We start from the raw sequence: 113,945 nt of genomic DNA on the forward strand, positions 1-113,945 counted from the left end.
GCGCGCCGACGTGTCGAGGTCCTCGTCGTCACGCAAACGGCCGCCGGGCAGCGACCAGGTGCCCTTCTGTGGGTCCAGCGCGCGCTCCCACAGCAGCACCGCCAATTCGGTCCGTTGTCCAGGTGGGCAGCGACCGATCACCCCGTTTCCGGCATCGGCAGGGCTGGGACCTGCGGCGATGTTCTGGGGGAAGCGGCGAACCTGGAACACCGCGGTGAGCGATTCGTGGATAGTGCTACTATGGGCCACGTTTTCGATTATAAGTCGAAAACCTGGTTTGGTGCGAATCGGCGGAGGAGTCGGTCGCACGACGAAGGGAGCCATCATGGCGACGATGGGTGCGAAACTAGCGCCTCCGCTGATGGGGCAGGTGTTCGACGGACCGTCGGGGTTCACCGGTGTCGAAGCAACCCCGGAGTGGGCGCAGGAAGTCAAGCGACTGGCCCGTGCACAGAACGCGACGATTCTCGCGCACAACTATCAGTTGCCGGAGATTCAGGACGTGGCCGATCACGTCGGCGACTCGCTGGCACTGTCGCGGATCGCCGCGGCCGCACCCGAGGACACCATCGTGTTCTGTGGCGTGCACTTCATGGCCGAGACCGCGAAGATCCTCAGCCCCGCCAAGACCGTACTGATTCCCGATCAGCGGGCGGGCTGCTCGCTCGCGGACTCCATCACAGCGGACGAATTGCGCTCCTGGAAAGCCGAATTCCCGAACGCGGTAGTGGTGTCATACGTGAACACCACCGCGGAGGTGAAGGCGCTCACCGACATCTGCTGCACGTCGTCCAACGCCGTCGACGTGGTTGCCTCGATCGATCCGGACCGCGAGGTGCTCTTCCTGCCGGATCAGTTCCTCGGCGCGCACGTCAAGCGGGTCACCGGCCGGGAGAACATGCACATCTGGGCAGGCGAGTGCCACGTGCACGCCGGCATCAACGGCGACGAGCTGACCGAGCAGGCGCGCACCCACCCGGACGCGGATCTGTTCGTGCACCCCGAATGTGGTTGCGCCACTTCGGCGTTGTACCTGGCGGGCGAGGGCGCGTTCCCGGCCGATCGGGTGCACATCCTGTCCACCGGCGGCATGATCGACGCGGCCAAGCAGGTGAGCGAACAGCGCGGCCAGGCGACCCAGGTGCTGGTCGCCACCGAGATCGGCATGCTGCACCAGCTGCGCAAGGCCGCCCCCGGCGTCGACTTCCAGGCCGTGAACGACCGGGCCTCGTGCAAGTACATGAAGATGATCACCCCGGCGGCGCTGCTCCGCTGCCTGGTCGAGGGCAAGGACGAGGTGCACGTCGACCCGGAAACCGCTGCGCGCGGGCGCAACTCGGTGCAGCGGATGATCGAGATCGGCAATCCGGGCGGTGGTGAATGACGCCGACCCCTGCCGTAACGGCGGTGGTCGCAGCGGAAGGCGCGGGCCGATGACTCCGATGTCGATCGACTGGGAAGCGGAGGCCGATCTGGTGGTGATCGGCGGCGGCGTCGCCGGCCTCACGGCGGCGCGCACCGCGTCGCTGCGCGGGCTGCGGGTGCTCACCCTCAGCAAGGGCGGCGCCACCGATACGTCGACGCAATACGCCCAGGGCGGTATCGCCGTCGTTGCACCGCACGGTGATTCGGTCGAATCGCACATGCACGACACGGTCGAGGCCGGGGCCGGGCTGTGCGACGCCGAGGCCGTGCGCTCCATCGTCGAGGGCGGGCAGGCGGCGGTCGCCGCACTGACCGATCTCGGCGCCGTCTTCGATCTCGGCCGGGACGGGCAGATTTCGCGGACCCGCGAGGGTGGACACAGCACACGGCGGATCATCCACGCGGGCGGCGACGCCACCGGCGCGGAGGTGCAGCGCGCGCTGAACGCGGCCGGGCTGCCGGTGCTGTTCGGTGCGGCGGCCTGCGAGATCCTCAGCGGCCCCGCTGGGGTGCAGGGCGTACTGGCGGTGTCCGACAAGGGTTTCGGGGTGGTGCACGCGCCCGCGGTGCTGCTGGCGACCGGTGGCCTCGGCCAGCTGTACGCGCTCAGCACCAACCCGCCGGGTGCGACCGCCGACGGGGTCGCGCTCGCGCTGTGGGCGGGTGCGGCGGTGGCGGATCTGGAGTTCGTGCAGTTCCATCCGACCGTGCTCTACACACCGGGTGGACTCGGACGACGTCCGCTGATCAGCGAGGCGGTGCGCGGCGAGGGCGGCATTCTGGTCGACTCCGACGGTGACTCGGTGACGGCAGGGGTCCATCCCCGCGGCGACCTGGCCCCTCGGGATGTGGTGTCGCGTGCCATTGCGGCGCGGATGCGTGCCCTCGGCACCGATCACGTCTACCTCGACGCGCGGGCGATCGACGGCTTCGCGCAACGGTTTCCGACGATCACCGCGTCCTGTCTCGCCGCGGGGATCGATCCGCGCCTCGACCTGATCCCGGTGGCCCCGGCGGCGCACTATCAGTGCGGCGGCGTGGTGACCGACCCCTACGGTCGAACGGCGGTCGCCGGTCTCTACGCGGCGGGCGAGGTGGCCCGTACCGGACTACACGGGGCGAATCGGTTGGCGTCCAACAGCTTGCTCGAAGGACTGGTGGTCGGTGAGCGAGTCGGGGCGGCCGCGGCTGAACGTCTGGGTGAGCGAGTTCGAGTCACCGAGATCCCGGCCAGGGTCGCCGCGCGGGCGGATCGTGGTGTGCTGCAACAGTTGATGACCGAGCACGCCGCAGTGGTGCGGGATAGGGCCGGGCTGGACGAGGCGATCAAGCGCATGAAAGATGCGGTGACGCAACGTGAAACGGTTCCTGCCGCAGTGTCGGTCGAGGGTACTGTGCTGGCCGATACGGCAGGATTGGCCCCGGAGCGCTCCGTAGTCGCCGCCCGCACAGCCGAAATCGAGGACGCCGCGCTCACCCTCACGGCGCAAACCCTGCTCCTCGCGGCGTCGGCGCGCACCGAAAGCCGGGGCTGTCATACCCGATCCGACTATCCGGAGCCCGACGACCGGCTGCGCCGCAGCAGGTCGGTGGTTCTCGACGAACAGGGTCGGCCCCAGCTCGACAGATAAGATCCCGCCGCTGGGCCGGGTGGCACATGGTGGCGGCAAGTAGCTTCGCGTGAGTAGCAAGGAGTGGTTGATGGGTCTGGACAGTGGGTTGGCTCGGGACGAGGTGGTCGCGCTCATCCGGACCGCGCTCGATGAGGACCTGCGCTACGGGCCGGACGTGACCACCGCGGCGACGGTGCCCGCCGACGCGGTGGTGAAGGCGTCCGTGGTGTCGCGGCAGCCGGGGACGGTGGCCGGGCTCGATGTCGGGCTACTGGTGCTGGACGAGGTGATCGGCGCGGGCAAGTACGAGGTCACCGGGCGGGTCGCCGACGGAACCCGGGTGACGCCGGGGCAATCCGTGCTCACCGTCGTCGCTCCGACGCGCGCCCTGCTCACCGCCGAGCGCACCATGCTCAACCTGGTCTGCCACCTCTCCGGCATCGCCACCGCCACCGCCGCCTGGGTCGACGAGGTCGCGGGCACGGACTGCAAGATCCGCGACAGCCGCAAAACCCTGCCCGGGCTGCGCGCGTTGCAGAAGTACGCGGTCCGCGTCGGCGGCGGGGTGAACCATCGCATGGGTCTCGGTGACGCCGCGCTGATCAAGGACAATCACGTGGTCGCGGCGGGCTCGGTGGTCGAGGCGTTGCGCGCCGTGCGCGCGCTGGCTCCCGACATCGCCTGCGAGGTGGAGGTCGACAGCCTCGAGCAGTTGGACGCGGTGCTCGCCGAGAACGTGGAACTCGTGCTGCTGGACAACTTCCCGCTGTGGCAGACCCAGGCCGCTGTGCAACGCCGCAACGCGGCGGCGCCTGCGACGAAGCTGGAGTCCTCCGGCGGACTCGGCCTCGAGGTGGCCGCCGACTACGCGCGGACCGGCGTCGACTACCTGGCCGTCGGCGCCCTGACCCACTCGGTCCGCGTGCTCGACCTCGGCCTGGACATGTAGCGGAACGATCTCGGGCGCCGATCAACAGGCGTGTCGTCTCGTCTTCATCGCTTTACCGTTGTTACGCAACACCTTCGCGTGCGCCCGTGCCACGATGCCGGGATGAACGGCGGGTATCGGCTGGTTGCCGCGCTGCTGTCGATCGCGGCAATCCTTGGGCTCGCCTCGGTCGGCGCGCCCTCGGCGGCGGCCGAACCCGACTGCGCGGGGGACGTGGCGATGCGGCCGATCACGGTCGCCGTAGACGGGGAGCAGTCGCACGGCTGGGCTTACGAGCCGTATCGCTGCGCGCCCGGCGACCAGGCGCCGCGCAGCCTGATCATCGCGGTGCACGGGTTCAACGAGAAGGCCGCCGACTATCCGGATGTCATGTCCGCGATCGCGCGACGTACCGGTGCCGCGTTGCTGACGCTGGACCAGCGCGGTGGAAACAGTGTGTGGAAGACGGGGGAGTGGAATCCGTGGGCCGGGTGGCACGACGTGGTGGCCACCGCCGAGTGGTACAAGAAGGAGCATCCATCGGTCCGCAGAACCGTGTTGTGGGGGTGGAGCCAGGGTGGCATGACGAGCGGGTTGGCCTTGGCGCACGGGCCCGCCGGACTGTTCGACTATTGGGTCAACACCGCAGGGCCGTCCAATGCCGTCGACTATTGGAACGTCGGGAACACGCTCGGCCTGCCGCAGGTGCAGCAGATCGAGCGCGACGCCGGTGGTTGCCCGCCCGCCGTCTGTCCGCAGGCGTACGCGGACCGCTCCACGGCGGCGCTTGCGGCGAAGCTGACCGCGCAGCGCGTCTTCCTGGTGCACGGCACCGCGGATCCGATTGTGCCGTATCAGCATTCGCTCGATCTGAAGGCCGGGCTCGCGGCGGCGGGGCAGGCGTACTCGATGTACACGATCGTCAGCGGTCGCGGACCCGATGGCGCTGTGCTGCCCGGTACGCACTGGATCGGGCCGGTCTGGTTCCAAGGTGCCTGCGTGGTGGAGCGGGTTCTGACGGATCTGGAACCGATGGACGGGGCGGCCCGCGAGTACGTCACCGACGTGCTGGCCGATGTGGATACCGCGCCTGCGCCGCCGCCCGGTGCCACCTGCGCGGCGTGATCTCGTGGTTGGTGCGCGCGACCGAGGCTGTTGAGAGTCCGGGCCTGGCACGGCCACGCTGTTGACCTGAGCCGATATCCGCAGTGACGTGCCCGACACCGCCCCGACGGTCAGCTCGCCAACCGTTAGCCGGACGTTTGCCCTGGCTGGGTACGATGCGCCGATGACTGCTGGCCGTCGCCGCACTGCGTGGTTGTTGTCGATCGTGACCGTGGTGGCCGCATCGTGGCTCGCCGCACCATCGGCCGCCGCCGAGCCCGAGTGCGCCGGGGACGTGGCGATCCAGCCGATCGCCGCGACCGTCGACGGGGAACAGGCGACCGGGCGGGTCTACGAGCCGTACCGGTGCACTCCCGGCGACCTCGCCCCGCACAGCCTGATCGTCGCGGTCCACGGATACAGCGAGACGGCGGCCTCCTACCCCGACGTGATGACCGGGATGGCCCGGCGCACCGGCGCCGCCCTGCTGACGCTGGATCAGCGTGCGGAGAACAGCGTGTGGAAGCCCGGCGAGTTCAACCCGTGGGCCGGTTGGCAGGACGCGGTGGCCATCACGCAGCAGTACAAGACCGCGCACCCGTCGATCGGCAAGACCGTGCTGTGGGGGTGGAGCCAAGGCGGCATGACGGCCGGGCTCGCGTTGGCGAACGGGCCCGCCGGGCTGTTCGACTACTGGGTCGATGCGTTCGCGCCGACGAACATCGTCGACTACTGGAACCTCACCAGCGCGTTCTTTCCGGCACAGCGCGCACAGATCGAACGTGACGCGGGAGGCTGCACGCCGCAGGTGTGCCCGCAGGCGTACACCGACCGCTCCCTGGTAGCGCTCGCGCCGAAGATCGACGCCGAGCGCACCTTCCTGATCCATGGGATCTTCGATGTGGATGTGCCGTACCAACATTCGGTCGATCTGAAGCAGGCGCTGATCGCGGCGGGCAAGCCGTATTCGATGTACACGGTGGTCACCGACCGGGGCGCCGACGGGAGCATCCAGCCGGGCGTGCATGACGTCGGACCCACCTGGCGGCAAGGTATTTGCGTGGTGGAGCGGGTGGCCGAGGGGCTGGAGCCGCTGGATGGCCCGGCCCGCGACTACGTCACCGATGTGCTCGTCGGCGTCGATACCGCTCCGCCCCCGCCGCCGGGCAGCGCCTGTGCGGGGTGACTCGGAAGAGTATTGCAGGCGGCGGGTTTTCGCGACAACGCGGATTCAGGCGGTCAGTTCCCGTTGCAGCGGGGTACGGAAGCGGGGGATGGCGCGCACGTCGCCGAACCACTCGGCGGTCCGCGCCACCTCCGCCTCGATCATCGCCGTGGCGTCGGCACCCACGTCTTCCAGTAGGCGATAGACGATTTCGCCGTCCTTGCGCTGCGCCCAGCCGCCCACGATGCGGCCGTTCCACCAAATGGACGGCCCGATATTGCCGTTGGTGTCGAACAGGGCAGGTGCGTGCGGGCCGAGGTACCAGTCGCGGGACTGCCAGCCCATCGGGGTTGGATCGAGCGCGGGCAGCAGCGACGCCCAAGGCTCCGGCGCCGCAACGGGTGCCACGTCGTCGGCGAGCAGCAAACCCGTTGCGCCGTCCAGATCGACCTCGACCACGTCGAGGTCGGTGAGCGCTTTGCGGACCTCGCCGACGCCCCAGCCGGTCCACCATTTGAGGTCGGTGATCGGGGCCGGTCCGAAGGCGTGCAGCCACCGGCGCAGCAGTTCGGCGCGGGCCTGCTCGACGGGCATCGACGGAACGCCGTTGGGTAGCCAGGATTCGATCGGTTCCCAGGTGTACTGGCTGCTCGACCAACTGCCGTTCGGGCGGCCGCGGACGATGCGGCCTTCGCAGCCGAGCGTCACCAGCACCCAGGTGGTGATGTTGGTCGGCTTCGAATATGCCTTGTCCGGCGCGGTATTCACCTGCGTGCGCAGCCGGGGCACCGCCTTGCTCAGCTGGCTGCCGGTGGCGGCACCCATGGCGAGCAGTGCGTCGTGGGTTTCGGCTTCGACCTCGGCGAGCCATTGCTGGACGTCACCGTCGATGACGCCGGCCTGGTCGAGGTACTTCCCGTACGTCCGACGCTGCTTGTGCGCCAATGCATCCGCGCATGCCGCCTGCAACACCGGGACCAGCTCCACCGGCGCGACGAACATGGTGCGCCGCATGGCGAGCAGGCGCAGCAGCGTCCGATCGTCGTAGAGCGCCTGCTCGACGTGCGCCGGAGTGGCGGTGTTGCTGCGCGCGCCGACGGACAGGAACACCGTCGCCGGATCGGTCGCGTGTAGCACCACCAGCGACCGGACGATCTCGGCGACCTGATCGGTGCGGTCGGCGGCTGCCAGCCGGTGCCGTACTGCCAGCCTGGCCCGCCGCTCGGCGACATCAATCGAACACATAGGCGAATCCTAGCGTTCGGATGTCACTGCTCCGGTTCCCAGGCGCGGACCAGATCGAGCAGGCCGGGGAACCTGGCGTCGAGGTCGTCGATGCGGACCTTGCTGCGGCGCTCGAGACCGTAGCGCTGCTGTCTGGTCACGCCTGCTTCGCGCAGCACCCGGAAGTGATGCGTGAGTGTCGATTTCGGCCGGTCGATGTCGAACCAGCCGCAGGAGCGGTCGGTGTCGGGGGACTCGGTCAGCAGCTTCTGGACCATGGTCAACCGCAACGGGTCGCTGAGCGCGGCGAGCACTTGGTCGAGGCGTAGGTCGGCGCGGTCCGGTTCGGGCAGACGGGTATCGGGGACTGTGCTGGCCGGTGGCATCGGGTCTCCTCGGGTCGTCGCGCCCTGTACGTATTTTATCGTACTAGATGCTAAGTTCGACCGCGATCGTATCGGTACGAGAAAAGTCGAACTAGTGGAGGTTGAGATGGCGATGCCCACGACGCACCAGAAATCGGTGCCTGCGCAACGGCCGAAGAACGGCCTCGTGTGGCTGGCGGCGTGGCCCGTGCTGGCGGTGTTCGTGCTGTCGAACGCCGCGACGCCGCTGTACGTGGTGTGGCAGCGCGAGCTCGGCTTCTCCGCCGGGACGCTGACGGCGATCTTCGCCAGCTATATCGCCGGACTACTCGGCGCGCTGCTGGTGGCGGGGGTGGTGTCGGACCGGATCGGCCGCAAGCCGGTGCTGCTGCCCGCGATCGCGCTGGCGATGGTGGCGTGCGTGCTGTTCGCCACCGCGGGTTCGGTTGCGGTGCTTGCCGTTGCGCGGCTGCTCACCGGTATCGCGGTGGGTGCGGCGGTGTCCGCCGGGATGGCGGCGGTGACCGAGGTGGGCGGGCCGGAGCTCAAACGTACTGCGGCGCTGGCTGCTTCGTCGGCGATGGTGCTGGGCGCCGGGTTCGGACCGCTGCTCGCCGGTGTCTTGTCGGAGTCAGTGCCCGGCCCGACGGTGACCATCTTCCTGGTCGAGATCGTGCTGCTCGCCTCGGCTTTCGCCGTAGTTGCGCGGCTCGAGCTGCCGAAGGGCGTGGGTGGGCGCGGCCCGTGGCTGCGGATTCCCGCAGTGGCACCGGGCGGACGGACCGCGGTCCTGCTCGGCATCGCGGTGTTCGCACCGGGTATCACGGCGACCTCTTTCGTGCTCTCACTGGGCCCGTCGCTGCTCGCGCACCTGCTCGGCGCCGCCAACCGGGTGGTCGCGGGCGGGCTCGCCTTCGTGATGTTCCTGGGCGCCACCGGCATCCAGTTCGCTGCGCGGCGCTTGCCAGTGCGCACAATCCTGCTCGGCGGCGCCGTTGCCACTACCGCGAGCATGCTGACGCTGATCCTCTCGCTGCGGCTGTCGTCGCTCGTCTTGTTCGCGGGGGCCGCGATCCTGGCCGGAATCGGGCAAGGGCTGGGGCAATTCGGCGGTCTCAGTGCGATCAGCGCGAGCGTGCCCGCGGAACGCCTCGCCGAGGCCAACGCCGCACAGAACGTCGGCGGATACCTACCCGCCGCCGCACTACCGTTGACCGCCGGATTCCTCAGTGACGCAATCGGTCTGACCGGCGGTGCGACAGTGTTCGGGATCGTCGTTGGAGCGGCGGCGGTCGCCGGCGGAGCCGTCGTCGCGATTCGATCCGCTGCCGGATCGCATCGGACTGCGTGACGGGTCGAACCGGGCCTGGCGACGGTCGGCTATCGCGCCGCGCCGCACCCAACCGCACCGCACCCCACTCCGCCGCGCCGCACCTCACCGGGCCGTGCCGCGCCCCCACCGCGCCGTGCCACGCAGTGCCGTGTCGGACCGGGCCGAACCGCGTCGCGTCGTGCCGCGCCGGATCGCGTTGGGCTGGGCCGCGCCAGGCTGGGCTTGGCCGCGCTGGGCTGCCGCCCCCGCGCCGGACCGCGCTGGGCTTGGCCGCGCTGTGCTGTGCCGCGCTGCGCCGTGCCGTGCCGTGCCGTGTCGGACCGGACCGGACCGGACCGGACCGGACCGGACCGTGTGGTGTCGCATCGCATCGCATCGTGTCGTGTCGTGTCGTGTCGGACCGAACCGCGTCGTGCCGTGCCGTGTCGTGCCGGACCGGACCGGACCGGACCGGACCGGACCGGACCGGACCGGGCTGAGCTGAGCTGAGCCAGGCTGGGCTTGGCCGCGCTGTGCCGCGCCGTGTCGGACCGGACCGCGTCGTGCCGTGCCGTGTCGTGTCGTGTCGTGCGACCGGACCGGGCCGGACGGCGCTGGGCTGGGTCGCGCCAGGCTGGGCTGGGGCGAGATGGTCGGGCGCAGCACCGATCTGGGCTGGGCTGCGTTGGGCCGGGGTGGCGGTCGGGTACCGGGTCGCGCCGGACCACGGTCGGGTGTCGGTCGCAGGACAGGTGGCAGTCGCGATTATGTGCGGCCGGGTGTGCGGGTACCGCGCCGCGGGCGTGTCATTATTCGGGGATGAGGCGCGGAAACGTACTGGTGGCGGTGGGTGCACTGTTGGCTGCGTGTGCGATGACCAGTGCGTCGGTGGCGGCGGAACCGGCGTGTGCGACGGAGGTTGCGGTGCGTCCGGTGACGCTGATGGTCGACGGTGAGGAGGCAACTGGGCTGGTCTACGAGCCGTATCGTTGCGCGCCGGGTGATCTTCTGCCGGAGGATCTGGTCGTCGCGGTGCATGGGCACGATGGGGCCGCCGGTGACTACGCGGGTTATCTGACGTCGATCTCGCGGCGCACCGGCACTCCGGTGCTGTCGATGGATCTGCGCTCGGCGAGCAGTGTCTGGCGCACCGGTGAGTGGAATCTCTGGCCAGGCTGGCGCGATATCGTTGCCGCGACCGAGTGGTATCGCGACGAGCATCGGTCCATCACGCGCACGGTGCTGTGGGGCTGGAGTCAGGGCGGCATCATGAGTGGGCTCGCCGCGGCGCACGGACCGCGCGGCCTGTTCGACTACTGGGTCGACAATTACGGGCCCGCAGACGATTTCACGATGTGGCTCGGCGCGTCGGTGGTCGACCCCGACCTGCCCGCGCAGATCGAGCGCGACGCGGGCGGCTGCACACCGGTGGTCTGCCCGCAGGCCTACCTGGAGCGTTCGCCCGCGCTGCTGGCCGGCCGGATGGATGTGCAGCGCGCGTTCCTGATCCACGGCACCGGCGACGACGTGGTGCCGTATCCGACCACGCTGGAGATGCGAGCCGGGCTGCTCGCCGCGGGCAAACCGGCCTCGATGTACACCATCGTCACCGGCCGCGACCTGAACGGCGCGGTCGTTCCCGGCGATCACAGCGTCGGCCCGGCCTTCTTCGAGGGCGGTTGCGTCGTGGAGCGGCTACTCCTCGGCACCGAACCCGTGGACGGCCCGGATCGCGACTATGTCGTGGATGTCGCCAACGGCATCGTGACCGGACCAGCCGCGCCGCCGAATGCCAAGTGTGCCGCCTGATCCGGCGCGCCGGTGCTTCGGCATGGCGCAGGCCACACTCGCCGATGCGCGGCACCGGGAACAGGATCGTTATCGGACACGTTTGTGCCTGGCGACACCGACGAACAAGCGAGGCCACGATGAGCAAACCGACGGACCCGGCATACCACTGGAACGGCGCGGACCTGGACCTGGACAGGTACCTGGCGCGCATCGGGTTCGACGGCGAGCGCGCACCGACCCTCGACACGCTGCGCAAGCTGGTGCACGCGCACACCACCTCGATCCCCTTCGAGAACCTGGAGATCATCCTCGGCCGCGGCATCCCGCTCGACCTGAAATCCGTGCAGGACAAGCTGATTCGGCAACGCCGAGGCGGCTACTGCTACGAGCACGTGACCCTGTTCGCGGCCGCGCTGGAACGGCTCGGCTTCGGCATCACCGCCCTGCAGGCACGGGTGACGATGGGTGCGTCGGAGGGCCTGCGCCCCGCGACGCACGCCCTGCTGCGGGTGACCACCAGCGACGACGACCGAGTGTGGTTGTGCGACGTCGGATTCGGCGCGGGCCCGCTCGCGCCGATCGAATTGTCCACGGATGCAGGCGAATTCACGGCGGGCGACTGGCGGTTCCGGCTGGAGCTCACCCGCGGCGAGCTGGACAGCGACCGGTGGGTGCTGCACCAGTTCGGCAAGGACGGCTGGATCGACCGCTACACGTTCGCGACGACGCCGCAGTACCGCATCGATTTCGCGGTCGGTAACCACTTCGTGTCCACCTCGCCGCGTTCACCGTTCACGACCCGCCCCTACGCGCAGCGGTTCCTCCCCCACGTGCACCGCGTCGTCGACGGCACCACGGTGCTCACCGAGTGGCCGGACGGCACCAGCGAAACCCGGCAGATCGAGGCGACCGAACTGCCGAAGATCCTGGCCGAAGAGTTCGACATCGAGCTCACCGAAGACGATGCCGCCGCCCTCGTCGCGGGGGACTGGCGCACGGCCTGAGCAGGCACGCGAGCGTCGATCCCGGCATGGCCTCGCCCGCCGCGCCGGGGTCGGCGGTTACAGTCGGCGGGGTGCGTACCCACCGGAAGTCCCTCGTCCTGTTCGCCGCACCCGCGCTCGTGCTCGCCGCCTGCTCGTCCGGCCCGGACCAGCCCGACACCGTCGCGGGCCAGTTCGCCGACGCGCTGAACCGCGACGACGTGACGGCCGCCGCAGGCCTCACCGATGATCCGGCGAAGGCGTCCGACGCCCTCGGCAAGCTCTACGACGGCCTCGGCAAAGAGGTGCGCTTCGACGTCCGCTCGATCGATAAGAACACCTTCACGCTGGCCGCCACCTGGAAGCTCGGCAAGGATGGCGCGGCCGAGTGGACCTACACCACCACCGGCACTGCGGACGAGGGCGGCGACGGGTGGAAGGTCAAGTGGAACCCGGACACGGTCGCACCGGGCCTGGCCGCGGGCCCGCTGAGCTACAGCCCGGTCTACCCCAAACCCGCCCGCGTCCTTGACGCCAGCGGCGGCGAGTTGATGACCCAGCAGGTGGTCACCCTGGTGAACGTGAGTCCCGGCGCCGACACCGCCGCCCTCGCCGCGCTGCTGACCCCGATCTCGCCCGGCATCACCGCGCAGTCGCTGCAAGCGGAACTCGCTGCGGCGCAGGGCAAACCGATCACCGCGATCAGCCTCCGTGACGCCGACATCGCGCCGATCCAGCCGCAGCTCGCCGCGGTGCCCGGTGTCACGCTCGCACCGCAGACCCGCCTGCTCACCACCGACAAGTCGCTGGCCTCGCCCGCCCTGTCCGGACTGGCCGAGCTGTGGCAGCAGAACGCCGACGCGAACGCGGGCTGGGCGGTGCGCGCGCAGACCGGCGACGGCACCCAGCGGGTCGGCGGCCAGGATCCGAAGCCGACCACCGATATCGCCTCCACCCTGAACATCGATCTGCAGCAGGCGGCCGAGGCGGCGCTGGCGCCGATCACCCAACCCGCGGCGATCGTCGCGCTGCAACCCTCCACCGGCAATGTGGTCGCGGTCGCGCAGAACGAGGCCGCCGACGCACAGGGCCCGATCGCGCTCACCGGCCTGTACCCGCCCGGTTCGACCTTCAAGACGGTGACCGTCTCGGCCGCACTGCAAGCGGACACGGTCACCCCGGACACGGTGCTGCCCTGCCCCGGCGTCGCGAACATCGAGGGTCGCAAGATCCCCAACGACAACAATTTCGACCTGGGACAGGTGCCGCTACATACCGCGTTCGCGCGTTCCTGCAACACCACCATGGGCTCGCTCGCGGTGAAACTGCCCGCCGACGCGTTGACGAACGCGGCGGCGCAGCTCGGTCTCGGCATCGACTACGTCACACCCGGACTGACCACCGTCACCGGCAAGGTACCGCCCGCGGACACCCCCGCGCTGCGGGTCGAGTCGGCTATCGGTCAGGGCAAGGTGACCGCTACACCGTTCGGCATGGCGCTGGTCGCCGCGTCCATCGCGCGCGGCTCGGTGCCCGCGCCCACCATCGTGCAGGGCAAGCCCGGCACGCCGGACAAGACACCGGCCGCGCTGCCCGCCAGCGTTGCCGAGCAGGTGAAAGCCATGATGCGGGAGACCGTCACGGCGGGCACCGCGACCCAGCTGCGCGATATTCCCGGCTTGCTCGGCAAGACCGGCACCGCGGAGTTCATCGACGACAAGCATGCGCACGGCTGGTTCGTCGGCATCGCCGATGACCTGGCGTTTGCTGTCTTCGTCAACGACGCGAACAGCTCAGGACCCGCGGTGGACGCGGCGGGGCGGATGCTGCGGGCGGCGCGTTAGCCGCGCACCGCGCCGATGTGGGCGGAGAATATGCCCCCGCTGGCGCGGACCGAAGTTCCGCGGCCCGCTACACTCGTCCCCGGACCGCGTCTGTAAGCAATAAGCGGGATGTCACGATTTCGAGAAGGTTCGGAGTAGGCGCCATCGATACCGGTCAGTTGATCGCGGAGCATTACCGCCTGGTCGAGCGGATTGGTAGCGGCGGCACAGGTGTTGTTTGGCGTGCCATCGACGAACGCTTGCAACGCTCGGTGGCCGTCAAGCAGATCCATATCAAGCCGAGCCTGCCCGAGGCCGAGCGTGATGTGGTGCGCCAACGTGCGATTCGAGAGGCTCGCAACGCCGCCCGCTTCCAGCATCCGAACGCGATCGTCGTGTTCGACATCACCGAGCATCAGGGCGATCCCTGCCTGGTGATGGAGTACCTGAAGTCCAACAGCCTGGCCGGCGTGCTCTCCACGCAGGGCCCGCTGCCGTTGACTCAGGTCGCCCGCATCGGCGAGCAGGTCGCCTCGGCGCTGATCGCCGCGCACGACGCGGGCATCGTGCACCGCGACGTGAAGCCGGGCAACATCCTGCTCGACGACCACGGCACCGTGAAGATCACCGACTTCGGCATCTCCCGCGCCGCCGGTGACGTCACGCTCACCGAAACCGGCCTGATCTGCGGCACCGCCGCCTACCTCGCCCCCGAGATGGCCCGCGGCGCCGACCCGACCCCCGCCTCGGACGTATTCGCCTTGGGCGCAACACTTTTCCACGCGTTAGAAGGCGAGCCGCCGTACGGCGCGAACGCCAACCCGCTCGCGGTGCTCTACGCCGCGGCCAACGGTCAGGTCAGCGAACCGCGCAACGCCGGTCCCGCAACGGATTTCCTGCTGGATCTGCTCAGCCCGGAACCCCAGGACCGGCCGACCATGCGCGCGGCGCTCGACCACCTCGCCGCCTTCGCCGACGCGGGCCCCGCACCGGTGACCGCCGGATTCGTCCCCGCCAGTGAGGCTTTCGTGCGCCGCCGCAACGGTGCGCCCGAATCCGCCACCAGGGCACTGCGCCCGTCGGCGGTCTCGGCTCCGGTCCATCAGCCGACCGAACGCCAGCCCCGCCCGCAGCGCCCCGCCCCTCGACCGCAGCCCGCGCCGCGTCGCCCCGCACAGACCAACACCGCCACCCACCCGCGCACCGCCGCCCAGCCCCGCCCCGTCCCGCGCAAGTCCGGCGGCAAGAGCAAGGCCGTCATCATCGGCGCGGCCATCGGCGCCGTCGTGGCGGTCGCTGCAATCCTCATCGGCACGTTGTCCCAGCAGGACGCCAACTCGCCGACGGTGAACGCGAGTCCGCCGTCGACCAGTTCGCCGACCGGTGGAACGAGTTCGACACCTCCGTCCGGAACCGTCGGTAAAACCACCGGTGATGGCAAGGTCACACAGGGGCCGGCGGGCCAGCTGATCGTGGACTTCTACAACAACGCTGCAGGGTCGTGGTCGAAGCTCACCCCGGCGGCACAGAAGGTCTACGGTACAGAGCAGGCGTTCCGTCAGTACTGGAGCTCGCACACGATCGATACTTTCGCCGATATTGCAGCGGTCAACAACACAAACAACTCGGACGGCTCAATGGACATGAGGCTGGCCAGCCTCGTTGTCGACGGTCAGGACAAAGAGCTGATTCTGCGGGTTATCAGTTCCGGCGGCAAGCTGCTGATCGACAGCGACACCCGCTAGCAAGGGACCGCTGCAGTGCGCCGGCCGACTTGTTGAATCGATCAGCGCACTGCGGCAAGTGAGCCACTAATTGTGGCTATGTCTGCCAGGCGATGTAGCAAGAGCTGACCCAGCCGACTCGACCGTTGTCGACAATGCGGACTTGGTGCCACTGGTCGTATACGCCCCCATTTGGGCAGGACACAGATCTGCCCGTAACCTGCGCAAAGTCCTCCAGGCATCGGGGGTAACCGATTACGTCGATAAGACCTGCGTTCTCATCGGTCGGTGAGTCGAGTACGACCACCTGCGGATATCCAATTGCGATGCCGAAATCGCACCTGACCGGCTGTGCGTTCGCAGAAGTGGCGGAGAAAGTCGCAACTACCAGGCCACAGGCAGTAGCGATTCCGGTAGCGAACCCAGCAAGAACATTCATGACGACCCTTAGAGTCCAATGGAATTCCTTGGAGCGCTGCCTTTTCGAACCCTAGCTCGCAACCCCCCCGGACTCAGCTTGGCAGCACTGCTGCGCTCGCGCAAGCGTGTATGCCAGCGAGGGTAGCTCCAGCAACGGCACGCGCTATCTTCCTGAAAGGCGTTCGCGTCACTAAACTTTGGGCATGGATGTCCGGGGGATGCTGGCCGCAGAACGTGCTGAACTGATCTCGTTGCTGCGCACGTTGAGTGACGAGGAGTGGGAGAGTTCGTCGCTGTGTGACGGGTGGCGGGTGCGGGATGTTGTCGGGCATTTGCTGTACGACACCATCGGGCTGCCGACCTACGGGGGGATCGCCGTCCGGTGTGGGTTGACCGTAGATCGGTTCAACGGTCGGCTTGTGGAGAAAGCGAAGGCGCTGTCGACCGAGGCTTTGGTGGACAAGTTCGAGCACGCGGCGGGACGGGTCTCGAAGTACGCGCCGAGGCTGACCCTGGCGGATGTCATGGTCCATCAGCAAGACATCCGTCGACCGCTCGGTCGTGCTCGCACGATTCCGGCGGATCGCCTGGTCACCGTCCTGGAACATCCTGACCCGTTCGCGATGCCGTGGCGGCGCACCAAGGGGCTCCGGTTCGTCGCTACCGATGTCAGCTGGTCGAAGGGCCACGGGCCGGAGGTGCGTGGGTCGGGGGAGGCGCTCGCTCTCGTCATCGCCGGACGTGCGGTCGCAATCGATGAGCTGGCCGGTGACGGCGTCGCCGAACTGCGGCGGCGCCGCGGGTGAGCCGTTGGCCACCACGCGGATAACCGGTGGCGTCGGCCGACTAGGCTGGTAGCTGCAACTTTCCTGTTGCGGATTCGGCTGAAGACAAGGATCGACACCACATGACTACCCGTATCGAGCTCGCCCGCGTTGATCTGCGCGGTCGCACTCCCTCTGTTGCCGAGCTGCGCGCCGCGCTGCCGCGCGGGGGAGTCGACGTGGACTCGGTACTGCATCATGTGCGGCCGGTGGTCGAGGCGATCCGGGATCGCGGCGTCGCGGCGGCGCAGGAGTACAGCGAGCAGTTCGACGGCGTGCGCCCGGCCACGGTGCGCGTACCCGCCGCCGAGCTGGCGAAGGCGTTGACCGAGCTGGACCCGGCCGTGCGCGCGGCGCTGGAGGAGGCCATCGCGCGGGCCAGGAAGGTGCACGCCGACCAGCGGCGCACCGACAAGACCACCGAGGTGGTGCCCGGCGGCACGGTGACCGAGCGCTGGGTACCGGTCGAGCGGGTCGGGTTGTACGTGCCAGGCGGCAACGCCGTCTACCCGTCGAGCGTGGTGATGAACGTGGTGCCCGCGCAGACGGCGGGGGTCGGCTCGCTGGTGGTGGCTTCGCCGCCGCAGGCGCAGTTCGGCGGCCTGCCGCACCCGACGATCCTGGCTGCCGCGCGGTTGCTCGGCGTCGACGAGGTGTGGGCGGTCGGCGGCGCGCAGGGTGTCGCGCTGCTGTCCTACGGCGGCGTCGACACCGACGGCGCTCAGCTGGAGCCGGTCGACCTGATCACCGGACCCGGCAACATCTACGTGACCGCCGCCAAGCGGCTGTGCCGCGGCCTGGTCGGCATCGACGCCGAGGCGGGCCCGACCGAGATCGCGATCCTGGCCGACGCCACCGCCGACCCGGTACACGTGGCGGCGGACCTGATCAGCCAGGCCGAACACGACGTGCTCGCGGCCAGCGTGCTGGTCACCGACAGCGCGGAGCTGGCCGACGCGGTCGACGCGGCGCTGACCCGCCAGCTGACCGTGGTGAAGCACGCCGAACGGGTGACCGAAGCGTTGCGCGGCAAGCAATCCGGGACCGTGCTCGTCGACGACATCGCCCAGGGCCTGCGCGTGGTGAACGCTTACGCGGCCGAACACCTGGAGATCCAGACCGCCGACGCCGCCGCGGTGGCCGCCCGGGTGCGCAGTGCCGGAGCGGTTTTCGTCGGCGCGTACGCACCGGTGAGCCTCGGCGACTACTGCGCGGGCTCCAACCATGTGCTGCCGACCGCCGGATGTGCCAGGCACTCCTCGGGTTTGAGCGTGCAGACGTTCCTGCGCGGCATTCACGTCGTCGACTACACCGAGGCGGCACTGAAGGATGTCGCCGGTCACGTGGTGGCGCTCGCCAATGCCGAGGACCTGCCCGCGCACGGCCAGGCCGTGCAGGCGCGGTTCGAGGCGCTGTCATGACCAGGCAGGCCACCGTGCCCGGCGCGGACATCAGCTTGGCCGACCTACCGCTGCGGGAGAACCTGCGCGGCAAGAAGCCTTACGGCGCACCGCAATTGACGGTGCCCGTGCAACTGAACACCAACGAGAACCCGCACCCGCCGAGCCCGGCGCTGATCAACGACGTCGCCGAGTCCATCCGGGTCGCCGCCGCCGACCTGCACCGCTACCCGGACCGGGACGCAGTGGCCTTGCGCGCCGATCTGGCCGAGTACCTCACCGGGCAAACGGGTGTCGCGGTGCACACCGACAATGTCTGGGCGGCAAACGGTTCCAACGAGATCCTGCAGCAGCTGCTGCAGGCGTTCGGCGGACCGGGCCGCAGCGCACTGGGTTTCGTGCCGTCGTACTCGATGCACCCGATCATCTCCGAGGGCATCGACACCGAATGGATCGAGGCCAAGCGCGACGCCGACTTCTCCCTGGACGTCGACTACGCGGTGGCCGCCATCGCGGAGCGCTCGCCGAACGTGGTGTTCGTGACCAGCCCGAACAACCCCACCGGGCACAGCATTCCGCAGGACGACCTGGCCAGGATCCTCGCGGCCGCGCCGGGCATCGTGGTGGTCGACGAGGCCTACGGTGAGTTCTCCGCGCAGCCGAGTGCCCTCGCGCTGATCGATCGGTTTCCCACGAAGTTGGTGGTGACCAGAACGATGAGCAAGGCGTTCGCCTTCGCAGGCGGTCGCCTCGGCTACCTGGTCGCCGCGCCCGCGGTGATCGAGGCGATGCTGCTGGTGCGGTTGCCGTACCACCTGTCGGTGGTCACCCAGGCGGCCGCGCGGGCAGCGCTGCGGCACGCCGACGAAACCCTCGGCAGCGTCGCCGAACTCGCCGCGCAGCGTGATCGGGTCGCCGCGGTGTTGACCGAGATCGGCTTCGACGTGATCCCCAGCGACGCGAACTTCCTGCTGTTCGGCCGCTTCACCGACGCGGCGCGCAGCTGGCAGCGCTACCTGGACCACGGCGTGCTGATCCGCGACGTCGGCATCCCCGGCTACTTGCGCACCACGATCGGCTTGGCCGCGGAGAACGACGAACTCCTGAAAGTCAGCCGCCTCTTGGTGCACACCGACCTCACGCCCCGATGAATCCGCCTGTGGAGGAACAGCATATGAACAGAACCGCGCGGGTGGAGCGCGTCACCAAAGAGTCCAGCATCGTGGTCGAGCTCGACCTCGACGGCACCGGCAAGACCGAGATCGCCACGGGCGTCCCGTTCTACGACCACATGCTCACCGCGCTCGGTGCGCACGCCAGCTTCGACCTGACCGTGCGGGCCGAGGGCGACATCGAGATCGAGGCGCACCACACGGTGGAGGACACCGCGATCGTGTTCGGCCAGGCGCTGGGAAAGGCGTTGGGCGACAAGGTCGGTATCCGCCGGTTCGGTGACGCCTTCATCCCGATGGACGAGACCTTGGCGCACGCCGCGGTCGACGTGTCCGGGCGTCCGTACTGTGTGCACACCGGCGAGCCGGAACACCTCCTGCACGCGGTGATCCCCGGGTCCGGCCCCGGCGCATCATATTCCACCGTGCTGAACCGCCACGTCTTCGAGTCGATCGCGTTGAACGCGCGCATCGCGCTGCACGTGCGCGTGCTGTACGGCCGCGACCAGCACCACGTCACCGAGGCCGAATTCAAGGCGGTGGCACGGGCTTTGCGTGCCGCGGTCGAGCTCGACCCGCGGGTGCAGGGCATCCCTTCGACGAAGGGGACGTTGTGAAGTCTGTTGCCCTGCTCGATTACGGCTCGGGCAATCTGCACTCCGCCGAACGGGCGCTGGTCCGTGCGGGCGCGAAGGTCGAGGTGACGGCCGATCCCGAGGTCGCGCTCGCGGTGGACGGCCTCGTCGTCCCCGGTGTCGGCGCCTACGCCGCCTGCATGGCCGGACTGCGAAAGGTGCGGGGCGAGCGAATGATCGGCCAGCGCCTGGCCGGTGGCCGCCCGGTGCTCGGCATCTGCGTCGGCATGCAGATCCTGTTCGAGCGCGGCGTCGAGTTCGGGGTGGAGACCGACGGCTGCGCCGAATGGCCGGGCACCGTGGAACGCCTGTCCGCCCCGGTGCTGCCGCACATGGGCTGGAACACCGTGTCGGCGCCGCAGGACAGCGTGCTGTTCGCGGGGATGGACGCCGACACCCGGTTCTACTTCGTGCACACCTACGCCGCGCAGAAATGGGAGTTGCCACCCGGCGATCACTTCGCCGCCCCGAAGCTGACCTGGGCCGAGCACGGCGTGCCGTTCCTCGCCGCGGTGGAGAACGGGGCGCTCTCGGCGACCCAGTTCCACCCGGAGAAGTCCGGCGACGCCGGCGCTCAGCTGCTGCGCAATTGGGTGCAGGCGCTGTAGCGCTACTTGGTTTCGGCCCGGTTGACCAGCCAGCGACCGTTCACGTTCTCGACGGTGATCAGCAGGGTCATCTTGTTGGTCTTCGGCAGGCCATCGGTGGCATCGCTCGTCGTCGTCCGCACCACGTCGACGGTGATGTCGGCGGTGGCCGCGTCACCGGACACGACCCGGCAGTCCACCGAATTGACCTCGGCGCGAGCGTGATTCGCGGCGGCGTCGGCCTGAATGGTCGGGCGGGCCTGCTCGAATTCCGTCCGGAACACCCCGGTGGTCAGCTCGAGCATCTTGTTCGCGTGCTCATCGAAGCTCGCGTAGTCGTAGGTTCCGGCGACGGTGCCGAAATCGCAGCCGGCCAGCCGCGCCTCCTCGGGCGGCGCGGCCGCGGCGGTCGGCGCGGCGGCGAGCAGTGCGGTGCAGGTGGCTGCCGAAATCATGAGCACGGCAGCGAAAGTCGAGCGCGACATATGAGATCCCTAGGGAGAGTGCGGAAGTAAGTGACCGGAGTGATCGCCGAGGCGAGACACTACCGGTGCTCTTCGTCGAACGGGTGCCGCGCGGACGAGTCCGTGGTCGTCGTTCCTCCGGGGGGACCCTGATCTCGGCGCGGTGGATATGGGTGTTCGCGCCGGATTGGCCGGTGGGTGTCGAGCCGCTGCCCGGCCGGCGGCAACTTATTGTGGGTGTGACCAACAAGCGTTAGATTGCTGGCATGGAGATCTCGCGCGAGGACGCTCCCGCCAAACTGCGGGCCTTGCCGACTCGGCTGGTCGATCAAGTCGCCCTCGTCGCCAACCGGGCGACCGAGCGGGCGCTGCACGACACCGGCTCGCGCCGCTATCACTACGCGCTGCTCGCCGCGCTCGGGGAGTTCGGCGCGAGCAGCCAGGCCGAGCTGGGTAGGCGCACTCGGATCGACCGCAGCGACATCGTCGCCACCGTCACCGAGCTCGCCGACCGCGGCTTCGTCCGGCGCAGCCCGGACACCGGCGACCGCAGGCGCAAAATCGTCACCATCACCGACGCGGGCACCGCCCATCTCGCGGAACTGGACGAGCGCCTGGCCGGCGCGCAGGACGAACTCCTGGCCGGTTTGGACGCCGCGGAGCGCGCCGAGTTGGTCCGGCTGCTCACCCGCATCCTCGATCGGTGACCCAGCTCCTATCCGCGCAGGCCGGAGACCGGGCGCGCACAGCTAACCACTAGGCTCATGCCCGTGAGTCTTGTATTGCTTCCCGCCGTCGATGTCGCCAACGGCGAAGCTGTGCGCCTCGTACAAGGTGAGGCCGGTAGCGAAACCAACTACGGTTCCCCCCGCGAAGCCGCCCTGGAATGGCAGCGCGCGGGCGCGGAGTGGGTCCACCTGGTCGACCTGGACGCGGCGTTCGGCCGCGGCTCGAATCGCGAACTGCTGGCCGGGGTCGTCGGCGAACTCGACGTCAAAGTGGAGCTGTCCGGCGGCATCCGCGACGACGACACGCTGGAGGCCGCACTGGCCACCGGCTGCGCCAGGGTGAACCTCGGCACCGCCGCGCTGGAGGATCCGGTGTGGTGCGCCAAGGCCATCGCCAGGCACGGCGAGCGCGTCGCGGTCGGCCTCGACGTGCGCATCATCGACGGGGACTACCGGCTTCGCGGCCGCGGCTGGGTCAGCGACGGCGGCGATCTGTGGGAGGTGCTCGAGCGCCTGGAGCGCGACGGCTGCTCCCGCTATGTGGTCACCGACGTCACCAAGGACGGCACGCTGACCGGCCCCAACCTCGACCTGCTCCGTGAGGTCTGCGCCGCGACCGACGCGCCGGTGATCGCCTCCGGCGGCGTCTCCACCATCGAGGACCTGGTCGCCATCGCCGAACTGGTGCCCGACGGCGTCGAGGGTTCGATCGTCGGCAAGGCGCTCTACGCGGGCCGGTTCACGCTGCCCGAGGCGCTGGCCGCGGTGAGATGAGCCAGGACCTCTCGGCACTGCTCGCGGTCGCGCGCGAGATCCTGGACTCGGTCACCTCCCGCTTCATCGAGGGCGTCGGCGCGCCGAGCGCGGTGACCAAGGGCCGCAACGACTTCGCCACCGAACTCGACCTGGAGCTGGAGCGCACCATCTCCGCCCAGTTGGAGCAGCGCACCGGAATCAAGGTGCACGGCGAGGAATTCGGCGGACCGCAGCTCGTCTCGGGCACCGCGTGGGTGCTCGATCCGATCGACGGAACGTTCAATTACTCGTCCGGACACCCACTTTCGGGCATGCTGCTCGCCCTGGTGCACGAGGGCGAGCCGGTGCTCGGCCTGACCTGGCTGCCGCTGCTCGGGCAGCGTTACGCCGCCGTCGCCGGCGGCCCGGTGCTGCTGAACGGTCAACCGCTGCCGCCGCTGCCGCAGGGCAAACTGGCCGACGCGATGATCGGCTTCGGCGCGTTCAACGTGGACGCGCAGGGCCGGATCCCCGGGCAGTTCCGCTTCGATCTGCTCGGCCCGCTCAGCAGGCTCTCCTCCCGCGTGCGGATGCACGGCTCCACCGGCATCGACCTGGCGTTCACCGCGTCCGGGGTGCTCGGCGGGGCCATCGTGTTCGGCCACCACCCCTGGGACAACGCCGCGGGCGTCGCGCTCATCCGCGCCGCGGGCGGTGTGGTCACCGACCTGGCGGGCGAGCCGTGGACCATCACCTCGGGTTCGGTGCTGGCCGCCGCGCCGGGCGTGCACGAGGAACTCCTCGAAATGATCTGCACGGTCGCCGATCCGGCGACCACGGAGGAAGGGTGATCCGATGACGTTGGCGGTACGCGTGATTCCGTGTCTCGACGTCGACGCCGGTCGGGTGGTCAAGGGCGTGAACTTCGAAAACCTGCGCGACGCGGGCGATCCCGTCGAGCTGGCCGCGACCTATGACGCGCAGGGCGCCGACGAGCTGACCTTCCTCGACGTCACCGCCTCCACCGGCGATCGCGGCACCATGATCGACGTGGTGACCCGCACGGCGGAGCAGATCTTCATCCCGCTCACCGTCGGCGGCGGGGTGCGCACCGTCGAGGACGTCGACCGGCTGCTGCGCGCGGGCGCCGACAAGGTGTCGGTGAACACCGCCGCCATCGCGCGGCCCGAGGTGCTGCGCGAGATGTCGGAGCGGTTCGGCTCGCAGTGCATCGTGCTGTCCGTGGACGCCCGTACGGTTCCGGCCGGGCAACCCGCCACCCCGTCCGGCTGGGAGGTCACCACCCACGGCGGCAAACGCGGCACCGGCCTCGACGCCGTCGAATGGGCAACGCGCGGAGCCGAATTGGGCGTCGGCGAGATCCTGCTCAACTCGATGGACGCCGACGGCACCAAGGCGGGTTTCGACCTCGACATGATCCGCGCCGTCCGTGCCGCGGTGTCGGTTCCCGTGATCGCCAGCGGTGGCGCGGGCGCGGTCGAACACTTCGCGCCCGCCGTCCAAGCGGGCGCCGACGCGGTCCTCGCCGCCAGCGTCTTCCATTTCGGCGAGCTGACCATCGGCCAGGTCAAAGACTCGATGCGCGCGGCGGACATCGTCGTCCGCTAGGCACCGGCCGCCGTTCGCGGCCGCCAGCTACGCGGTACGCGCGGCGGGCACCTGGCAACTACTCGGCGAACATGCGTGGGTCGGCTCGGAGCCGTCTTTGCGCGCGCTGGATTATGCATGTACACATAAGTGGTGTCGAACAGTGCGCACGACGAGCAGATGTGGAACCGGTTGATCGCCCTGCACGCCCAGGTGGAGGGTCGGTTGGCGGCGGCGGTGCAGCGTGGGCACGGCCTCGGGCTCTCGGAGTTCAGGGCACTGGGTTTCCTGGCCGAGGCGCCCGACGGCGAGCTGCGGATGCAGGACCTGTCCGCGCGGCTCGGCCTGAATCAGAGCTCGGTGACCAGGCTGGTCGGCAGGCTCGACGCCGCCGGGCTGGCCTATCGGGATCTGTGCCCCGATGATCGGCGCGGCGTCTACACGGTGATCACCGACAAAGGGCGCGAACGGCTTCGGGCCGCCGGCGACACCTACCGCAACACGCTGACCGCCGCGCTCGACGAATCCGACAGTGACACCGTGGCCGCCCTGCGGAGCGCCGATGTCCGACTGTTATAACGGTCCCATGACTCTCGACGCCACCATCGCCGCCCGCCTCAAGCGCAACGACGCGGGCCTGGTCGCCGCCGTCGCGCAGGAACGCGGCACCGGTGACGTGCTGATGGTCGCGTGGATGGATGACGAGGCGCTGGCCCGCACCTTGGCGACGCGCAAGGCGACCTACTACTCGCGCTCGCGCCAGCAGTACTGGGTCAAGGGGGAGACCTCCGGCCACACCCAATATGTGCACGAGGTTCGGCTCGACTGTGACGGCGACACCATCCTCTTGGTGGTCGACCAGGAGGGCGCGGCCTGCCACACCGGGACGCACACCTGCTTCGACTCCGATGTCCTGCTGGCAGATCCGGCCTGACTAGGTCTCCGTCGGCCGGTCTTCTCGGCTGGATCCGGGGGAGCGACTCAATGCATCGGTGAGGTGATCGGCGAGCAGCTCGCTCAATTCCGCCAGCTGAGCCGTCTGTTCCGGCTCCAGTCCGTCGAACACCAGGTGGCGCACCGCGTCCAGATAACCGGGCGCCGCCTCGATGACCTTGTGGTAGCCGTCGTCTGTCAGTACCGCCTGCACGCCACGGCGCCCGGCGGTAGCGGAGCGCTCCGCCCAGCCCATCCGTTCCAGCTTCGATACGACATGCGAAAGCCGTGATAGCGATGCGTTTGCTTTGTGGGCGAGGTCACTCATCTGCAGCCGATGCCCCGGTTCCTCGGACAACAGGGTCAAAACCCAATACTCGAAATGGGTGACCCCGGATTCGCGCTGCAGCTGGGTATCCAAAGCGCCTGGTAGGCGGGTCATCAGCGCAACAATCGCGCGCCATGCTCGTTGTTCAACCGGGTCGAGCCACTTCGTCACTGTGTGCCTTCTTTCAAGCCAAGTGACGTGGTTTTGTTAGTAAGCCTACCGATTATTGAAAAGCATGTTCACAGTCACCCGTGACTCTGAGTTTGCCACGACTTCGCTCGCCCGTCATGAAGTTGCTAAGGAGCGTGAGCTCACTCACAAACCGTCGGGCCGCGTCATGGTGCTGTCCGCAGGGGTAACCGGCGCGCTCTGCCGCTTCGGATGCCTGCGCCGCCACCAGCGGGTGACGACCAGGAACAGCGCCGCGAGGAAGACCGCGGCGGCGGCGATCGCGCCCGCCATCGTGGCGCCGCGGAAGGCGGGGGCATCGACATCGAGAATGCGCTGTCCCGCATGCGCGGCGTTGCTGCCGCCGAGCACGATGGTCAACGTCATCAGATTGGGAATCGCGACGAGCACCGCGATGACGACCGCCGCGCCCGCCATGAACCGGCCACCCTTGCGCCTCCAGACGCGCACCGCGAACAGCAGTAGGAACAGCGGAACGACCGTACACACGCCGCCGAAGACCAGGCCCCAGCCGATGCCCTTGCTGAAGCTGCCGTTGACCATCTCCGCGATCCGCTGCGCCCACCAGCGTGGGATGAAGGCGGACAGGATGAAGTAGGCGATGAACAAGAGGGCGAGCATCGCAAGCCCGCCGACGGCCCATGTCTTCCAGGCCGGCCCGGTCGATTTCTGCTGCAGCTGTCCGTCGGTCGCAGTCATGAGGTCAGCGTATGCCGGATGTGTGCGGAAACGCGCTGATCGCCTCGGCGTTTCGGCCTGTGGGCGTCCCGGTGGGCGAAACTACCGCGCGCGGTCGCGCAGGAACTTGAGCGCCTCGTCGGCGTGCACGTTGGCGCGCAGCTCGCCGGAGATGATCTTGCGGACGGTGCGGTCCTGATCGATGACGAACGTCTGTCGCTTCACCGGAGCCAGCTTGCCGAGCAGCCCGCGCTTCACGCCGAACTGCGCGGCGACCGTGCCGTCGGGATCGGAGAGCAGGGGATAGCCGAGGCGCTGCTTGTCGGCGAAACCGGCCTGGGTGTCGACGCCGTCGGCGCTGATCCCCGCGCACGAGGCGCCGAGTGCGGCGAAGTCGGCGGCCACGTCCCGGAAGTGACAGGCCTCGGCCGTGCACACCGGGGTGTTTGCCGCGGGATAGAAGAACAGGACCAGTGGACCGTCCGCGAGCAACGCGTCGAGTGAACGCGGCGTGCCTGTTTGGTCGGGGAGCTCGAACTGGGGAGCGAGCTGTCCTGTCTGCATAGAAAGGGACAGTACCGGGCGCATGTCGCACCCGGTACCGCACCGTTGCGGCTCATTTGCGCACTCTCGCCTTCGCTGTGGCCAGAACTGACCTGCCGACGGACTACGCGGCTGCGCCCTAAACGCCGATCAGGGCCGCCACTTCGGGGTTCTTGATCTGCATGACGTCGAGAATGCCGTGCGCGCGCAGGAACGGCTTCAGTTCCTTGATGCGGTCGGCGTGTGTGGCGTATTCGTCCGGAAAATGGTTCTTGTCCAGGGATTCGAGCGCCTTCGCGTAGGTGACGAAGGTGGCTAGTGCATTCGGGGCACCCTGGGGGCCTGCCTTCGACTGCAGACCGACCATCCGTGGGGCCTGGCTCGGCGCACCGCCCGGGGCGGCGTGCCTGCCCTCCGGTTGCGAGGGGTACATCAGTTGTCTCCTCTCGATCATGGGATACCGCGTGCGAGATGGAACGGAGCGAGTGTAGAGACGCCCGTCACACGCCGATCGGGGGCATGAGAACCGGGCGGTCGAGTTTGTTACTGGTGTGGTGGATGTGGTTTTGGCCGGCTTCGACCCGATGTGTTCGTGGTGGTCGAATCCGGTATCGGCACAGCCGCTCGGGGTGCGCCGCGTCGGCTGTCGGTGTGGCCTGGGATGATGTGACCATGCAAGGCGCGTCGACTCCCACCACCACGACCCGCGAACAGTTTCACCAGCTGGCCGCGGAACATCGAGTGGTACCGGTGACCCGAAAGGTGTTGGCGGACTCCGAAACTCCGCTCTCCGCCTACCGCAAACTGGCCGACGATCGGGCGGGAACGTTCCTGTTCGAGTCGGCGGAGAACGGGCGATCGTGGTCGCGCTGGTCGTTCATCGGCGCGGGCAGCCCCTCGGCCTTGACCGTGGTCGACGGCGAAGCGGCCTGGCTGGGCAACATCCCGGTGGACGCGCCCTCCGGCGGCGATCCGCTGGTGGCGCTGCGTGAGACCTTGGAACTACTGAAGACCGAGCGGCTGCCGGGCCTGCCCCCGCTGACCGGCGGCATGGTCGGCTACCTCGGCTACGACGCGGTCCGCCGGATCGAACGGCTGCCGAACCTGGCCCTCGACGACCTGCAACTGCCGGAGATGGTGCTGCTGCTCGCCACCGACCTGGCCGCCTTCGACCACCACGAGGGCGCGATCACGTTGATCGCCAACGCCGTCAACTGGAACGGCACCGCCGAGCGGGTCGACGAGGCCTACGACGACGCGGTCGTCCGGCTGGACCGGATGACCGAGGCGCTCGGCGCCCCCGCACCGTCCACCGTGTCGGTCTTCGATCGACCCGAGCCGGAGTTCCGGCGCAGGCGCACCACCGAGGAGTTCGGCGCGGGCGTGCGCCGCCTGGTCAAGGAGATCGAGGCGGGCGAGGCGTTCCAGGTGGTGCTCTCGCAGCGCTTCGAGATGGACTACGACGGCGCGCCACTGGATCTGTACCGGATGTTGCGCGCGTCGAATCCGAGCCCGTACATGTACCTGCTGCACGTGCCCGACGGCGACGGCGGCACCGCGTTCTCCATCGTCGGCTCCAGCCCGGAGTCGCTGGTCACCGTGAAGGAGGGGGTGGCGACCACCCACCCGATCGCGGGCACCCGCTGGCGCGGCGCCACCGAGGAGGACGACCTGCTGCTGGAGAAGGGCCTGCTGGCCGACGAGAAGGAGAACGCCGAGCACCTGATGCTCGTCGACCTCGGCCGCAACGACCTCGGGCGGGTCTGCCAGCCGGGCACGGTGCGGGTCACCGAGTACCGGCACATCGAGCGGTACAGCCATGTGATGCACCTGGTTTCGACGGTGTCGGGCCGACTCGCCGCGGGCAAGATCGCGCTCGACGCGGTGAACGCCTGTTTCCCGGCGGGCACGCTGTCCGGTGCGCCGAAGGTGCGCGCGATGGAGCTCATCGAGGAGCTCGAACCCACCCGCCGCGGCGTCTACGGCGGCGTCGTCGGCTATCTCGACTTCGCGGGCGACGCGGACACCGCGATCGCCATCCGCACCGCGCTGCTGAAGGACGGCACCGCCTACGTCCAGGCGGGCGCGGGCATCGTCGCCGACTCGGTCGCCGAGTACGAGGACGTCGAGGCGCGCAACAAGGCGATGGCGGTGCTCAAGGCGATCGCCGCGGCGAAGACGGTCCGCGCGTACGGCGCGACGAACGGCGAGGACGCATGACGGCCGCCGAATCCGGCGGCGACACCGACCCGGCCGGCACCGGGGCGTCTGTTCCCGATCCCGACCTCGTCACCCCGGCGACCACCCACCCGATCGCGGACACCCCCGAACCGCGGCGCAGATCCCCGATCGGCCCGCTCGTCCTGCTCGCCTTCGCGGCCGTCGCGCTCTGGGGCTCCTCGCGGATGACCTGGGTGACGGTCACCTCCTCCGACGGCCTCACCGAACCGCGCACCGACCGCCTCAACGGCGGTGTCTGGTTCGGCGCGCTCACCCCGCTGGCCCTGGTGCTGCTGGCCTCCATCGCCGCAGTGCTGGCCACCCGCGGCTGGCTGCGCCGCGCCCTCGGCGTGCTCATCGCCTTGGTCGCCGCGGTGGCCGCGGTCCCGGCCTTCGCCCTGCTCACCAACTCCGGCAAGATCGCCGAACGCGCCGCCAAGCTGGCCGAGCTACCTGCCAGAGCGCAGGTGGGGGAGGCGACCACGTCGCTGCTGCCCGCCGTGCTCGCCCTGCTCGGCGCGCTGGCGGCGTTCGGGGCGGGCGGCTTGCTGACCCGGATGCCGCAGGAGACCGCGCGCCTGTCCGGCAAGTACGACAATCCGGCCTTCCGCAGGGCCGACGCCACCGAACAGGTGAGCAAGCAGCGGGCCGGTGCCTCGGCCGCGGGCGCCGAGCAGAACCAGCTGTCCGAGCGCGTGCTGTGGGACGCGTTGGACGCGGGCACCGACCCCACCGAGGACACGGCGAACTCCGCTGGGCGCACCGACGATCCGGACCCGGGTGAGGCAGGCGGACGTGTCCGCTGAGCGATTCGCGCGCGTCGACTGTGGCGGTTCACACCTTGTGCGCGGACTGGTTGCCTGGTCCACAACAAGCCCCGGCGCAAACGCGGCCGGTAGGTCCATTTATTCTTTGTCAGCATCGGTGAGACAGCGCCTGGGGGGATTCTCAGGCAGCAAGTCCGTCTCCCCAGAAAGGATTCGAGCCAGATGACGGTACTCGACTCGATTCTCGACGGGGTCCGCGCGGATGTGGCCGCTCGGGAAGCCCTCCTCGATTTCCAGGCGATCAAGGCGGCCGCCGCGGCGGCGGCAAGCCCGCTCGACGCACGCGCGGCCCTGCTCGAAGACGGCATCGGCGTCATCGCCGAGGTGAAGCGGGCCAGCCCCTCCAAGGGCGAACTCGCCGACATCCCCGACCCGGCCAGCCTGGCCAAGGCGTACGAGGACGGCGGCGCGCGGATCATCAGCGTGCTCACCGAGGGCAGGCGCTTCCACGGGTCGCTGGACGACCTGGACGCGGTGCGCGCCACCGTGAACATCCCGATCCTGCGCAAGGACTTCGTCGTCGGGCCGTACCAGATCCACGAGGCCCGCGCGCACGGCGCCGACGTGATCCTGCTGATCGTCGCGGCGCTCGAGCAGGACGTGCTCTCCTCGCTCATCGACCGCACCGAGTCGCTCGGCATGACCGCGCTGGTCGAGGTGCACACCGAGGAAGAGGCGGATCGCGCGCTCGAGGCAGGCGCCTCGGTGATCGGCGTGAACGCCCGCAATCTCAAGACGCTCGAGGTCGATCGGGACGTGTTCGCCCGGATCGCGCCCGGCCTGCCCACCGAGGTCATCCGGATCGCCGAATCCGGCATCCGCGGCACCGCCGACCTGCTCGCCTACGCGGGGGCGGGCGCGGACGCCGTTCTCGTCGGCGAAGGCCTGGTGACAAGCGGTGATCCCCGCGCGGCCGTGTCCGAGCTGGTCACCGCGGGCACCCACCCGTCCTGCCCGAAGCCGGCGCGGCGGGGCCGGTGACGGGAGTGACGGAGCTACCCAAGGCCAGCGACGGCGTCGCGCACCGCAGCGCGCACGAACCCGATACCGGCGGCCACTTCGGCGTCTACGGCGGCAGGCACGTCCCCGAGGCGCTCATGGCGGTCATCGAGGACGTCACCGCGATGTACGAGAAGTCCCGGCTCGACCCGGACTTCCTCAACGAGCTGGACCGGTTGCAGCGCGACTACACCGGTCGCCCGTCGCCGGTGTTCGAATGCACCCGGCTCGCCGAGCATGCGGGCGGCGCGCGCATCCTGCTCAAGCGGGAAGACCTGAACCACACCGGTTCTCACAAGATCAACAATGTGCTCGGCCAGGCGCTGCTCGCCAAGCGGATGGGCAAGACCCGGGTCATCGCCGAGACCGGCGCCGGTCAGCACGGCGTCGCCACCGCGACCGCCTGCGCGCTGCTCGGCCTGGACTGCGTCGTCTACATGGGCGCCGTCGACACCGCACGGCAAGCGCTGAACGTGGCGCGGATGCGGCTGCTCGGCGCCGAGGTCGTCTCGGTGACCACCGGGTCGCAGACGCTCAAGGACGCGATCAACGAGGCGCTGCGCGACTGGGTCAGCAACGCCGACGACACCTACTACTGCTTCGGCACCGCCGCGGGCCCGCACCCGTTCCCCATGCTGGTGCGCGACTTCCAGCGGGTCATCGGCCTGGAGGCCAGGGTGCAGGTGCAGGAGTCCACCGGGCAGCTGCCCGACGCGGTCGTGGCCTGCGTCGGCGGCGGCTCCAACGCCATCGGCATCTTCCACGCCTTCCTCGACGACCCCGACGTTCGGCTGGTCGGCTACGAGGCGGCCGGTGACGGCGTCGAAACAGGCAGGCACGCGGCCACTTTCACCGGCGGCACGCCCGGCGCGTTCCAAGGCGCCTACTCGTACCTGCTGCAGGACGAGGACGGCCAGACCATCGACTCGCACTCCATCTCGGCCGGTCTGGACTACCCCGGCGTCGGCCCCGAGCACGCGCTGCTCAAGGACATCGGCCGCGCCGAGTACCGTCCCATCACCGACACCGAGGCGATGGACGCCCTGCTGCTGCTCAGCCGCAGCGAGGGCATCATCCCGGCGATCGAGTCCGCACACGCCGTCGCGGGCGCGCTGCAATTGGGCAAGGAACTCGGCCCCGGCTCGATCATCCTGGTGAACCTGTCCGGTCGCGGTGACAAGGACATGGACACGGCGGCGCGCTGGTTCGGGTTGATCGATGAGAAGGACGAGCAAAAGTGAGCCAGCAGTCCCGTCTCGCCAATACCTTTGCCGCGACACGTGGTGAGGGTCGCGCCGCGCTCATCGGCTACCTGCCCGCGGGCTATCCCGACCTGGCCGGTTCCATCGAGGTCTGTCGCGCCATGGTCGAATCCGGTTGCGACATCGTCGAAGTCGGCGTCGCCTACTCCGATCCGGTGATGGACGGCCCGACCATCCAGGCCGCCGCCGATCAGGCGTTGCGCGGCGGTGTGCGGGTGCGCGACGTGTTCTCCGTCGTCGAGGCGATCACCTCGGCGGGCGGTCAGGCCGTGGTGATGAGCTACTGGAACCCGGTGCTGAAGTACGGCGTCGACAACTTCGCGCGCGACCTCGCCGCGGCGGGTGGCGCCGGAATCATCACGCCGAACCTCATTCCGGAGGAGGCCGACGACTGGTTCGTCGCCTCGTCCACCTACAACCTCGATCGCATCTTCCTGGTCGCGCCGTCCTCCACCGAGGAGCGTCTGGTCAAGACGTTGGAAGCGTCGCGCGGCTTCGTGTACGCGGCCTCGACCATGGGCGTCACCGGCGCCCGCGACGTGGTGTCCTCGGCCGCGCCCGCATTGTGCGCGCGCATCCGGGCGCACTCCGACATCCCGATCGGCGTCGGCCTCGGCGTCCGCTCGGGCGCGCAGGCGGCCGAAATCGCTTCCTACGCAGACGGAGTCATCGTGGGTTCGGCACTGGTCAGCGCCGCGGGCGAGAGCCTGGACGCGGTCCGCGCGCTCACCGCCGAGCTGGCCGAGGGCGTGCGCTCGGCGACCGTCGCCTCGTAGGAACCGCCACCGCCGGTGGTGATTCCTACGGTGTACGGTGACCGCCACGGTGCGGTGGTTCCAGCGTCGCCGCGGTTCTCCGCTACGGTGGCCCCGTGACCTTACAAGTCCTGGCGTACATACCCAGCCCCCCGCAGGGCGTGTGGCACATCGGTCCATTCCCGTTGCGGGCCTACGCGCTGTGCATCATCCTCGGCATCGTCGTCGCCATCTGGTGGGGCGAACGGCGCTGGCGCGACCGCGGCGGCCAACAGGGCGCGATCCTGGACGTCGCGATGTTCGCGGTGCCGTTCGGCCTGGTCGGCGGCCGGCTCTACCACGTCGCCACCGACTGGCAGAAGTACTTCGGCCCCGACGGTGACCCCAAAGCCGCGCTGGAGATCTGGAACGGTGGCCTCGGCATCTGGGGCGCGGTGCTGCTCGGTGGCGTCGGTGCCTGGATCGGCTGCCGGGTGTACCGAATCCCGTTGCCCGCGTTGGGCGATGCCATCGCGCCGCCGATCCTGCTCGCGCAGGCGATCGGCCGTCTCGGCAACTACTTCAACCAGGAGCTGTACGGTCGCACCACCGACCTGCCGTGGGGTCTGGAGATCTACTTCCGCTACGACGACAACCTGAAGCCGGACGCGATGAACGGCGTCTCCAACGGCGTCGTCGACAAGGTCGTGCACCCCACGTTCCTGTACGAGCTGATCTGGAACGTGCTGATCGTGGTGCTGCTCGTGCAGCTGGACAAGCGCTACCGGATCGGGCACGGACGCCTGTTCGCGCTGTACGTCGCGGGCTACAGCTTCGGCCGTTTCTTCGTCGAGCTGATGCGCGACGACGAGGCCACCAAGCTCGCCGGAATCCGCATCAACTCGTTCACCTCCGCAATCGTATTCCTCGCGGCCATCGCCTATTTCGTGTTCGCGACCAAGGGCCGCGAGGCCCCCGAACAATTGCAACCGTCGACGGAGCGCCGGCCGTGGCCGTGGCAGATCGGTGCGTTGCGGGCGGCGGGTGCGGCGTCCGCGGAATCGGACACGGTTGTGCTGGAAAAGGATTCGGCGGAAACCGACGGCGCGACCGCGACGGACGAACTCGCGGCGGAGTCGAGCGAAACAGCCGACGTCGCGGAGAAGAACACCGCCGACACCTCGACCAGCACCGACGCGGACGCGAGCACCGACTCGGACGAGACCACCACCGCGTCGAAAAAAGTCGCGGATACCGACAAGTCCTGAATTGGACGGTGCCGCCGCCGATTACGCGGCGGCACCGCCCGAGGCCGCCCATTCGAGTTGCTACGAATTTCCGGCCGTCGATAACAGCGACATGTCCGCGGTAGATAACCCCGGGGAGTGCCGAGGGTTACGGGGCGACAAAACGCACCGATCCGACCAGAATGTCTCGTGATCGTCGCGAGCATCCCCGCTCGGCAGATCGATCAATGCCGGGCAGCGGGTGCCCGCACGAATGAGGAGGACATTCAGTGACCGACCCTTACCAGCAGAACAACCCAGGATTCGGTGGGCCGCAGTACGGTCCGCCCGGGACAGGGCCGGACCTCAACAAGCCGCAGGACACCGCGGCGCTCCCGCAGTTCGACGCCCAGCAGTCCGACCCCTACGCCCAGCCGCAGTTCGGCCAGCCGCCCGCCGACCCGTACGCCCAGCCGCAGTACGGCCAGCCCAACCCCTACGGCCAGCAGCCGGGCGGTTACCCACCCCAGTACGGCCCGCAGGGCTACAACCCGAACGACCCGGAAGCGCCCTACGGCCGCGACCAGTTCGGCGTCCCGTTCTCGGACAAGCAGAAGCTGGTTGCGGGCCTGCTGCAGATCTTCCTCGGCGCGTTCGGTGTCGGCCGTTTCTACACCGGCTACACCGGTATCGCCATCGCGCAGATCGCGGTCTTCTGGCTGACCTGCGGTATCGGCGCCATCTGGACGATCATCGACGGCATCCTGATGCTCACCGGCAAGGTGCCCGACAGCGAGGGGCGCCCGCTGCGCGAATGAGTCGCGATATTCAGACGACGGGCATCGCCGATCCGGCGGTGCCCGTTCGACGTTCCTGGCTCGGCGATGCGGCGGTCCGGCGACGCGTCGCTGTTTCCGCGAGTACAACCCTTTTGCGCACCATGATCGAGATAGGGTCCTTCGCAGAAGTCCCGGCGTAGCATGAGCCGGATTTGCGTGTTGTGTGTGGGATGTCCATACACCGAAGAGAGGGAACCCGTGCGTCGCAAGCTGTTCGCCGCCGCCATGCTCGCCATCGTCGCCGCCACCGGGCTCACCGCCTGCAGTAGCAGCAGCGATGCGAACGTGTTGAAGGTCGGCACCGAAGGCACCTACTCCCCGTTCAGCTTCCAGGGCACCGACGGCAAGATCACCGGTTACGACATCGAGGTGATCCAGGCGGTCGGCGACAAGCTCGGCAAGAAGGTCGAGTTCGTGCTGACGCCGTGGGACGCGATCTTCGCAGGCTTGGAGTCCAAGCGCTTCGACCTTGTCGCCAATCAGGTGACGATCAACGACGAGCGCACCAACAAGTACGCGCTGTCGAGCCCCTACACCACCTCCGACGGCGTGATCGTCACCCGCGCCGACAACAACGCCATCACCACCCTCGCCGACCTGAAGGGCAAGACCTGCGCCCAGTCGGCCACCAGCAACTGGGGCAAGGTCGCCACCGGCGCGGGCGCGAAGGTCGAGGCCGTGGAGGGCTTCGTGCAGGCCATCCAGCTGCTGAAGAACGGCCGCGTCGACGCCACCGTCAACGACACCCTCGCGGTCGCCGAGTACACCAAGAAGACCGGCGACACCGGCGTGAAGGTCTCCGGCAAGACCGGCGAGACCAGCAAGCAGGCGTTCGCGGCCCGCAAGGGCGACGCGGTGATCGCCGACGTCGACCGGGCGCTCAACGAGCTGCGCGCCGACGGCACGCTGGCCAAGATCTCGGACAAGTACTTCGGCACCGACGTCAGCAAGTAGCCGACGCCGTCCATGGATGCCGCTACTCGGGAACTGATCTGGCACAACCTGTGGCCGATGCTGCAGGCCACCGTCGAGAAGACGCTTCCGCTCACCGCGATCAGTTTCGTCATCGGCTTGGTGATCGCGGTGTTCGTGGCGCTGGCCCGGATGTCACCGATATGGCCGCTGTCGGCAGCCGCCCGGTTCTACATCTCGATCATTCGGGGCACGCCGCTGCTGGTGCAGCTGTTCATCGTGTTCTACGCGATGCCGCAGTTCGGCCTCGTGATCGATCCGTTCCCGGCGGCGGTGATCGCGTTCAGCCTCAATGTCGGCGGGTACGCGGCCGAGATCGTGCGCGCGTCCATCCTCAGCGTGGCGAAGGGGCAGTGGGAGGCCTCGCAGGCGCTCGGCCTGCGGTATCCGCAGATGATGCGGCTGATCATCCTGCCGCAGGCCTCGCGGATCGCGGTCCCGCCGCTGTCCAACACGTTGATCTCGTTGGTGAAGGACACCTCGCTGGCCTCGACCATCCTGGTGACCGAACTGTTGCGGGTCGCGCAGATCGCGGCGGCGCCGACCTTCGACTTCTTCGCGCTGTACGGCGTCGCGGCCATCTACTACTGGGTCATCTGCCTGTTCCTCGGCTTCGGCCAGACCCGGCTGGAGACGCGCCTGGCCCGGCACGTGGCGACCTGATCCATCGGGCGATCCGAGGCCGATCGGAGGCTGCAGCAAACTACCAGCGAGTAACATTTCCGCGCTGTCGTTTCGACTCCACGACGCTGGCCAGGCACGTTGCGCAATGCGTAACGCTTGGAGGTTTCACCAAGTAAACGTTCATTTTTTTACCCAGCTTTCACCTGGGGCACAGCGGGCCCCGGGTACTGGTCGGGACTAGGCTCTACCCGTGATGCGACGGACGAAGATTGTGTGCACGCTCGGCCCGGCTACTGCCACCGAGGACCGTATCCGCGAACTCGTCGAGAGCGGCATGGACGTGGCTCGACTGAACTTCAGTCACGGCGAACACGCGGATCACGCTGAGAACTACAAGAAGGTGCGGGCGGCCTCCGATCACCTGGGCAGAGCGGTCGGCATCCTGGCCGACCTGCAGGGACCGAAGATCCGGCTCGGCCGATTCATCGAGGGCAAGACCGTCTGGGCGACGGGTGAAGAGGTCAGGATCACCGTCGACGAGGTCGACGGCACCCACGACCGGGTTTCGACCACATACAAGGAGCTCGCGCAGGACGCCAAGGCGGGCGACCGGCTGCTCGTCGACGACGGCAAGGTCGGGCTCACCGTCATCCGGGTGGACGGCAACGACGTCGTCTGCCGGGTGACCGAGGGCGGCCCGGTCTCCAACAACAAGGGCGTTTCGCTGCCGGGCATGGATGTCTCGGTGCCCGCGCTGTCGGAGAAGGACATCGAGGACCTGGAGTTCGCGCTGAAGCTCGGCGTCGACTTCATCGCGCTGTCGTTCGTGCGGTCCCCGGCCGATGTCGAGCTGGTGCACGACATCATGGACCGGGTGGGGCGCCGGGTGCCGGTGATCGCCAAGCTGGAGAAGCCCGAGGCCATCGACAACCTGGAAGCCATCGTGCTCGCCTTCGACGCGGTCATGGTCGCCCGCGGTGACCTCGGCGTCGAGCTCCCGCTGGAGCAGGTGCCGCTGGTGCAGAAGCGGGCCATCCAGATGGCGCGGGAGAACGCCAAGCCGGTGATCGTGGCGACCCAGATGCTCGAGTCGATGATCGAGAACTCGCGCCCGACCAGGGCCGAGGCCTCCGATGTCGCGAACGCGGTGCTCGACGGCGCCGACGCGGTGATGCTCTCCGGGGAGACCTCGGTCGGCGCCTGGCCGATCGAGACGGTGCGCACCATGGCGCGCATCGTGCACGCGGTGGAGACCGAATCGACCAGGGTGCCCCCGCTGACCCACGTGCCGCGCACCAAGCGCGGCGTCATCTCCTACGCCGCCCGCGACATCGGCGAGCGGCTCAATGCCAAGGCCCTGGTGGCGTTCACCCAGTCCGGTGACACGGTGCGCCGCCTGGCCCGGTTGCACACCCCGCTGCCGCTGCTGGCGTTCACTCCGTTGCCGGAGGTGCGCAGTCAGCTCGCGCTGACCTGGGGCACCGAGACCTTCATCGTGCCGATGGTGGACACCACCGACGCTATGATCCACCAGGTCGATGTAGCACTGCTGTCCATGGAGCGATACCAAAAGGGTGACCTCGTGGTAATCGTGGCCGGCTCCCCGCCGGGTACGGTCGGTTCCACCAACCTGATCCACGTGCATCGCATCGGTGAGGAGGATCATTAACTTGAACAGCTCTCTTGGAGGGTCGGTCGTCGATTCGTCGGCGGCCGGGAAGTCTGATCTCGACGTTTTGCTCGGTCTGCTCGATTTGGAGCAGATGGACGAGGACGTGTTCGTCGGTCAGCATCCGGAGAAGGTGTGGAGCCGCACGTTCGGCGGCCAACTCGTCGCGCAGGCGATCATCGCGGCGGGCCGCACGGTCGGTGACCGTCCGGTACACGCGGTGAACGCGCATTTCGTGCGCGGCGGCGACACGAAGAAGCCGATCGAGTACCGGGTGGACCGGCACCGCGACGGCCGCGCGTTCGCCAACCGCACCGTCACCGCCTTCCAGGACGACCAGGAGCTGTTCGTCATGCTCGCGGCGTTCCAGGACTGGAACAAGGGCCTCGAGCACGGGCATCCGCTGCCCGAGGTGCCGGATCCGGAGACGCTGCCGCGTGTCGAGGAGAGCTTCGAAGGCTTGGAGGACAAGCTGGAGATGTTCATCAAGGCGCCGCACCCGATCGACATGCGCTACACCAACGACCCGGCCTGGATCCTGAAGGGCACGGGGGAGCGGCTCAACCACAATCGGGTGTGGATGCGCACGGACGGGCGGCTGCCCGACGATCCGCTGCTTCATGTTGCGACGCTCGGCTATTCGTCCGACACCACGGTGCTGGATTCGATCATCACCACGCACGGACTGTCGTGGGGGCTGGACCGGATCGTGGCGGCGACGGTGAACCATTCGATCTGGTTCCATCGGCCGTTCCGGTTCGACGAGTGGGCGCTCTACGCCACCGAGTCCCCGGTGGCCTCGGGCTCGCGTGGTTTGGCCACCGGCCGCTTCTTCTCGCGCAGCGGGGAGTTGCTGGCTACCACGGTGCAGGAAGGGCTGATTCGGCACTTCCCGACGCGGGGGGCCAACGCCGCCCGGTAGGTTCGATTATTCGCTGACTCTCGCCGCATCCGCTTCCCTCCCGGGAAGTTGGTGCGGCGCAGTCGTTTCGGGGGGTCTCGGGTCAGATCCGTTCGCGCTCGACGTCGAGGTCCAGATCCGCCCGCTGCATAGCGCGTAGGGAGAACGGGATGTTCTGGCCCGGCTCGGTGCGGGCGACACCGTAGATCCCGTGCAGCAGTTGCTGTTCCAAGCGAGTCACGTCGGCGTCGGTGAGCACGGTGGGCGCGCCGACCAGGCTGAGCGCGATCTCGTAGGTGCCGCGGCTACCCGGCTCGTCGCCGGGATGCTCCATCCGCCACTGGGTTTCGAGGGTCACGTGGGTCGGATCGTCGGTGTCCACCGGCAGCGTGAAGCGCCACGCGAACACGTCGCGGTCCTGCAGGTGGTCGTCCACCACCTCGCGCACGGTCTCGACGACTCGTTCGAGGGTTTCCGGTGTCACATACACATGGAGCGAAACATCCGAAATGCGTTTCGGCATGTCTATTCCTGTCGTGTGTCGAACCAGCAACGGCGGAAAGTTGTTGTCCGCGGGAGTGTAATACTTCCGGCGCGGAAATGGACATAGCAGCCCTGCATTGCTGTGTCGAAGGGGTGATATTCGCTGAGCCGGCAGACTACCTGACCCGGTGCGCGGCCAGAAAAGTCGCCAGCGGCGGGTTGGCGTCCGGCTCGATGATCAGCCCGGGACGTTCGTCCGCGACGGGCCTGGTCTGCTCGTGCGGCGCCAAGGCGAGCAGCAGCGGTACCAGCGCTTCGGCGATCCGGTCGCCCACGTCGCAGTACGCCTGCTCGGACAGCCCGATCGGGTCGGTGATGTTCTCCCGGCCGACGATCGACAGGTCGTTGCGCGACTCGTGCAGCTCGGCGATCGAGCGGGCGCCGGTGACGTGGGCGATCCGGTGCGCCTCCAGCAGGGTGAAGGTGCGGCAGGCCACCCCGAACCCCATCTCGCTGACCGTGTCGCGGATCTGCTGGGTCATGGTGAGCACCAGGTCGGCGTTGTCGACCATCTCGTCCTTGAGCCGCCTGGCCTTGAAGTTGCTCGCGTCGCCGCCGAGGCCTTCGATGGCTTGCGCGGCAAGTGGTTCGACCGGGAAGCCGACCAGCGCCCGGGTGCCCGCGCTCTCCGCGGTGAGGTTCGGCAGCGCGTGTTCGACCGCGATCGCGCGGGTCAGGCGCTCGGCAATCACAGAACGGCAAACATTGCCGTTGCAGACGAACAGGACGTGCATAGGAATACGGTAAACGTTCGATAACGCCGTCGATGTCCGAAAACCTCCGAAACGTGCGCTCTGGAGCAATATTCATCTGCAGGTCGGTTGCCGTACACGAGGAACGGCGCACAAGTTCCGGAGATGAGGTGTGCGTCGCATTTGCCGTTGATCATGTTCAGGTGTGTCCCCGTGCACTTACCCCATGATGGGATCACCGAAACACAGCGTTGTGATTAGCTTGTGATACGAACTACTCGGGTTCGTCGCTGTAGTAACTCTTTTCGTCGATCACCGGCGCGACCTTCGCCGGCTCGTCCCGCACGCGCCCCCTGGTGGAGAACATCCGCCCGCGCGAGGCGAGCGCAGGCGCGAACCGGGCCATGCCGGTCGGGGTGTGCATGTCGTCGTACATCGCGTCGATGCCGCCCCGCATGAAGTACGCCTCGTGCCAGAACCCGGTGCCGCCGGAGTCCCGCAGGAACTTCTGCCACCAGTCTCGGTGCGGGGCCGACCTGGTCCAGCGTTCCAGGCTGTCCAGGTCGCGCCAGTACTGCCGGGCGCCCCAGTGCGGCGGGAACAGCGACCAGATCACGTCCTCGTGCGAGAGCAGCCCGTCCGGCCGATCCCGGTGCGAGCGATAGAGTTTCGGACCGAGGCCGAGCAGGCGCAGGATGCCGCGCGGCTTGTGCACCCGCATCCCGAGGTAGATGACCACCAGATCCGGATATTCGCTCAGATCGACAGTCGTTCTCTGCACCCGCATCGCAACCTCCGCTGACTCGGGCGTCCTTGTGCCCTACTGCAGGTGATACGAGAGGGGCACCCGAACGGTTCGATGGTGGTGCGCGGCGCCCCGGCGGACCGACCGGGGATGCCGCGCTTCGATGTACGTCAGGGTTTGCGTGCGACTCCGCCGTACGCGGAGATGGGCTGTGCTTCGCCGACCTCTGTCGCCGCGGGTCGCCACTGGGTGATCGAGACGAAACCGGGCTCGATCAGCTCCAGGCCGTCGAAAGCGGCGCGGATCTGCGCCTGCGGGCGGGGGACATAGGGCACGCCGCCGCTGTTCGTGTAGTTCTCACACAGCGTCACGTAGGCCTGGCTGTCGTCGGTGCCGTCCCACAGCACCAGGTAGCTGCCCGGCCGCACCTCGCCCATCACGGTGCGGACGATGCGCAGCATTTCGTCGTAGCTCTTGGCGTGGCCGAGCACGCCCATGAACATGACGCCGATCGGTTCATCGAAGTTCAGCACGTTGCGCGCGTCCGAAACGATCTGCTCCGGATAGTGGTAATCCGAGTCGATGTACGTGGTGACGCCCTCGTTGGTGGTGCTGTTGAGTAGCGCGCGCGCGTGGGCAAGGACCAGCGGGTCGTTGTCCACATACACAACTTTCGACTCCGGCGCGATCGCCTGCGCGACCTCATGCGTGTTCTGCATGGTCGGCAGCCCGGTGCCGATGTCGAGGAATTGGCGGATACCTTCCTCGCGGGCGAGGTGGCTCACCGCGCGGATCAGGAACTGCCGCGACTGCACCGCCATCGTGCGGATGTCCGGGTCTACCTCGAGGCTGGCATCCCCGACGACCTGATCGATTTCGTAGTTGTCCTTGCCGCCCATCCAGTAGTTCCAGATTCGTGCGGAATGCGGGATATCGGTCCGGATCGTGGGGATGTGGTCATCGGACATGATGTTTCGACTCCTCAGCGAAATGACCGGCAGCACCGCCGATCATGTTGGTACGAGTTGCATCCGATCTGCTGTGCGTCAGTATAAGTTTCAAGCTTCAACCGTGGTGGAGATCCGCCAGCTACCGGATCCTTTCCTCCCTGGACGCGCGGGGCCCATACGGACGCGGACAGTCCGATCCACCCCACTGGGCCGCTGCGTCGAAGGCCGTGCACGCATCGCTTCGGACGTGCAAACCCGCAGCACAACCGGGATACGGCCCATCGCAACCCACTCGTTTGCTCCTGCTTCCGGCGACCCGGCCCCAGGTGGCTGTTTCCAGTGAAATATGACGGCACGTGATGGTCTGCTTGGCGCCGCCGAGCACGTCCCGACCCACACGCAGCATCACTCGGGTAAACCCTTGTCGGGCAATCGGACCCGATTGTTTCCCATGAGAGGCACTGTGCACACCCGCTGTCACCCGCAGAGATACAGGGCCCGCGGCTTGCAGAAGGGGTGTGAAGTTCCAGTCTGCACCCTCGAAGGGTGTGAAAGCATGCTGATTAGGTGTGGAATCGCTTGTGTGACAACAATTCTGGCAGTTGCCTGACGTAGTGTGGTGACACCTCTTCCCGAGGGGCGATGGACATGGTCCACACATCGCGCCCAGGGAGGAGGTGGTGGGGATGGCGAAACATCGCCGGAAAAAACGAGAGGCTCCGGTCGATTACGGCATCGTCTTGACAGCAGTTGCCGTGATCGCCGGAGCGCTCGTACTGGTCCGCCGGGTGCGGGCTAGGTAACCCACCAGGTGGGGCGTCGCAGGAACGGCGTCCCACCGCCCGGCATCACTTGCGTGACGACTCAATTATAAGGGTTGCTTCCGGCGGAGCGCGACTTCACGCCGAATCAAATGCGAAAACCGATCCGGCCGTTCCCTGCCGCAACCGAGCCGCTCGCGCTGCTAAGGTTGCGCGGTTCCAGTCTGCACCCAAAGAGGCTGCGAATGCACGCTGATTCGGCGTGTAATCGCCTGTGTGACAACAATTCTGGACGTCACGTGGCATCGAGTAGGGACACGTTTTCCGAGGGGCGATGGACGTGGTCCAGACATCGCGCCCAGGGAGAGGTGGTGGGGATGGCGAAACATCGCCGGAAAAAGCGAGAGGCTCCGGTCGATTACGGCCTCATGTTGACAGGAGGTGCCGTAATCGCCGGAGCACTCGTACCGGTCCGCCGGGTGCGGACTAGGTAAACCCACCAGGTAGGGCGTCGCAGCAACGGCGCCCACCGCCCAGCATCACTCACGTGACGACTCGATTGTACTGGCTCCCACCAGCGGCACGCGACTTCGCAGCGAACCAAATACGAAACTGATCCGCCCATTCACCAGTGGAACTTCCAGCGGGTTCCTGTACGGAACTCCAGCTGAAACCATCCGGCGCCGCTGCACTCGTTCGAGGAAGAGGGTAAGGAGTGGCATGTACAGGAAAAGCCGCGCCGAGCGGAGGCCGGTGGTCGCGCGCCCAGTGGCCGATGCGGACGTTCCCGAATGGGCGGGTCGCGGCGATATCGGAGATTGCGGTACATCGGGGTTCGACAGACAGTCCCATCCGGGATCGTCGCAGGTACGAAACCAGCTGGCGGTCCGAATACCGAGAAGCGCGGTGGACCTCAACGATCCGACCCGAAGATCGATGGCCTGATCCAAAAGAGCTGTCTGGTCGGGAGAATCGAGTACATGACCGGGCTTACGCTGACGACCGAGCGACGCAAGGAACTGGCGGCACTGCTGGAGGACGAGCAGCGGCTCCGGCTGGAGTATCCGAAGGTCGCCGAGTACCTCGACACGGCTCCGATGTTGCCGGGGACCGATGACCCCGCGGCTGATGCCGCGTTCGATCTCCGGCTTGTGCACTACATGACCGGTGGTGTGTCGGAGTCGGGGAATCCGTACTGGGACATTGTTGCGCCGTCGGTTGGTGAGGATGGTGGGCGTCGGGTTATCAACGGCGGCAGGAAGAACGGGAGTGCGCGGCTGGCGTTCGCACAGACGATATTGCAGGCTGCGTACGCGTATGCGGTGCCCTCGCCGGAGTCGATCGAGTGGATGGCACGGTTCACCGAAGGGCGAAGGGTACTCGAGCTGGGAGCGGGGCGTGGCTATTGGGCCGGACAGCTCGCCGCCCGTGGCGTAGACGTCGCTGCGTTCGATGTGGAGCCGCCCAACAGCACCGCGAATGTGTCGTTCCCCGGTGCTGCGGGTCAGCTGGACGTCTGGCACCCCGTGGCAGGGTTGGACGAGTTCGACGCCGAACTCGACGGCGATTGCGTGCTGTTGCTGTGCTGGCCGCTGGGGTGGGGAGATCCGATGGCGTCTCGGGCCTTGGCGGCGTTCGAGGCGCGGGGAGGTCGGCGGTTGGTCTACATCGGCGAGCCGAAGGGTGGCAAGACCGGCGACGATGCGTTCTTCGACCGGCTGTCCGAACACTGGTCGCTGGAATCTACTGATGCACAACATGTCTCGTGGTGGAATCTTGCCGATGTAGCGCAAGGTTGGGTGCGCTCGGCCGGATAGATAGACACGAAAACGCCCGGCCGCAATGAGCGACCGGGCATTCGAGATCAGACCTCTACTCGGGGCTGGGGATCGAGCGTCATCTGGTCGATTCCGCACGTTGGTATTCAAGTTGGCTTACACCGGTATTCGGATCGGGGGTTGTGCCACCTGCACTTCGCCGTACGGCCGCGTCTCTCGCCATCAGTGCAGGGGCGAATATCAATGCCGTACAGCGGATGCTCGGGCACAAAACCGCGACACTGCACTCGTTCGAGGAAGCGGGTGGGAGCTAATGGAAAGGAATAGGCGCGCAAGCGGTAAGCGATTGATCGCAACTACCGCAACTCACGCCACCACTGGAAGGGGGGTTCGGGGGGCAAAGCCCCGCCGAGCGGGGTCTGGGGGCTGCGCCCCCAGTGTGACGACGAGACACCCCCGTCCGCGCGCTATGCGGACAAGGGTGTCCCAGTGTCGAGTGCCGAGTGTGGGACTCGAACCCACACGTCCTTTCGGACAACGGTTTTTGAGACCGTCGCGTCTGCCAGTTCCGCCAACCCGGCGCACCGGGAGGAAATGATAGCGGGTGGGGTGGGCTGGCACCTAACCGGTTGGTCTTCGACCCGCGGCCGGGCGGTTTGCCCTGGGTATATGCGTTCTATGCCGAAGTGAAAGGTACTCTTTACATCACTCGATAGCGCCGTGGTGAGGTCGATGGTCGGCTAGTTGGACCAACGTCCACCCTTCGGCGTGTCGGGACAGGCATCTGAACCAGAGGGGTCTACCTATGAGCACAGCAGCAGGGGGCGCAGGCACGAAGCGCGACGCGGGGGCGAAGCGGGTTGTCGTCGCCGAGGACGAGGCGCTCATCCGCATGGATCTGGTGGAGATGCTGACCGAAGAGGGCTATCTGGTGGTCGGTGAGGCCGGCGACGGTCAGCAGGCGGTGGATCTCGCGGTGGAGCACCGGCCGGATCTGGTGATCATGGATGTGAAGATGCCGCGCAGGGACGGCATCGACGCGGCGGCCGAGATCGCGTCGAAACGTGTTGCGCCGGTGGTGATTCTGACTGCGTTCAGTCAGCGCGACCTGGTCGAGCGGGCGCGTGACGCGGGCGCGATGGCGTATTTGGTGAAGCCGTTCACGAAATCGGATCTGGTGCCCGCGATCGAGCTGGCGGCGAGCCGCTTCCATGAGATCACCGCGCTGGAGGGCGAGGTGGCGAACCTGTCCGACCGGCTGGAGACGCGCAAGCTGGTGGAGCGGGCCAAGGGCGTGCTGATGCAGACGCAGGGTCTTTCCGAGCCGCAGGCGTTCAAGTGGATTCAGCGGACCGCAATGGATCGCCGGACTACGATGAAGGCTGTCGCGGAGGTCGTGCTGGAGAACCTCGCTCCCAAGTGACCTCGGCCGTCGCCGGGTGTGAATTTTACGCGCGCGAAACGCGATCGTGAACAAAAATTCGACACGATGTCGCGTTCATGATCCGAATGTGATGCGGAACTAACGTATGAACGCTAAGTTCTGACCGGGCTGACGTGGTCGGCCTCCTCGGTGATCCCGGGGGAGCACAGGACTTAGAGGTGAAACGTGCTTAGTTCGACATGGCACAGTCGTACGACGCGAGGTGTTTTGGCTATCGGCGCTGCCGCCGCGCTGGTGCTGACCGGTTGCAGTGACAAATCGACCAGCAGCAACGGTACGGATTCGTCCGGTACCAGCGGCGCAGCCGGGCTGTCCATCCAGCCGGTGGCGCAGGTAGACATCAACGGCAAGGAAGTTGCGAAGGTCGACCCGGCCAAGGCCGCCGACCCCGCTGGTGACGGTAAGGCGACCTGCGCGCCGACCAGCATCGCCTTTGCCGGCGCGTTGACGGGCCCGAATGCCGCGCTCGGGATCAACATCGACATGGGCGCGAAGCTGGCGCTCGATCAGCACAACAAGGCCAACCCCGGCTGTCAGATCACGCTGAAGTCGTTCGACACCGAGGGCGATCCGCAGAAGGCCACCCAGGTCATCCCGCAGATCGTCAACGACAAGTCGATCGTCGCCCTGCTCGGCCCGACGTTCTCGGGTGAGACCAAGGCGACCGGCAAGATTCTCAGCGACGCGGGCCTGGCCTCGCTGACCTCCTCGGCCACCAACGCCACGCTGACGGCCAACGGCTGGACCAGCTTCTTCCGCGGCCTGGCCAACGACGACGTGCAGGGTCCGTCGGTGGCGAAGTACCTGACCGGCACCGCGGGCTACAAGAAGGTCTGCGTTGTCCAGGACAACAGCGACTACGGCACCGGCCTGGCGAAGAGCATCACCGACGGTCTGGGAGCCGCGGCCGACGCCAGCTGCTCCTCCAGCATCAAGACCGGTGACAAGGACTTCTCCGCCACGGTCACCAAGATCGCGGGTGCGAACGCGGACGCCGTCTTCTTCGCCGGTTACTACGCCGAGGGTGCGCCGCTGGCGCAGCAGCTGAAGTCGGGTGGCTTCAAGGGCGTCTTCGTCGCCCCGGACGGCACCAACGATCCGCAGTTCCTGTCCCAGGCGGGCAGCGCGGCTAAGGGCGCGACGCTGACCTGCCCGTGTGGTCCGGCTCCGGAGAAGTTCGAGAAGGATTACCAGGCCTTCAACAAGCAGCCTTCGGGTGTCTACTCGGTCGAGGCCTACGACCTGGCCACGATCCTGGCCAAGGGCATCGACGCGGGCAAGGTAACCCGCCCTGACCTGCTGGAGTACGTGCGTAGCTACGACGGCGCCGGGCTGGCCCGTCAGTACAAGTGGAGCGCCAACGGCGAGCTCAGCAACGCACTGATCTGGATTTACACGGTCAAGTAACCCATACACACGAGTCGCGCAGCACGTATCGGGGTTCGCGCGAATCCCGATACGTGCTGCTGTTTCGTGAGGGCGAATGAATGAGGGCGAATTACGAATGACACCCACTGCATTAGCCGGCGCTGTACAACTCGCCGGCGGATCAATCGACTTCAACTATGAAGGCGTGATCCAAGATTTCTGGCGACTGACCGTCGACGGATTGTCCTATGGTGCGATCTACGCACTGGTCGCTGTCGGCTACACCCTGGTCTACGGCGTTTTGCGGCTTATCAATTTTGCCCATTCGGAAATATTCATGCTCGGCCTGTTCGGTCAGTACATCGGGCTGATGCTGCTCGGTTTCTCGCCGAGCGGTGATGTCTACTCCCAGGGCATCATCCTCACCATCACCTATCTGGCGCTGGCGATGATCTTCGGCATGGCGGTCTCCGGGGCCGCGGCGGTCGGATTGGAACGCGTCGCCTATCGACCGCTGCGCAGGCGTGGCGCCAAACCACTGATCTTCCTCATCACCGCCATCGGCGCCTCGTTCGTGATCCAGGAAATCGTGCACTTCGTGCTGCCGAAGATCTGGCCGTCCGTGGGTGGCACCAATGCCCAGAAGCCGATCATGCTGGTGGAGCCGACCAAGCAGTTCAGCTTCGGCGGCGCCGACATCACCAACGTGACACTGGTGATCATCGTCGCCGCGGTCATCCTGGCGATCGCCACCGAACTGCTCATCAATCAGACCAAGTTCGGCCGCGGCATCCGGGCCGTGGCGCAGGATCCCGACACCGCGACGCTGATGGGTGTCTCGCGGGAGCGGATCATCATGCTCACCTTCCTCATCGGCGGCGTGCTCGCCGGCGCGGCCGCGTTGCTGTACGCGCTCAAGATCCCGAACGGGATCATCTACTCGGGCGGATTCATCCTCGGCATCAAGGCGTTCAGTGCCGCGGTGCTCGGCGGTATCGGAAACCTGCGCGGCGCGCTGCTCGGCGGCCTGCTGCTCGGACTGGCGGAGAACTACGGCCAGATCCTGTTCGGCACCGAATGGCGCGACGTGGTTGCGTTCGTGGTGCTCGTGCTGGTGCTGATGATTCGACCGACCGGCATTTTGGGTGAGAGTCTCGGGAAGGCACGAGCATGAACGTTTCGACCAAGACCGCTGCTCCGCCACCGGCGCCGGAGCGTCCGATGCACGGCGTCGGTGACGCCCTGCGTTCCTGGTGGGGCGGTCTGTCCCGGCCTGCACAGTGGGCGGTCGGCGTGCCCGCCATCATCGCGCTGGCGTTGCTGCCGTTGTTCCCGCCGCCGTTCATCGACACTCCCGGCACCAGTTTCGGCGGTGTGATGGCGCAGTTCGCCATGTACGCCCTGCTCGCTGTCGGCCTGAATGTCGTTGTCGGACAGGCGGGTCTGCTCGACCTCGGCTATGTCGGGTTCTATGCCGTCGGTGCGTACACCGTCGGCCTGCTCACCAGTCCCAACAGTCCGTGGAACCAGACCGGCGGCGGCTGGTTGAACGACGACTGGGCCTGGCTGGCCTGCCTGCCGATCGCGGTGGCGGTCACCGCGCTGTCCGGCTTGATCCTCGGCACGCCGACGCTGCGCTTGCGCGGCGACTACCTGGCGATCGTGACGCTCGGCTTCGGTGAGATCGTCCGGCTGCTCGCCGACAACCTCGGTGACGTGACCAACGGCAGCCTCGGCCTGTCCGGCATCGCCTACCCGCACATCGGCGAGTCCGAGACGAAGCCGAACGGGGTGTTCTCCTCCGGCAATGTCGGAAACGCGGACTCCGCCAACCTGCTTGACAAGGCCAACGCGGGTGCCTGGTGGTTCTGGATCGGCATGGTGCTGGTGATCATCACCCTGCTGATCGTCGGCAACCTGGAGCGCAGCCGCGTCGGCCGGGCCTGGGTGTCGATCCGGGAGGACGAGGACGCGGCCGAGATCATGGGCGTGCCGACGTTCAAGTTCAAGCTGTGGGCGTTCATGATCGGCGCCGCGGTCGGCGGGCTCTCCGGCGCGCTGTACGCGGGGCAGGTGCAGTTCATCAACCCCACCGGGTTCAACATCATCAACTCGATGCTGTTCCTGTGTGCGGTCGTGATCGGCGGGCAGGGCAACAAGCTCGGCGTGATCGTCGGCGCGTTCGTCATCGTGTATCTGCCGAACCGGTTGCTTTCGGTGCAGGCGGTCGGGCAGACGGCGGTCGGCTGGATCGCCCTGATCTTCACCATCGCACTGGTGGTCGGTCTGATCGTGGGGTGGCGCAGGTGGGCTCGTGATCAGGAGCGGCCGATCCGGCTCGGCTATCTGGCCGGCGGACTGGTCGCCGTGATCGTGATGCTCGTCGTGCTGAACAACGTGCTGGTCTTCCAGAAGCCGGGCGCCCAATCACTCGGCGACTACAAGTATTTGTTCTTCGGCATCACGCTGATGGTGGTCATGATCTTCAAACCGCAGGGCCTGTTCCCGGTCCGGCAGAAATTGCTCGCCTACGGGCGGCAGGTGTACCAAGCCGTGCGCAGACCGTCCGGCGACGACACGATCGGAGCGACCCGATGACCGGGCCGGGCGCCGGTGGCGCACTGTTCGACAACGAGGACATGGCCGCGGGCTATGTCGCCGAACCCGAGGTGGAGCCGAGTGCCGGTGTGGTCGACGTGACCGCGGTGATGCCGGACCTGGCCGACGCCGAGACGGTCGCGGAGGTCGTCGCCTCGCATCGCGAGATCGAGACCGAAGTCGGTGCGCCGCTGCTGCGCACCGAGGAGTTGACCGTGAAGTTCGGCGGTCTGACCGCGCTGGACGCGGTGAGTTTCGAGATCCGCCGCGGCGAGATCCTCGGGCTCATCGGGCCCAACGGCGCGGGCAAGACCACCTGCTTCAACGCGATCACCGGTGTGTACCGCCCGTCCTCGGGCACCGTGTATTTCGACGGCGCACCGCTGACCAAGACCAAGCGCAACGCCATCACTCGGCTCGGCATCGCGCGTACCTTCCAGAACATCCGGCTCTTCAACGAGATGACCGCGTTGGAGAACGTGGTGGTCGGCACCGACGCCAGGCACAAGACCTCGGTGCCAGGCGCCATCTTCCGCACCGCGCGGCACCGCCGCGAGGAACACGACGCGATCGAGCGGGGCATGGCGCTGCTCGAGTTCGTCGGCATCGCACCGATGGCGGTGGAGAAGGCCCGCAACCTGTCCTACGGCGATCAACGCCGCTTGGAGATCGCCAGGGCGCTGGCCACCGAGCCGAAGTTGCTCTGCCTGGATGAGCCCGCAGCCGGGTTCAATCCGAGTGAGAAGTCGGCGCTGATGGATCTGATCCGCAAGATCCGCGACGACGGGTTCACCGTGCTGCTGATCGAGCACGACATGCGCCTGGTGATGGGCGTGACCGACCGGATCGTGGTGCTGGAGTTCGGCCGCAAGATCGCCGACGGGCTGCCCGCCGAGATCCGGGAGGACCCCGCGGTGATCGCCGCCTATCTCGGTGTGCCCGACGACGGCACCGAGTCGGGGACGAGCGCGCACGGGACGGACGGGTAGGAGCAGCGATGACATCGCACAGAGAACCGGATCAGCAGACCGTCGACGTGACCAAGGGAGGTTCGGCGACCCCCGACACCTTGCTCGAGGTCACCGACATGGTCGTCAACTACGGCAGAATCCAGGCGCTGCACGGGATTTCGCTGCGGGTGGCGGCGGGCGAGCTGGTGACACTGCTCGGCGCGAACGGCGCGGGCAAGACCACCACCATGCGGGCGCTGTCCGGCCTGCTGCCGCTGACCCGCGGCAAGATCATGTTCGAGGGTCGCGACATCACCCACATGAAGGCGCACGAGCGGGTGGGCGAGGGGCTGATCCAGGCACCGGAGGGCCGGGGTGTTTTCCCCGGCATGACGGTGCAGGAAAACCTCGACATGGGTTGCTACGGAAGGCCGTTCAAGCAGAAGGCGGAGTACAACCAGACGCTGGAATGGGTGTTCGAGCTGTTCCCGCGCATGTCGGAGCGGCGCAAGCAGGTCGGCGGCACGCTCTCCGGTGGTGAGCAGCAGATGCTGGCCATCGGCCGGGCGCTGATGGCGCGGCCGCGGCTGCTGTTGCTGGATGAACCCTCGATGGGCTTGGCGCCCATGATCATTCAGCAGATCTTCCGGATCATCTCCGAGATCAACCAGCAGGGCACCACGGTGCTGCTGGTGGAGCAGAACGCCCAGCAGGCGCTCTCGCGCAGCGACCGCGCCTACATCATGGAGACCGGCGAGGTCACCAAGACCGGCGCGGGTCGCGACCTGCTCACCGACCCGTCGGTGAAGTCGGCCTACCTGGGCGTCGGGTAGTTCCGGTGTAATCCCCAGGGCCGCAAGGCCGTCCTCGAGGCATGATCGTGACCATGAATGGTCACGATGAGCTGACAGGTCTGGCCGAGCGGTACTGGGACACCTTCCTGGAGGCCAAACCCAGCGACGCGACACTGCTCGGCGATCGGCGCTTCGACGATCGCGTCGAGGATCTGTCCGGCGCGGCCGAACAACAATTGCTGTCGACCTGGCGCGACCTGTTGCGCCAGGTCGACGCGCTCGACACCGAGCGGCTCGACCCCACCGACCGCATCACCCGCAGCCTGCTGCGCACCGAATTGGCGGGCGCGATCCAACGGCTGGAGTGCAGGCCGCTGGAGCTGGCATCCGACCAGATGGAAGGCGTGCACGCCTACCTGCTGACGATGGCGCCGCAGACCAACGCGCCCGAACCGGCCAACGCGCTCGCGCTGGTACAGCGCTTCCGGCAGTTCGACACCATGCTCGCGCAGGCCGTCGACCGGTTCCGGGACGGTCTGGCCGCGGGCCGCACCCCGGCGCGGATCAACCTCGAGCGGTCGCTGAACCAGCTCGACGGCTATCTGGCCTCCGAGCTGGCCGACGATCCGTTCGTCACCTTCGCCGGTCCGCCGAACTGGGATGGCGAGGCGAACTGGCGCGCCGAATTGACCGAGGTGGCACGCGATGTCATCCGCCCGGCGTTCCAGCGCTACCGGGAGGTGCTGTTCAACGAGCTGCTGCCCGCGAGTCGTCCGGACGACAAGGCCGGCCTGTGCTGGCTCGGTGCCGACGGCGAGGACATCTACCGCCGCCAGCTGCGCTACCACACCACCCTGCCCGATCTCGGTGCCGACGAGATCCACGAACTGGGCCTGACCGAGCTCGCCGCGCTGCGTGAGGAATACGCGACGATCGGCGAGCGGCTGTTCGGCACCGCCGACCTCGGCGAGATCTTCGCCAGGCTGCGCGACGATCCCGAACTGTGTTACGTCGACGGCGAACAGATCATGTTCGACGCGCGCCACGCGCTGACCTCGGCGAACGCCCAGGTGGGCAATTGGTTCGGCAGGCTGCCCAAGGAATCCTGCGACATCGTGCCGATGCCGGAGTTCCTCGCCGCGGACGCCCCTGCGGCCTACTACTTTCCGCCCGCCGCGGACGGTTCCCGGCCGGGCACCTACTTCGTCAACACCTATCACCCCACCGGGCGCGGTCGCTTCGAGACGGCCGCGGTGGCTTTCCACGAAGCCGTTCCCGGTCACCATCTGCAACTCACCATCGCCAACGAACTCGATCATCTGCCGCGGTTCCAGCGTCAGTCGTACGCGAACACCGCGTTCGTCGAGGGCTGGGCGCTCTACACCGAGCGGCTGGCCGACGAGATGGGCTTGTACGAGGACGATCTGGGCCGGCTCGGCATGCTGTCCGGTGATTCCATGCGCTCGTGCCGCCTCGTTCTCGACACCGGCCTGCACGCGAAAGGCTGGAGCAGGCAGCAGGCCATCGACTTCATGGTGGCCAACGCACCCGCCGGGATCGCCGAGATCACCACCGAGGTCGACCGCTACATCGGCATGCCGGGCCAGGCGGTCGGCTACAAGATCGGCCAGCTGGAAATCCGCAGACAGCGGCTCGCCGCCACCGAACGCCTCGGCAGCGCCTTCGACATCAAGGCCTTCCACGACGTAGTCCTCGGCTCCGGCTCCCTCAGCCTCCCGGTACTGCGGGAACTCGTCGCCACCCTGTGACCCGCCACGCCGCCCGCCTCAGCATTCGTCCTCCGGCGGGCGGCGCCGGATGCCCTCGGGGGTGAAGGAGAAGGTCGCCGCGAACGGGCCGACACCGGAGCGGACCGCGAGCAGAATCGGCCCGGCGTCCCTCGGACGGGTCTCCCAGTCGGTCCACAAGTGGAAGAAGACCATGGGATCCGACTTGTTCGCCGTCGCGTAGGCGAGGGTCTTCTCATACCAGGGGTTCGTGCTGCCGAACAGCACGCTGGGTGGGCCGAATGCCGCGACGACGTCGTCCCAGCCGCGATCCTGCGCGACGAAGGTGTCGATCGCGGCGCGCAGGCTCGTGTACTCGTCGGCGGTCAGTGCTCGGTCCATCGTGAGCCAACCGCGTTGCCGAGCGGCTTCGGCGTACATCGATGGCAGCGCCGAGTGGAGGTTTTCGGGGAGATGGCGTTGCAGCGCGCCCTTGACGCCGGTGGGGGTGAAAGCGTTGCGCGCGCGCCAGGATTCGTGCAGGTCAGCCATCCCGTTGTCCGCGTCTTCCAGAAAGAACAGGTGGTGGAAGATTGTCCAGAGGGCGGGCTCGCCGCCGTACATGGCGAGCCGCCGCAGCATGTGGTTGACCTGGTCGATCAGATAGGCGTGCATCGCTTCCGCCGAACGGAGCATCGCGATTCCCTCCCTGTGGCACAACCGCCCGTGCAACAGACCCATCCTATGACCTGATGCCGACACCTTCTCGGGCCATGAACATGGGTGGTTTCCGGGTCGGTGGGGGTGGTGTGGGTGTCGGCGTATCACCTTGTCGGTGCTGGTCCCTAGACTCTGGGGCGTGAGTTCACCCACGACTGCTCAGCGTCCTGCCACCGCGTCCGGCTCCAGCGAATCCGCACCGGGAGACCGGCCGACTCTGCTGTTGCTGGACGGGCATTCGATCGCCTATCGCGCGTTCTTCGCGCTACCGGCGGAGAACTTCAAGACGGTGACGGGGCAGACCACCAACGCGGTGTACGGATTCACCGCGATGCTGATCAACCTGCTGCGCGACGAGAAACCGACGCACATAGCGACGGCGTTCGACGTGAATCGCAAGACCTTCCGCACCGAGGCGTACCCGGAGTACAAGGCGAACCGGTCGCAGACCCCGGACGAGTTCCGCGGGCAGGTCGAACTCACCAAGGACGTGCTCGGCGCGATGGGCATCCCGGTGATGGCGATCGAGGGCTTCGAGGCCGACGACATCATCGCCACGCTCACCACGCGCGCGGTGGACGAGGGTTTCCGGGTGCTGATCGTGTCCGGTGACCGCGACGCCATCCAGCTGGTCAACGAGAACGTGACGGTGCTCTACCCGCGCAAGGGCGTCTCCGACCTGACCAGGTTCACCCCCGACGAGGTGTTCGCCAAATACGGCCTGACGCCCGCCCAGTACCCGGACTACGCGGCGCTGCGCGGCGACCCGAGCGACAACCTGCCCGGCATCCCCGGCGTGGGGGAGAAGACCGCGGCCAAGTGGATCCGCGAATACGGCGACCTGAACTCGCTGGTGGACAAGGTGGACGAGGTGAAGGGCAAGGTCGGTGACGCACTGCGGGCCAACCTGAGCAGCGTCATCCTGAACCGTCAGCTCACCGAGATGGTGCGCGACATGCCGCTGCCGTACACGCCGGATCAGCTGGCGCAGCAGCCGTGGGACCGCAACAAGATCCATCAGCTCTTCGACGACCTGGAGTTCCGGGTGCTGCGGGACCGGCTGTTCGAGACGCTGGCCCCGAAGGAGCCGGAAGCCGAGGCGGGCTTCGAGATCAGCGGCGGCGCGCTGGAGGTCGGCGCGGTCGCCGACTGGCTCACCGAGCACGCGAAAGCCGGTGTCCGGCAGGGTGTCTCGATCGTGGGCTCGGGCACTCCCGGCAACGGTGACGTGCGCGCGCTGGCCATCGCGGCGGGCGACGGGGAGAGCGGCTACATCGACGTCTCGATCCTGACCCCGGAAGACGAAGCGGCACTGGGCGCCTGGCTCGCCGACCCGGCCGTGCCGAAGGCGCTGCACGAGGCGAAGGCCGCCATGCACGCGCTGCGCGGACGCGGTTGGACGCTCGGCGGGCTCACCTGCGACACCGCGCTGGCCGCCTACCTGGTCCGCCCCGGCCAGCGCAGCTTCAACCTCGACGACCTCTCGCTGCGCTACCTGCGCCGCGAACTGCGCGCCGAAACCGATGAAACCCCGCAGCTCTCGCTGCTCGACGACGAGGACACCGTCGACGCCGAACTCGCGCAGACCGAGATGCTGCGCGCTAGGGCCGTCGCCGACCTCGCCGACGCGCTCGACACCGAACTGCAGCAGATCGAGTCCGTCCCGCTGCTGGAGGACATGGAACTGCCGCTGCTCAGCGTGCTGGCCGATCTCGAGGACGCAGGGATCGCGGTCGACACCGAGCAGCTCGAGACGCTGCAGCGCCAGTTCGCCGACAAGGTGACCGAGGCGGCCAACGCGGCCTACGAGGTGATCGGCAAGCAGATCAACCTCGGCTCGCCCAAGCAGCTGCAGGTGGTGCTGTTCGACGAGCTCGACATGCCGAAGACCAAGCGCACCAAGACCGGTTACACCACCGACGCCGACGCGCTGGAGTCGCTGTTCGAGAAGACCGAGCACCCGTTCCTGCAGCACCTGCTCGAGCATCGCGACGCGACGCGGCTGAAGGTGACCGTGGACGGTCTGCTCAAGTGCGTCGCCGACGACGGACGCATCCACACCACGTTCAACCAGACCATCGCCGCCACCGGCCGGCTCTCCTCCACCGAGCCGAACCTGCAGAACATCCCGATCCGCACCGATACCGGCAGGCAGATCCGCGACACCTTCGTCGTCGGCGCGGGCTACGAGTCGCTGATGACCGCCGACTACAGCCAGATCGAGATGCGCATCATGGCGCACCTGTCCGCCGACGAGGGCCTGATCGAGGCCTTCAACTCGGGTGAGGACCTGCACACCTTCGTGGCGTCCAAGGCCTTCGACATCCCGATCGCCGAGGTGACCCCGGAGCTGCGCCGCCGGATCAAGGCGATGTCCTACGGGCTGGCCTACGGCCTGAGCTCCTACGGCCTTGCCGCGCAGCTGAAGATCAGCACCACCGAGGCCAAGGAACAGATGGACGTCTACTTCGACCGCTTCGGTGGCATCCGCGACTACCTGTACGAGGTGGTCGAGCAGGCCCGCAAGGTCGGCTACACCTCGACCCTGTTCGGCCGCCGCCGCTACCTGCCCGACCTGGACTCCAGCAACCGGCAGCGCCGCGAGGCCGCCGAGCGGATGGCGCTCAACGCCCCCATCCAGGGCACCGCGGCCGACATCATCAAGGTCGCGATGATCAACGTGCACAAGGCGATCGAGGCCGCGGGCCTGCGCTCCAGGATGCTGCTGCAGATCCACGACGAATTGCTGTTCGAGGTCGCCGAGGGCGAACGGGAAACCCTGGAGGCGCTGGCCAAGGAACAAATGGCCGCCGCGATCCACCTCTCGGTGCCCCTCGACGTCTCGGTCGGTACCGGTCGTAGCTGGGACAACGCCGCGCACTGAGGATGGTCGTTTGCCGCGCCGCGCTCCGCCGGTGACCGCTGCCGCGCGGCGCGCGGTGTCCGGCGATGTCGCCGCGGATCATCCACGCGTGCTGCGGGTGATCCGACCAGCTCGGCACCGCGATTCAGTGCACCTGCCGGGTGCTGGACGCACCCGCGCTGTCAGGTCGCCGATGGCGGACCGAGATCTGTCGGCTCGGCGAGAGGAAGGCGGACAAATGCGCCTGTCCCGGTGTCGATCCGGTGCGGGCCGCGCAGCGCGTCGGTCTCGTTCCACGCCTCTTTCCACGCTGTCCACTGGTTCTGCACGCGATCACCTCGATGCCGCTATCGGAGAACGGCAGTCGAAACATGCCGTCCGCTCGCAGCGTGCCAGCAGAGGCGGTGGCGGCCGAGGATCCAGTCCGGTCAGCGGACCGGATCCGCGGCGCCGCGCCGCACGCGAACCCTTGTGGGTGAAGGCATCTGCCGGGTCAGGCGATATCGGCGGGTGCCGCCAGCGCGGCTTGCATCGCCACTCCGTCTACGTAGGAGTGCTTTTCCCGCACCGCGCCGTTCTCGACCAGGACCAGGTCCGCGAGGTCGACCTCGACGGGGCTGCCGGTGACCGAGGTGCCGGTCAGCCGCCACTGGACCACCCAGAAGTCGTCGCCGACCCGCAGATTGACCAGATGGAAGGTGAGATCGGGGACCAGGGCGAAGGTTTGCGCGGCGGCGGCGCGAATTTCGGCGCGGCCACGCGCGGGTTCGCTACCGGAGTGCAGATGGAATATCGAGTCGGGAGTGTGCAATTCGACGATGCGGTCGGGGTCGCGGTCGGCCCAGCAGGCGTGATAGCGCTCGAAAAGTTCGGTGGTGCTTGCGGACATAATGCTGAATCTCTCTAACATACAAACAGGCTGACTGTATGTTCCCGGATGTCCGCACCGCCGGTCAAGGGGTGCGATGGCTCGGATCGAAGCCGGGTTCGGTGCTGGCCTAGACTTCGACGTCGCCATGAACGCTGAACGACGAACCCAAGCCGAACGTTCGGCCTCGACCCGGGGTGCGGTGATCCGCGCCGCCCGAGAACTGTTCGGGCAGCACGGATATGGCGCGGTGAGTACGGTCGCGGTTGCCGAGGCGGCCGGGGTCAGCCGTGGTGCGCTCTACCACCAGTTCAGTGAGAAGCGTGAGCTGTTCGAGGCGGTCTTCGAGGATCTGGAACGGAGCCTGGTCGCGGTGATCGGGACCGCGGTCGCCGCGTCGGACTCCGGTGATCCACTCGCCGACCTGATCGTGGGCTGCCTGGCGTGGTTGCAGGCCTCGACGGCTCCGGAAGTGCAACGGATCGCGCTGCTGGACGGTCCTGTGGTGCTCGGTTGGCACCGGTGGCGCGAGATCGAACGACAGCACACGATCGGTCTGCTGGAGAACGCATTGGCCGGCGCCATCGCCGCGGGGCGGGTGAGATCTCAACCCGTGCGCCCGCTGGCGCTCATCATCGTGGGCGCGCTGGACGAGGCCTCGCAGTACCTGGCGCACACCGAAGATGGCTCCGCCGACGCCGCGGCGGCCCGTTCGGTGATCGAGCAGCTCATCTCCGGTCTCGCCGTCGGCCCACCGCTCGGTCAGTAGTCGGCCGCGGCCGTGCGGCGTTTCTCGGCGCGGTGGGCGAGCACTTCGAGGACGCGCTGCCATGCGGGTGACGCGTCGGATATCTGCGCGGTGACCAGCTTCCGGTACCCGGCGGCACCGCCGTCGCGTTCGCGCCGGATCTCCCAGGCGTCCAGGTCGTCGATGAGCTGGTCCAGGCGTGGGTCCTGCGGATCCCACTCGGCCGATTGATCGCAGGCGAGATAGAGGCGCATCGTCTCCGGGTCGTCCAAGCCCGCGTTCTTGTCCCGTATCCGTTGCGGCATGGTGTGTGGCTCCAGTGCCTGCATCAGGATCCATGCGTCACGCTCGAGGCGCACCCGTTGCTCGCTCACCCCGAGGTCGCGCATCCGGTTCAGGAGGGCGACGACTTCGGCTGGCAGGACAAGACTTTCGCCACCAGCCAGCTCGGCGATCCGGCGGCGGTACTCGCTGAGCTCGTCGATCCTGCGTCGCAACGTGGCGTCGATGTCGGTGATGGCGGCGGCGAACTCGGTCGGCTCGGCGTGCAGCAGGACGTCGATACGGGCCAGCGGCACACCGGCATCGGCGAGCGTCCTGATCCGGATGAGATCCACCGCCGCCTGCGCGCGGTAGCGGCGATAACCCGACGCATCGCGGTCGGGCTCGGGCAGCAGCCCGACCTGGTGGTAGTGCCGAACGGTACGCACGGTTACGCCGGCGGTCGCCGCCAACTGGCCGATCGTGAGCACCGTCCTCCTCGGATCTTCGCGAAACGTGATCGCGCCGAGTCTAGGACGGTACTGCGCCGGAGTGGGTGCGCTCAGTCGGCTGCCCGATCGATCACGTCGCGAATCGCTTGGACCACCGCGTCGGGACGGTCGAAGCACAGCCGGTGATGCAGAGTGTCGGAGACGATGCGTTGCTCTCCATGCGAGACCGAACCGACCAGCGCCGCGTCCATCCGGATCCGGCCGTCATGCATCGCTCGCAAAGTCGCCGCTTCTTGCGTGGGGTCCTCGCCGATCACGCTGAGTGCGACCACCGGAACGTCCGGAATGTTCGGCCCAGCCTGCAATTCGGCCGCGAGCGCTGCCAGCGTGCCCCGCTCGGCGAGGCCGGCCGCGAGCCATCCGGCACTGTCCTTGGCCTCGACGAGCGATCGCCGCACCTGCTCCGGGTAGTCCGCGAACAACTCGGTGTTCATCGCGCGCAAGGTCGGGCGTAGCTGTTCGAGCTGCGCGGGGCCGGGTGCCTGCCGCTCGAACTCGGCGAGGGTGGCCGCCGGTGGCATGAAGTCGTCCCAGTCGCGGTGCAGTCCGTCCAACCAGGCTAGTCCGGCGACTTCCCGCGGGTACAGCTGCGCGAACCGATGCGCGTAGCAGGCGCCGAGCGAGTGCGGTGCGAGCACGTAAGGTGCGGGGATCTGCTGGGCGTGCAGCAACTCGTGTAGTTCCATGGCGACCGCGGTGACCGTGCGCGGCAACGGAATCGGATCGCTGTAGCCCGTGCCGCCACGGTCGTACAGCACTGCGGTGGTGAACTGTGAAACCTGTTGCTGGACAACTAAATAGTCCAGACCGACGGCGCCGGCGCCCGGCAAGAACACGACGGCGGGCCCGCTACCCGACCGGTGCAGGAAGACCCGGCGGCCTCCGATCTCCTGAAATCCGCCGATCGGGGGAGCGAGCCGAACTTCGGAGGTGGTGTTGTTGATCATGGGTAAAGCCTCCGACCCTGACGCAGCGTCAGGGTCAAGTCGTCCCACTGCCGGACCCGCATTCGACGCTCCAGCAGCTGCCCACCACGCCGGCGACCTCGCAATGTGAGACGAGCATGTGTCGCTGTCGGCACGCCAGTAAACGAATCACGGTGAGCAGGACCGGTCCGCTCTCCCTCGCGCGTCTTTACCGTGGGCCACGCCACATATAAGTAGCCACGCATACCTAACCGCAGGGGACCGCCCATGACCGTCACCGATGAGTACCTGCAGAACAACGCAGCCTACGCGAGCAGCTTCACCGGACCGCTGCCGCTGCCGCCCGCCAAGCAGGTGGCGGTGGTGGCGTGCATGGACGCGAGGCTGAATGTCTATGGCGCACTTGGCATCCAGGAGGGGGAGTCGCACGTCATCCGGAACGCGGGCGGCGTGATCACCGCCGACGAGATCCGCTCGCTCGCGATCAGTCAGCGCCTGCTCGGTACCCGCGAGATCATCCTGATCCACCACACCGACTGCGGCATGCTCACTTTCACCGACGACGACTTCAAGTCGTCGATCCAGCAGGAGGTCGGCATCAAGCCGGAGTGGGCGGCGGAGGCGTTCACCGACCTGGAAACCGATGTGCGCCAATCGATTGCCCGCATTGTGGCCAGTCCGTTCGTGCCGCACAAGGATTCGATCCGTGGCTTCATCTTCGACGTGGCCACCGGAAAGCTGAACGAGGTCGTCGCCGACTGATGCACCGCGCTTCGCGCGAGGTCCTCGCCGAGGGGCCATCCCACGTGATCCGGGTCCCGGGGGCCCGGATCGCGTCGTTCCACCGGTGCGACACGCCCTCCCGACACGCCTACGCAGATGTCGGGTAGATGACGCCGAGCTGAACATGTGCCGCGCGTAACGGCCGTGATCGGCCCGCATTGCCGCTGTGCGGCCCTGAGCTGGGCAAAGGCTACCGGCCGGTAGACAAAACGGGCATCAAATATGGTTGCTATTGCGCCGAGATGTCCCTATCCTCAAGCGCGTGCCGAATCCCGCCGACCGCCACAGCGCAGCGCTCAACGTCGCAGACCGCGACAGCGCCGCGCTAATTCCGCTTACCGCGATGGTGGCGCAGCGGCGACTTCTCCTCGTAGTAACCCGCCGTAGCGGGGTCTGATTCGGACCGGCCCCCTCGCTGCGGGCTGAATGACTTGTTAGTGCTGGTCCCCTCTGTCAACTGAGCCACGACATTCCTCGGGAAGACCTACTTTCAATGACAATTCTCACTCTCGATACCCGCGCGTTCCATGCCGCCGCCCCCAAGGGCCTGCGCCACGAAAGCGCCGACCTCACCCCGGCGCAGTTCCACGATCGCTACTGCGAGCACACCGGGCCGATTCGGCTCGGCGACTGGTCGCCCGCGGGTAGCCGAAGCGCCGATTTCGCCGTGACGCTGGAGTTCACCGACCACCTGCGCACGGTGGTCGCCTCGGGCAGCCTCGTCGCGGCGATGACCTCGGCCCTCTACGAGGAGGGCTACCACGTCGAAATTCTGCAGTTCCACCAGCGCCGCACCGGCGAAGGCACCGCAACCTTCGTGCAGTGTGAGTGCAATGGCCGCCGCGGCTGGGGCGCTGCGCTGGCCGACGACAGCGCGGAATCGACGGTTCGCGCGATGATTGCCGGCGTGAATCTGCTCGGTAGCTGACACCGCACAAGGGCCGTTCCTCTCACCCGAGAGGAACGGCCCTGTTGGTTCCGCTGATTACTGCTCTGCGTTGATTACTGCTCGGCGCCGGCCTGCTGCTCGGCGAGCTGCTTGCGCACCTCGTCCATGTCCAGCTCCTTCACCTGGGTGACCAGGTCTTCCAGCGCGGCGGCCGGCAGCGCGCCGGGCTGCGCGAACACCAGCACGCCCTCGCGGAAGGCCATGATGGTCGGGATGGAGCGGATGTTGGCGGCGGCCGCGAGCCCCTGCTCGGACTCGGTGTCGACCTTGCCGTACACGACATCGGCGTGCTTCTCCGAAGAGGCCTCGAAGGTGGGTGCGAAGCTCTTGCACGGGCCGCACCACTCAGCCCAGAAATCGACGAGTACCACGTCGTTTCCGGTGACTACCTCGTCAAAATTCTGCTGGGTCAGCGTCTGGGTGGCCATGACGTCCTCTCGTATTCGGTATGCCGACTACAACGCCGGCCATTGCCTAAATCATCCACGGCCGATCGGCACGCGCGGTATTGATCGCCGTCCTCTGCCCGTATACCCACCCGCGCCGCCGGGAAATCCCGCCTGACCAGATGGTCTCCGGACGGTGGGTCGGTGCGCCGCCGGGTGGGGCGCGGCGCGAGGATGATGCGGTGAACCAGAAACGCGATTCGCCGACAGCGCCGAGCGTGTCATCGTGAGCCGGCGACGTCGCCCGGTCGAGCGCACGCCGGAGTCGAGCCTCGGGGAGGTGCGAACGTGAGGGCGGAGATCGGGCCCCCGGTGCGGCTGGGGCTGATCGACGGCGACGGCATCGGACCGGAAGTGGTGCAGGCCACCCGGCGGGTCGTCGACGAGGCGGTGTCGGCGGCCGGTGCCGCACCGATCGAGTGGGTGCCGCTGCTGATGGGGCATCGGGCCATCGAAGAACATGGCGACCCGTTGCCGGAGCAGACCTTGCAGGCGTTGGACGGGGTGGACGCCTGGATCCTCGGCCCGCACGACAACGCCTCCTATCCGGCCGAATATCGCACCGCGGTCGCGCCGGGCGGTGCCATTCGCAAGCGCTTCGGGCTGTCCACCAACATCCGTCCGGCCCGCGCGTTCGCCGGGGCGCGGGCGGCGGCGCCGGAGATCGATCTGGTGATCGTCCGGGAGAACAGCGAAGGTTTCTACGCCGATCGCAATATGTTCGCCGGGTCTGGGGAGTTCCGGCCCACCGAGGATGTCGCCATGATGGTCGGCGTGGTGACCAGGCAGGCCTGTGAGCGGATTGCGCACGAGGCCCTGCGGCTCGCCGCGACGCGCCGCAAACGACTGACCATTGTGCACAAGGCCAACGTGCTGCCGATGACGATGGGTCTGTTCCGCGACGTGTGCTATGAAATTGCCCACGCCTATCCCGGCGTCGAGGTCGGCGACGAACACGTCGACGCGACGGCCGCCCATCTCGTCCGCGCGGCCGCCGATTACGACGTGCTGGTCACCGAGAACCTGTTCGGCGACATCCTCTCCGACCTCGCGGGCGAGCTGAGCGGCTCGCTCGGTCTGGCCGCTTCGCTCAACTGCTCGGCCACCCACGCCATGGCACAGGCGGTGCACGGCGCGGCGCCGACCCTCGCGGGGCGCAACCGCGCCAACCCCGCCGCCCTGCAACTGTCGGCGGCAATGCTGTTGCGCTGGTTGGGGACTCGCGACCGGCGCGGCGACCTCCAGCACGCCGCCGAGCGCATCGAATGGGGTGTCGCCGCCGCGTTCGAAGCGGGCATCGCCACGGCGGACCTGGGCGGACAGGCATCGACCAGCGAGTTCACCGAACAGGTTTGTGCTAGGGTCCACCGCCGGTAGTCAGAGTGTGGTAGCTCGGAGTGTTCAACAAGGAACGGATGAAAGTTCCGTTACTGTCCAGCACGAAGCGTCTCGGTCGCTTAGATTGCCAACGGGTGGTGACACCCGGGTTTCTTGAATCCGAAATGTGGAGGGCTGCTGTGTCTGTTCGATCGGTTCTTGGCAGGCGCGCCCTGCAGGCGGTATGTGTACTCGCTGGCGGCGCACTTGTCCTGACGGGCTGTAGTAATACCGAAGACACCGGGCCCGCCGCGGAGAAGGTGAAGGTCGACAAGGTCGACTCGATCGCGGCGCAGCTGCCCGACAAGATCAAGCAGTCCGGCAAGCTCGTTGTCGGCGTGAACATTCCCTACCAGCCCAACGAGTACAAGGATCCCAGCGGCAAGATCGTCGGTTACGACGTCGACCTGATGGACGCCGTCGCCGCCACCCTCGGTGTGAAGGCCGAGTACCTCGAGTCCGCCTTCGAGAAGATCATCCCCACCATCCAGGCGGGCACCTACGACGTCGGTATGTCCTCGATCACCGACACCAAGGAGCGCGAGGCACAGGTCGACTTCACGACCTACTTCAACGTGCGCACCCAGTGGGCGCAGCAGAAGGGCAAGCCGGTCGACCCGGACAACGCCTGCGGCAAGCGGGTCGCCGTGCAGGCGACCACCATTCAGGACACCGACGATCTGCCCGCCAAGAGCAAGAAGTGCCAGGACGAAGGCAAGCCCGCGATCGACATCAAGTCCTTCGAGGAACAGAGCGCCGCGACCAACGCGCTGATGCTCGGCCAGGTCGACGCCATGGCCGCGGACCTGCCGGTGACGGTGTACGCGATCCAGAAGAGCGAGGACAAGATCGAGAAGACCGGCGCGGCCTACGGTGCGGCGCTCTACGGCTGGGCCGTGGCGAAGGGCTCGCCGCTGGCCGCCGTGCTGCAGCAGGCCGTGCAGAGCCTGATCGACAACGGCAAGTACCTGGAGATCGCCAAGAACTGGGGCGTCGAGGAAGGCGCCATCAGCAAGTCGGTCATCAACGGCGCCGCGAGCTGATCGCATGACCTCGAACGAAACCAAGCCGGAGCCCGGTGACCCCGGGCCCGGTGTGGCAGAGGATTCCAACGAACCGGAACCGATCAAAGCGGTTCCGCTGCGTAGGCCCGGCCGGTGGATCGCCGCCGCGGTCATCCTGGTGCTCGTCGGATTGTTCGTCTACGGTGCCGCCACCAACGACGCATACCAGTGGGGTACCTACCGGAAGTACCTGTTCGACAGCCGGATTCTCGCCGGTGCGGTGGTCACCCTCGAACTGACCGTGCTCGCCATGGCGATCGCCGTCTCTCTCGGCACGTTGCTCGCAGTGATGCGGCTGTCGCCGAACCCGGTGCTGCGCTCGGCGGCCTGGGTGTATCTCTGGATCTTCCGTGGCACACCGGTTTTCGTGCAGTTGGTGTTCTGGGGCCTGTTCCCGTCGCTGTACAAGCAGATCGTGCTCGGCGTCCCGTGGGGCCCGCACCTGTTCGAGCTGAACGTGCAGAACATGCAGGCCGCGTTCACCTTCGCGGTGATCGGCCTCGGGCTCAACGAAGCCGCCTACATGGCCGAGATCGTGCGCGCGGGCATCAACTCCGTCGGTGAAGGACAGCGCGAGGCCTCGACCGCGCTCGGCATGTCCTGGAGCCTGACCATGCGCAGGACGGTGCTGCCCCAGGCAATGCGGGTGATCATCCCGCCCACCGGCAACGAGCTCATCGGCATGCTGAAGACCACCTCGCTGGTCACCGCCTTGCCGTTGAGCACCGACCTCTACGGCCGGGCCCGCGAGATCTACGGCGTGAACTTCCAGCCGATTCCGCTGCTGCTGGTCACCGCCACCTGGTATCTCGCGATCACCAGCGTGCTGATGGTCGGGCAGTTCTACCTGGAGCGCTACTACTCGCGCGGCCTGTCCAGGCAGCTGACCGGTAAGCAGCTGCAGGACCTGGCCGACGCCCAGACGATTGTGAAGGCGAAATGAGTGCGGATACGAGTGTTGCCGCAGACACTCAACCGATGATCGTCGCGGACCGGGTGTGCAAGAACTTCGGCGCGCTGCAGGTGCTCAAGGGTGTCTCGCTGGAGATCGGGCGCGGCGAGGTGCTGTGCGTGATCGGGCCGTCCGGCTCGGGCAAGTCCACCTTCCTGCGCTGCATCAACCACCTCGAGCAGGTCAACGCCGGTCGGCTCTACGTGGACGGCGAACTCGTCGGCTACCAGGAGAAGAACGGCAAGCTCTACGAGCTGCATCCGCGCGAGGCGGCCCGGCAGCGCCGCGAAATCGGCATGGTGTTCCAGCATTTCAATCTGTTCCCGCACCGCACCGTGCTGGAGAACGTGATCGAGGCGCCGATCCAGGTCAAGAAGGTCCGCAAGGCCGATGCGATGGCCAAGGCGCAGGAGCTGCTGGACCGAGTCGGCTTGGCGGAGAAGGCGAATGCCTACCCCGCCCAGCTGTCCGGCGGCCAGCAGCAGCGGGTGGCCATCGCCCGCGCCCTCGCCATGGACCCCAAGCTGATGCTGTTCGACGAGCCCACTTCGGCCCTGGACCCGGAACTCGTCGGCGAGGTCCTCCAGGTCATGCGCGAACTGGCTCAGTCCGGCATGACCATGGTCGTGGTCACCCACGAGATGGGCTTCGCCCGCGAGGTGGCCGACAAGCTGGTCTTCATGGACGGCGGGGTGATCGTCGAAGCAGGCGCCCCGCGCGAGCTGCTGGCCAACCCCAAACACGAACGCACCCAAGCCTTCCTGTCCCGCCTCCTCTGAAATTCGCTGAGCCGCACATTCTTTGCCTGAGCCGCACACCGCCGATACGGGTGTGCGGGTAACGCAAAGGATGTGCGGCTTTTTTCTGCCTCGCGCAACCACTTCCGACGGTCATGGGTTGGTGCGCAGGGCGATGCGTAGCTGGCCGATGAGGACTTTCGCCGCCGGGGCGGCGGGGCGGTCGGTGCGCCAGGCCAGGGCCAGCCGACCGCGTAGCTCGGGCTCGATGATGCGGATCGTGCGTACGCCGAAGGCTTTTGCCTCCGCGGCGGTGAACTCCGGTACGACGGCGATGCCGAGGCCGCGGGCGGCCAGTCGGAGCAGCAGTGGGGGAGCGGCGGCTTCGAAGGCGATGTTCGGCTCGAAGCCCACTGCGGCGCAGGAGCGTTCGAGGACGCCGCGGACGCCGGTGCCAGGGGGCAGGCAGATCAGCGGGTGCTCGCGCAGGTCGGCGAGCGAGACGTCGGCGCCGTGGGTTCGGTTGCCTGCGGCTACCGCGGCGACGACGGCGGTTTCCAGCACCACGTCCAGGCCGATGCCGGAATCCGTTGGCGCGCCGGTCAAGCCGACCAGCGCGACATCCAGTTCGCCGCGGCTCAGTGCGGCCAGCATGCGTTCGGAGGTGTCCTCGGTGAGGCTGATGCCGACCTGGGGGTGGTCGTCGTGGAAGTCCGCGAGTACGGCGGCGACGTCGAGCTCCTCGGTGGCGGCGCCGGAGATCAGGCCGACCCGGACGTGGCCGCGCAGCAGGCCGGTGAATTCGTCCACGGTCTCGGTGATGCGTTCGGCGGCGGCGAGCGCGGCGCGGGCGTGCTTCAGCACCGCGGTGCCGATCTCGGTCGGTGTCACGGTGCGGCCGCCGCGGTCGAGCAACTGCTGGCCGAGCTCGCGTTCGAGCTGGCGGATCTGCGCGCTCAGCCCCGGTTGGGCCAGGTGCAGGCGCGCGGCGGCGCGGGTGAAATTGGCTTCCTCCACCACGGTGACGAAGTAGCGGAGCTGACGCAGTTCCATAACTATTGATTCTAGGTTCGAGAAGAACTATCTGTTGTACTTCTGGCGTCGCGGCGAGCATCGTCGAAGGCATGGGAAACACCGCAGCGCACATCATCGACAGCGACACCTTCACCGGCCCGATCTTCCGCCCGGGTGACCCCGGCTACGACGAGGAGATCGCCGGCTTCCAGACCGCCTACACGCACCGGCCCGCGCTCGTTGTCGGCGCCGTGCACGCGGAGGACGTTCGCGCCGCAGTGGAATACGCCGCGCGGCAGGATCTTCCGGTGGCGGTGCAGGCGACCGGGCATGGCCTGTCGGTCGCGGCCGACGAGGGCGTGCTGATCAGTACTCGCCGGATGACCGGCATCGAGATCGACCCCGCGGCCGCGACCGCACGCGTCGGCGCGGGCGTGCGTGCCGGTGCGCTGGTCGAGGCGGCCGCGGCGCACGGATTCGCACCGTTGAACGGTTCCTCGCCTTCGGTCGGCGTCGTCGGCTATCTGCTCGGCGGCGGGATCGGCTTGCTGGCAAGGGAATTCGGCTTTGCCGCAGAGCAGGTGCGCGCTGTCGAGTTGGTCACCGCCGACGGCCGCGTGCGCAGGCTCGTCCCCGGCGACGAACTGTTCGGCGCGGTCCTCGGCAGCGGCGGCAACTTCGGCGTGGTCACCGCGGTCGAGCTGGCGCTGCTGCCGGTCACCGAGGTGTACGGTGGCCAGCTCGTCTTCGACACCCCGCTGGTCGAGCAGGCCCTCGAGGTCTGGCGGCGGTGGACCGCAACGGTTCCCGACCGGCTGACCTCCACCGTCGCGACCCTGACCTTCCCCGACATCCCGCAGGTCCCCGCCCCGCTGCGCGGCCGCTTCGTGGCCTCGTTCCGGATCGCCTTCAATGGTGCTGCCGCGGAAGGCGAACGGCTGGTCGCCCCGCTGCGCGCAGTGGGTGACCGCCTGAAAGACGACCTGCGCGTGATGCCCTACACCGAGTCGCACACCATCCACAGCGACCCCGATCACCCGCACGCCTACGCGGCCACCAACGCGCTGCTCGGCGAACTGACCGCAGAGACGTTGTCCGCCTTGCTCGCCGCTGCGGGACCGGACTCCGGGACCGACGCCGTCGTCGACCTGCGTCACCTCGGCGGGGCACTGAGCAGCCCGAGCGGGAACGGCACCGCCGTCGACCACCGCGACGCGGCCTACGTCGTCCGGGTCATCACCGAGCCCGACGACCCCACCGCGGCCAAGGACAAGATCCGCAGCGCGCTCGCCCCGTGGACCATCGGCCACAGCCTCAACTTCCTCTACGGTGCGGGCGTCGACGCCGACGAGAACCAGACCCGCGCCGGGTACGCCCCCGGCACCTACGCACATCTCGCGCAGCTGAAGGCAAAGTACGACCAGCACAACATGTTCCGTTTCAACCGCAATATCCGTCCCGCGGTGAACTGATCCACCGTCGCCCTGGGGGCTCGGCTTCGAGTACCCCAGGGCCCAGCGCGGTTCCCGGAATTCGGTGCTGCCATCCACCGCCATCGTCTGCTATCTTCGTGATATCACTTTGATACCTGGAGGATGTCATGAAGCTTCGGCCCGCATTACACGTCAACGGCTTCTTGGTGCTGGTGGCGTGGCTGGTGCTCACCCTGTTGTTCGGCGGCCTGGCCGCGCTCGGCTACCTCGCGGCGGCACAGAACGGCAACCTGCCCGCGCTCATCGGGGCGATCGTCGCGAGTTTCCTGGTGCTGGTGCTGCTGCTGTCGGCGACCGGCCTCATCATCGTGAACCCGAACGAGGCCCAGGTGGTCCAGTTCTTCGGCCGCTACATCGGTTCGGTGAGCGAACCCGGCTTCTACTCGGTGCTGCCGCTGACCGACCGCAAGCGAATCTCGTTGCGGGTGCGTAACTTCGAGACGCAGAAGCTGAAGGTCAACGACGCAGACGGCAACCCGGTCGAGATCGCGGCCGTCGTGGTCTACAAGGTGGTCGACAGCTTCAAGGCCGCGTTCGCCGTGGACGACTACGAGGAGTACGTGCAGACCCAGTCCGAGGCCGCGGTCCGGCACCTGGCCACCACGCACCCCTACGACTCGCACGACGACACCCGCACCAGCCTGCGCGACGGCAGCGAGGTGGCCGAGGAGCTCACCGTCGAGCTGCGCGACCGCACCATGCTGGCCGGCATCGAGGTGCTCGAGGCCCGCATCACCCACCTCGCCTACGCCCCGGAGATCGCCCAGGCCATGCTGGTTCGTCAGCAGGCCTCCCAGGTGGTCGCCGCCCGCACCCAGATCGTCGAGGGCGCGGTCGGCATGGTCAGCCTCGCGCTCGACCGGCTCACCGAGCAGGGTGTGGTGGAGCTGGACGAGGAGCGCCGCGCCGCCATGGTGTCGAACCTGCTGGTCGTGCTCTGCGGTGACAGAGCCACCCAGCCCGTCGTGAACGCCGGCTCGCTCTACAACTGAGCGCCGAAGCCCATGGCTGAGCGCAAGAAGCTGCTGCTACGGCTCGATCCGGCCGTCCACGAGGCGATCGCGAAGTGGGCGGCCGACGACCTGCGCAGCATCAACGCCCAAATCGAATTCGCCCTACGGCTGGCGCTCGAACAGGCGGGCCGCAAACCTAAATCATGATCACGAGCACCGGCGGCGAAGCGAACTTCGCCACCGGTGCTCTGTGAAAGGCCCTGCCCCAGAACGCATATGGCGGCGGGGCCTAGTTGTGTGCAGTCGCCGCCACGTCCTGTTGGGCGGATCGGTCCGCGCTGAGGTAGGCGTCGAGGTGGGGTGCGGCGGCGAGCATGGCTCGGCTGCGACGGTTGAGGCGGGTCCGCCATTCGTCCAGCACATCCGACAGGTCATCCGAATCTTCCACGGCGCGTAGGTGATCCACGAAGAGCTTGATGCGGGGGAGTGGGTAGCCGCCGCGACGGAGTTGCCGGGTCAGGTGGGCGTCGCGCACGACGTCGGGCGGGTAGCTGCGGTAACCGGTGGACCGTTCGCGGTGCGGGCGCAGGATGCCCGCCGCTTCCCACTTGCGTAGCGATGCGGGATGCATGCCTAGGCGATGCGCCAAAGCGCCGATAGTGAGGCCGTGGGAGGGGTTTTCGACCGGTCGTGGTGCGGCGGCGAGGGTGCCGAGGGCGGCGGCGACCTCGTCGAGCGTCTTGCGTTCGTGCAGCAGATCGGCGTGCGCTTGGTCGATCAGACGGAACAGTGCCGCCTCGTCGCCGCAGTGTGCGGCGCGCAGCATCGCGGCCGACGGCTGGTGTCCGTACCCCGCACGCAAGGCGAGGAACGCGCGCAACGCGCGAGCGTGCACCTCGGTGTATCGGCGGTACCCGGCATCGCTGCGCTCGGCGGCGGGCAGGATCCCCTCGTCTTCGTAGTTGCGGACCGCCTGGGTGGACAAACCGTGCTCACGAGCCAGGTCGGCGGGCCGCAGAGTTCGCGCTGCCATCTCCCCAGTTTGAAGGTTTCCGCGCATATCACCAACCAAGGCGACGCAAAGTCTCAACCGATTGTTCAACGATACGGTCGAAGGTACCGGATGGCACACCCAGAAAGGCACCGCATGACCAGGCAACTCTCCGTGCACGACATCGGCCTCCACTTCCGCGGCGACACCGAAGCAGGCGCGACCATCGGCCGATTCCTCGACACACTCGACTGGCCGCCCGCCCTGCTCGGCCTCGGTGAGCCGACCCACGGAGTCGAGGCCTTCCCCCTGCTGCGCAATGAACTCCTGAAGTATCTGGTCGAACACCACGGCTACCGCTCCATCGCCCTCGAGATCGACTGCGTCGCAGCGGCTGTCCTCGATGACTACGTGCGGACCGGTCGCGGCGAACTGGCCGAGGTTGTCGCGGCGGGGTTCAACCACGGCTTCGACGCGTGGCCGTCCAACCACGAGTTGATCGCCTGGCTGCGCGACTACAACGCCGACCGCGATCCGCGATACCAGGTGCGCTGCTACGGATTCGACGCCCCGACCGAGATCACCGCCGCGCCGAGCCCCCGCGCCACGCTGCTCGGCGCACACGCCTTTCTGCGCGAACATCTACCCGCCGAACGACTTCCGCATGACACCGAAACCCTGGACACCCTGCTCGGCGACGACGCCGACTGGACGAACCCCGACGCGATGATGGATCCGGGCCGCTCCATCGGCCACTCCGACCGCGCCAGCACCCTGCGGCTGGCCGCCGACGACCTGCTCGCGGTCTACACCACCGAGGCCCCCGGTCTGCGACAAGCCAGCTCCGACAACGACTTCGAGCGTGCGTACCTGCTCGCCCGGATGGCACACGGACTGCTCCGCTACCACGCCGCGATGGCTACGCCCGGTCCCGACCGCGCCGCCATCCTGCTCGGGCTGCGCGACGGCATGATGGCGGACAACCTGCTCGACATCGTCCGCATCGAGAAGCATCGCGGGCCCTGTCTGGTGTTCGCCCACAACAGCCACCTCCAGCGGACGGAGTCGAGCTGGCAGGGCCAGTGGGAGGGCGTGGACCTGTCGTGGCGCTGGTGGAGCGCGGGCGCGCTCGCGGCGGCCACCCTGAATACCGAGTACGTCTTCATCGCGGCGGATTACGGCCACTGCGCCGATGCCCCGGCACCGCACGATGATCCGCACAGCCTGCACGCCGCCCTCTCGGCCGCGACCGCCGACCGGGCGCTGTTCCCCGCCCGGTTACTGACCGCCGCCCTCGATTCGGACGTCACCGCGCGCGTCTCGACCGACCACCGCTACGGCCCGCTGAGCCCGGCCGCACTCGACGGCGCCGACGCCGTCGTCTTCATCGCTCGGGTTTCTCGGTGACGAAGATGGCGGTGCCTGGGAAGATCTCGCCGCGCAGCGGGCTCCACTGACCCCACTCGCGGTCGAGCCACTCCGGCCAGTCCGGTTCGACGATGTCCACCACCAGTAACCCGGCCGCCACGATTTCGCGGACCCGGTCGCCGATGGTGCGGTGGTGCTCGACGTAGGTCGGCTCACCCTCGCCGTCCACCTCGACATAAGGAGTGCGGTCGAAGTAGGGGATGGCGGCGGTGAGCCCGGCCGGGCCGGGATCGTCGGGGAAGATCCAGCGCATCGGGTGGTTCACCGAGAACACCCAGCGCCCACCCGGCCGCAGCACCCGGGCGACTTCACGCATCACCTGGGCGGAGTCGGCGACGAACGGAATCGCGCCGAACGCCGAGCAGGCCAGGTCGAAGGACTCGTCGGCGAAGGGCAGGAGCTCGGCGCCCGCCTGGATCAGCGGCACCTGCGGCCCGCCCCGTGCCATCGCGGCCCGGCCGCGCGCCAGCATGCCCATCGACAGGTCGAGCCCTACCGGGTGTGCGCCCTGCCCGGCCAGCCAGCGTGCGCACGGCGCCGAACCGCAGCCGATCTCCAGGACCCGCTTGCCCGCGACCTCGCCGAGGAAATGCATGTCGCCCTCGTGCAGGCCCTCCGGGCACCAGACGAATTCGCCGTCTGGGGAATCCACGCCGAGGAAGTCGGCGTGCGTCTGGTGATACTGGCTTGCGTCGGCGTCCCACCAGCGGCGGCTGGCCTGTTGACTAGCGGTTGAGCCGATCCGGGTGCGCGCGGTCCCGGCGGTTCCGAGCAGTGTGTTTGCCTCTGCATGGCGATCTTCCGACACGCCGTCAGCGTATCCCGGCGTGGCGGCCGGACCGGTTTGCCCGCCTGGACCAAGGTCGCGTACGCTGAACGCGCGAGTGCCTTCTGTACAGCCGTACCGGAGTAAACCACCCGCGCTGAGTTTCACGTGCGTTACGTGCGGTACGTTCCTAGTGTCCGTCTTCACACCACCGCGGTGAATTCGCCAGCGTACCGAAAGTTCCAATGTCCGCAACCGACCACAATCCGTCCGGAGCAAACCGACATATGCCCACCACCGTCACCTCGCCGCAGGTAGCCGTCAACGACATCGGCTCCGCCGAGGATTTCCTCGCCGCCATCGACGCCACGATCAAGTACTTCAATGACGGCGACATCGTCGAAGGAACCATCGTCAAGGTCGACCGCGACGAGGTCCTGCTCGACATCGGTTACAAGACCGAAGGCGTCATCCCTTCCCGCGAACTCTCCATCAAGCACGATGTCGACCCGAACGAGGTCGTTTCCGTGGGCGATGAGGTCGAGGCTCTTGTTCTCACCAAGGAGGACAAGGAAGGCCGCCTGATCCTGTCGAAGAAGCGGGCGCAGTACGAGCGCGCGTGGGGCACGATCGAGGAGCTCAAGGAGAAGGACGAGGCCGTCAAGGGCACCGTCATCGAGGTCGTCAAGGGCGGCCTGATCCTCGACATCGGTCTCCGCGGCTTCCTGCCCGCCTCGCTCGTCGAGATGCGTCGCGTCCGCGACCTCCAGCCGTACGTCGGCAAGGAGATCGAGGCCAAGATCATCGAGCTGGACAAGAACCGCAACAACGTCGTTCTTTCCCGCCGCGCCTGGCTCGAGCAGACCCAGTCCGAGGTCCGCAGCGAGTTCCTGCACCAGCTGCAGAAGGGCCAGGTCCGCAAGGGTGTGGTCTCCTCGATCGTCAACTTCGGTGCCTTCGTGGACCTGGGCGGCGTCGACGGCCTGGTGCACGTCTCCGAGCTGTCCTGGAAGCACATCGACCACCCGTCCGAGGTTGTCGAGGTCGGCACCGAGGTCACCGTCGAGGTCCTCGACGTCGACCTGGACCGCGAGCGGGTCTCGCTCTCGCTCAAGGCGACCCAGGAAGACCCGTGGCGTCAGTTCGCCCGGACCCACGCGATCGGCCAGATCGTGCCAGGAAAGGTCACCAAGCTGGTTCCGTTCGGTGCGTTCGTGCGCGTCGAAGAGGGCATCGAGGGCCTGGTGCACATCTCCGAGCTGGCCGAGCGCCACGTGGAGGTCCCGGACCAGGTTGTCGCGGTCGGCGACGACGCGATGGTCAAGGTCATCGACATCGACCTGGAGCGTCGCCGGATCTCGCTGTCGCTGAAGCAGGCGAACGAGGACTACCACGCCGAGTTCGACCCGTCGAAGTACGGCATGGCCGACAGCTACGACGACCAGGGCAACTACATCTTCCCCGAGGGCTTCGATCCCGACACCAACGAGTGGCTCGAGGGCTTCGACAAGCAGCGCGAAGAGTGGGAAGGCCGGTACGCCGAGGCGGAGCGTCGCCACAAGATGCACACCGCTCAGATGGAGAAGATGGCGGCCGACGCCGCGGCCGAGGCCGCGAACGGTGGCGGCTCGTCGAACTACTCCTCCGAGAGCGGCGGCGCGCAGGCGTCCTCCTCGTCGTCCAGCTCGTCCGAGTCGGCCGGCGGTTCGCTGGCCAGCGACGCGCAGCTGGCGGCACTGCGGGAGAAGCTCTCCGGCAACGCCTGATAGACACCTGTGCCGAAGGCCCCGGTCCACTGGACCGGGGCCTTCGCCCATGTCGGGGCCGTGGCGGCCGATTCGGGCCGGTATTCTGAACGATGATGTCCGATGCCGCTGTTGAGCTTCCGTCCACTTCCTGGGAGCGCAGGAAGATCGAGGCGATGAGCCGGATCCAGCGGGTCGCGCTGGATCTGTTCGACGAGCACGGGTACCGCAACGTCACCATCGAACGGGTCGCCGCCGCGGCGGGGGTATCGCCCAGTTCGGTCTACCGCTACTTCGGCACCAAAGAGATGCTGGTCCTGCACGACGAGGCGGACCCGAAGGTACTGGAGGCGATTCGCACCGCAGGCGGCGGCGCGACCGTCGAACCCGCGGGCCTGATCGCCGTCGCGCGGATGCTCGTCCCGCTGCTGATCGAGTCGCTGCTCACCGAGGAGTCGGAGCGGCGCATCCGCCAGCGGCTGCAATACACGGCGGCGATCCCCGAGATCAAGGTCGGCCAGAGCAAGCAGATGCGCGAGCTGGAGGACCAGTTCCGGACACTGTTCGCCGAGCGAGCCGGCCTCGCGCCCAACGATTTACGGGTGCGGATGGCCGCGGCCACCGCGGTCTGGGGCTGCGTTGCGGCGCTGGACCATTGGGCCGGAACGGGTTTCGCGGGTCGGCTCAAGGACGTCTACACCGAGGCCGTCGGATCGATCATCGATCAGATCGAGACGATGTTCCGCTAGTCACGCGGCCGGTCCGCAGCTTCGGCAGCCACCAGTTCCAGCGCCCGAACAGCCGCATGAACGCGGGTACCAAGACCAGCCGCACGAGGACCGCGTCGATCGCGATGGCGACCGCGAGCGCGAACCCGATCTGCTTCAGCTCCAACACATTCGCGGTCACGAAGCTGGCGAAGACGGCGACCATGATCGCTGCGGCCGCGGTGATCGGCCGGGCGGTGCGTTGCAGCCCATCGGCGACCGCGGCGGCGTTGTCGTGGTGGACATCCCAGTGCTCCTTCATCCGGCGGATGAGGAACACTTCGTAATCCATCGACAGGCCGAACAGCACCGCGAACACCAGCATCGGCAGGTAGATCTGGAGGAACCCGGTGCTGTGGAAGCCGAGAGCGGACTCGCCGATGCCGTGCTGGAAGACCGCGACCGTAATGCCCAGTGCCGCACCGGTGGCCAGCAGATTCAACAGGATCGCCTTGACCGCGAGCACGATGCTGCGGAACGCGGCGACGAGGAAGGCGAAGGAGACGGCCAGCACCAGCGCGATCACCCAGGGGAATCGACCGGTAATCCGTTCGGACACATCGACGAACAAGGCTGTGGTGCCGCCGATGCGCACCTCGGCATCGCCGAGAGACGCTGTGCGGGAACGCATATCGGTGACCAGGTCGGACGCGGCGGTCGACCCGAACGCCGCGTGCGGGACCACGGCCGCGAACATCCGGCCGTCCGCGTACTGCGGCAACACGGTCGCGATGCGGGGGTCGCGGGAGAGTTCGCCGATGAACCGGTCGGCTTCCGCGCGTGCCGCACTAGTCAATGGTGCCGCGTCGGGGCCGGTCGCGACCACCTCGATCGGTGCGAGCAGGCCGGGGGTGAAGTTCTGCTCGACCAGCGCGATCGCCTGCCCGGCGGGGCGATCGGTGAGTGCGTCGGTGCCCACGTCGACGCCGTAGCGCAGGCCGGTGAGCGGCGCCGCCGCCACGACCAACAGCGCGACGCCGACCGTGCCGAACAGCACCGGACGTGCCATCACGGTGTGCGCCCACCGCGCCCACGCGCTCGACGCGGCCGTAGAGCGGACCTCCGCCGGACGCATTCGCTCGGGCAATGCTCCGCGATTCACCGCAGGGCCCAGCGTCGCGAGCAGCGCGGGCAGCAGGGTGAACGCGGCGGTCATGGTGGCGAGTACCGCGGTGACCACGCCGACGGCGATGCCGTTCAGCATCGGCAGCCCGACGACGGCCAGCGAGCACAGCGAGATCATCACGATGAGTCCGGAGGCGAGTACCGTCCGGCCGGTGGTGTCCATCGCCGCGCCGACGGCCTGTTGAATGGCGTTGCGGTCGCGGCGGTTTCGCACGCCACGGCGGGTCAGCTCCTCGTTGAAGCGGCTGACGATGAACATCGCGTAGTCGATCGCGGTGCCGGTGGCGATCATCGTCGCCACCGAGAGCACCAGGGAGTCGAAGACGAGGAAGGACGTCAGGCCGAACAGTGCGCCGACGGCCACCGCGATGCCTGCGGCGGTCACCGTGATCGGGAGCAGGGCGGCGGTCAACGCCCCGAGTGCCAGCACCAGCAGCACCGTCGCCACGGGGATGCCGAGGGTTTCCGCGCGCTGCAGGTCGGCCGTCTCGATCCGCATCATCTCGGATTGGATCGGCGCGTACCCGGTGAGCATGACTCGGGTGCTTTCACCGGGTCCGGTCTCGATGGCCGACCGCAATTCCTGCACCACCCGCACTCGGGCGGAGATGTCGCCGTCGATGCCGACGATGCCGAACGCGGTGTGCCGGTCGGCGGAGATCTGGGCGGCATTGCCGTCGAACGGGCCGATGGCGCCGGCGACACCCGATGTCTGCCTGGCGACCGCGATCGCCCGATCGATGGTCGCGCGGTACGCCGGTGTATCGACGGTGTCCTCGGCCGAGTGGAAGACGATGAGGTCCTGCTCGATGCCGAATCGGGAGAAGTGTTGCGCGACAAGCTGATCGACCGCGACGGAGTCGGAACCGGGCACCGAGTAGTCGGGTGTGCCGAGCCGGGCGTGCAGTGCGGGATAAGCCGCGCCGCACACCACGACCAGCAGCAGCCAGACGCCGAGCACCGTTTTGCGATGCCTGGCCATCGCGACACCCCACCGCCCGGCCGCACCCCACCGCTGGGTTGGAGCGGGCGGTTCCGGCCGGTCGAGGATGGTGGGTTGTGCCATCGCCCCTCCAAGGTTCGCTATCTGACAGTGACTATCAGGTAATGCCTGTCAGCATAGGAACAGCGAGGGAAAATTAGCAAGGGACTGTCATGCGGCTGGGTTGTCAGTTGCCGGCGCGGCGCTTGCGCTCGTCTCGATGGGCGCGACCGATCCGCCGCGACGGCTTCGTCGTCCCCCGGTTCACTTGTGGCGTGGTGGTCGGCGCTCGCGGCGGACCGACGGCTTGGGCCGTGGTGAGGGCGACGACCTGGATCTGCTCCAATCGCAGGCCGAGTCCGGCGAGCCGGGCGATCACGCCGAGGCGATGTTCGGGCAGCCCCGGTCGAATCGGCAGCGGGTCCCGGCCGGGCCTGCGCAGCACGTAGGTCCGGCGTTCGGCGTCGAACGCGATCGGCGCGCCATCGCGCACGGCGCGGTAGGCGTCGAGGTCCAGATCGTTGTGCCGGATCGGATCGATCATCATGGCGTCGATCAACCGTTCCGCGTGCGCGAGGCGCACGTCCCGATCCGGGGGATCCAGGTGTTCCACCTGCCGCGCGACCCGCCACCGATAGCCATCGGCGGCGGCGCGCAGCAGGTACCGATGCCGTTCGATCTCAGCCGCCAGCTCGACCAGCCGCTCGACATCGACAAACATCGGGTCACGCGGGTCGGGCATCGAAGCTGGAACGTCAGGCATTGCGCCTCCTCGGTCGAGTTGCCAATTACGTTGGGCAACAACTCGATCGACGTCCGACCTGGTTTCTATTGTGGCAGAGGGGTACGACAGGTTTCGCGACGCTGCGCCCCGGTCGGCCGACGCACAGCTCGTCGGCTTCAGTAGCCGACGGTGAACCGGCGCTGCAGGTAGCGCGGCTGTTCGACCTCGTCCAGCAGGGCGACGGCGAGATCCTCGGCGGAGAGATCGGGCGCGCCGTCCGCGGCGATGAGCAACTGATCGCCGCCGACGCGGAAGCGGCCGGTCCGCGGGCCGGGCTCGATCCGGCCCGCCGACGGGCTGAGATAGGTCCAGTTGCGGTTGGACAGCCGGTAGACGTTCAACGCATCCCGCAGCGCCCGCACCACCTCGGCGTACTCGGCGGGCACGCCGAGATCCTCGGTGAGCGAACGCAGGAAGTCCGCGCCCGTGTCGACCAGTTGCAAGCCGGGTGCGATCTCCAGGCTGCCCGCGCCGCCGACGGCGATCACCCTGACCCGCGGGTGCCGTTCGAGCGCGCGGACCATCGCCTGTGCGCCGACCACGAAGTCGCCTGCGCGCGCGATGGTGTCGGCGATGCCGTGTCCGGCGTTGACCGCGCTGATCACCACGTCGAGGCCGGAGATCGCGGCCGCGATGCTGTCGGCGTCGAGCCAGTCGGCGACCTGCCAGCTCGCGGCGCCTCGCTCGGCGGGGAACCGGGCGGCGTCCCTGGCGAACGCGGTCACCCGATGTCCGCGTCGCGTTGCCTCGGCTACCGCGCGCCCGCCGATGACGCCTGTCGCGCCGAAAATCCCGATGTCCACGATCCACTCCCTAAACGCTGTCCAGTTACTACACGCCGTTCAGTAACGACACGGGTGATAGTAGCCAAACGCTGTAGAGTGTCAACCGTGGTGGAGGCCGTGAAGAGTCGCAGAGAGCGCATGCGCGAGCAGACGTCCGATGAGATCAAGGCCATTGCTCTGCGGTTATTGGCCGAGGGCGGTCCCGACGCCGTCTCGCTGCGCGCCATCGCCCGCGACATGGGCATGACGGCAGGCGCCATCTACGGCTACTACGCCACCCGCGACGATCTCATCTCCACCCTGATCTCCGATGTCTACACCGCCCTGGTCGACCGGGTCGAGGCCGCGCGCGACGCGGTCCCCGCCGGCGACCCCGCCGGGCGCATCGTGGCGTGGGGCGAGGCCGTGCGCGACTGGGCGATCGAGCACCCCGCCGAGTTCCGGCTCATCTACGGCGACCCGGTGCCCGGCTATCAGCCGCCGCCGGGCGGACCCGCCGCCACCGCCGCGCTGCGTGCGTGCACCGGCCTCGTCGGTCTGACCGCCGCCGCGTGGCCCAGCGCGCAGAAGCACCAAAATCTCAGTGACACAACATGGTCCGACTTCGACGCGGGTCTCGTTGCCCACGTCCGCGCCGACTTCCCCGAGCTGCCGCCCGCCGCGCTCGGTCTCGCGCTACGCATGTGGGGCCGGATGCACGGGTTGATCGCGCTGGAGGTCTACGGTCACCTGGTTCCTCAATCGCAGGACCCCGCAAAGCTTTTCCACACCGAGATGCTCGACCTGGTCCGCTCGCTGGGGTTGTAGAGCCGGTGCTCGAGTCACCGAGGGAAGTTGTCGTCGCGGTGATCTGGTTCGCAATTGTTGTCTGGATGATTGCTGTGCCCGCTGGCGGGGTGCGTCAGACCCCGAGGTAGCCGAGGGTCGCGGCGAACATGATGCCGGTGAACAGGGGCCAGAACACGATTTTCGGGAGCAGGTTGTCGCGCCAGGTGACGACCTTGCTGAAGGTGCCGTGCAGCAACAGGGTGGCGTTGAGCGCGACGAGCAGGGTCATCACATAGAGGGTGAAATACCAGTACTCGATGTAGGAGATGCCCGCGGAGCCGATCTCGGTGCGGGCCGCATTGTCGTTGACCGCGACGACGAGCACGGTCGATACCGAGAAGGTGATGATCGCGAAGGCGGTGAAACCCGAGATCGGGCGACGGTCGGGGTCGGTGGTGATCACGAACAGCGACAGGAACATCAGGACGGCCAGCAATAGCACCGGCACGATCCGGCCGAGCATCGGTCCGAGCAGGCCGCGGCTGACGCCGACATTGAAATACAGTTCGTCGGTATTGGCCAGGCCGGGGTGGGCCAGCATGCTGTATTCCTGGCGATTCAGACTCCACACCGTGTAGTCCGGTTCCCAGTCGCCGAATACGAGATCGGGGTCCAAGCCGTTGAGGGCCTTCGCATCCCACGGCGGAAACGATTCGAACGACGGCACCAGCTGCACCGGATGGATCATGTCGACCGGGCGCATCCGCAGCCAGATGTCCTGGTGATCGAGCGGGTAGTCCTCGTAGTTGAATTGCTGCCGGATGACCGTCGAGAACGACCAGACGACGACGCGGTTCTCCCCGAGTGGGTACTCGAACACCTTCTTGGGGCAGTGCGGATCCTCGGCCTCGAGCAGCAGTACGCCTGGCTCGATGTCCTCCGGAAAACCGGGCGGGAGGTGTTGCCAGATGTGGCCGGTGGCCTTCACGTTGTGGGCGTTGATGAATTGCAATGCGTTCAACAGCACGCCGGTGGATACCCGGGGAACGACGCGATCTTGGGGGAGATGAGGCGTCACCGCGGTCTCGGCCTCGGCGTAGCTCGACACCGTGACGCCCTTCTCCGCGACCGGTGCGTGTCTGCTTCCGGCGTGGGTCCAGGAGTACACGGTGCCCGCGGCCAGCGTCAGGGACACGACGGCGGAGGCGAGCCACAACCACAGCTTCGCCTTCGGCGCGCAGCGCGAGACCACCTCCCTGATCGGCACAGCCAGGAGAGTAGCTCGAGGTTAGCCATCGGTCCGGGATGTGCCGAATCGGTGGGTATGTCGCGTCCGACTCGGTGCATGTGTCCGAATTCACTCCTATTGCTAATGAAAACCATTACCGATAGTCCTACGATGCTGACATGGCTTTTATTCGGATCGGGATGTGTACTGCCCCAACAACATCGGAGTTCCATGGGTAACGCACTGCACATCCTCACTCGCACCGACCTGGCCGATATCGACATTCCACCCGCCGAGGTCATCGATCTGGTCGAGGACGGCTATCTGGCCTTCGCGCAGGGCGATTCCCGCTGCCCGGTGAAGCTGATGATGCCGATCCCGAAGACCGAACGCGACGCGGTGTCGTACTCGATGCTCGGCTACGACGGTTCGCTCGAGCAGCTCGGCTTCAAGACCTCCTACCGGCAGTGCAGCGAAAGCGCGGAGAAGTACTACACGACGATCAGCCTCTACGACGACACCACCGGTCTGCCGTTCGCGTTCATGGACTGCCAGCGCGTCGGTGCCGCGCGCACACCGGCCACCACGGCGATCATCGCGAAACACTGTGCCCGCGAGGATGCTACGAGCGCGCTGATGATCGGCACCGGCATTCAGGGTCGTAATACACTGCCGTACTTGCTGACCGCACTGCCGAACCTGCGGCGGCTGCGGTTGTTCGGCACCCACCCGGACGGCATCGCGGAAAGCATTGCGGCGCTGCACCGCTGGTTCCCGGAACGGGACATCGAACTGGTCGACGACGTGCCCGCGGCGGTCGCCGAGTCCGACATCGTCGTGGTCGCCTCCGGCCGCGCCGCGCACCCCAAGGTGCGCACCGAGTGGCTGCAGCCGGGCGGGCTGCTGATCTCGGTAGCCAGCAAGGGCGTCGAAAGCGGCGCCTTGCGGGCCGCCGACTACGCGATCGCCACCAGCGCAGGGCAACTGGGCGTCACCGGCGCCCGGCTTGCGGGGCCGGCGGGGCAGCCGGTGATCGATGCCGAACTGCCCGACATCGTGGCGGGGCGGGCACCGGGCCGGTCCGGCGCCGCTGATCGGGTCTTCGCGTTCGCCAGCGGCATGATCATCACCGATATCCCGGTCGCGCACGCGCTGGCGACGCGCGCGGTGGCGGCCGGACGTGGACGGCGGGTGGAACTGTGGTCCTGAACGCCGCACTCCTCGAGCTGCCCGCACTGCCTGCGCTGGAACAGGAATGGCAGCTCCGGGTGCGCAAAGACCCGCAGCTGCTCTTCGACATCCACCACGCCGTCGGCGGCCCCTTCCACGTCGTCTACCCGGAGCAGTTCGCGCGCAACCTGCGCTCCTTCCAGGAAACCCTGGCCGGACACGACGTGCGCGGCCAGGTCTACTACGGCAAGAAGGCGAACAAGGCCGGCTGCTGGCTGCCCACCATCGCCGATCTCGAGGGTGCCGTGGATGTCGCCAGCGAGCCCGAGCTGGTACACGCCATGGCGCACGGTATTCGCGGGCGCGACATCGGGGTGACCGGTGCGGCCAAAACCGATGCGCTGCTGCGGCTGGCCGCCAGGCACGATTGTGTGATCGCCATCGACGCCCTCGATGAACTGACCAGGGTCGAACAGATCGCGCGGAGCGCGGGGCCGGTGCGGATCCTGTTACGGCGGTTGCCGCCGAACGCGCCGCACAGTCGATTCGGTTTGTCGGCAACAGATCTCGACACCGCGATCGCGCTGTGCGCGCAGTGGCGACCGCAGCTCGAGCTGATCGGGTTCTCCTTCCACCTCGATGGCTACGCCGTCGCGCCGCGGGCGGAATTGGCCTTCGATCTGCTCCAGTTGTGCGCCGAGGCGAAAGCGCGAGGCTTGCCGATCAGCACGCTCTCGATCGGCGGCGGCTTCGCCTGCCGCTATGTCGGAGACGACGAGTGGCAGGCGTTCCTGGCCCATCGGCGCGACGACTGGTTCCACGCAGGCAAGCGCTTCGAGAAGTTCTACCCGTACGCGCAGGCGCCGACCGGCGCCGACATGCTGGACGCCATCCTCACCACCGGGTTCGGCGGCCGTACCCTGGCAAGCCTGCTGCGCGACAACGACATCCAGCTGTTCATCGAACCCGGCCGGGCGCTGCTCATCGATGCGGGCTTCACCGTGTTCCCCGTCCTCGGCTTCAAACAAAACGCCGACTACGGCATCATCACGGTGCACGGCCTCAGCATGAGCGTGTCCGAGCAGTGGAAAGGCAGCGAGTTCCTGCTGGATCCGATGCTGGTACCCCGGCGCACCGACCCGGCCGCGCAACCGATCGCCAGCTGCGTCGGCGGCGCGAGCTGCATGGAGTACGACGTCCTCACCTGGCGCAAAGTGCCGCTGCCGCAACGGCCTGCCCACGGCGACCTGCTGCTGTACCCGAATACGGCTGGCTACCAGATGGACAAGAACGAGAGCGAGTTCCACCAGCTCCCGTTGCCGCCGAAGGTAGTCGTCACGCATCAGGAAGGCCGGTTCCGGTGGCGCTTGGACAGCTAGATACGCAGGGATACGTAGCCGCACAGGACGTGCCGAGGCAAGCGGCCGCGCACGACCCCGTGGCTCGCCTCCCGCGGCGCCGGGAGAACGTCGTCCGATCGGCCTCCGAGCTCATCGGTTCCACGCCACTGCTCGAGCTCATCCGCACCGGTACCGGCACCCGCCTGCTGCTGAAGCTGGAGCAGTTCAACCCGACCGGCTCCGCGAAGGTGCGTATGGCACGGGAAATGGTGCTGCAGGCCGAACGCAGCGGCGAACTGCGCCCCGGCGGGCACATCGTCGAACCGACCTCCGGCAACACGGGCACCGGACTCGCACTCATGGCGTTGGAGCGCGGCTACACCTTCACCGCCGTGGTCGACGGCCACGCCGCCGAGGACAAGCTGCGCGCCATGAAAGCGATGGGCGCGCAGCTGGTTTCGGTGGACAGCGGCACCGCAGGCGGGCCGAGCACGGTAGAGCGCAGGCGGGTCGCCGCGGAGATCGCGGCCCGCACCGGCGCGTACCGCCCCGACCAGCACAACAATCCACACAACAACGCGGGCTACCGCGAGCTCGCCCATGAACTGCTCGCCGATATCGATACCGACGTCGACTATCTGGTCGGCGCCGTCGGCACCGGCGGATCCCTCTGCGGCACGGTCGAAGAGCTGCGCAGGCTCGGCTCCCGGGTCCATGCCCTCGGCGTCGAGCCGGCGGGTTCCATCATCTTCGGCGGCGCGGCGGGCGGCTACTGGCAGACCGGCGCGGGCAGCCCCGCCGGGTTCCCGGTGGGCGGCAATGTGAAATACGAGGCCATCGACGAGGATTGCCGGGTCGGCGACGTCGACGCGTTCGCCACCGCCCGGGTGGTCGCGCGGCGCACCGGCATTCTCGTCGGTGGAACCGGTGGCGCCGCAATCCATGTGGCGTTGCGCCGCCTCGTCTATGTGCCCGCGGGCAGCACGGTCATCGTGCTGGTGTGTGATGCGGGGGAGAAGTACCTCGACACCGTGTACGACGACGACTGGCTGCGCGATCGCGGCCTGCTGGATCGGGCGGCGCAACAGCGCATCATCAGACTGTGCCGGGCCTATGACCAATCGGTGCGGCTAGCGGCATACGGCGTTCGGACGGGAGCTTAGGTCACATGGCCTTTCGTGAGTATCGAGCCATCGTCGCGCTGGCCGCGCCGATCGCGGGCATCCAGCTCGCGCAGGTGGCGCTGACCACGGTCGATCTGGCGATGATGGGGTTGCTCGGCGTCGCCGCCGTCGCCGCGGGTGGGCTGGCGCTGCTGCTGTACAACCAGCTGCGCACCATGTGCGTCGGCATGATCACCGGAGTCGGGAACCTGATCGCCGAGGCCGTCGGCGGTGGCGAAAAGCGCACGGGGCGCGGCGATATCGACGAGCAGGCGCGGGCGGAGATCCGCGGGTTCGTCAACGCGGCGGCCTTCGTGGCGACGGTGACGTCGACGGCGGGCGCGCTGCTGCTCATCGCACTCGGCTACGCGTTGCGTTGGCTCGGCCAGGCCCCCGACGTGCTCGAACTGGCCCGCCCCATCATGTGGACGCTTGCGCCGGGCCTGATACCCATGCTCTGGCTGAACGTGTTGCGGCAGTTCGCCGTCGGCATGCGCCGGGCTGGCTCACTGCTGCGTGTGACGCTGCTGTCGATCGGCGTCAACGCACTGCTCAACGCGCTGTTCATCTTCGGCTGGTTCGGTGTGCCGAGACTCGGCCTCGCCGGAATCGGGCTATCCACCACCCTGGTTCAGCTCTGGACGTTCGGCGTTTACCTGCGCACGGTCCGCCGCGACCCGCTGCTCGGCGACCTGCTGTCCCTGCGGGCGTGGCAGGCGGATCGGGCCACGGTGACGCGCATCGTCCGGATGGGCACGCCGATCTCGCTGACCTACGGTGCGGAGGCGGCGATCACCTCTATCGCCGCGGTGTTGATGGGCGGCTTCGGGCCGGTGGCGCTGGCGGCGAGCAATATCGTCAATCAGCTGGCCTACATCGTCTACCAGGTCAATATCGGGCTGTCCCAGGGCTCTTCGATTCTGGTGAGCCGCACGGTCGGGCAGGGCGATCGGCACGCGGTGGCGGCGATCGCGCGGCGCACCGTGCTCCTCGGCTTCGCTTTCATGACCGTCGTCGGCCTCGGCTACGTGCTGTTCCCCGGCGCGGTTCTCGCGCCGTTCCTCGGCTCGCACCACGACGACACCGCCGTCGTCGCCGCCGCCTCGACGCTGCTGTGGTTCGCCATCATCCAGCAGTACTGCAAGGGCTCGCAGAACCTGTCCATCGGGCTGTTGCGCGGCATCGGAAACACCAAGGCGGGGATGCAGAGCACCCTGATCGGCTACTTCGCCATCGGAGTACCGGCCATGGCGATATTCGGGTTCGGTCTCGGGTGGCAGGGGCCCGGTATCTGGCTCGGGCTCTGCCTCGGCTTCGGTGCCACCGCTGCGCTGGTGTGGCGTACATTTCTGCGCGGCACCGCCGACATGGCCACGCCCACGCGGGAATCCGTAGCCGCGAACCGGTGAAATCGGGCAAAAGGTGTGAAACACTCAGAATGGCACCGCAATTCGGGCAGCCCTCGGGCAACCAGGCGGAATCCCCCTCTCGCGCCGTGCTTTCGCCCACTTCCCGGTCCGGCTAAACGATCTTTCTCTGCGGTGTCGCAGCACGTCGGGTAGGGTCGGCGCGGATCGCGAAATTCTGCTCGACAGCCCTGGCGGAAAGGTCGGCCGAAGAGATGTGCGCAGCGGGGCCGTTCAGCGGGCTCAATCGCAGACAATTCCTAGCGAAGGCGGCCGCGGCCGGTGCGGTGGGCGCGTTGGCCTCGTGGGCCGACCCGATCATCGAACGGGCCTACGCCGCCGACCCCGCGGGTATGGGCGGACTGGGCGATATCGAGCACTTCGTCTTGCTCATGCAGGAAAACCGCTCCTTCGACCACTATTTCGGCACCCTGTCCGGCGTCCGCGGGTTCGACGACCCGTCGGCGGCCTGGCGTCAGTACGGCTGGACGCCGGGTGCGGGCCCCGGCCCCGACGGTTACCTGAACCCGTTCCGCCTCGACACCACCCGCGGTGCCTCGCTCGACGGCGAATGCATCAACGACCCGGACCACAGCTGGGGCGGCATGCACCGCGCCTGGAACGAGGGCAATAACGACCAGTGGATGCCGATGTCGGTCGAGAGCGTTGGCCCCGCCAACGCGCCCGCGGCCATGGGTTACTACCTGCCCGAAGACATTCCGATCCACACCGAGCTCGCCGATGCCTTCACGCTGTGCGACAACTACCACTGCTCGGTGCTCGGCCCCACCGACCCGAACCGGCTGTACTGGATCAGCGCGAGTATCGACCCGGACGGCCACGCAGGCGGCCCGCTGGTGGAGACCCCCAGGCTGCTCCCGCAGCACGTCTACAGCTGGCGCACCTATCCGGAGAACCTGTCCGAGGCGGGCGTCAGCTGGAAGGTCTACAACAACCGCGACGTTGGCCCGCTGTCCTCGGTGCTGCTCGACGGCATGCTCGGCTGCTTCACCCAATCCGCGGACCCCGCCTCGGAATTGGCGCGCCGCGGTCGAGCACCGGTCTACCCCAACGACTTTCAGGCCGACGTCGCCAACGACACGCTGCCCGCTGTCTCCTGGGTGATCCCGTCGCTGCTGAACTGCGAGCATCCCGCGCTGCCCGCGGCTTTCGGTGCCTTCGGCATCGTGCAGCTGCTCGACATCCTCACCGCGAACCCGAAGGTGTGGGAGAAGACGGCGGTGATCATCAGCTACGACGAGAACGGTGGCTTCTTCGACCACGTCACCCCGCCGACCCCACCGCCGGGCACCCCCGGCGAGTTCCTCACCGTGCCGCTCGACCGCGTGTCCTCCTCGGCCGGCGTCGCCGGTCCGATAGGTTTGGGCTATCGCGTTCCCGCGCTGGTGATTTCGCCGTACACCCGGGGCGGCCTGGTCGCCTCGGAGACCTTCGACCACACCTCACAGCTGCGACTGCTGGAAACCAGGTTCGGAGTGGAGGTGCCGAATCTGACCGCGTGGCGACGCGAGGTCACCGGCGATATGACCTCCACCTTCGATTTCGGCTCGACACCGAATAGTGCGAGACCGGTGCTGCCGGACCCGAAGCCGAAAATGGATGCCGCGGTCGCCCAATGCGGCCCGAATATCGCGTTGGGTACGGCGGAGACCGGGATCCCTTATCCGGTGCCGCCGAATTCGATGCCGACACAACAACCCGGCACCCGGCGCAAGCCGAGCGGGTTGATTCGGGCATGAGAGTGGCCCAGCCCTGGCGGGGGCTGGGCCACTTCTCGACGTGTACGCCTCAGCTCGCGGTGGCGGGCACCCACCGGACCGACGGGACGGCGGAGCGTTTTCGCATAGCGGCGAAGCTGTGCCGGGCCGGGCTGATCAACGCGGTGAACCATGTGCGGCGGTGTTCGGCTAACGCGGCCGCGACGGCGGGGATCTGGGTGCAGTGCACGCCACCCGCCATGCCCAGGCGGTGGCGAGCCGTCTGGTTGTATCTGGTGCCCAATGATGTTCCTTTGCTTGCTGGTGCTGGCGCCTGGATCGCCACGGCGAAGATTAGCCGAACGAAAGTGCCGTGCAGAGTATTTTGCGCAAGTAATTGGGTCGGCGTGTCGGAAAGTTGTCGCCCGAGTACCGGGTTCGGCCGGAATTGTTGCGAAATGGTCTCGGCCTCGTCACGGATCGGGCAATTACGGCGGTGGCAGGTGGAAAGCGCGGGCCGGATGGGTAATCGGGCAGATTGTGTCGCCGAAGTAGAACGTCGGTCCTTGCGGCACTGCCTGCCCCGGTGCGGGCGCGCAGGCCGCCCCGGCCGCGGGATGCGAGACTGGTCCGATGTTGCGGATCGGCCTCACCGGAGGCATGGGAGCGGGCAAGTCGACGGTGGCGCGAATTCTCGCCGATCTCGGCGCGGTGATCATCGATTCCGACCTGATCGCCAGGGAGGTCGTCGCGCCGGGTACCGAGGGCCTCGAGGCGCTCGTGGCCGCGTTCGGCACCGAGATCCTGGCGGCCGACGGCGGACTGGAGCGGCCCGCCCTGGCGGCGAAAGCCTTCGCGGACGACGAATCGCGGGCGACGCTGAATTCGATTACCCATCCGCTGGTCGGCAAGCGCACCGCCGAACTCATTTCCGCGGCCGCGCCCGACGCCATTGTTGTGCAGGATATTCCGCTGCTGGTCGAGAATGGTCTCGCGCCATTGATGAATTTGGTCATTGTCGTCGACGTCGATGCGGAAACTCGGCTGCGCAGACTGGTCGAATTCCGCGGCGTCGCCGAAGCCGATGCGCGCGCGCGTATCGCCGCGCAGGCCACGGACGAACAGCGCCGCGCGGTCGCCGACGTGTTGCTCGACAACAGCGGCGCGCCCGCGGCGATCGAGGACCAGGTACGGCGGCTCTGGCAGGAGCGACTGGTGCCGTTCGAGCGCAACCTCCGTGCCGGGACGCCCGCGCGCAAGAAGGACATCCGGCTGGTGCCTGCGAATCCGGACTGGGCCGTGCAGGCGCAGCGGCTCATCGCCAGGCTGTGGGTGGCGTGCGGGGCGGCGGCGTCGCGGATCGACCACATCGGCTCGACCTCGGTGCCGGAGCTGCCCGCCAAGGACGTGCTCGATCTGCAGATCACCGTTGCCGACCTCGCGGCGGCCGACGGCCTGCGGGATGCGTTGGGAGCGGCGGGTTTTCCGGTCCGGCCGGAGGTCACCGAGGACTGCCCGAGGCCGACGCCGCAGGACCCGGCCGGGACCGATGTCACGTTGTGGACCAAGCGCTACCACCAGAACGCCGACCCCGGCCGCCTCGCCAATGTGCATGTGCGCGTGGCCGGTACGCCGGGGCAGGAGTACGCGCTGCTGTTCCGTGACTGGCTGCGCGCCGACGCCGCCGCGCGCGCCGAGTACCTCGAGGTGAAGCGCGCCGCGGAGGCGAAGGCGACCGGGCTGACCGGCGAGGCCGCGACCACCGCCTACCTGGACGTCAAAGAACCCTGGTTCGCCGCCGCCTACCCCCGCATGCAGGCTTGGCGGGATCGCTAGCGGCGCAATACTGAGTACTCGCGCACCGCGCCGGCACGGGGACCGGAAATCAGAGCCAGGTGAGGTTTACGCCCCGGGATCGCAGCCAGCGGTCGAGGCTGTAGTCGTGCGCGGCGATGCCGTCGATGGTGGTGGTCGCGGTCTCGATGGCGGCCTGGGCTTCGGCGGCGGTGACCAGCCCGGCCGTGTGCGCGGCGAGCAGTTCGTCGACGTCGAGCAGCTCGGTGTTGCGGCCCGAGCGCACGACGATGTCGAGGTAGTGGTCCACCGACTTCCAGCGGTCCGGCTCCAGCTGGCGGAACTCGCCGAGGTCCAGGTAGAAGTCCTGGTCGCGCTGGTGCTCAGGGTTGTAGTGGAAGACCGACGCGCGCAAGGCCAGCTCGGGCAGCAGCCACGACTCGATGTAGTGGAACTGTTCGTGGTCGGAGGTGCGTGCCATGTACAGGCCCCATGGCTGCACCTCGTACCGCTCGACCGGCCGCACGAAGCCCTTCGGATCGGTGTTGGTCAGCGCCGCGAGGTCGAAGTACTCGACCTTGGGCCGGTGTACGTCGACGGAAGGTGCCTGGGTCATGCATTCAGAATCTACCGCCGCGCCGACGGAGTCGAGCGACCTGAGGGTTACATCCAGGTGAGCGTGATGCCGTGGGTGGCGAGCCAGTCCTCGACGCAGTGGTCGTTGGCGGCGAGTCCGTCCAGCGCGGCCGTCGCGCACTCGAAGGCCCGGTGCGCCTGCGCTGTGTCCACCAATCCGGCCGCGTGGGCGGCGAGCAGCTCGTCGACGCCGAGCAGTTCGACATTGTGGCCGCGGTGCACCTCGATGTCGAGGTAGTGGTCGACGGCCTTCCAGTGCTTCGGCTCGATCTCGGTGAACTCACCGATGTCGAGGTGGAAATCGTGGTCGACGTGGTGCGCCGGGTTGCGGCGGGTCAGCGTCACCCGCAGCGAGAGCGCGGGCAGCAGCCAGCACTCCAGGTAGTGGCGGTGCGGGACGGGCACGATGCGGGCCATGTACACGCCCCACGGTTCGTGGTGGTAGCGCTCGACCTGGCGGACGAAGCCCTTGCAGTCGGTGCTGGTGAGTTCCGCGAGGTTGAAGAACTCGACGTGCGGTCGGTGCGGTGGGTGCCCGGACGGTAATGCGGCGTTCGATGCGGCGGTTTTGTCGCTCTGATTCAGTCCGGGGACCGCTGCGCGGAGGTGCCGGGCGATAGTTCCTGCGAAGCCGGTGGTCGGCACGGTATTGAGCAATGGAATCAGACCTCTCATGGCTCTTGTTCTTCGCCACATCCGAACGCGTTGTCCGAACAACCAAATCAGCGTACACCTGGGGAATGGTGGGTGGGCGCAATGACGCGATATGTTTTTGGCTACGAATTGTGTTGCCGCAAAGGACATTTCGGACACATTACGACGGCCAAAAGTGAAACGTCATTGGTGCGCCGATGTTGTCTCGCCATGTGCGGCGCAACGGTGGACAATGGCGGCGGGACACATGCGGCCAGCGCCCGTACTGCCGGGAATGGATTGCTGGGAATGCGCGAGCAACGGTCGTCGTTCAATAATTCTGGGAATCGGTGCGCGGACGCGACGGCGACGCCGACCGAAACCCGCTCAGCCCGGTCCGCGGCAGCCACCGTCCGCGCGAGGCGCGAAACCTGTCGGTGGCTGGGCTTAGGCTGGTGAACATGGCATTTGCAACCGAGATTCCGACGGAAGGCTACGCGGAGCGGGCGGCGGCCGAGACCCCGCTCGCGCACTCCGAGCACCGGCCCGTCGGCGAGATCGAGCGCACCGAAGGGCGCTTCCAGGTAGTCAGCGAGCACGTGCCCGCCGGCGACCAGCCCGCCGCCATCGAGGAGCTGGAACGCCGGATCAAGGCGGGGGAGCGCGACGTCGTGCTGCTCGGCGCCACCGGTACCGGTAAGTCGGCCACCACCGCCTGGCTCATCGAACGGCTGCAGCGCCCGACGCTGGTGATGGCCCCGAACAAGACCCTCGCCGCCCAGCTGGCCAACGAGCTGCGGGAGATGCTGCCGAACAACGCCGTCGAGTACTTCGTCTCGTACTACGACTACTACCAACCCGAGGCGTACATCGCTCAAACCGATACCTACATCGAGAAGGACAGCTCGATCAACGACGACGTCGAGCGGCTGCGGCACTCGGCGACGTCGAGCCTGCTCTCGCGCCGCGACGTGGTGGTGGTCGCCTCGGTGTCGTGCATCTACGGCCTCGGCACCCCGCAGTCCTACCTCGATCGGTCGGTGCAGCTCGAGGTCGGCACCGAGGTGGACCGCGACGCACTGCTGCGTCTGCTCGTCGACGTGCAGTACACCCGCAACGACATGGCGTTCACCCGCGGCTCGTTCCGGGTGCGCGGCGACACCGTCGAGATCATCCCGTCCTACGAGGAGCTCGCGGTCCGCATCGAGTTCTTCGGTGACGAGATCGAGGCGCTGTACTACCTGCACCCGCTCACCGGCGATGTGGTCCGTCAGGTCGACATGCTGCGCATCTTCCCGGCCACCCACTACGTGGCAGGCCCGGAGCGGATGGAGCGCGCGGTCCGCGACATCGAGACCGAGCTGGAGGAGCGGCTGGCCGAACTGGAGCGGCAGGGCAAACTGCTCGAAGCGCAGCGGCTGCGCATGCGCACCCAGTACGACCTGGAGATGATCCGGCAGGTCGGCTTCTGCTCCGGCATCGAGAACTACTCGCGCCACATCGACGGCCGCCCGGCCGGCTCGGCGCCCGCGACGCTGCTGGACTACTTCCCCGACGATTTCCTGCTCGTCATCGACGAGTCGCACGTGACGGTGCCGCAGATCGGCGGCATGTACGAGGGCGACATGTCGCGCAAGCGCAACCTGGTCGAGTTCGGCTTCCGGCTGCCGTCCGCGGTGGACAACCGGCCGCTCACCTGGGAGGAGTTCGCCGAGCGGATCGGCCAGGCGGTGTATCTGTCGGCCACGCCAGGCCCGTACGAACTGGGTCAGGTCGGCGGCGAGGTCGTCGAGCAGGTCATCCGCCCGACCGGTCTGGTCGACCCGCAGGTCGTGGTCAAGCCGACCAAGGGTCAGATCGACGACCTGGTGCACGAGATCCGGTTGCGCACGGACAAGGACGAGCGGGTACTGGTCACCACGCTCACCAAGAAGATGGCCGAAGACCTCACCGACTATCTGCTCGGGCTCGGTGTGCGGGTGCGATACCTGCACTCGGAGATCGACACGCTGCGCCGCGTCGAGCTGCTGCGTCAGCTGCGGCTCGGCGAGTACGACGTGCTCGTGGGCATCAACCTGCTGCGCGAGGGCCTCGACCTGCCCGAGGTGTCGCTGGTCGCGATCCTCGACGCGGACAAGGAAGGCTTCCTGCGCAGCAGCACCAGCCTGATCCAGACCATCGGCCGCGCGGCGCGCAACGTGTCCGGCGAGGTGCACATGTACGCCGACAAGATCACCGACTCGATGCGGCACGCCATCGACGAGACCGATCGGCGCCGGGCCAAGCAGGTCGCCTACAACACCGAGCAGGGCATCGACCCGAAACCGTTGCGTAAGAAGATCGCCGACATCCTCGACCAGGTGTACCGGGAGGCCGAAGAGACCGAGGTGGAGGTCGGCGGCTCCGGCCGCAACGCCAGCCGCGGTCGCCGCGCCCAGGGCGAGCCGGGTCGCGCGGTCAGCGCGGGCGTCTACGAGGGCCGCGACATCAAGTCGATGCCGCGCGCCGAACTCGCCGACCTGGTCAAGGAACTCACCGCGCAGATGATGAACGCGGCCCGCGAGCTGCAATTCGAGCTCGCAGGCCGGCTGCGCGACGAGATCGCCGACCTCAAGAAGGAACTGCGCGGCATGGACGCCGCCGGACTGAGTTGAGTAGAGGTGCCGCCGCGGGAATGGAGGTCACCCCTGGGTGGCCATCCATTCGTTGACGCGGCGTTCGGCTTCCTCGCGGGAGACGTCTTCGACCTTGGTGATAACGGCCCAGCGGTGGCCGAAGGGGTCGATGACTACGCCGAAACGGTCCCCGGTGACGAAGGTTTGAGGTTCTTCGGCACTGCGGGCGCCGTGTTCGACGGCGCGCTTGATCACCGCGTCGACGTCGGGGCAGTAGTGCACGATCGAGGTGTGCACCCACTCGCCGTTCGGGGCGAGCACATTGTTGTCCGGGATGGGCATGCCCAGTTGCAGGGTGGAGTCGCCGATCTTCAGTTCGGCGTGCGCGGGCTGACCGTCGGGCAGGTCGTTGCGGCTGATCACCTCGGCGCCGAAGACGGCGGAGTAGAAATCGATGGCCTTGTTGCCGTCGCCGACCGCGAGGAAACAGGTGATGGAGTGGTAGCCGTCGGCGATGGGGTTCACGGTGTTCGTCATGACAGCAATCCTGGTCGAGCGGGTGGCGCCGGTCTTGTAAGAAAGCGACACGGTGCCCGACGGGAGCGAAACCATGCCGGGCAGCACTGATTCCGCGCCGCGGCTGCCCCGGAACCCGATCGCGCCCGCGGACACCACCGGCATCCTGCACCCGGACGAACAGGCCAAGTACCGCTCCCTGGTCCGGCTGCCCGCGGGCCCCGCGGTGGACCGTTTCGTCGAGTGGTACTGGTCGGTGCGCTGGGATCTGCGCGGCAGGCCGCCGTACCGGGCGGAGGTGCTCTCCTATCCGAGCGTCAACGTCACCTTCGAGCGATCCGCAACCCGCACTGGCGGTTTCGTCACCGGCGTGTGCACGACGAAATTCATCAGGGAACTCGGCGGGGCGGGCGAGGTGTTCGGCGTGCGCTTCCGCGCGGGCGGCTTCGGCGCGTACACCGGACTCGACGTCGGCTCGTTCCGTGACACCACCGTCGACCTGATCGACGTCATGCCCGAGGCCCGCGGATTGACCGATCGCGTCCTGGACGCGCCCACCGACGAGCAGCGCAGCGCCGTGCTCGACGACTTCCTCGCGGCCCGGTCCGCCGCCGACGATCCGACCTACCACCTGGTGCTGCGCGTCATCGATGCGATGGCCCGGGACGCGGAGCTGACCAGGGTCGATCAGATCACCGAGCGATTCGGCATACCGATCCGTACCTTGCAGCGAATGTTCCGGCGCTACGTCGGCGCGGGCCCGAAGTGGGTGCTGCGCCGCTACCGGCTGCAAGACGGCGCCGAACTTCTCGCGCGCGGCCGGACCGAAGATCTCGCCGCATTGGCCGCCGAACTGGGATACTTCGATCAGGCGCACTTCTCGCGGGAGTTCACCGCGGAAGTCGGAATGGCTCCACTGGAATACGCCAAGAATTCGCTACGCTCGCGCAACGAGGTCACGGCAAAGGTCTTGCCGACCGGGACATAGTTGCCGAGCCGACCGTTTTCGACCATTCGACCGAAGGGCTCGGGAATACCTCCCGGAACCCTTAGTTGAATGTTGCACTACCTACTGTCGGCCAAATGAGGGAGCTGGACATGGATGTCGTGGTGTTGATCGGACGGGTGTTGTTCGCGGTGTTGTTCCTGGGCTCGGCGCTCGGTCACGTCACGCAGACCGAAGCGATGGCGGGTTACGCGGCGAGCAAGGGGGTGCCGATGGCGAAGCTCTCGGTGCTCGGCTCGGGCGCGCTGTTCGGTCTCGGCGGGCTGAGTGTGCTGCTCGGTGTGTGGGCCGATCTCGGTTCGCTGCTGCTCGCGGCGCTGCTGCTGGTGACCGCGGTGCTCATGCACCCGTTCTGGAAGGAAACCGATCCGGAGGCCAAGCAGGGCGAAATGGTCAACTTCAACAAGAACGTGGCACTCGCCGGCGCCGCGTTGATGCTGTTCGCGTTCTTCGCGCACGTCGATGACCTCGGATTGACCATCACCGGACCGCTTTTCGACCTCTGATCTTGCTTGCCGCGCTAATATTGCGCGTCCTTTTTACCGCAGGAGAGGAACGCATGGACATCATCGGAGCGATTCTGGGCTTATTCTGGGCGAACTATCGGCCGTGGCCGTAATGGCACGCTAGTCCCAGGCTCGGACGGCCCGTCCCGGTGCGAGATTCGCGCGTCGAGACGGGCTGATGTCTGTTCGATCGGCGCTGGTGTGTGACGAATATCCCAGGGGCACAAGATCGTTCACGGGTGTTGTGCTCGGTCACAGTTTACCGGCCGGGCAATTGTGTCCGTGCTGGTTGCCGATGCCCTTCTCGCATTTCCTGGCGAACGTGTGGCGCCAATACCAGGACACCCCCGATGTGATGTGTCGCGATTGCTGTTACTTCCGGTCCGTTTGCCGCTAGGGTCGGATCCAAGTCGCTGCGCCGGGGCACGTCTTGGTATGGAACCCGGACGTAGGCACCCCTGATAACGCACAGTTGGAGGAGAGAATGACCGCCTACCGGACCATTGTTGTCGGTACTGATGGCTCGGACTCGTCGTACGTCGCCGTCGAGAAGGCCGCCGCACTGGCTGGAGTGTCCGCCGCGACCCTGGTCATCGCGTGCGCCTACTACCCGACCGACGATCGCGACGTGGCCGCCGCCGCCGATGTGCTCAAGGAAGAGGCCTACCAGGTGCGCGGGTCCGCCCCCACCAACGAGATCCTGCGCACCGCGCGGGACAAGGCCGCGGCCGCGGGCGCGGTGGACATCGTCGAGCGCGCCGTGGTCGGCGAGCCGGTCGAGTCGCTGCTCACGCTGACCAAGGAAGTGGACGCCGATCTGCTCGTGGTCGGTAACCGCGGGCTGAACACGCTGACCGGTCGCCTGCTCGGCTCCGTCCCGTCGGACGTCGCCCGCAAGTCGCGCTCGGATGTGCTGATCGTGCACACCGTTCGCTAGCCGAACTTCGGAGAGCTCCGCATCGCACCGGGTGTGATGCGGAGCTCTCGCGTTTCAGTGCGTCTCTGTCAACCCTGTCAACGCAGCGCGCGCAATACCTCCGGCAGCTCTTCGCTGTGCACCACACCCAGCCGCTGCGTCGCGCGGGTCAGCGCCACGTACAGGTCGTTGAGTCCGCGCGGTGATTCGTCCAGGATCGCTTGCGGCTCCACCAGATACACCGCGTCGAACTCCAGCCCCTTCACGTCGTGCACGGTCAGCACCCGCACCGATTCACCGGCGAGCTCGCCCAGCTCCTCGACCAGTGCGTGCGGCGCGATCACCGCGGTGGTGCCCGGCCCGGTCTCGCCGGCGACCAGCTTGGCGATCTGATCGCGCACGTCGCTCACGGCGACCCGGTACCCGCGCGGCGGATTTCCGCTGTCGCGCACCGAGCGCGGCGCCGACGCCGCCGGATCGATCGCGGCGAGCACGTCCGCGGCCACGTCCATGATCTCGGCCGGAGTCCGGTAGTTCACGGTCAGCTCGGTGAGCTTCCACCGTTTGGCCACATACGGTTCCAGCACCCGCTGCCAGGACGAGGCGCCTGCCGGGTCACCGGTCTGCGCGACATCGCCGACCACGGTGATCCAGCGATTCGGGATGCGCCGCATCACCATGCGCCAGGCCATCTCCGAGAGCTCCTGCGCCTCGTCCACGATGACGTGCCCGTAGGTCCAGGTGCGGTCGCCCGCGGCGCGCTCGGCGGTGGTCTGCCTGGTGCGCACGTCCTGGCGTTCGGCGAGCTGGCTCGCGTCGATCAGGTCGTAGGCCATCAGGATCTCCGGATCGAGGTCGTCCTCCAGATCCTGTGGCGCCGAACCGGTCAGGATGTCGAGCGCGTCCTGCGCCTCGGCCAGCTGCGCCCGCCAGCGGCGCCGGGCACGCTCGCGCTCCTCGGTGTCGTCGACGCCGAGCAGCTCGGCCAGCTCGTCGAGCAGCGGGGCGTCGGCGGCGCTGAACTCGCCGTTGTCCGGACGCACCAACTCGGCGCGGTCCTCGGCGGACAGCGTGCTCGCGACCCGGTCGAGCCGCTTGGGGTCGGCCAGCAGATCGGCGAGCACATCCTGCGGGGACAGCAGCGGCCACAGCGTGCCGATGGCCTGCTGGATCTCCTGGTCGGCCCGCATTTCGTCGCGGATCTCGGCGATGTCGGTGCGGCTCAGCAGACTCGGCCCACCCGACAAGTCGGCGCCCATGGTCTCGGCCAGCTGATCGGTGAGCGCGTCGACCACCGCGCTGATGAAGATCGGCCTGGCCAGATTGTGCGGGCGACGCGAGGAGCGCGCCCGGCCGCGGGCCTTGGTGGCGATCTTGCGGTCCAGGGTGACCGGGTAGCCGTCGAAGCTGAGCCGGATCGGTGCGGCCGGTACTTCCTGCCGGTCACGGACCGCCTGCTTGAGCACCTCCAGCATGTCCAGCGAGCCCTTGATCTCGCCGGCCCGCAACGAATCCTCCCTGGTGGCTTTCACACCCGGGTAGAGGTCGCCGATGGTGGACAGCAGGACGCCGGTCTCACCGAGCGAGGGGAGCACCTGGCCGATGTAGTCCAGGAAGGTGGCGTTCGGCCCGATGATCAGCACACCGCTCTTGGCCAGCTGCTGCCGGTAGGTGTAGAGCAGGTAGGCGGCGCGGTGCAGCGCGACCGCCGTCTTGCCGGTGCCCGGACCGCCCTGCACGACCAGCACGCTCTTGTGTTCGGAGCGGATGATCGCGTCCTGCTCGTGCTGGATGGTCTCGACGATGTCGTTCATGTGGCCGGTGCGGGCGGCATTGAGCGCGGCCAGCAGCGCGCTCTCACTGCCGACCCCGCCGTCGTCGTCGGTCGCGCCTGCCCGGCGGGCGGCCTCCAGATCGAGGTATTCGTCGTTGATCGCGGTGACGCTGCGGTTGCGCGAGCGAATGTGCCTGCGCCGGGTCACGCCGTCCGGCGCTGCCGTGGTGGCCAGGTAGAACGGGCGGGCCAGCGGGGCGCGCCAGTCCAGCAGCAGCGTCTCGTAGTCGTCCTTCTCGTCGAGGATGCCGAGCCTGCCGATGTAGCGGTACTCGTCGGCCAGATCGATCCGGCCGAAACACAGACCGTGTTCGGCCGCATCGTATTTGGCCAGATCCTCGGTGTAGAGCGCGCTGAACGATTCGCGCTCGCTGCGCGCCTGCGGGGTGCCGCCGGATTCCAGCAGCACGGTGCGCAATCGGTTGCGTGCGTACTCGCGCATCTCGTCGAGCCGGTCGTACAGCACCGAGAGGTACGCCTGCTCCTGCTCGGTCTCGCGGGTCAGCTCCGGCGCGCCGTCACTGGCGGCACGATCCTGAGTGAGGTCGGACAAACTGAACTCCTTCACCGCGATGAGCCGAGCGAACGCTACACGCGCACGGCAATGCGCACGCGAACGCTCGGAAAACAAGGTTGTCGAGTCTACTGCGATTGCGGCGGGCTCGCCGTAACCGCTGGTGTACCGGGGATCGCGTCGCCGGCTAGCCGTGCTGTGCTGTGTTCGCCGATCAGCGGTGAGAAATGCGCGACCACCGGAAAAGGCTCATAGAAGTGATGCAACAGCTCCTTCCACTTCAGGTATTCCGGCGACCCGCGAAAAACCTTCCACGTGATCGCTGAGCCGCTTGTCAGGACGCGTGCGTGCTGTTCGGCCTGCGTCCCTGGCTGACGGCGCCTTCGCGGTGCCCGGTCGGCTTGGCCCGGTACATCGCCAGGTCCGCGTCGTGCAGCACGGCCTCGGGGGTGCGGCGGTCGCCGACGGTGAGCGGGGTGACGCCGATCGAGGCATTCACCTCGATCCGGTGCCCGCGCGCGATGATCGGCTCGGCCATGGTCGAGCGCAGCCGGCCCACCAGCGCGTCGATGTCGACTCGCCGGGTGCGCCCGGACAGCAGCACCAGGAATTCGTCGCCGCCGAGCCTGCCGACGAGGTCGTCGCCGCGCAGCGCGCGCTGCAGCCGTTGCGCGACGATCTGCAGCACGGTGTCGCCGATGGCGTGCCCGAGCGTGTCGTTGATCGCCTTGAACCCGTCCAGGTCGATGAAAAGCACGGTGGACACCGGCAGGTCCTCGCTGGTGGCCAGCGCGCCGGCCAGTTGGGACAGGATCAGCGAACGGTTCGCCAGCCCGGTCAGCGAGTCGTGCGTGGCCTGGTATTCCAATTGCCTTCTGCTGGCCCGGAATTCGGTGATATCGGCGAACGAGGACACCGCCGAGGAGCGCGAGTCTCCCGGGTTGAGCAGGCGGCTGCTGCCGGAGAGCCAGCGCCGCTGCCCGTCGGCCCGGTCGACGCCGAAGACGTAGCCGGTGATGGTCTCGCCGGTGGCCAGCGTGCGGGCGATCGGGTGCCGGGTGGGCGGCAGTGGTTGCGCGTTCGCGTCGAGCAGGGTCATCGGCAGGGACTGGATGGTTTTGCCGATCAGCTCGTCGTCGGAGCCCGCGCTGCCGAAGATGCGCATGGCGGCCGGGTTGGCCGACTCGATGCGTCCCTCCGGGTCGATCACCACCACGCCCTCCTCCAACTGGGAGACGACCGTGGTGAAGTGCTGTTCGGCCAAGTGCTGTGCGGCTTCGGCGTGTCGCTGTGCGGTGAGGTCGTGGATGACCACCTGGTAGGCGAGTCGGTCGTGCCATGCGGTGAGTACCGAGACGGTCTCCACCGGCACCGGCACCCCATCGAGCCGGACCAGGGTCATCTCCGTCGGGTTGGAAGCGGCGCCCTTGGTGGTGAGGTGGCTGATCCGCTCCAGCATCCCCGGGACCGAGCCAGGATGGACGAACTGGGTCAACGGCTTGCCGATCACCTCTTCGGCGCTGTCGGCGGCCAGTAGCCGGACGGTAGCGGGATTGGCGTAGACGAGGACGCCGCGCTCGTGCACGCAGATGCCATCGGGTGAGTGCTCGACCAGCGAACGGTAGCGCTCAGCCAACTGCTCGGCAGCGTCGACCGCGGCGGCTACCTTGTCCTCACCCACTCGAACCCCCGATCGTCGACCCGATTATGGCCATTGGAAGATGGGATTATTCTGGTGCCGACGTGTAGCAGAGCACAGCGTCGACGCTATTGCCTCGATCACAGTTTCGGTTTTGAATCGGGCTCTGCCTGGTGATCATTACAGAACCTGTGCCTCAGGAATTATCTGTTACACCGCAGATCGGCTGCGGCAGCGGTGAAGGAGCGATGCTATGCCGGGTGACAACCCGAACGACCGACACCAGCATCAAGATCATATGACGTTCGCCGGGATCGGTGCCGTCACCGCGTACGGCTGGGGTCGCGAGGCGCTGTGGCAGGGACTGCTCAGCGGTAAGTCGGCGGCCTCGGTGAAATCGGGCTACGGGCCCGGTCGCGACGAGGATGCCTGGGTTTCGCTGGTGCCCGAGGGCGGCGACCCGACGGTCGGCGCCAGCCGATACGGCCGGGCCATGCACGAGTCCGCCAGAGAAGCCATCACCGACGCGCTGGCCCGCGGCTGGCAGCCCGGCCGCACGGTCGGGTTGCTGCACGCGATCGTGCTCGGCGATGTCGTCAACTGGCGCGACTTCTACCTCATCGATCACGGCCATCGCCGATCCCGCGGCTACCTGCCGCTGATCCCGTCCACCCCCATCTCGGTGCTCATGCAGGAGTACGGGTTCCACGGCCCGGCGATGAACGTGTCCGCGACGTGCAGCTCCGCCAACGCCGCGCTGATCACCGCGCAACTCTGGCTGGACGCGGGTATCGCCGACGACGTGGTGTGCGTCGCCACCGATTTGTCCGGCACACCCGACATGGTCGAACACTTCGCGGGCATGGGCGCCGCGGTGACCGACACCGAACCGCTGGACGGGTGCCGCCCGTTTCAGGAAGGCACTCGCGGCTTCTGCTTCGGCGAGGGGTCGGTGGCGTTCGTGCTGACCCGCTCGGTGCAACGGCCCTACGCGGCGGTGCTCGGTGGCGGCATGAGCAACGACGCCTATCACGTGGTGTCGGTCGACCCCACGCACGAGCAGATTCGCGACTGTGCCAGGCGTGCGCTCGCCAACGCCGGTGTGGCCGCGGCCGAGGTGCGCTATTTCAACGCACACGGCACCGGTACCCGGCAATGCGACGAGGCCGAACGTGACCTGCTGGCCACCATCTTCGGCGACCAGCCGCACATCTATGCGCTCAAGCCGCTGGTCGGTCACTGTCAGGGCGCGTCCGCCGGTGTCGAGGTGGCCGTGGCCGCGCTCGGCTACGAGCGCGGCATCGTGCCCGCGGCGCCGATCGTCGCGGCACCGCATCCGCGGCTGCTGGACGGACCGCAGCCGTTCGAGGGCGGGATCACCGCGAAACTGTCGCTGGGGATGGGCGGCAACAACTCTGTCGTGCTGCTCGGGCCCGCCGAGTGAGGTCGGCCGCACGCGCTGGTTCACGGCAGCGGCACCGACCAGCACAGCCTGGTCCCCGGCATGGCGTCGTCGGTCGTGTTCCCGGCGGGGCCGACGGTGAACCGCCCGTCGGCCTTCTCCGCGCGCTGCTCCAGATTGCGTAGTCCGCTGCGCACCACGTGATTCGGGATGCCCCAGCCGTTGTCGGTCACCGCGATGGTCAGATCGTCGTCGACACTGATCTCCACCGCGACAGTATCCGCCCCCGAGTGCCGGACCGCATTGCTGACCGCCTCGCGCACCACGGCTTCGGCGTGATCGGCCAGTTCGGCTTCCAGCACCGACAGTGGGCCGGTCACCGAAAAGGCCGACCGCAGTGGGGTTTCGGTGGTCTGCTGGCGGATCGCCTGTTCGATCCGCTGTTGCAGCGTATTGCCGTGGCCGCCGTGCAGGTCGAAGATCGAGGTGCGGATTTCCTGCACCACCTCTTGCAGGTCGTTGACCACGGTCGAAAGGCGTTGCCGCACTTCGGGAACGGTCGCCCGGGTCACCGCGCCCTGCAGGGTGATGCCGACCGCGAACAGCCGTTGGATGACGTGGTCGTGCAGGTCGCGTGCGATCCGATCGCGGTCGGCCAGCAGATCCATCTCGCGCATCCGCAGCTGCGCGTCGGCCAGTTGCATGGCCAGCGCGGCCTGATCGGTGAACGCGGCGGTCAGCTCGACCAGTTCGTCGGAGTACGGTGCGGCGCCGACCGGCCGCACCGTGGTCAGCACACCGAGCGTGCTGTCCGGTGTGCACAGCGGCAGGATCAGCAGCGGCCCGGCCTCGGGTAGCGCGAGGCCGACACTGATCGCGCCCGCGTCGTCGAAGCGCAGCGGGGTGCGCCGGGTGAACGCCTCGCCTAGCGCGGTGCCCTCGGTCTGCACGGCCTTGTCCGCGTATCCCGCACCGGGACCGCACCACTGGGTGACCGCGAGCTCGCCTGCTTCGTCGGGACCGGCGAGGAAGGACTGGTGCGAGCCGGTCAGCGTGCGGGCGTGCTCGACCACGTGCGCCAGCACATTGGCGGACCGGTTACCCGCCAGGAATTCGGTGGCGATATCGCGGGTCGCCGCGATCCAGGCCTGTCTGGTGCGGGCCGATTCGTAGAGCCGCGCGTTGTCCACCGCGATGCCCGCGGCGGCCGCGAGCGCCTGCACGAGGACGTCGTCATCGTCGGTGAACGGTTGCCCGCCCGCCTTTTCGGTCAGATAGAGACTGCCGAACACCTCGCCGCGGATCCGCACCGGCACCCCGAGGAAGGTGTGCATCGGTGGGTGGTGCGCCGGAAGGCCAACGGAGGCAGGGTGATTGGTGAGCTCGTCGAGTCGGAGCGGTTTCGACTGGTTGAACACCACGCCGAGCACGCCGTGGCCCGCGGGCAAACGCCCGATGGCACTGCGTGTTTCGTCGTCCATGCCCTCGTCGATGAACTGCACAACCTGCTGGTCGTGGCCGCGCACGGCGAGCGCGCCGTAGCGGGCGTCGACCAGGCTGGTCGCGGTGCGCACGATGGTGCGCAGGGTCTCGTCCAGATCCAGCCCGGAGGTGACGGCGAGCATCGCCTCGACCAGGCCGTCCATCCGGTCGCGCGAGTCCAGGATGAGTTCGACGCGCTCCTTGACCTCGCTGAGCAGCTCGCGCAGCCGCAGTTGCGAGAGGGTGTCGCGCACGGAGTAGGGGTCGGTGCCGTGGTCCTCGGTCATCTCGGTTTCCCCTTGTGGTGCGCGCGTGAACTGCGCCTTGCGCCAGTCTAGTTCGCCTTTGGGGGACTTTCGGCCCTGTTCGCCGGTGCATTGCGATGGTGGTATGGGGCGACCGGGTCGAATTCGAAGTCAGGGCGTGTCACATGAAGTCGTCGGGGTTGCTGCATCCGTCCACACCACAACATTGGCTGACCGCGAGTGATCTCGATCTGGCGGTGACCACGGTCGGGGCGGTGCCGGACGTGGACGTGACGCGGGCGGTCCGGGCGATCGGCCGGGTGCTGCGCCGCCACCATCTCGACGCGGCGACCAGGGTTCGGGTCACCGCGCCGCCGGAGATCGACGCGGTGACCGTCGTGCAGGCCAATGTTCGTTGCCTCGGTGTCGCCACCCGGGTGCAGGTGACCGGGCCCGGCGGGTTCGCGGTCACCTTCGCGGCCGAGCGATTGGACCGGCAGCTGGCCAGGCTGGCGACGGCCGAGAGCCGGGACTGGCCGGACCCTGCCCGCCCGCCGCTGGCTCAGGTCACCGAGCCGCGCCCGATCGTGCGCCGCAAGCCGTTCGAGCTACTCACCGGCACCCCCGCCGAGGCGACGGCGGTGATGGACGCGATGGACTACGACGCGTACCTGTTCACCGACGGCGCGACCGGCGTGGACGCGGTGGTGGCGCGGGGCGGCCCGCTCGGTGTCCGGCTGTCCCGCCAGGATGCGGTGACGAGCGGGCCGCGCCGGACGAATTCGCTACCGATCACGGTGGATCCGGAACCCGCTCCCGTGCTGGACGACGATCGAGCCGCGCGGATTCTGTGTCATCACGGCCTGCCGTTCCTGTTCTTCACCGACGCGATCGACGGGCGCGGACGGCTGCTGTATCGGCGTTACGACGGCGATCTGAGCCTGGTGGAACCGGTCTGACGGCCACCGGTCCCCAGGTGGGCCGCCTCCACTCGGTCAGCTCAGCGGGGCCGACCAGAGCACCCGCGTACCCCCGTCCGCAGCGCGCTCGACGCTGCACCACCCCTCCGATTCGCCGGCTCGCTGCGCGAGATTGGCCAGCCCGCTGGCGGTTACCTCGTCCGGCACGCCGGAACCGTTGTCCTGCACCAGGATGGTCAACTCGTCAGCGACGGTGATCTCGATGGTCACCACGTCGCCACCGGAGTGCCGCACGGCGTTGCTGACCGATTCGCGCACAACGGCTTCCGCGTGCTCGGCCAGCGCGGAGCCGACCACCGACAGCGGCCCGTCGACGCGCAGCCGCGCCCGGATCGCGGTCGCCGCGGTCTGCTGCCGGATCGCATCCTCCAGGCGTCGCCGCAGCGAAGCGCCCGTACCGCCGTGCAGATCGAAGATCGTCGTGCGTATCTCGTGCACGATCTCCTGTAGCCGGTCGATCTCGTCCGAAAGCCGTTGCCGGACTTGCGGATCGTCGACCCGTGCGGCCAGACCCTGCAGCCCGAGCCCGACCGCGAAGACGCGCTGGATGACGTGGTCGTGCAGGTCGCGCGCGATCCGGTCGCGGTCGGCGAGCACATCGAGTTCCCTGGCTCTGCGCTGCGCCTCGGCGAGCTGCATGGCCAGCGCGGCCTGATCGGTGAACGCCGCGGTGAGCGCGACGAGCTCGTCGGAGTACGGCGCGGCTCCGGCCGCGCGCACGACGATGAGCACACCGAGCACGACCCCGGCCGTGTGCAGCGGCAGGATCAGCGCGGGCCCGGCCGCGCCGACCGGCGCGCCGAGGTCGACGCCCTGCGCGTCGCCCAGGTGCACCGTCGTTCGTTCGGCGAAGGCCTTGCCCGTGGCGGTGCCGGTGAGCCGCACGACGCGCTCCGCGTCCGGTGCGGCCGTCCGCGACCATTGTGCGACAACGAGTTCGGTGGCCTCCTCGGGCGGGATGCCCGGCTCGACCACCGCGAGGATCGCCTGCGCCGACTCGGTCAACGTGCGCGCGTGCTCCACCACCTGCGCGAGCACCTGCTGCGATGCGGTGCCCGCCAGGAACTCGGTGGCGATGTCCCTGGTCGCCTCGATCCACGCCTGCCGGGTGCGGGCCCACTCGTAGAGTCTGGCGTGGTCGGCGGCGATGCGGGTCGCCGTGTCCACGATGGCGCGCAGCGTGTCGAGCACCGAGTACGGCACGGCGTCGGTCATGACGCGTTCAGCGCTCGCCGAGCTTGCTGGCCAGCACCGCCGCCTGGGTGCGCCGCTCCATGCCGAGCTTGGCGAGCAGCCGCGACACGTAGTTCTTCACCGTCTTCTCGGCCAGGAACATTCGCGCCGCGATCTGCCGGTTGGTGAGCCCTTCGCCGAGCAGAGCGAGCAGCCGACGTTCCTGTTCGGTGAGCCCGGCCAGCGGGCCGTCGTCGTCCGGGGCGCCGTCGCGCAGCCGGGCCCGCAACGCGGCGGCGGCCCGGTTGTCCAGCAGCGAGCGGCCCGCCCCGACCGCCTTGATCGCGGCGGCCAGCTCCATGCCCTTGATGTTCTTCACGACGTAGCCGCTGGCCCCGGCCAGGATGGCGTCGAGCATCGCCTGGTCGTCGGTGTAGGAGGTGAGAATCAGGCAGCGCAGCCCCTCGACCTCGGCCAGCAGATCGCGGCACAGCTCGATGCCGTTGCCGTCGGGCAGTCGCACATCGAGCACCGCGACCGCGGGGCGCAGCACCGGGATTCGCGCCATCGCCTGCGCGACGTCGCCCGCCTCGCCGATCACCGTCAGCTCCGGATCGCCCTCCAGCAGATCGACCAGTCCGCGCCGGACGATTTCGTGGTCGTCTACGAGAAATACCTCGAGCACGGCGGCCTCCCTGTCGTCGTTACGCCGAAACGAGCCTGCGCGAATTCCTCGAGTAGAGAACGAGGTTCCGGGTAAGCTTGCAATGAAGTCAACCAGAGGGGCCGTGGGCAGCGGAGCCATAAGGCTCATATGTACGTGGGAACTCGAGATGACATATTCAGCGACACTAGATTTCAGCGCGATCTTCGGATCGCCGCGCACCTGTCCGGGATGCGGATCCAACGCAGTCGATGCCTTTGATGAACTACCCGATATTTCGGTGCGCTGCGGCGGTTGCGGCGCACAGTGGGGTTCCGCCGAGGAAGGCCGAGGCGTCGAAGAACGCAGGCTCCCATGAGAATCGGGCAGATAGTTCCGCCATGGGTACCGGTACCACCGCCCGCCTATGGCGGCACCGAATCGGTAGTCGCCAATCTTTCCGTCGGCCTCGACATGCTCGGCCACGACGTGCACCTTTTCACGGTGGGTGAATCCACCTGCCCGGTGCGGCGATATTCGCTGTATGAGCATCCGACCAGTCAGATCGGCGTCGGTGAAGCCGAGCTGATGCACGTGCTCGCCGCCTACGAGACGTTGGCCGATGTCGACATCATCCACGACCACACCTCACTCGGCCCGTTCGTCGGCGCCATCCAGGACGGACCGCCGGTCGTGGTCACCAACCACGGCCCGTTCTCGGAGATGCGGCAGGAACTGTTCCGCTCGATGGCGCGCCATGCGCACATCGTCGCGATCTCCGAGTCGCAGCGGCGGATGGCGGGCAGCGTGCCGATCGCCGAGGTGATCCATCACGGAATCGACCTCAACACCTACAAATACGGCCCCGGCGGCGGGGGATACGTGGTGTTCGTCGGCCGGATGAACGAGGAGAAGGGTGTACACCGCGCGGTGCAGATCGCCCGGCTCGCCCGGCGCAAACTGCTCATGATCACGAAGATGCGCGAACCCGAGGAACGTCGCTACTACACTGAGCGGGTGCGTCCGCTGATGGGCCCCGACGACCCCGAACCGCGCGAGGAACCGACCGCGCGCCGGGTCGAGCTGGTGCGCCATGCCGACGCGTTGATCAATCCGATCGAATGGCCCGAACCGTTCGGGCTGGTAATGGCCGAGTCGTTGGCTTGCGGCACACCGGTTCTCGCGTTCCCGAACGGCGCGGCCCCGGAGATCATCGACCACGGCAGGACCGGATTCCTCTGCCGCGACGTCAACGAGATGGTGGACGCCCTGGACAAGGTGCACACGCTGGATCGCCGGGCCTGCCGCACGTCGGCCGAGCAGCGGTTCGGCAGGCTGCGGATGGCGCGCGACCACGAGCGGCTCTACCGCCGCATCGTGGCCGAGCGGACGACCCGGGTCATGGTGCCCACTCCGGTGGCGTGAGTTCGCCGAGCGCCCCCGGGGCTCGCGCGTGACCCATCCGTGGGGCGACGGCTCGGATACGGAGGCACCGACGGCCATCAACGCTGGGGTCACCCTCGTCGAGGGCTCGACCTTCTGCATCAGCGACGTCAACGGCTCGATCACGCCGAATCGGGCGGCGGGCTTGTTCGTTCGCGACACCAGGGTGCTGTCGTACTGGCGGCTCACCGTGGACGGATTGGAGCCGCAAGCGCTGACGGTGCGTTACGACGAGCCGTACAGTGCGACGCTGCTTGCCCGCACCGCGCCGCGCGCGGGGACCGCCGACAGCACCGCGCTGGTGATCGTCGGCAGGCATGTCGGCGACGGCATGCGCGAGGACCTGGTGCTGCGCAACCTGTCCAGCGCGCCGCTCGACTGCGCGATCAAGCTGGAGGTGGACGCCGACTTCGCCGACCTGTTCGAGGTGAAGGAGGGGCGCACCGGCCGCGAGCAGGTGCTGGTCACCGCGGCGCGGGCCACCGACGGCGCCCTCCGGATCGGTCGCGAAGAGCTGGGCATGGCGGTAACCGTCAGCGGCAGCGGAGCCACCGCGTCCGGCCGCGAATTGTGTTGGCAGGTGAGCCTTCCCGGCCGCGGTGAGTGGTCCACCTGCATCGAATATCTGCCCGCGCTCGGGACCGACAGCACGCCGCCGCGCTACCCCTGCGGCACCCCGGTGAATCGCAGCGCCCCCGCGCAGCGGCTGCGCGAGTGGTACGCCAACTCACCGACCGTGCACACCGAGGACGAAACCCTCGCCTCCGTGCTGCAACGCACCCTCACCGATCTGGGCGCGCTGCGCATCTTCGACCCCGAACACCCCGAGCGCGCGGTGGTGGCCGCGGGCGCGCCGTGGTTCATGGCGCTGTTCGGCCGGGACTCGCTGCTCACCTCCTGGATGGTGCTGCCGCTGGACCGCAGGCTGGCCGTCGGCACGCTGCAGAGCCTGGCCGATCTGCAGGGCAAGAAGGTGCACCCGACGACCGAAGAGCAGCCGGGCCGGATCCCGCACGAGGTGCGCTTCGGCCGGGCGGCGACGCTGCTGCTCGGCGGCGGCACCGCCTATTACGGCACCGCCGACGCCACGCCGCTGTTCGTGATGCTGCTCGGCGAGCTGTACCGGTGGGGGCTGGACGCGCGGATCCGCGACGACCTGTTGCCGCACGCCGATCGCGCGCTGGAGTGGATCGAGCGCTACGGCGATGCGGACGGCGACGGTTTCGTCGAGTACCAGTGCGCCGCCGAACACGGCCTGGCCAACCAGGGCTGGAAAGACTCGTGGGACGGGGTGAACTTCGCCGACGGCACGCTGCCCGAGGCCCCCATCGCGCTGGCCGAGGTGCAGGGCTACGTCTACGCGGCGTATCTCGCGCGGGCCACGCTCGCCGCGGGCACCGGCGACCACCGGGCCGCGGAGCGCTGGCGGGGCAAGGCCGCACACTTGAAAACCGCGTTCAACGAGGCGTTCTGGCTGCCCGACAAAGGCTGGTACGCGATCGGCCTCGACCGGGACAAGCGGCCGATCGACGCGCTCAGTTCCAATATCGGGCACTGCCTGTGGACCGGGATCATCGACGACGACAAGGCCGCGCGGGTCGCCGACCATCTGCTCTCGCCGGAGATGTTCAGCGGCTGGGGGATCCGCACGCTGGCCACCTCGATGGGCGCCTACAACCCGGTCAGTTACCACAACGGCTCGGTATGGCCGCACGACAACGCGATCTGCGCCGCAGGCCTGATGCGCTACGGCTTCACCGACCATGCGAACCGGGTGGTCTCCGCCGTGCTCGACGCCTCGACCCGGTTCGGCCATCGGCTGCCCGAACTCTTCTGCGGATTCGACCGCGCCGAGTTCGACATCCCCGTGCCCTATCCGACGTCCTGTTCGCCGCAGGCCTGGGCGGCTGCCGCACCGTTGCTGTTTTTGCGTACCCTGTTGAGACTGGAACCGAGCGTTCCGGAGGGGGTGCTGTCGGTCGCACCGGTGGTCCCCGCTCGCTATCTGCCGCTACGCGTCGGCGGACTGCGGGTCGGCTCGAATGTGCTGTCGGTCACCGTCGACGCTGAGGGCTGGCAGGTCCGCGGTCTGTCCGGTGACCTGCGGCGGACCGAGCACTGAGCCCGGCGGAACCCACCGCGATATCGCCGGCGCGAGCGCCGTTGTAGCTGGTACACCTCGCGCGAGCGAAACTTGTCGGTGGGCGCGTTTAGCATGACGGCCGGATATGTCTTCGACGCCGTTTGTCGGTTCATCTGAACACGATCGAGAAGGGAAACACCTGGTGGCGGAACGCCTCACTGTGCGCGGAGCTCGGGAGCACAACCTGAAGGGGGTCGACCTCGACCTGCCCCGCGACAGTCTCATCGTGTTCACCGGACTGTCCGGCTCCGGCAAGTCGAGTCTGGCGTTCGACACGATCTTCGCCGAGGGGCAGCGGCGGTACGTGGAGTCGCTGTCGGCATACGCCCGGCAATTCCTCGGGCAGATGGACAAGCCCGACGTCGACTTCATCGAGGGGCTCTCGCCCGCGGTGTCGATCGACCAGAAGTCGACCAACCGCAACCCGCGCTCGACCGTCGGCACCATCACCGAGGTGTACGACTACCTGCGCCTGCTGTACGCGCGCGCGGGCACCCCGCACTGCCCGGTGTGCGGCGAGCTGATCGCCAAGCAGACTCCGCAGCAGATCGTCGACCAGGTGCTCGCCATGGAGGAGGGCATCAAGTTCCAGGTGCTCGCGCCGGTGGTGCGCACCCGCAAGGGTGAGTTCGTAGACCTGTTCGACCAGCTGAACACCCAGGGCTACTCCCGGGTCCGGGTCGACGGCGTGGTGTACCCGCTGACCGATCCGCCGAAGCTGAAGAAGCAGGAGAAGCACGACGTCGAGGTGGTCGTCGACCGCCTGTCCGTCAAGCACAACTCCAAACAGCGCCTCACCGACTCGATCGAGACCGCGCTGCGGTTGGCCGACGGCATCGTCGTGCTCGACTTCGTCGACCGGGACGAGCATGCGCACGATCGGGAGCGCCGCTTCTCCGAGCGACTGGCCTGCCCGAACGGGCACCCGCTCGACATCGAAGACCTGGAACCCCGGTCGTTCTCGTTCAACTCGCCCTACGGCGCCTGCCCGGACTGCACCGGGCTCGGCATCCGCAAAGAGGTCGACCCGGATCTCGTGGTGCCCGACCCGGCGCTGAGCTTGAACGACGGCGCCATCGCGCCGTGGTCGCGCGGCCAGACGGCCGAGTACTTCACCCGGCTGCTGTCCGGCCTGGCCGAGGCCGTCGGCTTCTCGATGGACACCCCGTGGGAAAAGCTGCCGCTCAAGGCGCGCAAGGCCGTGCTCGAGGGCAGCTCCGACCAGGTGCACGTCTCCTACACCAACCGGTACGGCCGGAAGCGTTCCTACTACGCCGATTTCGAGGGCGTGATGCCATTCCTGCAGCGGCGCATGGAGAGCACCGAGTCCGAGCAGATGAAGGAGCACTACGACGGGTACATGCGCGACGTGCCGTGCCCCGTCTGCGACGGTGCCCGGCTGCGCCCGGAGATCCTCGCGGTCACCATCAACGCCGGCGGCGACAACAAGTCCATCGCCGAGGTCAGTGACCTGTCCATCGGGGAGTGCTCGAAGTTCCTGAACTCGCTCACGCTGGGCGAGCGGGAGGCCGCGATCGCCGGGCAGGTGCTCAAGGAGGTGCAGGCGCGGCTCGGGTTCCTGCTCGACGTCGGCCTGGAGTACCTGTCGCTCTCGCGGGCCGCGGCGACGCTGTCCGGCGGTGAGGCGCAACGCATCCGGCTCGCCACCCAGATCGGCTCCGGGCTGGTCGGCGTGCTCTACGTGCTCGACGAGCCGTCCATCGGCCTGCACCAGCGGGACAACCGCAGGCTCATCGAAACCCTCACCCGGCTGCGCAATCTCGGCAACACGCTGATCGTGGTCGAACACGACGAGGACACCATCCGCGCCTCCGACTGGGTGGTCGACATCGGCCCGCTGGCCGGCGAGCACGGCGGCCGCGTGGTGCACAGCGGTCCGTACCAGGAGCTGCTCACCGAGCCCGAATCCCTCACCGGTGCCTACCTTTCCGGCCGCGAGCGGATCGAGCTGCCGCTGGTCCGGCGGCCGATCGACAAGAAGCGACTGCTCACCGTGGTCGGCGCGACCGAGCACAACCTGCGCGGCATCGACGTCAACTTCCCGCTCGGTGTGCTCACCGCGGTCACCGGCGTCTCAGGGTCCGGCAAGTCGACGCTGGTCAACGACATTCTGGCGACCGTGCTGGCGAACAAGCTCAACGGTGCGCGGCAGGTGCCGGGCAGGCACACCAGGATCAAGGGACTGGACGACCTGGACAAGCTGGTTCAGGTGGACCAGTCGCCGATCGGCCGCACCCCGCGCTCCAACCCGGCCACCTACACCGGCGTGTTCGACAAGATCCGCACCCTGTTCGCGTCGACCACCGAGGCGAAGGTGCGCGGCTACCAGCCGGGCCGATTCTCCTTCAACGTCAAGGGCGGTCGCTGCGAGGCCTGCTCCGGTGACGGCACCCTGAAGATCGAGATGAACTTCCTGCCGGACGTGTACGTCCCGTGCGAGGTCTGCCACGGTGCCCGCTACAACCGGGAAACCCTCGAGGTGCACTACAAGGGCAAGACCATCGCCGAGGTCCTCGACATGTCGATCGAGGAGGGCGCGGAGTTCTTCGAGCCCATCAGCTCCATCCACCGCTACCTCAAGACCCTGGTCGACGTCGGCCTCGGCTACGTCCGCCTCGGTCAGAGCGCCCCCACCCTGTCCGGTGGCGAAGCCCAGCGCGTGAAACTGTCCGCCGAACTCCAGAAGCGCTCCACCGGCCGCACCGTCTACATCCTCGACGAGCCGACCACCGGCCTGCACTTCGAAGACATCCGCAAACTCCTGAAGGTGATCAACGGCCTCGTCGACAAGGGCAACACCGTCATCGTCATCGAACACAACCTCGACGTCATCAAGACCGCCGACTGGGTGATCGACATGGGCCCCGAAGGCGGCTCCGGCGGCGGCATGGTCGTCGCCGAAGGCGCCCCGGAAGACGTTGCCGCCGTAGCCGAAAGCTACACCGGCCAGTTCCTCCGCGAAGCGCTGGCAGAGGCCGAGGCACCCGCCGAGAAGACGCCTGCGAAGAAGGCGTCGGCAACCAAGGCGGCCGCCACCAAGGCGGCCGCCACCAAGGCGGCCGCGAAGAAGGCCCCCGCGAAGAAGGCCACCAAGGCGGCCGACAAGCCGACCGAGGCACAAGCGGCAGCAAAAACCGCCACCAAGCGTTTGGCGCGCAAGGCCGCCGCACTGCGCTGAGCACAATGCGCCCCGGTTGCCTGCTTAGTCGCAGGCAGCCGGGGCCTTCAGAACTCTCGCGCCGAATCCGGCCTCACTCGCCCGGCCGCTATCAACACCCGCCGGGCGGCCGCCTTACGCGGGCATTCCTCTATTCGGCATCCGCGATGCCGCTGCATAGTCCAATGCGCATCGGATTCTGGCGCGCCTGTGCCGCCGCCCGCCGCTTCGCCCGCGCCAGGGATAATGGCATCGGTAGTGGCATCGGGCGACGATCGCACCGTATGCCGCGCGGCCCTGGAATGATCGACCTATGCGCAGCAGTACCGGACATCTCATCCGGGAACTTCGTCTGGCCAAGGGCTGGTCGCAAGGCAGGCTCGCCGATGAACTATGTCATCGTTCTGGAACCAATATAAGTCGTGAATACATATCTCGCCGTTGGGAATCCGGCGTGACCGAGCCTGCGCCGTGCTGGCTGGCGCACCTGG

Annotated in this window: 104 protein-coding genes, 1 tRNA gene and 1 pseudogene (2 of these 106 cut by a window edge); 72 read left to right on the forward strand and 34 right to left on the reverse strand. The window is 67.8% G+C overall.

Features of this window, described 5'->3' with window-relative positions:
- Nucleotides 1–249, reverse strand: the start of a protein-coding gene (locus ACIHA7_RS17465) for an NUDIX domain-containing protein (RefSeq protein ID WP_397290451.1). The gene continues 510 nt to the left of window position 1, outside the view; the window shows 249 of its 759 coding nt (coding positions 1–249); its start codon is at nt 247–249; the stop codon falls past the left edge of the window.
- A 76-nt stretch (nt 250–325) separates the two neighbouring features.
- Here ACIHA7_RS17465 and nadA point away from each other — a divergent pair, with 76 nt between their 5' ends.
- The 5 genes from nadA to ACIHA7_RS17490 all read left to right on the forward strand — a co-directional run bounded on the left by nadA (nt 326) and on the right by ACIHA7_RS17490 (nt 6,256).
- Nucleotides 326–1,384 (forward strand): quinolinate synthase NadA, encoded by a 1,059-nt coding sequence (gene nadA, locus ACIHA7_RS17470; protein ID WP_397290453.1) that lies wholly within the window; start codon nt 326–328, stop codon nt 1,382–1,384.
- Nucleotides 1,385–1,433: 49 nt separating this feature from the next.
- Complete coding sequence (locus tag ACIHA7_RS17475) at nt 1,434–3,056, forward strand: L-aspartate oxidase (protein ID WP_397290455.1); 1,623 nt, start codon at nt 1,434–1,436, stop codon at nt 3,054–3,056.
- 70 nt (nt 3,057–3,126) lie between these two features.
- Complete coding sequence (gene nadC / locus ACIHA7_RS17480) at nt 3,127–3,987, forward strand: carboxylating nicotinate-nucleotide diphosphorylase (protein ID WP_397290821.1); 861 nt, start codon at nt 3,127–3,129, stop codon at nt 3,985–3,987.
- 102 nt (nt 3,988–4,089) lie between these two features.
- On the forward strand, nt 4,090–5,091 hold the full coding sequence (locus ACIHA7_RS17485) for an alpha/beta hydrolase family protein (protein WP_397290457.1): 1,002 nt from the start codon (nt 4,090–4,092) through the stop codon (nt 5,089–5,091).
- A gap of 163 nt (nt 5,092–5,254) precedes the next feature.
- Entirely contained in the window at nt 5,255–6,256 is a 1,002-nt protein-coding gene (locus ACIHA7_RS17490; RefSeq protein WP_397290459.1) for an alpha/beta hydrolase family protein, read from the forward strand.
- A gap of 45 nt (nt 6,257–6,301) precedes the next feature.
- On the opposite strand, the gene ACIHA7_RS17495 is transcribed toward ACIHA7_RS17490, so the two are convergent.
- Nucleotides 6,302–7,480 (reverse strand): winged helix DNA-binding domain-containing protein, encoded by a 1,179-nt coding sequence (locus tag ACIHA7_RS17495; RefSeq protein ID WP_397290461.1) that lies wholly within the window; start codon nt 7,478–7,480, stop codon nt 6,302–6,304.
- 23 nt (nt 7,481–7,503) lie between these two features.
- Nucleotides 7,504–7,845, reverse strand: coding sequence for an ArsR/SmtB family transcription factor (locus ACIHA7_RS17500; protein ID WP_397290463.1), 342 nt, complete (start codon nt 7,843–7,845; stop codon nt 7,504–7,506).
- A 106-nt stretch (nt 7,846–7,951) separates the two neighbouring features.
- Between ACIHA7_RS17500 and ACIHA7_RS17505 the strand changes: the two genes are divergently transcribed.
- From ACIHA7_RS17505 to hisH, 10 genes are all read left to right on the forward strand, one after another.
- Nucleotides 7,952–9,175 carry an MFS transporter gene (locus ACIHA7_RS17505; RefSeq protein WP_397290465.1) on the forward strand — a complete coding sequence of 408 codons (1,224 nt, stop codon included), beginning with the start codon at nt 7,952–7,954 and terminating at the stop codon, nt 9,173–9,175.
- Nucleotides 9,176–9,955: 780 nt separating this feature from the next.
- The gene (locus ACIHA7_RS17510; RefSeq protein WP_397290467.1) at nt 9,956–10,945 is read left to right on the forward strand and encodes an alpha/beta hydrolase family protein; all 990 of its coding nucleotides are present in this window, start codon (nt 9,956–9,958) and stop codon (nt 10,943–10,945) included.
- A gap of 119 nt (nt 10,946–11,064) precedes the next feature.
- Nucleotides 11,065–11,931 (forward strand): arylamine N-acetyltransferase, encoded by an 867-nt coding sequence (locus ACIHA7_RS17515; protein WP_397290469.1) that lies wholly within the window; start codon nt 11,065–11,067, stop codon nt 11,929–11,931.
- A gap of 26 nt (nt 11,932–11,957) precedes the next feature.
- The gene (locus ACIHA7_RS17520) at nt 11,958–13,754 is read left to right on the forward strand and encodes a penicillin-binding transpeptidase domain-containing protein (protein WP_397290471.1); all 1,797 of its coding nucleotides are present in this window, start codon (nt 11,958–11,960) and stop codon (nt 13,752–13,754) included.
- A gap of 158 nt (nt 13,755–13,912) precedes the next feature.
- Nucleotides 13,913–15,478 carry a protein kinase gene (locus ACIHA7_RS17525; RefSeq protein ID WP_397290474.1) on the forward strand — a complete coding sequence of 522 codons (1,566 nt, stop codon included), beginning with the start codon at nt 13,913–13,915 and terminating at the stop codon, nt 15,476–15,478.
- A 602-nt stretch (nt 15,479–16,080) separates the two neighbouring features.
- Nucleotides 16,081–16,683 carry a maleylpyruvate isomerase family mycothiol-dependent enzyme gene (locus ACIHA7_RS17530; protein ID WP_397290476.1) on the forward strand — a complete coding sequence of 201 codons (603 nt, stop codon included), beginning with the start codon at nt 16,081–16,083 and terminating at the stop codon, nt 16,681–16,683.
- A 101-nt stretch (nt 16,684–16,784) separates the two neighbouring features.
- Nucleotides 16,785–18,122, forward strand: coding sequence for a histidinol dehydrogenase (gene hisD / locus ACIHA7_RS17535; RefSeq protein WP_397290478.1), 1,338 nt, complete (start codon nt 16,785–16,787; stop codon nt 18,120–18,122).
- Nucleotides 18,119–19,252, forward strand: coding sequence for a histidinol-phosphate transaminase (locus ACIHA7_RS17540; protein WP_397290480.1), 1,134 nt, complete (start codon nt 18,119–18,121; stop codon nt 19,250–19,252). Before hisD ends, ACIHA7_RS17540 begins: the two co-directional genes overlap by 4 nt.
- A 23-nt stretch (nt 19,253–19,275) precedes the next feature.
- On the forward strand, nt 19,276–19,890 hold the full coding sequence (gene hisB, locus ACIHA7_RS17545) for an imidazoleglycerol-phosphate dehydratase HisB (RefSeq protein WP_397290482.1): 615 nt from the start codon (nt 19,276–19,278) through the stop codon (nt 19,888–19,890).
- Nucleotides 19,887–20,516: an imidazole glycerol phosphate synthase subunit HisH gene (gene hisH, locus ACIHA7_RS17550; RefSeq protein ID WP_397290484.1), complete on the forward strand. Its 630-nt coding sequence runs from the start codon at nt 19,887–19,889 to the stop codon at nt 20,514–20,516. The genes hisB and hisH overlap by 4 nt, the downstream gene beginning before the upstream one ends.
- 2 nt (nt 20,517–20,518) lie before the next feature.
- On the opposite strand, the gene ACIHA7_RS17555 is transcribed toward hisH, so the two are convergent.
- The gene (locus tag ACIHA7_RS17555; protein WP_397290486.1) at nt 20,519–20,980 is read right to left on the reverse strand and encodes a hypothetical protein; all 462 of its coding nucleotides are present in this window, start codon (nt 20,978–20,980) and stop codon (nt 20,519–20,521) included.
- A 245-nt stretch (nt 20,981–21,225) separates the two neighbouring features.
- On the opposite strand from ACIHA7_RS17555, the gene ACIHA7_RS17560 reads away from it, so the two are divergent.
- The 6 genes from ACIHA7_RS17560 (at nt 21,226) to hisI (ending at nt 24,964) form a co-directional block, all read left to right on the forward strand.
- On the forward strand, nt 21,226–21,666 hold the full coding sequence (locus tag ACIHA7_RS17560) for a MarR family winged helix-turn-helix transcriptional regulator (RefSeq protein ID WP_397290488.1): 441 nt from the start codon (nt 21,226–21,228) through the stop codon (nt 21,664–21,666).
- 63 nt (nt 21,667–21,729) lie between these two features.
- Nucleotides 21,730–22,461, forward strand: a complete 732-nt coding sequence (gene priA, locus ACIHA7_RS17565) for a bifunctional 1-(5-phosphoribosyl)-5-((5-phosphoribosylamino)methylideneamino)imidazole-4-carboxamide isomerase/phosphoribosylanthranilate isomerase PriA (RefSeq protein WP_397290490.1) — start codon at nt 21,730–21,732, stop codon at nt 22,459–22,461.
- Nucleotides 22,458–23,273, forward strand: a complete 816-nt coding sequence (locus tag ACIHA7_RS17570; RefSeq protein WP_397290492.1) for an inositol monophosphatase family protein — start codon at nt 22,458–22,460, stop codon at nt 23,271–23,273. Before priA ends, ACIHA7_RS17570 begins: the two co-directional genes overlap by 4 nt.
- A 4-nt stretch (nt 23,274–23,277) precedes the next feature.
- Nucleotides 23,278–24,051 (forward strand): imidazole glycerol phosphate synthase subunit HisF, encoded by a 774-nt coding sequence (gene hisF, locus ACIHA7_RS17575; RefSeq protein ID WP_397290494.1) that lies wholly within the window; start codon nt 23,278–23,280, stop codon nt 24,049–24,051.
- 132 nt (nt 24,052–24,183) lie between these two features.
- On the forward strand, nt 24,184–24,609 hold the full coding sequence (locus tag ACIHA7_RS17580; RefSeq protein WP_397290496.1) for a MarR family winged helix-turn-helix transcriptional regulator: 426 nt from the start codon (nt 24,184–24,186) through the stop codon (nt 24,607–24,609).
- Nucleotides 24,610–24,616: 7 nt separating this feature from the next.
- The gene (gene hisI / locus ACIHA7_RS17585; protein WP_397290498.1) at nt 24,617–24,964 is read left to right on the forward strand and encodes a phosphoribosyl-AMP cyclohydrolase; all 348 of its coding nucleotides are present in this window, start codon (nt 24,617–24,619) and stop codon (nt 24,962–24,964) included.
- Here the strand turns inward: hisI and ACIHA7_RS17590 are convergent, their stop codons facing one another.
- The 4 genes from ACIHA7_RS17590 to ACIHA7_RS17605 form a co-directional block, all read right to left on the reverse strand.
- Entirely contained in the window at nt 24,965–25,405 is a 441-nt protein-coding gene (locus tag ACIHA7_RS17590; RefSeq protein ID WP_397290500.1) for a MarR family winged helix-turn-helix transcriptional regulator, read from the reverse strand.
- Nucleotides 25,406–25,606: 201 nt separating this feature from the next.
- Nucleotides 25,607–26,179 (reverse strand): permease, encoded by a 573-nt coding sequence (locus ACIHA7_RS17595; protein ID WP_397290502.1) that lies wholly within the window; start codon nt 26,177–26,179, stop codon nt 25,607–25,609.
- Between the two features lie 81 nt (nt 26,180–26,260).
- Nucleotides 26,261–26,722: a peroxiredoxin gene (locus ACIHA7_RS17600; protein WP_397290504.1), complete on the reverse strand. Its 462-nt coding sequence runs from the start codon at nt 26,720–26,722 to the stop codon at nt 26,261–26,263.
- Between the two features lie 118 nt (nt 26,723–26,840).
- Nucleotides 26,841–27,134 carry a hypothetical protein gene (locus ACIHA7_RS17605; protein ID WP_397290506.1) on the reverse strand — a complete coding sequence of 98 codons (294 nt, stop codon included), beginning with the start codon at nt 27,132–27,134 and terminating at the stop codon, nt 26,841–26,843.
- A gap of 239 nt (nt 27,135–27,373) precedes the next feature.
- Here ACIHA7_RS17605 and ACIHA7_RS17610 point away from each other — a divergent pair, with 239 nt between their 5' ends.
- The 11 genes from ACIHA7_RS17610 to ACIHA7_RS17660 all read left to right on the forward strand — a co-directional run bounded on the left by ACIHA7_RS17610 (nt 27,374) and on the right by ACIHA7_RS17660 (nt 38,995).
- Nucleotides 27,374–28,921, forward strand: coding sequence for an anthranilate synthase component I (locus tag ACIHA7_RS17610; RefSeq protein ID WP_397290823.1), 1,548 nt, complete (start codon nt 27,374–27,376; stop codon nt 28,919–28,921).
- Entirely contained in the window at nt 28,918–29,727 is an 810-nt protein-coding gene (locus ACIHA7_RS17615; protein WP_397290508.1) for a TIGR02234 family membrane protein, read from the forward strand. The genes ACIHA7_RS17610 and ACIHA7_RS17615 overlap by 4 nt, the downstream gene beginning before the upstream one ends.
- Nucleotides 29,728–29,910: 183 nt before the next feature.
- A complete protein-coding gene (trpC, locus tag ACIHA7_RS17620; protein WP_397290510.1) occupies nt 29,911–30,729 on the forward strand; it encodes an indole-3-glycerol phosphate synthase TrpC in 819 nt (272 codons plus the stop codon).
- The gene (gene trpB, locus ACIHA7_RS17625) at nt 30,726–31,988 is read left to right on the forward strand and encodes a tryptophan synthase subunit beta (protein WP_397290512.1); all 1,263 of its coding nucleotides are present in this window, start codon (nt 30,726–30,728) and stop codon (nt 31,986–31,988) included. Before trpC ends, trpB begins: the two co-directional genes overlap by 4 nt.
- The gene (gene trpA / locus ACIHA7_RS17630) at nt 31,985–32,785 is read left to right on the forward strand and encodes a tryptophan synthase subunit alpha (RefSeq protein WP_397290514.1); all 801 of its coding nucleotides are present in this window, start codon (nt 31,985–31,987) and stop codon (nt 32,783–32,785) included. Before trpB ends, trpA begins: the two co-directional genes overlap by 4 nt.
- A gap of 95 nt (nt 32,786–32,880) precedes the next feature.
- Nucleotides 32,881–34,011, forward strand: coding sequence for a prolipoprotein diacylglyceryl transferase (lgt, locus tag ACIHA7_RS17635; RefSeq protein WP_397290517.1), 1,131 nt, complete (start codon nt 32,881–32,883; stop codon nt 34,009–34,011).
- 248 nt (nt 34,012–34,259) lie between these two features.
- Nucleotides 34,260–34,787 (forward strand): NINE protein, encoded by a 528-nt coding sequence (locus tag ACIHA7_RS17640; protein ID WP_397290519.1) that lies wholly within the window; start codon nt 34,260–34,262, stop codon nt 34,785–34,787.
- Between the two features lie 246 nt (nt 34,788–35,033).
- A complete protein-coding gene (locus tag ACIHA7_RS17645; RefSeq protein WP_325050798.1) occupies nt 35,034–35,762 on the forward strand; it encodes a transporter substrate-binding domain-containing protein in 729 nt (242 codons plus the stop codon).
- A gap of 12 nt (nt 35,763–35,774) precedes the next feature.
- Entirely contained in the window at nt 35,775–36,443 is a 669-nt protein-coding gene (locus ACIHA7_RS17650; RefSeq protein WP_397290521.1) for an amino acid ABC transporter permease, read from the forward strand.
- 211 nt (nt 36,444–36,654) lie between these two features.
- Complete coding sequence (gene pyk / locus ACIHA7_RS17655) at nt 36,655–38,073, forward strand: pyruvate kinase (RefSeq protein ID WP_186818892.1); 1,419 nt, start codon at nt 36,655–36,657, stop codon at nt 38,071–38,073.
- A 94-nt stretch (nt 38,074–38,167) separates the two neighbouring features.
- The gene (locus ACIHA7_RS17660; RefSeq protein WP_397290826.1) at nt 38,168–38,995 is read left to right on the forward strand and encodes an acyl-CoA thioesterase; all 828 of its coding nucleotides are present in this window, start codon (nt 38,168–38,170) and stop codon (nt 38,993–38,995) included.
- Nucleotides 38,996–39,077: 82 nt separating this feature from the next.
- Here ACIHA7_RS17660 and ACIHA7_RS17665 read toward each other — a convergent pair whose 3' ends face one another.
- From ACIHA7_RS17665 to ACIHA7_RS17680, 4 genes are all read right to left on the reverse strand, one after another.
- Nucleotides 39,078–39,497, reverse strand: a complete 420-nt coding sequence (locus tag ACIHA7_RS17665; RefSeq protein WP_397290524.1) for a hypothetical protein — start codon at nt 39,495–39,497, stop codon at nt 39,078–39,080.
- A 136-nt stretch (nt 39,498–39,633) separates the two neighbouring features.
- Nucleotides 39,634–40,251 (reverse strand): low molecular weight phosphatase family protein, encoded by a 618-nt coding sequence (locus ACIHA7_RS17670; protein WP_397290526.1) that lies wholly within the window; start codon nt 40,249–40,251, stop codon nt 39,634–39,636.
- Nucleotides 40,252–40,483: 232 nt separating this feature from the next.
- Complete coding sequence (locus tag ACIHA7_RS17675; protein WP_397290528.1) at nt 40,484–40,996, reverse strand: phenylacetaldoxime dehydratase family protein; 513 nt, start codon at nt 40,994–40,996, stop codon at nt 40,484–40,486.
- Nucleotides 40,997–41,124: 128 nt separating this feature from the next.
- Nucleotides 41,125–41,922 carry an SAM-dependent methyltransferase gene (locus ACIHA7_RS17680; protein ID WP_397290530.1) on the reverse strand — a complete coding sequence of 266 codons (798 nt, stop codon included), beginning with the start codon at nt 41,920–41,922 and terminating at the stop codon, nt 41,125–41,127.
- A 1,723-nt stretch (nt 41,923–43,645) separates the two neighbouring features.
- Between ACIHA7_RS17680 and ACIHA7_RS17685 the strand changes: the two genes are divergently transcribed.
- Nucleotides 43,646–44,482, forward strand: coding sequence for a hypothetical protein (locus tag ACIHA7_RS17685; protein ID WP_397290532.1), 837 nt, complete (start codon nt 43,646–43,648; stop codon nt 44,480–44,482).
- 137 nt (nt 44,483–44,619) lie between these two features.
- Nucleotides 44,620–44,727 (forward strand): annotated as a pseudogene (locus ACIHA7_RS17690) (site-specific integrase); the annotation flags it as partial.
- Nucleotides 44,728–44,940: 213 nt separating this feature from the next.
- On the opposite strand, the gene ACIHA7_RS17695 reads toward ACIHA7_RS17690, so the two are convergent.
- Nucleotides 44,941–45,024, reverse strand: a tRNA-Leu gene (locus ACIHA7_RS17695).
- Between the two features lie 224 nt (nt 45,025–45,248).
- On the opposite strand from ACIHA7_RS17695, the gene ACIHA7_RS17700 reads away from it, so the two are divergent.
- From ACIHA7_RS17700 to ACIHA7_RS17730, 7 genes are all read left to right on the forward strand, one after another.
- Entirely contained in the window at nt 45,249–45,866 is a 618-nt protein-coding gene (locus ACIHA7_RS17700) for an ANTAR domain-containing response regulator (protein WP_014983319.1), read from the forward strand.
- A 228-nt stretch (nt 45,867–46,094) separates the two neighbouring features.
- A complete protein-coding gene (locus ACIHA7_RS17705; protein ID WP_397290534.1) occupies nt 46,095–47,294 on the forward strand; it encodes a branched-chain amino acid ABC transporter substrate-binding protein in 1,200 nt (399 codons plus the stop codon).
- A gap of 97 nt (nt 47,295–47,391) precedes the next feature.
- On the forward strand, nt 47,392–48,429 hold the full coding sequence (locus ACIHA7_RS17710) for a branched-chain amino acid ABC transporter permease (RefSeq protein WP_397290536.1): 1,038 nt from the start codon (nt 47,392–47,394) through the stop codon (nt 48,427–48,429).
- Nucleotides 48,430–48,476: 47 nt separating this feature from the next.
- The gene (locus tag ACIHA7_RS17715) at nt 48,477–49,853 is read left to right on the forward strand and encodes a branched-chain amino acid ABC transporter permease (protein WP_397290828.1); all 1,377 of its coding nucleotides are present in this window, start codon (nt 48,477–48,479) and stop codon (nt 49,851–49,853) included.
- On the forward strand, nt 49,850–50,842 hold the full coding sequence (locus tag ACIHA7_RS17720) for an ABC transporter ATP-binding protein (RefSeq protein WP_397290538.1): 993 nt from the start codon (nt 49,850–49,852) through the stop codon (nt 50,840–50,842). The genes ACIHA7_RS17715 and ACIHA7_RS17720 overlap by 4 nt, the downstream gene beginning before the upstream one ends.
- 98 nt (nt 50,843–50,940) lie before the next feature.
- A complete protein-coding gene (locus ACIHA7_RS17725; protein WP_397290830.1) occupies nt 50,941–51,636 on the forward strand; it encodes an ABC transporter ATP-binding protein in 696 nt (231 codons plus the stop codon).
- A 53-nt stretch (nt 51,637–51,689) separates the two neighbouring features.
- Nucleotides 51,690–53,366 carry a DUF885 domain-containing protein gene (locus tag ACIHA7_RS17730; RefSeq protein ID WP_397290540.1) on the forward strand — a complete coding sequence of 559 codons (1,677 nt, stop codon included), beginning with the start codon at nt 51,690–51,692 and terminating at the stop codon, nt 53,364–53,366.
- Between the two features lie 18 nt (nt 53,367–53,384).
- Here the strand turns inward: ACIHA7_RS17730 and ACIHA7_RS17735 are convergent, their stop codons facing one another.
- Nucleotides 53,385–54,020: a hypothetical protein gene (locus ACIHA7_RS17735; RefSeq protein WP_397290542.1), complete on the reverse strand. Its 636-nt coding sequence runs from the start codon at nt 54,018–54,020 to the stop codon at nt 53,385–53,387.
- Between the two features lie 163 nt (nt 54,021–54,183).
- Here ACIHA7_RS17735 and polA point away from each other — a divergent pair, with 163 nt between their 5' ends.
- Complete coding sequence (polA, locus tag ACIHA7_RS17740) at nt 54,184–56,928, forward strand: DNA polymerase I (RefSeq protein WP_397290544.1); 2,745 nt, start codon at nt 54,184–54,186, stop codon at nt 56,926–56,928.
- A gap of 472 nt (nt 56,929–57,400) precedes the next feature.
- Here the strand turns inward: polA and ACIHA7_RS17745 are convergent, their stop codons facing one another.
- Nucleotides 57,401–57,796 carry a nuclear transport factor 2 family protein gene (locus ACIHA7_RS17745; protein WP_397290546.1) on the reverse strand — a complete coding sequence of 132 codons (396 nt, stop codon included), beginning with the start codon at nt 57,794–57,796 and terminating at the stop codon, nt 57,401–57,403.
- A 127-nt stretch (nt 57,797–57,923) separates the two neighbouring features.
- On the opposite strand from ACIHA7_RS17745, the gene ACIHA7_RS17750 reads away from it, so the two are divergent.
- Entirely contained in the window at nt 57,924–58,544 is a 621-nt protein-coding gene (locus ACIHA7_RS17750) for a TetR/AcrR family transcriptional regulator (RefSeq protein WP_397290548.1), read from the forward strand.
- Here the strand turns inward: ACIHA7_RS17750 and ACIHA7_RS17755 are convergent.
- Nucleotides 58,538–59,275, reverse strand: coding sequence for a MerR family transcriptional regulator (locus tag ACIHA7_RS17755; protein WP_397290550.1), 738 nt, complete (start codon nt 59,273–59,275; stop codon nt 58,538–58,540). The two genes, ACIHA7_RS17750 and ACIHA7_RS17755, sit on opposite strands and share 7 nt — an antisense overlap.
- Before the next feature lie 71 nt (nt 59,276–59,346).
- Nucleotides 59,347–60,243, reverse strand: coding sequence for an alpha/beta fold hydrolase (locus ACIHA7_RS17760; RefSeq protein WP_397290552.1), 897 nt, complete (start codon nt 60,241–60,243; stop codon nt 59,347–59,349).
- Nucleotides 60,244–60,489: 246 nt separating this feature from the next.
- Between ACIHA7_RS17760 and ACIHA7_RS17765 the strand changes: the two genes are divergently transcribed.
- A complete protein-coding gene (locus ACIHA7_RS17765) occupies nt 60,490–60,984 on the forward strand; it encodes a beta-class carbonic anhydrase (protein ID WP_397290554.1) in 495 nt (164 codons plus the stop codon).
- 514 nt (nt 60,985–61,498) lie between these two features.
- Entirely contained in the window at nt 61,499–61,933 is a 435-nt protein-coding gene (locus ACIHA7_RS17770; RefSeq protein ID WP_397290556.1) for a 2-keto-3-deoxygluconate kinase, read from the forward strand.
- Nucleotides 61,934–62,007: 74 nt separating this feature from the next.
- Here the strand turns inward: ACIHA7_RS17770 and trxA are convergent, their stop codons facing one another.
- Complete coding sequence (trxA, locus tag ACIHA7_RS17775; RefSeq protein ID WP_135235996.1) at nt 62,008–62,382, reverse strand: thioredoxin; 375 nt, start codon at nt 62,380–62,382, stop codon at nt 62,008–62,010.
- A gap of 306 nt (nt 62,383–62,688) precedes the next feature.
- Between trxA and ACIHA7_RS17780 the strand changes: the two genes are divergently transcribed.
- From ACIHA7_RS17780 to ACIHA7_RS17795, 4 genes are all read left to right on the forward strand, one after another.
- Nucleotides 62,689–63,777, forward strand: a complete 1,089-nt coding sequence (locus tag ACIHA7_RS17780) for an isocitrate/isopropylmalate dehydrogenase family protein (protein ID WP_397290558.1) — start codon at nt 62,689–62,691, stop codon at nt 63,775–63,777.
- A gap of 125 nt (nt 63,778–63,902) precedes the next feature.
- On the forward strand, nt 63,903–64,820 hold the full coding sequence (locus ACIHA7_RS17785; RefSeq protein ID WP_397290560.1) for an ABC transporter substrate-binding protein: 918 nt from the start codon (nt 63,903–63,905) through the stop codon (nt 64,818–64,820).
- Nucleotides 64,821–64,824: 4 nt separating this feature from the next.
- Entirely contained in the window at nt 64,825–65,784 is a 960-nt protein-coding gene (locus ACIHA7_RS17790) for an amino acid ABC transporter permease (protein ID WP_397290562.1), read from the forward strand.
- Nucleotides 65,785–65,819: 35 nt separating this feature from the next.
- The gene (locus ACIHA7_RS17795; RefSeq protein ID WP_397290564.1) at nt 65,820–66,572 is read left to right on the forward strand and encodes an amino acid ABC transporter ATP-binding protein; all 753 of its coding nucleotides are present in this window, start codon (nt 65,820–65,822) and stop codon (nt 66,570–66,572) included.
- A 111-nt stretch (nt 66,573–66,683) separates the two neighbouring features.
- Here ACIHA7_RS17795 and ACIHA7_RS17800 read toward each other — a convergent pair whose 3' ends face one another.
- Nucleotides 66,684–67,583 carry a LysR family transcriptional regulator gene (locus ACIHA7_RS17800; protein WP_397290566.1) on the reverse strand — a complete coding sequence of 300 codons (900 nt, stop codon included), beginning with the start codon at nt 67,581–67,583 and terminating at the stop codon, nt 66,684–66,686.
- A 71-nt stretch (nt 67,584–67,654) separates the two neighbouring features.
- Here ACIHA7_RS17800 and ACIHA7_RS17805 point away from each other — a divergent pair, with 71 nt between their 5' ends.
- The 3 genes from ACIHA7_RS17805 (at nt 67,655) to ACIHA7_RS17815 (ending at nt 70,197) form a co-directional block, all read left to right on the forward strand.
- Entirely contained in the window at nt 67,655–69,016 is a 1,362-nt protein-coding gene (locus ACIHA7_RS17805; protein WP_397290568.1) for an FAD-binding oxidoreductase, read from the forward strand.
- Nucleotides 69,017–69,144: 128 nt separating this feature from the next.
- The gene (locus tag ACIHA7_RS17810; protein WP_397290570.1) at nt 69,145–70,029 is read left to right on the forward strand and encodes an SPFH domain-containing protein; all 885 of its coding nucleotides are present in this window, start codon (nt 69,145–69,147) and stop codon (nt 70,027–70,029) included.
- A 12-nt stretch (nt 70,030–70,041) separates the two neighbouring features.
- The gene (locus ACIHA7_RS17815) at nt 70,042–70,197 is read left to right on the forward strand and encodes a hypothetical protein (protein ID WP_186818832.1); all 156 of its coding nucleotides are present in this window, start codon (nt 70,042–70,044) and stop codon (nt 70,195–70,197) included.
- A gap of 82 nt (nt 70,198–70,279) precedes the next feature.
- Here ACIHA7_RS17815 and ACIHA7_RS17820 read toward each other — a convergent pair whose 3' ends face one another.
- The gene (locus ACIHA7_RS17820; protein WP_397290573.1) at nt 70,280–71,023 is read right to left on the reverse strand and encodes a MerR family transcriptional regulator; all 744 of its coding nucleotides are present in this window, start codon (nt 71,021–71,023) and stop codon (nt 70,280–70,282) included.
- Between the two features lie 114 nt (nt 71,024–71,137).
- Between ACIHA7_RS17820 and ACIHA7_RS17825 the strand changes: the two genes are divergently transcribed.
- Nucleotides 71,138–72,388 (forward strand): erythromycin esterase family protein, encoded by a 1,251-nt coding sequence (locus ACIHA7_RS17825; RefSeq protein ID WP_397290575.1) that lies wholly within the window; start codon nt 71,138–71,140, stop codon nt 72,386–72,388.
- Here the strand turns inward: ACIHA7_RS17825 and ACIHA7_RS17830 are convergent.
- Nucleotides 72,366–73,217, reverse strand: coding sequence for a methyltransferase domain-containing protein (locus ACIHA7_RS17830; protein ID WP_397290577.1), 852 nt, complete (start codon nt 73,215–73,217; stop codon nt 72,366–72,368). The two genes, ACIHA7_RS17825 and ACIHA7_RS17830, sit on opposite strands and share 23 nt — an antisense overlap.
- A gap of 245 nt (nt 73,218–73,462) precedes the next feature.
- On the opposite strand from ACIHA7_RS17830, the gene rpsA reads away from it, so the two are divergent.
- On the forward strand, nt 73,463–74,941 hold the full coding sequence (gene rpsA, locus ACIHA7_RS17835; protein ID WP_397290579.1) for a 30S ribosomal protein S1: 1,479 nt from the start codon (nt 73,463–73,465) through the stop codon (nt 74,939–74,941).
- 95 nt (nt 74,942–75,036) lie between these two features.
- Complete coding sequence (locus ACIHA7_RS17840) at nt 75,037–75,669, forward strand: TetR/AcrR family transcriptional regulator (protein WP_397290581.1); 633 nt, start codon at nt 75,037–75,039, stop codon at nt 75,667–75,669.
- Here ACIHA7_RS17840 and ACIHA7_RS17845 read toward each other — a convergent pair.
- From ACIHA7_RS17845 to ACIHA7_RS17855, 3 genes are all read right to left on the reverse strand, one after another.
- Entirely contained in the window at nt 75,638–77,878 is a 2,241-nt protein-coding gene (locus tag ACIHA7_RS17845) for an MMPL family transporter (protein WP_397290583.1), read from the reverse strand. The genes ACIHA7_RS17840 and ACIHA7_RS17845 overlap by 32 nt on opposite strands.
- A gap of 103 nt (nt 77,879–77,981) precedes the next feature.
- The gene (locus ACIHA7_RS17850; protein WP_397290585.1) at nt 77,982–78,557 is read right to left on the reverse strand and encodes a hypothetical protein; all 576 of its coding nucleotides are present in this window, start codon (nt 78,555–78,557) and stop codon (nt 77,982–77,984) included.
- Nucleotides 78,558–78,694: 137 nt separating this feature from the next.
- The gene (locus tag ACIHA7_RS17855) at nt 78,695–79,381 is read right to left on the reverse strand and encodes an NAD(P)-dependent oxidoreductase (protein ID WP_397290587.1); all 687 of its coding nucleotides are present in this window, start codon (nt 79,379–79,381) and stop codon (nt 78,695–78,697) included.
- Nucleotides 79,382–79,480: 99 nt separating this feature from the next.
- On the opposite strand from ACIHA7_RS17855, the gene ACIHA7_RS17860 reads away from it, so the two are divergent.
- Entirely contained in the window at nt 79,481–80,170 is a 690-nt protein-coding gene (locus tag ACIHA7_RS17860; protein WP_397290589.1) for a TetR/AcrR family transcriptional regulator, read from the forward strand.
- Nucleotides 80,171–80,264: 94 nt separating this feature from the next.
- Here ACIHA7_RS17860 and ACIHA7_RS17865 read toward each other — a convergent pair whose 3' ends face one another.
- Nucleotides 80,265–81,398, reverse strand: coding sequence for a hypothetical protein (locus tag ACIHA7_RS17865; protein WP_397290591.1), 1,134 nt, complete (start codon nt 81,396–81,398; stop codon nt 80,265–80,267).
- A gap of 192 nt (nt 81,399–81,590) precedes the next feature.
- Between ACIHA7_RS17865 and ACIHA7_RS17870 the strand changes: the two genes are divergently transcribed.
- The 5 genes from ACIHA7_RS17870 (at nt 81,591) to ACIHA7_RS17890 (ending at nt 88,198) form a co-directional block, all read left to right on the forward strand.
- A complete protein-coding gene (locus tag ACIHA7_RS17870) occupies nt 81,591–82,568 on the forward strand; it encodes an ornithine cyclodeaminase (protein WP_397290593.1) in 978 nt (325 codons plus the stop codon).
- Complete coding sequence (locus tag ACIHA7_RS17875) at nt 82,559–83,908, forward strand: alanine racemase (protein WP_397290595.1); 1,350 nt, start codon at nt 82,559–82,561, stop codon at nt 83,906–83,908. Before ACIHA7_RS17870 ends, ACIHA7_RS17875 begins: the two co-directional genes overlap by 10 nt.
- Nucleotides 83,909–83,937: 29 nt before the next feature.
- Nucleotides 83,938–85,032, forward strand: a complete 1,095-nt coding sequence (locus ACIHA7_RS17880; RefSeq protein WP_397290597.1) for a PLP-dependent cysteine synthase family protein — start codon at nt 83,938–83,940, stop codon at nt 85,030–85,032.
- A 5-nt stretch (nt 85,033–85,037) separates the two neighbouring features.
- Nucleotides 85,038–86,441 (forward strand): MATE family efflux transporter, encoded by a 1,404-nt coding sequence (locus tag ACIHA7_RS17885; protein WP_397290599.1) that lies wholly within the window; start codon nt 85,038–85,040, stop codon nt 86,439–86,441.
- 212 nt (nt 86,442–86,653) lie between these two features.
- A complete protein-coding gene (locus ACIHA7_RS17890) occupies nt 86,654–88,198 on the forward strand; it encodes a phospholipase C (RefSeq protein ID WP_397290601.1) in 1,545 nt (514 codons plus the stop codon).
- 49 nt (nt 88,199–88,247) lie between these two features.
- On the opposite strand, the gene ACIHA7_RS17895 is transcribed toward ACIHA7_RS17890, so the two are convergent.
- Nucleotides 88,248–88,460, reverse strand: a complete 213-nt coding sequence (locus tag ACIHA7_RS17895; protein WP_397290841.1) for a hypothetical protein — start codon at nt 88,458–88,460, stop codon at nt 88,248–88,250.
- A 329-nt stretch (nt 88,461–88,789) separates the two neighbouring features.
- Here ACIHA7_RS17895 and coaE point away from each other — a divergent pair, with 329 nt between their 5' ends.
- A complete protein-coding gene (coaE, locus tag ACIHA7_RS17900) occupies nt 88,790–89,992 on the forward strand; it encodes a dephospho-CoA kinase (RefSeq protein WP_397290603.1) in 1,203 nt (400 codons plus the stop codon).
- A 49-nt stretch (nt 89,993–90,041) separates the two neighbouring features.
- Here the strand turns inward: coaE and ACIHA7_RS17905 are convergent, their stop codons facing one another.
- Both ACIHA7_RS17905 and ACIHA7_RS17910 read right to left on the reverse strand, forming a co-directional pair.
- Nucleotides 90,042–90,566, reverse strand: coding sequence for a DUF402 domain-containing protein (locus tag ACIHA7_RS17905; RefSeq protein WP_397290605.1), 525 nt, complete (start codon nt 90,564–90,566; stop codon nt 90,042–90,044).
- Between the two features lie 47 nt (nt 90,567–90,613).
- Entirely contained in the window at nt 90,614–91,261 is a 648-nt protein-coding gene (locus ACIHA7_RS17910; RefSeq protein ID WP_397290607.1) for a DUF402 domain-containing protein, read from the reverse strand.
- Between the two features lie 419 nt (nt 91,262–91,680).
- Here ACIHA7_RS17910 and uvrB point away from each other — a divergent pair, with 419 nt between their 5' ends.
- Nucleotides 91,681–93,873 carry an excinuclease ABC subunit UvrB gene (gene uvrB / locus ACIHA7_RS17915; RefSeq protein ID WP_397290609.1) on the forward strand — a complete coding sequence of 731 codons (2,193 nt, stop codon included), beginning with the start codon at nt 91,681–91,683 and terminating at the stop codon, nt 93,871–93,873.
- Nucleotides 93,874–93,900: 27 nt separating this feature from the next.
- On the opposite strand, the gene ACIHA7_RS17920 is transcribed toward uvrB, so the two are convergent.
- Nucleotides 93,901–94,371, reverse strand: coding sequence for a VOC family protein (locus tag ACIHA7_RS17920; protein ID WP_397290611.1), 471 nt, complete (start codon nt 94,369–94,371; stop codon nt 93,901–93,903).
- 73 nt (nt 94,372–94,444) lie between these two features.
- Between ACIHA7_RS17920 and ACIHA7_RS17925 the strand changes: the two genes are divergently transcribed.
- The 3 genes from ACIHA7_RS17925 (at nt 94,445) to ACIHA7_RS17935 (ending at nt 96,799) form a co-directional block, all read left to right on the forward strand.
- Nucleotides 94,445–95,338 (forward strand): DUF6597 domain-containing transcriptional factor, encoded by an 894-nt coding sequence (locus tag ACIHA7_RS17925; RefSeq protein WP_397290613.1) that lies wholly within the window; start codon nt 94,445–94,447, stop codon nt 95,336–95,338.
- Between the two features lie 95 nt (nt 95,339–95,433).
- On the forward strand, nt 95,434–95,862 hold the full coding sequence (locus ACIHA7_RS17930) for a DoxX family protein (protein ID WP_397290615.1): 429 nt from the start codon (nt 95,434–95,436) through the stop codon (nt 95,860–95,862).
- A 484-nt stretch (nt 95,863–96,346) separates the two neighbouring features.
- Nucleotides 96,347–96,799: a universal stress protein gene (locus ACIHA7_RS17935; RefSeq protein ID WP_014983412.1), complete on the forward strand. Its 453-nt coding sequence runs from the start codon at nt 96,347–96,349 to the stop codon at nt 96,797–96,799.
- A 77-nt stretch (nt 96,800–96,876) separates the two neighbouring features.
- Here the strand turns inward: ACIHA7_RS17935 and ACIHA7_RS17940 are convergent, their stop codons facing one another.
- Nucleotides 96,877–99,165 (reverse strand): HelD family protein, encoded by a 2,289-nt coding sequence (locus ACIHA7_RS17940; RefSeq protein ID WP_397290618.1) that lies wholly within the window; start codon nt 99,163–99,165, stop codon nt 96,877–96,879.
- 295 nt (nt 99,166–99,460) lie between these two features.
- On the reverse strand, nt 99,461–100,807 hold the full coding sequence (locus ACIHA7_RS17945) for a diguanylate cyclase domain-containing protein (protein ID WP_397290620.1): 1,347 nt from the start codon (nt 100,805–100,807) through the stop codon (nt 99,461–99,463).
- A gap of 256 nt (nt 100,808–101,063) precedes the next feature.
- Between ACIHA7_RS17945 and ACIHA7_RS17950 the strand changes: the two genes are divergently transcribed.
- Nucleotides 101,064–102,209: a beta-ketoacyl synthase N-terminal-like domain-containing protein gene (locus ACIHA7_RS17950; RefSeq protein WP_397290622.1), complete on the forward strand. Its 1,146-nt coding sequence runs from the start codon at nt 101,064–101,066 to the stop codon at nt 102,207–102,209.
- A gap of 20 nt (nt 102,210–102,229) precedes the next feature.
- On the opposite strand, the gene ACIHA7_RS17955 is transcribed toward ACIHA7_RS17950, so the two are convergent.
- Nucleotides 102,230–103,936 carry a GAF domain-containing protein gene (locus tag ACIHA7_RS17955; RefSeq protein WP_397290624.1) on the reverse strand — a complete coding sequence of 569 codons (1,707 nt, stop codon included), beginning with the start codon at nt 103,934–103,936 and terminating at the stop codon, nt 102,230–102,232.
- 143 nt (nt 103,937–104,079) lie between these two features.
- Between ACIHA7_RS17955 and ACIHA7_RS17960 the strand changes: the two genes are divergently transcribed.
- Nucleotides 104,080–104,853 (forward strand): sigma 54 modulation/S30EA ribosomal C-terminal domain-containing protein, encoded by a 774-nt coding sequence (locus ACIHA7_RS17960; protein ID WP_397290626.1) that lies wholly within the window; start codon nt 104,080–104,082, stop codon nt 104,851–104,853.
- Between the two features lie 36 nt (nt 104,854–104,889).
- On the opposite strand, the gene ACIHA7_RS17965 is transcribed toward ACIHA7_RS17960, so the two are convergent.
- Nucleotides 104,890–106,089, reverse strand: a complete 1,200-nt coding sequence (locus ACIHA7_RS17965; RefSeq protein ID WP_397290628.1) for a sensor histidine kinase — start codon at nt 106,087–106,089, stop codon at nt 104,890–104,892.
- A 7-nt stretch (nt 106,090–106,096) separates the two neighbouring features.
- Entirely contained in the window at nt 106,097–106,732 is a 636-nt protein-coding gene (locus ACIHA7_RS17970) for a response regulator transcription factor (protein WP_107655305.1), read from the reverse strand.
- A gap of 333 nt (nt 106,733–107,065) precedes the next feature.
- Between ACIHA7_RS17970 and ACIHA7_RS17975 the strand changes: the two genes are divergently transcribed.
- From ACIHA7_RS17975 to ACIHA7_RS17990, 4 genes are all read left to right on the forward strand, one after another.
- Entirely contained in the window at nt 107,066–108,115 is a 1,050-nt protein-coding gene (locus ACIHA7_RS17975; RefSeq protein ID WP_397290630.1) for a glycosyltransferase, read from the forward strand.
- A 28-nt stretch (nt 108,116–108,143) separates the two neighbouring features.
- Nucleotides 108,144–110,255 carry a glycogen debranching N-terminal domain-containing protein gene (locus ACIHA7_RS17980; RefSeq protein ID WP_397290632.1) on the forward strand — a complete coding sequence of 704 codons (2,112 nt, stop codon included), beginning with the start codon at nt 108,144–108,146 and terminating at the stop codon, nt 110,253–110,255.
- A gap of 163 nt (nt 110,256–110,418) precedes the next feature.
- The gene (uvrA, locus tag ACIHA7_RS17985) at nt 110,419–113,475 is read left to right on the forward strand and encodes an excinuclease ABC subunit UvrA (RefSeq protein ID WP_397290634.1); all 3,057 of its coding nucleotides are present in this window, start codon (nt 110,419–110,421) and stop codon (nt 113,473–113,475) included.
- Between the two features lie 292 nt (nt 113,476–113,767).
- A protein-coding gene (locus ACIHA7_RS17990; protein ID WP_397290636.1) for a helix-turn-helix domain-containing protein crosses the window boundary here: on the forward strand, nt 113,768–113,945 show its start. Its footprint extends 953 nt past the window's final position; 178 of the gene's 1,131 nt are visible here — the first part of the coding sequence; the start codon lies at nt 113,768–113,770; its stop codon lies beyond the right edge, outside the window.

Origin of the sequence: Nocardia sp. NPDC052316 (assembly GCF_044547795.1) — a bacterium.
Taxonomy (GTDB): Bacteria; Actinomycetota; Actinomycetes; order Mycobacteriales; family Mycobacteriaceae; genus Nocardia.

Bases quoted from the DNA above. Each gene is read 5' to 3' on its own strand.
- nadA (WP_397290453.1), top strand. From the start codon at position 326: ATGGCGACGATGGGTGCGAAACTAGCGCCTCCGCTGATGGGGCAGGTG.
- ACIHA7_RS17475 (WP_397290455.1), top strand. From the start codon at position 1,434: ATGACTCCGATGTCGATCGACTGGGAAGCGGAGGCCGATCTGGTGGTG.
- nadC (WP_397290821.1), top strand. From the start codon at position 3,127: ATGGGTCTGGACAGTGGGTTGGCTCGGGACGAGGTGGTCGCGCTCATC.
- ACIHA7_RS17485 (WP_397290457.1), top strand. From the start codon at position 4,090: ATGAACGGCGGGTATCGGCTGGTTGCCGCGCTGCTGTCGATCGCGGCA.
- ACIHA7_RS17490 (WP_397290459.1), top strand. From the start codon at position 5,255: ATGACTGCTGGCCGTCGCCGCACTGCGTGGTTGTTGTCGATCGTGACC.
- ACIHA7_RS17495 (WP_397290461.1), bottom strand. From the start codon at position 7,480: ATGTGTTCGATTGATGTCGCCGAGCGGCGGGCCAGGCTGGCAGTACGG.
- ACIHA7_RS17500 (WP_397290463.1), bottom strand. From the start codon at position 7,845: ATGCCACCGGCCAGCACAGTCCCCGATACCCGTCTGCCCGAACCGGAC.
- ACIHA7_RS17505 (WP_397290465.1), top strand. From the start codon at position 7,952: ATGGCGATGCCCACGACGCACCAGAAATCGGTGCCTGCGCAACGGCCG.
- ACIHA7_RS17510 (WP_397290467.1), top strand. From the start codon at position 9,956: ATGAGGCGCGGAAACGTACTGGTGGCGGTGGGTGCACTGTTGGCTGCG.
- ACIHA7_RS17515 (WP_397290469.1), top strand. From the start codon at position 11,065: ATGAGCAAACCGACGGACCCGGCATACCACTGGAACGGCGCGGACCTG.
- ACIHA7_RS17520 (WP_397290471.1), top strand. From the start codon at position 11,958: ATGGCCTCGCCCGCCGCGCCGGGGTCGGCGGTTACAGTCGGCGGGGTG.
- ACIHA7_RS17530 (WP_397290476.1), top strand. From the start codon at position 16,081: ATGGATGTCCGGGGGATGCTGGCCGCAGAACGTGCTGAACTGATCTCG.
- hisD (WP_397290478.1), top strand. From the start codon at position 16,785: ATGACTACCCGTATCGAGCTCGCCCGCGTTGATCTGCGCGGTCGCACT.
- ACIHA7_RS17540 (WP_397290480.1), top strand. From the start codon at position 18,119: ATGACCAGGCAGGCCACCGTGCCCGGCGCGGACATCAGCTTGGCCGAC.
- hisB (WP_397290482.1), top strand. From the start codon at position 19,276: ATGAACAGAACCGCGCGGGTGGAGCGCGTCACCAAAGAGTCCAGCATC.
- ACIHA7_RS17555 (WP_397290486.1), bottom strand. From the start codon at position 20,980: ATGTCGCGCTCGACTTTCGCTGCCGTGCTCATGATTTCGGCAGCCACC.
- ACIHA7_RS17560 (WP_397290488.1), top strand. From the start codon at position 21,226: ATGGAGATCTCGCGCGAGGACGCTCCCGCCAAACTGCGGGCCTTGCCG.
- ACIHA7_RS17570 (WP_397290492.1), top strand. From the start codon at position 22,458: ATGAGCCAGGACCTCTCGGCACTGCTCGCGGTCGCGCGCGAGATCCTG.
- hisF (WP_397290494.1), top strand. From the start codon at position 23,278: ATGACGTTGGCGGTACGCGTGATTCCGTGTCTCGACGTCGACGCCGGT.
- hisI (WP_397290498.1), top strand. From the start codon at position 24,617: ATGACTCTCGACGCCACCATCGCCGCCCGCCTCAAGCGCAACGACGCG.
- ACIHA7_RS17590 (WP_397290500.1), bottom strand. From the start codon at position 25,405: ATGACCCGCCTACCAGGCGCTTTGGATACCCAGCTGCAGCGCGAATCC.
- ACIHA7_RS17595 (WP_397290502.1), bottom strand. From the start codon at position 26,179: ATGACTGCGACCGACGGACAGCTGCAGCAGAAATCGACCGGGCCGGCC.
- ACIHA7_RS17600 (WP_397290504.1), bottom strand. From the start codon at position 26,722: ATGCAGACAGGACAGCTCGCTCCCCAGTTCGAGCTCCCCGACCAAACA.
- ACIHA7_RS17605 (WP_397290506.1), bottom strand. From the start codon at position 27,134: ATGTACCCCTCGCAACCGGAGGGCAGGCACGCCGCCCCGGGCGGTGCG.
- ACIHA7_RS17610 (WP_397290823.1), top strand. From the start codon at position 27,374: ATGCAAGGCGCGTCGACTCCCACCACCACGACCCGCGAACAGTTTCAC.
- ACIHA7_RS17615 (WP_397290508.1), top strand. From the start codon at position 28,918: ATGACGGCCGCCGAATCCGGCGGCGACACCGACCCGGCCGGCACCGGG.
- trpC (WP_397290510.1), top strand. From the start codon at position 29,911: ATGACGGTACTCGACTCGATTCTCGACGGGGTCCGCGCGGATGTGGCC.
- ACIHA7_RS17645 (WP_325050798.1), top strand. From the start codon at position 35,034: ATGCTCGCCATCGTCGCCGCCACCGGGCTCACCGCCTGCAGTAGCAGC.
- ACIHA7_RS17650 (WP_397290521.1), top strand. From the start codon at position 35,775: ATGGATGCCGCTACTCGGGAACTGATCTGGCACAACCTGTGGCCGATG.
- ACIHA7_RS17660 (WP_397290826.1), top strand. From the start codon at position 38,168: ATGGACGAGGACGTGTTCGTCGGTCAGCATCCGGAGAAGGTGTGGAGC.
- ACIHA7_RS17665 (WP_397290524.1), bottom strand. From the start codon at position 39,497: ATGCCGAAACGCATTTCGGATGTTTCGCTCCATGTGTATGTGACACCG.
- ACIHA7_RS17670 (WP_397290526.1), bottom strand. From the start codon at position 40,251: ATGCACGTCCTGTTCGTCTGCAACGGCAATGTTTGCCGTTCTGTGATT.
- ACIHA7_RS17675 (WP_397290528.1), bottom strand. From the start codon at position 40,996: ATGCGGGTGCAGAGAACGACTGTCGATCTGAGCGAATATCCGGATCTG.
- ACIHA7_RS17680 (WP_397290530.1), bottom strand. From the start codon at position 41,922: ATGTCCGATGACCACATCCCCACGATCCGGACCGATATCCCGCATTCC.
- ACIHA7_RS17685 (WP_397290532.1), top strand. From the start codon at position 43,646: ATGACCGGGCTTACGCTGACGACCGAGCGACGCAAGGAACTGGCGGCA.
- ACIHA7_RS17700 (WP_014983319.1), top strand. From the start codon at position 45,249: ATGAGCACAGCAGCAGGGGGCGCAGGCACGAAGCGCGACGCGGGGGCG.
- ACIHA7_RS17710 (WP_397290536.1), top strand. From the start codon at position 47,392: ATGACACCCACTGCATTAGCCGGCGCTGTACAACTCGCCGGCGGATCA.
- ACIHA7_RS17715 (WP_397290828.1), top strand. From the start codon at position 48,477: ATGCACGGCGTCGGTGACGCCCTGCGTTCCTGGTGGGGCGGTCTGTCC.
- ACIHA7_RS17720 (WP_397290538.1), top strand. From the start codon at position 49,850: ATGACCGGGCCGGGCGCCGGTGGCGCACTGTTCGACAACGAGGACATG.
- ACIHA7_RS17725 (WP_397290830.1), top strand. From the start codon at position 50,941: ATGGTCGTCAACTACGGCAGAATCCAGGCGCTGCACGGGATTTCGCTG.
- ACIHA7_RS17730 (WP_397290540.1), top strand. From the start codon at position 51,690: ATGAATGGTCACGATGAGCTGACAGGTCTGGCCGAGCGGTACTGGGAC.
- ACIHA7_RS17735 (WP_397290542.1), bottom strand. From the start codon at position 54,020: ATGCTCCGTTCGGCGGAAGCGATGCACGCCTATCTGATCGACCAGGTC.
- ACIHA7_RS17745 (WP_397290546.1), bottom strand. From the start codon at position 57,796: ATGTCCGCAAGCACCACCGAACTTTTCGAGCGCTATCACGCCTGCTGG.
- ACIHA7_RS17750 (WP_397290548.1), top strand. From the start codon at position 57,924: ATGAACGCTGAACGACGAACCCAAGCCGAACGTTCGGCCTCGACCCGG.
- ACIHA7_RS17760 (WP_397290552.1), bottom strand. From the start codon at position 60,243: ATGATCAACAACACCACCTCCGAAGTTCGGCTCGCTCCCCCGATCGGC.
- ACIHA7_RS17765 (WP_397290554.1), top strand. From the start codon at position 60,490: ATGACCGTCACCGATGAGTACCTGCAGAACAACGCAGCCTACGCGAGC.
- ACIHA7_RS17770 (WP_397290556.1), top strand. From the start codon at position 61,499: ATGACAATTCTCACTCTCGATACCCGCGCGTTCCATGCCGCCGCCCCC.
- trxA (WP_135235996.1), bottom strand. From the start codon at position 62,382: ATGGCCACCCAGACGCTGACCCAGCAGAATTTTGACGAGGTAGTCACC.
- ACIHA7_RS17785 (WP_397290560.1), top strand. From the start codon at position 63,903: ATGTGGAGGGCTGCTGTGTCTGTTCGATCGGTTCTTGGCAGGCGCGCC.
- ACIHA7_RS17790 (WP_397290562.1), top strand. From the start codon at position 64,825: ATGACCTCGAACGAAACCAAGCCGGAGCCCGGTGACCCCGGGCCCGGT.
- ACIHA7_RS17795 (WP_397290564.1), top strand. From the start codon at position 65,820: ATGATCGTCGCGGACCGGGTGTGCAAGAACTTCGGCGCGCTGCAGGTG.
- ACIHA7_RS17800 (WP_397290566.1), bottom strand. From the start codon at position 67,583: ATGGAACTGCGTCAGCTCCGCTACTTCGTCACCGTGGTGGAGGAAGCC.
- ACIHA7_RS17805 (WP_397290568.1), top strand. From the start codon at position 67,655: ATGGGAAACACCGCAGCGCACATCATCGACAGCGACACCTTCACCGGC.
- ACIHA7_RS17810 (WP_397290570.1), top strand. From the start codon at position 69,145: ATGAAGCTTCGGCCCGCATTACACGTCAACGGCTTCTTGGTGCTGGTG.
- ACIHA7_RS17815 (WP_186818832.1), top strand. From the start codon at position 70,042: ATGGCTGAGCGCAAGAAGCTGCTGCTACGGCTCGATCCGGCCGTCCAC.
- ACIHA7_RS17820 (WP_397290573.1), bottom strand. From the start codon at position 71,023: ATGGCAGCGCGAACTCTGCGGCCCGCCGACCTGGCTCGTGAGCACGGT.
- ACIHA7_RS17825 (WP_397290575.1), top strand. From the start codon at position 71,138: ATGACCAGGCAACTCTCCGTGCACGACATCGGCCTCCACTTCCGCGGC.
- rpsA (WP_397290579.1), top strand. From the start codon at position 73,463: ATGCCCACCACCGTCACCTCGCCGCAGGTAGCCGTCAACGACATCGGC.
- ACIHA7_RS17840 (WP_397290581.1), top strand. From the start codon at position 75,037: ATGTCCGATGCCGCTGTTGAGCTTCCGTCCACTTCCTGGGAGCGCAGG.
- ACIHA7_RS17845 (WP_397290583.1), bottom strand. From the start codon at position 77,878: ATGGCACAACCCACCATCCTCGACCGGCCGGAACCGCCCGCTCCAACC.
- ACIHA7_RS17850 (WP_397290585.1), bottom strand. From the start codon at position 78,557: ATGCCTGACGTTCCAGCTTCGATGCCCGACCCGCGTGACCCGATGTTT.
- ACIHA7_RS17870 (WP_397290593.1), top strand. From the start codon at position 81,591: ATGGGTAACGCACTGCACATCCTCACTCGCACCGACCTGGCCGATATC.
- ACIHA7_RS17885 (WP_397290599.1), top strand. From the start codon at position 85,038: ATGGCCTTTCGTGAGTATCGAGCCATCGTCGCGCTGGCCGCGCCGATC.
- ACIHA7_RS17890 (WP_397290601.1), top strand. From the start codon at position 86,654: ATGTGCGCAGCGGGGCCGTTCAGCGGGCTCAATCGCAGACAATTCCTA.
- coaE (WP_397290603.1), top strand. From the start codon at position 88,790: ATGTTGCGGATCGGCCTCACCGGAGGCATGGGAGCGGGCAAGTCGACG.
- ACIHA7_RS17905 (WP_397290605.1), bottom strand. From the start codon at position 90,566: ATGACCCAGGCACCTTCCGTCGACGTACACCGGCCCAAGGTCGAGTAC.
- ACIHA7_RS17910 (WP_397290607.1), bottom strand. From the start codon at position 91,261: ATGAGAGGTCTGATTCCATTGCTCAATACCGTGCCGACCACCGGCTTC.
- uvrB (WP_397290609.1), top strand. From the start codon at position 91,681: ATGGCATTTGCAACCGAGATTCCGACGGAAGGCTACGCGGAGCGGGCG.
- ACIHA7_RS17920 (WP_397290611.1), bottom strand. From the start codon at position 94,371: ATGACGAACACCGTGAACCCCATCGCCGACGGCTACCACTCCATCACC.
- ACIHA7_RS17925 (WP_397290613.1), top strand. From the start codon at position 94,445: ATGCCGGGCAGCACTGATTCCGCGCCGCGGCTGCCCCGGAACCCGATC.
- ACIHA7_RS17930 (WP_397290615.1), top strand. From the start codon at position 95,434: ATGAGGGAGCTGGACATGGATGTCGTGGTGTTGATCGGACGGGTGTTG.
- ACIHA7_RS17935 (WP_014983412.1), top strand. From the start codon at position 96,347: ATGACCGCCTACCGGACCATTGTTGTCGGTACTGATGGCTCGGACTCG.
- ACIHA7_RS17950 (WP_397290622.1), top strand. From the start codon at position 101,064: ATGACGTTCGCCGGGATCGGTGCCGTCACCGCGTACGGCTGGGGTCGC.
- ACIHA7_RS17955 (WP_397290624.1), bottom strand. From the start codon at position 103,936: ATGACCGAGGACCACGGCACCGACCCCTACTCCGTGCGCGACACCCTC.
- ACIHA7_RS17960 (WP_397290626.1), top strand. From the start codon at position 104,080: ATGAAGTCGTCGGGGTTGCTGCATCCGTCCACACCACAACATTGGCTG.
- ACIHA7_RS17965 (WP_397290628.1), bottom strand. From the start codon at position 106,089: ATGACCGACGCCGTGCCGTACTCGGTGCTCGACACGCTGCGCGCCATC.
- ACIHA7_RS17975 (WP_397290630.1), top strand. From the start codon at position 107,066: ATGAGAATCGGGCAGATAGTTCCGCCATGGGTACCGGTACCACCGCCC.